This window comes from Sulfitobacter sp. G21635-S1, assembly GCF_027213915.1.
In the GTDB taxonomy this organism is placed as follows: Bacteria; Pseudomonadota; Alphaproteobacteria; order Rhodobacterales; family Rhodobacteraceae; genus Sulfitobacter.
This window is the reverse complement of the sequence record NZ_JAPWGV010000007.1, coordinates 113,708-196,837: the sequence shown is the minus strand read 5'-3', so window position 1 is coordinate 196,837 and position 83,130 is coordinate 113,708. Positions and strand designations below refer to the sequence as shown.

The following is an 83,130-nucleotide window of genomic DNA, read 5'->3' as shown; positions in this document are numbered from 1 at the left end:
CCTAAGTCCCTTCGAAACAGCTTTCGCCATTCTCTTTTACATTTTCATCTCATTAATATCTGATTCAGATCAGCCAGAGCAAAATCATTTCCAGCCTTACGTTCTGGACCGCATGCTACTCTTCGCGCAATCCGCGCTGACTGGCAACGCGGTTTTGTTCCTTTTTCAGCCGTGACATGCGCGAAAAAGCGCTGAAAATCGGCATTTCACGATCAGATTTACCAAATATCCCGCCTCTTTGCATCCAAAAGCCTTCCGGCTCGAAACTGACCCTGTGGTAGTGCGCTGTCAGGGAAAGGCAAATCAGGGTGATGATCTCGCCGTTTCGCACGCGCTGCGCGGCAATCTGCCGGTCCCGGCGCAGCCGGAAGGGGCGCGTCGCGACAACGGCACAGCGGCGGGGCACGGCGGGGAAGGGCGCAAAGGGGGTCTGCGGATGCGTGGCGATCCGGGCGGTTGTCAGTTCACGCACCTTGCCTTCGGCATAGCCCTGATCAAGCCGCTTCATCAGCTGTCGCAATTGCGCAGGTTCCAGCGGGCCGGAAACAAGATAGCGCAACAGCCGCTGCCGCTCTGACCGGCGCAGCCGCGCCCATTGTTCGGCATGTCCGGACGGGTCGATATGCTTGCGCTGGAATACCGCCCAGCTGGCCCCGATATCAAACAGATCCCGGGGCACCCTGTCCGGTCCGCGCAGCGCATTGGCGGCGAATCCGTGATGCACCTCTGCCAGCGGTACAATCGCCGTGGCATGTCCGGCCCGACCCAGACGCATGTTCAGGTCGGTCTCATCCAGAAAGTAATGAAATGCCGGGTCGAACCCCCCCAGCGCCACCAGCACATCACGCCGGAACGCCATGTTCGTGCCTTCGGTCTTGATCGCGCGACCCCTGGGCGGGTGCAGCACTGTCGGTTGGCGCGGATGCAGGTCCAGCTCCTGCGCCTCACCCAGCGAATCAAGGCTGCGGGCGCGCCATTGAAAGGATATGCCGTTGCGCCCCCTCACATAGCCGCCCATCGCGGCAACCTCGGGTCTGCCGGCGGGCTGAACCAGATGGCGCAGCCACTGCGGCTCCGGCACGGCATCGTCGTCAATGAAGGCAACGATCTCACCTGCGGCCTGACCGATGCCCAGATTGCGCGCGGCCGAGATATTGGCCTCATCAAAGGGCACAACCTTCAGATCATCGGCAAATCCGCTGGCCTGCACCGCATCGACCCCGGCAGGATCAGCGACAACCACGACCTCGAAAGCGGGATACTGAAGCTGTGAAACGCCGGTCAGGCAGCGTCGCAGGGCATCGGGACGGCCCCGGCTGACGATCACCACGCTGACCGTCGGATCGCTCATTCAAGGCCCATCTGCGCCATCATGCCCTCGATCTTCGGCACATCCTCGGGGTTGTTCAGTTCCCAGAAGGCACGCCCCCGCGCCTCTACCTCAACGCAAAGAACGGATTCACCATGCTCCATGAACCGCAGCTGCTCCAACCCCTCCAGCTGCTCCAGCGGGCCCGAGGGCCAGGTCGGATAGGCCGCCAGCGCCTCGGGCCGATAGGCATAGACACCGACATGGTGAAAAACCGGGGTCTGTTCAGTCTCTGCATAGGGCTTTGACGTGAAGGGCACGACCTCCTTGGAAAAGTAGAGCGCCCGGTGATCCGCTGCGAAAACGGCAGTTGTACCGCCGACGCGGCCTGCCTTGCGGTCGGCCAGCAGACTGTTCAGCGCGGCCCCGTCACAGCGCAGCACCGGCGTGGCGATGCCCGCTTCGGGCGCGTTGCGCAGCCCCGCGACCAGACCTTCGACAAACCAATGCGGTGTCAGCGGCGCATCGCCCTGCAGGTTGACGACAATATCAAAACCGCCGCCCAGCGCCTGATGCGCCTCGGCACATCGCTCGGTGCCATTGGCGCAATCGGCCGAGGTCATGACAACCTCCGCCCCGAATCCTTCGGCGGCCTGCCGGATCCGGTCATCATCCGTCGCCACCACCACACGGTCCACTCCCTGCACCGCGCTGGCAGCATGCCAGGACCGCTCGATCAGGCTCCGCGACACGCCACTTGCCCCCTTCAGCGCCGCAAGCGGCTTGCCCGGATACCGCGTAGAGGCATAGCGCGCCGGAATGACAACCAGAACAGACATCAGGCCGGCTTCAGATCGACGCCCGGCGCATGGGCGATGAAGAATGGATTGGCAAAGCCCTCCTTGCCATAGGTCAGGGGCGTCAGATCGTCGAAACGCACCACCGCACCGCCGGCACCCAGCAATACCGCATGGCCCGCAGCCGTATCCCATTCCATCGTGCGCCCGACCCGGGGGTAAAGGTCCGCCTCGCCGGTCGCCACCAGACAGAACTTCAGCGAGGACCCGGCGCTCTTCATGTCCTTGACCGCATATTTCGCGATGTAATCATCCGTCGCCTGATCACGGTGCGACTTGGACGCCACCACCATCAGGGCCGAATTGTCCGAGTCAGAGACGGATATGGGCGCGACCTGACCCACCGTGTCCTTGTTGAAATCACCCGTCTCCTCGACCGACTGCCCATCGGCCCGGGTAAAGAACATGCGCGATTTCGCCGGGGCATAGACCACACCGCGCGTGGGCACACCGCCCTCGACCAGCGCGATGTTCACTGTGAAATCGCCCCGCCGGTGGATGAATTCCTTGGTGCCGTCCAGCGGATCCACGATCAGAAAGGTATCGCCCTGTGCCGCATGTGTCGCCGCCTGTTCCTCGGTGACCAGCGCCACATCGGGAAATGCCGCCCGCAACCCCGCCGAGATGATGGCATCAGCAGCTTCATCGGCGGCTGTGACCGGGCTGTCATCGGATTTGGCCTTCACGTCGAAATCGTCCTGGCCGTAAATCTCCATGATCTTGTCCCCCGCCTCCAGCGAGAGTTTCCGCATCACAGTCACCAATTTATTATAGTCCATTACAAGCTGCCTCTATCGCTTTCGTTGATTAGTCGGTCAGCCCCCCTTATGCTGCGGCACTAACGGAACGGCAAGAAATCCGTGTCAGCTTCGCGCAGATCAAAAGGCAGACCAAATGTTCCAGTCCACCCGCAAACCCAAAGGCGGCTTCAGTTCCGCCATGGCGATGGCCGAACTGATCTATCATTCTGTCGTCCGATCCGTGCGCAAGCAACACAACAACGCCTTTGTCGCGATCTTCACCAATATGCTTCAGGCGATCATGTTCGTCGCCGCCTTTTACGTAATGTTCTCCATCCTCGGCATGCGCAGTGCCGCGCTGCGCGGTGACTTTCTGGTCTACATCATGTCGGGCATCTTTCTTTACCTGACCCATACCAAGGCGCTGGGTGCCGTCGCAGGTTCCGAAGGGCCCGCCAGCCCGATGATGCAGCACGCGCCGATGAACACCATCATCGCGATCGCCTCCGCTGCCGTGGGCGCGCTCTACATCCAGGTCCTGTCGCTGTTCGTGATCCTGTTTGCCTACCACGTGGCCTGGACCCCCCTTGAAATTGATCAGCCGATTGCCGCCTTCGGCATGCTGCTGATCGCCTGGTTCACCGGCTGCGCGCTGGGCCTTGTCCTGCTGGCGATGAAACCATGGTTCCCCACGGTGGTCAGCATGTTCAGCATGGTCTACCAGCGCGCCAACATGATCGCCTCGGGCAAGATGTTCGTGGCCAACACGCTGCCCGGCTTCATGCTGGCGATGTTCGACTGGAACCCTTTGTTCCACGTCATCGACCAGGCACGCGGCTATGCCTTCATCAACTACAATCCCCGCTACACGAACTGGGAATACGCCATGTGGGTCGGCCTGGCCTTTCTGGTCATCGGCCTGATGGGCGAATTCTACACCCGCAGACACGCATCGCTCAGCTGGAACGCGCGGCGGTAAGGCGGGCAGCCGGACAGCTGCCAGGACCGGCCTCCCGAACTTTCCGGCGCGCCGGACGCCTGAACGTGTCACCTGATCCACATGATCCGGAAAAATTGCGCAAAATCCGCCCAAAATCCTCCACACCGCCCCATTGAAACGGTTGCGAGGTCCTTGGCCGCTCCCTATATACCCTCCGAACCGCTGGATGCAGCCGCATTCAGTCTCAACCAGATCGGGGCAAGGGTGCCGTAACGGGCCTGCGCCTCGTGTCATCGCCTTGAATAGCATGAGGGATCGAAAACATGGCCAAAGTAATCGGCATTGACCTTGGAACTACCAACTCCTGTATCGCCATCATGGACGGCAGCCAGCCCCGCGTGATCGAAAACGCGGAAGGCGCGCGCACAACACCTTCCATCGTGGCCTTCACCGACGACGAACGTCTCGTCGGCCAGCCTGCAAAACGCCAGGCTGTCACCAACCCCGACAACACCATTTTTGGCGTCAAGCGCCTGATCGGCCGTCGCAACGACGACACGGATCTCGCCAAGGACAAAAAGAACCTGCCCTTCTCCGTCATCGACGGCGGCAATGGCGACGCATGGGTTCAGGCCAAGGGCGAGAAATACTCCCCCTCCCAGATCTCCGCTTTCATCCTCGGCAAGATGAAAGAAACCGCCGAGAGCTATCTTGGCGAAGAAGTGACCCAGGCCGTCATCACCGTTCCGGCCTATTTCAACGACGCCCAGCGCCAGGCCACCAAGGACGCGGGCAAGATCGCCGGTCTGGAAGTGCTGCGGATCATCAACGAACCGACAGCCGCCGCGCTGGCCTATGGCCTTGACAAGGAAAACACGCAAACCATCGCGGTCTATGACCTTGGCGGCGGTACATTCGACGTGACCATCCTGGAAATCGACGACGGCCTTTTCGAAGTCAAATCCACCAACGGGGACACCTTCCTGGGTGGTGAAGACTTTGACATGCGCATCGTCAACTACCTCGCCGGTGAGTTCAAGAAAGAACACAACGTCGACCTGACCCAGGACAAGATGGCGCTGCAGCGTCTGAAAGAGGCCGCTGAAAAAGCCAAGATCGAACTGTCCAGCTCCAGCCAGACAGAGATCAACCAGCCGTTCATCTCCATGGGTGCCAACGGTCAGCCGCTGCACATGGTCATGAAACTGACCCGCGCCAAGCTGGAAAGCCTGGTGGGCGACCTGATCAAGGCCTCGCTGAAGCCCTGCAAGGACGCGCTCAAGGACGCGGGCCTTTCGGCCTCCGACATCGACGAAGTCGTGCTTGTGGGTGGTATGACCCGCATGCCGAAAGTCGTGGAAGAAGTGACGAAGTTCTTCGGGAAAGAACCCCACAAGGGCGTGAACCCCGATGAGGTCGTGGCACTGGGCGCCGCCATTCAGGCCGGTGTTCTGCAAGGCGACGTCAAGGATGTGGTCCTGCTCGACGTGACTCCGCTGAGCTTGGGCATCGAAACGCTGGGTGGCGTGTTCACCCGCCTGATCGACCGCAACACCACGATCCCGACGAAAAAGTCGCAGGTCTTCTCGACCGCCGAAGACAACCAGAACGCGGTCACCATCCGGGTCTTCCAGGGTGAGCGTGAGATGGCCGCCGACAACAAGATCCTCGGTGCCTTCAACCTGGAAAACATCCCGCCTGCCCCGCGCGGCATGCCCCAGATCGAAGTGACCTTCGACATCGACGCCAACGGCATCGTGTCGGTTGGTGCGCTCGACAAGGGCACCGGCAAGGAGCAGAAGATCACGATCCAGGCCTCGGGTGGTCTCAGCGATGAAGACATCGAAAAGATGGTCAAGGACGCCGAAGAGAACGCGGAATCCGACAAGGAGCGCCGCGCGCTGATCGAGGCGAAGAACCAGGCGGAAAGCCTCATCCACTCGACCGAAAAGTCCGTGGAAGAGCATTCCGACAAGGTCGATCCGACCACCGTCGAAGCCATCGAACTGGCCATTGCCGCGCTCAAGGACGATTTGGAATCCGACAGTGCCGACAAGATCAAGTCCGGCATCCAGAACGTGACCGAAGCTGCCATGAAACTGGGCGAAGCGATCTATAAGGCCGCGCAGGAAGACGGCGACGACATGGCGGAAGCTGCCGATGAGCAGGCCTCTCGCAGCGGTGGCGACGACGACATCGTCGATGCCGAGTTCGAAGACCTCGACGACGACAAGCGCGCGTAATCCCGCGCGAGGGAACCACTGACAGGGCCGGTCCGATCCAGACGGGCCGGCCCTTCACGTTCCAGCAAAAGGACATGATCCATGGCAAAACGTGATTACTACGAGGTGCTTGGTGTCTCCAAAGGCGCATCCGCCGACGAGATCAAGAAGGGCTATCGTCAGAAGGCCAAGGAATTTCACCCGGACCGGAACAAGGACAGCGCCGATTCCGAAGCGAAGTTCAAGGAAGCCAACGAAGCCTACGAAGTACTGAAAGACGCGGACAAGAAAGCGGCCTATGACCGTTTCGGACATGCCGCCTTTGAAGGTGGCATGGGTGGTGGCGGTGGCGGCAGACGCCCCGGCGGCGGCTTTGGCGGCGGTCAGGGCGATTTCTCTTCCGCTTTCTCGGATGTTTTCGACGACCTCTTTGGCGATTTCATGGGCGGTCGCGGTGGCGCGGGCGGCGGTGGCCGTCGCGCGGCGCGCGGGGCCGACCTGCGCTACAACCTCGGCATCTCGCTGGAAGACGCCTATTCGGGCCTGCAAAAGTCGATCAATGTGCCAACCTCCGTGCAATGCGGATCCTGTAACGGCTCCGGCGCGGAAGGCGGCGCAGAGCCGACAACCTGTCCGACCTGTTCGGGCATGGGCAAGGTCCGCGCGCAGCAGGGCTTCTTCACCGTTGAACGCACCTGCCCCACCTGTTCCGGCATGGGCCAGATCGTCAAGAACCCTTGCAAGACCTGCCGCGGCGCCGGCCGGGTGGAGAAAGACCGCTCGCTCAGTGTCAACATCCCCGCCGGTGTTGAAACCGGCACCCGCATCCGCCTGGCAGGCGAGGGCGAGGCCGGGATGCGGGGCGGCCCCTCGGGCGACCTCTATATCTTCATCGAGGTAAAGGAGCACGAGCTCTTCGACCGCGACGGCCCGAACCTGTTCTGCCGGGTGCCCGTGTCGATGAGCACCGCGGCCCTCGGTGGCAACATCGAGGTGCCTACCATCGACGGCGGCCGTGGCCGGGTGCAGATCCCCAGCGGCAGCCAGTCGGGCCGCCAGATGCGCCTGCGCGGCAAGGGCATGCCCCCCCTGCGCGGCGGCGGCACCGGCGACATGATCATCGAACTGGCGGTCGAGACTCCGGTGAACCTGACATCGCGGCAAAAGGAACTGCTGCGGGAATTCGAGGACCTGTCGTCCGAGAACAACCCCGAAAGCAGCAGCTTCTTTTCCAGCGTGAAAAGTTTCTGGGATTCGATGAAGGGGTAACCAGCACGCCGGATATTCTCCGGCGTGCGCTCCGGTCCGACAGATGCATGGCACAGGCCTGCTTCGTGTGCCAACCTGAATTCCGGGCGCCATTAACCCGTTGGTAACCAGACTCGGGTGACCCTCGGGCATGGCTCAATTCAATGAACAGCCCCTCCCCTACCTGCTGGATGAAGCGGCAGAAACCGCGCCGGTAACGGGCAGGCAGCCCTCCTATATCAAGGATCACCGCCAGCGCCTGCGGGCGAGGTTCATGGCCGGCGGCCCCGCCGCCATGCCGGATTACGAACTGCTGGAACTGGTCCTGTTCCGCGCCATCCCCCGCCGCGATGTCAAACCCCTGGCACATGCCCTGATGGACCGTTTCGGCGACTTCAACCGCGTCGTCTCCGCCTCTGAATCGCGGCTGCGCGATCTGCCCGGTGTCGGGGATGCCGTCATCACGGAGCTCAAGATAATCGAGGCGGCAGCGCAACGCCTTGCCCGTGCCAAGGTGTTGAAACAACAGGTGGTTTCCAGTTGGGATGCGCTCTTGGACTATTGCCACACCACCATGGCCCACCGCGAAACGGAGCAGTTTCGCGTGCTCTACCTGGATCGCAAGAATGTCCTGATCGCGGATGAGGAACAGGCGAAAGGAACAGTGGATCACGTGCCCGTCTATCCCCGCGAGGTTGCGAAACGGGCGCTGGAACTCAACGCCTCCGCATTGATCCTTGTGCATAACCATCCCTCGGGCGATCCCACGCCATCCAGCCTGGACATTGATATGACCAACCAGATCGCGACGGCATGCGGGGCGCTTGGGCTCACCCTGCACGATCACCTGATCATCGGGAAATCCACCGAACTCAGCTTTCGGTCGGAAGGATACCTGTAAGGGAAAACAGCCACTTGGGTGCCGGGTAGGTCACCGCACCCAGACTTCCACCCGCCGGTTCGCCTGCCGCCCCCAGGCGGTATCGTCACAGGCCATCGGCATCGCCTCGCCAAAGGCATCGACGCCCAGATCAACACGCTCCAGGTTGGCCGTGACCGCAGCGGCAGAGACTGCACGCAAAACCGCCTCGGCCCGACGCAGGGCGATATCCCGGTTCGGCGCCGCGGCCCCCTGCCCGTCGCTGAAGCCGACAAACAACATGCGTCGCGCATCATATTGCCCCTGCTCCAGTGCCCGCGCCAGCTGCTGCACGTTTGACCGGCTCTGCGCATCCAGCCGGATCGACCCAGCCTCGAAGCGGAAAGACGTGGTCAGCCGGGCCATCGGCTGAAGCGTCGCGGTCATCCGCTGCAGTTCCTGAAGCGAAATTTCCTCGCCCGCCACGGTAATGGCATTGGTGAAACGGTTGCCCTGCTGCTCAACCGGGATCTCCTCAGGCGCCTGATCCACAAACCCCGCGCGCCGGATGACATTCTGCGCCGCCGGCCCCCGCGTAAAGGCCAGAAACTCCCGCGCGATCAGGGGCAGGCGACGCGCCGGAAAATACAGGAACATGGGGGCCGTCAGCGGATAATCTTCCGTCTTGATCGTCCGCCGCGCGGCATTCAGCGCAAAGCCGCAGGTGCCGCCCAGGGTCAGCACCATGGTGTCACGTTGCTCGGCATAGCTGGTGATGCCCAGCGACAGGCTGTCTTTGGCCACGGCCTTTGCCAGGTCTTCAGGCAGGGCATGGCGCACAATCGTATCGGCCAGGGTCAGCCCCGCCGGCTTCATGACCTGATCGACGATTGCCTGGCTCAAACCGCTGGACGGGCTGGGCAGATGCAGTTCGATCGGCGCATCGGGTCCGCCAAGCTCCTGCCAGTTGGTCACCTCCCCGGCAAAGGCGCGGGCCAGCATGAGCGGTGAAATCGCCCGCAAGGGATTGGTCGGGGCCACAACCGGCACCACCGCATCCAGGGCCAGAACCCGGCTGCGGTTTGCGCCCGTCAGATCCCCCATCCCGGCGTCGCGGGCATTGATGCGTTCCTCGCGCCCGATCTCGCGCAGCGCCATGACGATATCGGCCTCATCCGCCAGAAGGTCGGCAAACCCCTCATCCGTGTTGGTCGCGCGGAAATAAAACCGGGCCGCAGGTTTGCCCGTGTCCCGCCGCGACAACAGATAGGTGAAGCGGGTCGGGTCCTCGCCGTCTTCGCGGGTGACAAGGTAATCCGCGCGCTGGCCATAGGCGTCAATCAGCGCAGGCATCAGAACCGCACCCATTGTCGCGGAACCGGACAATTGCACCTCGGCCACGAAATCTTCGAGGTTGGGGCAGCCGGGCCCGGCACAGAGCACGCCCGACCCGTCTATCGTCAGCTCGCCATACTCCGTCTGGACGCGGTAGAATTCCCCGTCAAATCCCAGCAACATGCCGCTGATTTCGACCTTGCCATCGCGCGAGGTCAGGGAAACATCCTGCGCGGCGGCCGGATGGTGCCAGAAAAGAAAAAGTGCGGCGATGAACGCCGCACATCTGAGCAAGATCATGGGACCTCTGAGTGCGGTTTTAGTTTCCCGCGACTTTCAGGTCTTGGAGCAGATTATTCAACACCAGAAAGCTGCCAACCGCATCGCATTCCGGGACGGAGAGCATCAGGTCCTGTGTTCTGATCTGGCCGTCACCGGTCAGTTGAAGCGATTGCGCTTCGGCCTCGATGCCGCAATTGGCTTTGGTGACCTCGGTTTCGACGCTCAGTGCAATGGTGCCAGCCCGTTCCGATCCGGCCTTGGGAAAGGTATAGACCTCGGCCAGCAAGGGATCAGCCGCCGCGATATCCCCGTGCCGCGTCAGCACACCACCGCGTCCGATCACGGCATCGGCCACCTCGCCGGGGGCTTCTTTCCAGTGGTGACCGGCATCGCCGTAGTTTGCGCCGAATTCGCGGGCGTGAATTTCAAAACCGGCATTGCCTTTCCATTGCACCACCGCGCGATCATAGTCGATCAGTTCCTCAACCTCGGTCTGTGCAACCGCACCTTCGCCGTTGCCAAAGGCCAGGATGAACATGGCGTCACGCGCCAGTGCGGGAACAGTGGTGTTCAGCGCGCCCTTTGCATCGGTGGTTTCGGTAAAGATCATGCCGTTGTGGTGCACGGTGACCCGCTCATTCGGGAAACAGGGCGCATCCAGCCGCAGGTTGACCATGGCCGCCGCAATGGCCTGGGCTTCGGCGGTGATGTCACAGGCCGGGACCGGGTCCGCAGAGCCTGGCGCGGGCGGGCCTTCGAGAACGCTTTGCGGTGCGCGCACCTTGATCACATTCTCATCGGGCTCTGATGCGGCAAAGGCGGAAGTCGCAGGCAGATCATCGGCACCCTTGAACTCGCCCGAGGTCAGCCTGATCTGCTGTACATCCAGCAGGGCGCTGGTGGCGGTATCTTCCAGCTCTCTGGGCGCGGGCCTGTCCTGGTTGCCGTATCGCGCTTTGGCCGTATCGGAATTCTGCATGACAAAGCCGATACCGATGGCACAGGCCAGTGTGCCTGCAACCGTCAGAATTTCCTTCATACGCGCCATTACCTGTCCTCCAGAAAAGGAATCGTTCAGGGAATGAGTGCCTTGGAATCTGGGCTAGCGTATGACGGTGACGTGCTGGGAATTGGGCGAAATCGGGACAAGGCCCGATGTCACCTCAGGACAGGCGGCCGTGGCAATGCTTGAATTTCTTGCCCGATCCGCAAGGGCAGGCGTCATTGCGTGACGGGTTGCCCCATGTGGTCGGATCATCCTCGACAAAGCCCTCTGCAGCGGCAACCGGGGAGGGTGCCGGCACATTCGGTTCCTGCGCGCCCGCATCTGCGGCCTTTTGCATTGCCGCCTGCCGCTGCGCGATCTCCTGCATGAAGGCGTTGCGCTCTTCCGCGGACATCGGCTGCGCCTGACACAGTTTCTGAGTCACGTCCTGGCGCAGGCTGTCCAGCATGCTTTCGAACAGCTGAAAGCTTTCGTTCTTGTATTCGTTCAGCGGGTCACGCTGCGCATACCCCCGGAACCCGACAACGGACCGCAGATGCTCAAGGGTCATCAGATGGTCGCGCCATTTGCCGTCAATCGATTGCAACAAAAGCTGTTTTTCGATGGTGCGCATGTTTTCCGGACCAAAGGCTTCGGTTTTTTGTGCGATCATCTTGTCCGTCGCCTCGATCAGGCGCTCGCGGATCACCTCGTCGTCCGCGCCCTCTTCCTCGCACCATGCGATGATCGGCAGGTCGATGTTCAGATGTTCGATCACGGCCGCATAGAACCCTTGCGTGTCCCATTGATCCGCATAGGTGCGCGGCGGCATATAGGTGTCGATCAGATCGTCGATCACCTGATGGCGCATATCGGTGACGATCTCGTTCAGGTCCTCCGCTTCCATGATGTCGCGGCGCTGGCCAAAGATGACCTTGCGCTGTTCGTTCATCACATCGTCGAATTTGAGCAGCTGTTTGCGGATGTCAAAATTGCGCCCCTCGACCTTGGCCTGTGCGCGTTCCAGCGACTTGTTGACCCAGGGGTGAATGATCGCTTCGCCTTCTTTCAGGCCAAGTGTGGTCAGAACCTTTTCCAGACGTTCAGAGCCAAAGATGCGCATCAGGTCGTCTTCCAACGACAGGAAAAACGAGGTGCGTCCCGGATCACCCTGACGGCCCGAGCGGCCGCGCAACTGGTTGTCGATCCGGCGGCTTTCGTGCCGTTCGGAGGCCAGAACGTAAAGCCCCCCGGCCTCAAGCACCTTTTGCTTTTCGTCCGCATGCTGGGCTTCGATCTCTGCCCGGATCTTTTCGGGGTCCGCTTCGGGGTCATTGTCCAGTGCTTCGAGCACCTTCAGTTCCACATTGCCGCCCAACTGGATGTCGGTGCCGCGCCCGGCCATGTTGGTGGCGATGGTCACGGCCCCGAATTTGCCCGCATCGGCGATGATCTGCGCTTCCTGTTCGTGCTGGCGCGCGTTCAGGACGTTGTGTTCAATGCCCGCAGCCGTCAGCAGCTGGCTCAGCTGTTCGGATTTCTCGATGGAGGTGGTGCCAACAAGGCAAGGCTGCCCTTTGGCATTTGCCTCTTTCACCTTTTCGATGATCGCATCGTATTTTTCCTGAACGCTGCGATAAACGGCATCATCTTCGTCGACACGGGCGATGGGCAGGTTTGTCGGCACTTCGACCACACCCAGGCCATAAATTTCCTGGAATTCCTCGGCTTCGGTCAGCGCGGTGCCGGTCATCCCGGCCAGCTTGTCATAAAGCCGGAAATAGTTCTGGAAGGTCACAGAGGCCAGGGTCACGTTCTCTGGCTGGATCGTGGTGCCTTCCTTGGCCTCGATCGCCTGGTGCAGCCCGTCCGACAGACGGCGGCCCTGCATCATCCGGCCGGTGAATTCGTCGATCAGCATCACCTCGCCGTCGCGCACGATGTAATCACGGTCTTTCAGGAACAGCTTGTGTGCGCGCAGGCCCTGGTTGACGTGGTGCACGATGGTGGTGCTTTCAGGGTCATAAAGGGTCTGACCGTCCTCCAGCAGCGACCGGGCGCGCAGCTGTTCTTCCAGGAACTCGTTGCCCTCATCGGTGAAGGTGACATTGCGGGTCTTTTCGTCCAGCTCATAATGTTCGGGCTGCAGCAGCGGGATCACCTTGTCGATGGTGACATACATCTCGGAACGGTCCTGCGCAGGACCGGAGATGATCAGCGGCGTCCGCGCCTCGTCGATCAGGATGCTGTCGACCTCGTCCACGATGGCATAGTTGTGATTCTTTTGCAGAATTTCGTCGAGGTTCGACTTCATGTTGTCGCGCAGATAGTCGAATCCGAGCTCGTTGTTGGTGGCATAGGTAATGTCACATTCATATGCCGCGCGCTTGGCGTCTTCGGGCATCTGCGACACGGCAGCACCACAGGTCAGGCCCAGCGCATTGAACACCTTGCCCATCCAGTCGGCGTCACGTTTCACCAGATATTCGTTGACGGTCACCACATGCACGCCCTTGCCGGACAGTGCATTCAGATAGGCTGCCAGGGCCGCGGTCAGTGTCTTGCCTTCGCCCGTCTTCTGTTCCGAGATATTGCCCTGATGCAGGAAAATCGCCGCCATCAGCTGCGTGTCAAAGGCGCGCAGGCCCAGCGTGCGGCGGGCAGCCTCGCGGCAGTTGGCAAAGGCCTCGGGCAGGAGGTTGTCAAGGCTTTCACCTGACAGGGCGCGTTTGGCCAGCTCTTCTGTCTTGTCCTTGATGCCGGCGTCGGTCAGCTTTTCAAAGTCTGGTTCCAGTGCATTGATCTGATCCACCAGCGGGCGGGTCGCCTTGATTTTGCGATCGTTTGGCGTGCCAAAGACCTTTTTGGCGATTGTTCCGATACCCAGCATGTGCTCTCCAGCCGATTTTTATGTGTGGCAGCGATCTGCTTGCCCAGCGCTCAGTCAGACCATAGATGTATGGGGAAACGCCTGAGCCGCGCCTGATAGGCGATGTAAGGGCCGCACATAACACTGTCAATGTAGCAGCCCCTCCCGGGGCGTAACGATAGGACAATCCATGCATAAACGACTCACTTTCGTGGCCGCTCTGGCCGTTTCCGCCTGCCTCGGCCTGCCTGCGACCGCGCAGGACACGCCGCAGCTTGATACCGTGGTGGCAACAGTCAACGGCACCGATATTACGCTGGGCCACATGATCATCGCCCGCGCGCGCCTGCCCGAACAATATCAGCAACTTCCCGACGACGTGCTGTTCAAGGGCATCCTCGAACAGCTGGTTCAACAGACCGCCCTCAGCGACAATTTTGAGGGCGATTTGCCCGCCCGTGTCACCCTGTCACTGGAAAACGAGAGCCGCTCGCTCAAGGCCGGTGAGGTGATCGAAAAGATCATGGCGGAACCGCTGGACGAAGCGGAGGTTCAGGCCGCCTATGACGAACAATACGCCAGCGCCGAGCCGGAAAAGGAATTCAACGCCGCGCATATCCTGGTCGAGACGCAGGAAGAGGCACAGGCGATCAAGACGCAACTGGATGAAGGTGCCGATTTTGCCGAACTCGCACGTGAGAAGTCGACCGGCCCCTCCGGTCCCGGTGGTGGTGCACTGGGATGGTTTGGCAAGGGCATGATGGTGCCCGCCTTCGAGAACACCGTGATGGAGATGGAACCGGGCGCGGTTTCCGACCCGGTCGAGACACAGTTCGGCTGGCACGTGATCAAGCTGAACGAGGTGCGCGACACCGAAGCGCCTGCGCTGGACGCAGTCCGCGAAGAGATCGAACTGCAGCTGCGCCAGACCCGTGTTCAAACCGCCATCGAGGAAATCACCGAGAAGGCTGACGTGGACCAATCCGCCGCCGAAGGGATCGACCCTGCGGTTCTCAAAAACGTCGAATGGCTGGAGTAAGAATTGGGCAAGATCACACAAGTCTCCCCGCTGGCCCCTGCGGCCTTCCCGCAATTGCCGGTCATTGGCGGTGTGCGTTTCGCCACCGCCTCTGCCGGGGTCAAATACCAGGGCCGCACTGATGTGATGCTGGCGGAACTGGCGCCGGGAACGGCGGTGGCCGGGGTCTTTACCCGGTCGAGGACCCGCGCCGCGCCGGTGCTGGATTGCCAGGACAAGATCGGCGGTGCCTGCGATGCCGGGGCCGCGATACTGGTGAACTCGGGCAACGCCAATGCCTTTACCGGCAAGAACGGTGTCGCCTCGGTGCAGGCCATCACATCGGCTGTGGCAGCCGCCTGCGATGTTCCGCAATCGCGTGTCTTCACCTCCTCCACCGGCGTGATCGGCGAACCCTTGCCGCATGAGCGGGTCACCGCCAGCCTCGCCGAGCTGCAGTCCGGGCTGGATGCCGGCGGCATTGCCGCCGCGGCCAAGGCCATCATGACGACCGACACCTTTCCCAAGGGCGCGTCGGCGGAAATAGAGGTTGGTGGCACAACGGTTAAGATTGCCGGGATCGCCAAGGGTTCCGGCATGATCGCCCCCGACATGGCCACGATGCTGGTCTATATCTTTACCGATGCCGCGATTGATCAGGCGGCGCTGCAGGCGATGATCAGCACAGGCGCGGACAAGACATTCAACTGTATCACCGTGGACAGCGATACATCGACATCGGACAGCCTGATCGTCGCCGCCACCGGCGCGTCGGGCCAGGACGTGACGGGGAATGCGGAATTTGCCGCCGCCATGCATGGTGTGATGCTGGATCTCGCCCATCAGGTCGTGCGCGATGGCGAGGGTGCGACGAAATTCGTCGAGGTCGCCATCACCGGTGCCGCATCGGATGCAGACGCCAGGACACATGCCATGGCAATCGCCAATTCACCCCTGATCAAGACCGCCATCGCGGGCGAAGATCCGAACTGGGGCCGGGTTGTCATGGCCATCGGCAAATCCGGTGCAGATGCAGATCGCGACCGCCTGTCGATCCGTTTCGGAGAGGTGGAAGTCGCCAAGGATGGCTGGCGCAGCCCCAATTACTCCGAGGAAGCCGCAGCCGCGCATATGAAGGGCGAGAACATCGTGATCGCCGTGGATCTGGGCCTCGGGGCCGGCACCGCCACGGTCTGGACCTGTGATCTGACGCACGGCTATATCGCGATCAATGCCGACTACCGCTCATGACCGCGCAGAGACGCCTGAAGTGAAGGTTGTTCTTGTCTCTGCCGTTGCGCTGATCGACGTCGACGGGCGGGTCCTGTTGGCGCAACGGCCCGAGGGCAAGGAAATGGCGGGCCTGTGGGAGTTTCCGGGCGGCAAGGTCGAACCGGGCGAAACACCTGAAATGGCGCTGATCCGCGAGTTGCAGGAGGAATTGGGGATCAATACCTGGTCTTCCTGCCTGGCGCCGCTGACCTTTGCCAGCCACAGCTATGACAGGTTTCACCTGCTGATGCCCTTGTTTGCCTGCCGCAAATGGGAAGGCACCCCGCGGTCCAACGAAGGTCAGTCACTGAAATGGGTGCGCCCGAACGATTTGCGCAACTACCCGATGCCAGCGGCCGATATCCCGCTTATCCCCGTTCTCCGAGACTGGTTGTGAAACAAAATTGCGCAACCGCCCTAAATTTGCGCACCAAAGTTAAGCTTTTGTAAAACAATTTTGTGGTAATGCTCTTATTGTTTGGTAAACTGATTTCAACTTTCTGGGGAGGAAGCAGTATGTTGCGCACGATTACGATCGGTTCCTGTATTTCCGTGCAGGGTATCTTTGTCGGCAACACACCAAACGGGCAGATGACCGTGCAGGTGGACGACAAGATTTATAGCGGAAAGCCAGTGAATCGGAGCAACTGACGGAATATTTTGGCGTCTGACGAACTTCGCCCGACCTTGGGCGTTGGCCTCTGGGGCATCTGCCCTTTTGTGATAGGGGCAGAAGATGTCAGACCAACGAACAATCGTGATCCTTAATGCTGCCTCCGGCAGCCAGGATGGCGATGACAAGAGATCGGCAATTACCGCCGCGTTCACCAAGCGTGGACGCGGCGTTGATTTTATCAATGTCCAGGATCATGACAGTGTGGAGGCCGCGGCAAATGCGGCGCTGGCCGACCCGGACGCTGCCCTGGCGATAGCGGGCGGTGACGGCACGATCTGCGGCGCGGCCTCTGTGCTGGCGGGCAGTGGCCGTGCCATCGGCATCATCCCGGCGGGCACATTCAATTACTTTGCCCGCTCTCTGGGCCTGCCACAGGAAATGGATGCGGCGGTGGAAACCCTGATCACGGGACAGCCCCGCGCGGTCAATGTTGCAACCGTCAATGACCGGATGTTCCTCAACAACGCCAGCATCGGGGCCTATGCGGCAATCCTCCAGACCCGCGAGGGGACCTACCGCCGCTGGGGCCGCAGCAGGTTGGCAGCCTATTGGTCCGTGGTGAAAACTCTTGTGACCTTCCGTGCGCCACTGCGTCTGAACGTCAGGGTCGACGATCAGACCCTGACCCGCCGCACCCCGATCATCTTTGTCATCAACAACGCCTACCAGCTGCAGCAAATGGGGCTGGATGGCGCGGAGGCCGTGGCGGCAGGTGAACTGGTGGTGCTGATCGCCCCCAATACCGGGCGCCTGGGTCTGTTTCGCCATGCAGCGGCCCTTGCCCTTGGCATTGCAAAATCTGAAACTGATTACGAAATGATCAGCGGGAAAAACATCGAAATCGTGATGAAACGGAAACGCCGTCCGGTTGCGCGGGATGGGGAGATCACCCGCATGGGCGGGCCCTTTACCCTGCGCCACGCGGCAGATCCCTTGCGGATCATGGTCCCGCGCGATGCGCCGCCTTCCGTGCGATGACCCGGCTGATCCACCTGTCCGATCTGCATTTCGGCAAGGACCGTGCCAATCTGATCGAGCCACTGCTCAGGGCGCTGTCGGAACTCGGACCTGATCAGGTTGCGATCTCGGGTGATTTGACCCAGCGCGCGCGGCGGCGGGAATATGTGAGCGCCCGCGCGTTTATCGACCGGATCAACGCGCCGGTGCTGTGCATCCCCGGCAATCACGACATCCCCATCCACCGGCCCCTGACGCGCTTTTTCCGGCCTTTCGGGCATTATCGCAGCTATATATCCCGCGATCTGACCCCGCGTGTCGAAACCGAGCAGATGGTGATGGTCGGCCTGAACACCGTCGACCGCTTTCAATGGCAGGCAGGTCGCCTGTCCGCGTCCCGGTTGCTCAGGGCCTGCAATGCCATGCGGGGCGCGCCTGCCCATAAGCTGCGCGTGCTGGTCGCCCACCATCCGCTTGAGCACCCCAGAGGCGTCAGCAAGAAACCCATCCCCGGCGCTGCCGCTGCGCTGGAGCGCCTGATTGGCTGCGGTGCCGATCTGATCCTGTCGGGGCATCTGCACCTGTGGCACGCCGGAGAATTCGCCCACCGCGCCGGGGAAGAATTGCACCGCAATGCGATCCAGCTGCATGCGGGCACCAGCCTGTCGTCACGGATGCGCGGCGAACCCAATGATTTCAATCTGATCGACATCTCGCCAGATGCAATTCACGTCGCCCGGCAAAGCTTTGACGAGGAAACGGGCCGGTTCGAAACGAAAGAGACCCGGCAATTCAGCCGGGTCCCTGACAATTTTCAAAGCTGAACGCGATCAGCTCAACGTCCGGGTGACTTCTTCACGTTCGAAGATTTCGATCACGTCATCGGGACGGATATCATCGTAGTTCTCGAAGGCCATGCCGCATTCCTGACCGGACTGCACTTCGGGCACTTCATCCTTGAACCGCTTGAGCGTTTTCAGCGTCCCTTCGTGGATCACGACGTTGTCGCGCAGCAGACGCACACCGGCAGAGCGCCTTGCGACACCTTCGGTGACCAGACAGCCGGCAACCTTGCCCACCCCGGTGACCTTGAAGACTTCCTTGATGGTTGCATAACCAATGAAGTTCTCCTTGATCTCGTTGCTGAGCAGGCCTGAAGCCGCAGCCTTCACATCGTCCACAAGATCGTAGATCACCGAATAATACCGGATCTCCACACCCTTCTGGTTGGCTGTGTTGCGCGCGGATGCGTTGGCACGGACGTTGAAGCCCATGATCGGGGCACCGGATGCTTCGGCAAGGCCCACATCCGTCTCGGTGATCGCACCGACACCGGAGTGAAGAACCCGCACGCGCACCTCGTCGTTGCCGATCTTTTCCATCGCCTGAACGATGGCTTCGGCAGAACCCTGCACGTCGGCCTTGACCAGGATCGGCAGTTCGGAAACATCCTCGTCCGCCTTGGCATTGGCCATCAGCTGTTCGAGAGTGGTCGCCGCACCCGCCGCAGCGCGTTTGTCCTTGGCCGCTTTCTCGCGGTAGCTTGCGATCTCGCGCGCCTGAGCTTCGGTGCTGGTCACGTTCAGCACGTCGCCTGCTTCGGGTGTCCCGTTCAGGCCCAGAACCTCGACGGGAACAGATGGCCCGGCTTCCTTCACACGCTCGCCCTGATCGTTGATCAGCGCACGCACCTTGCCGTATTGTTCGCCCACGACAAAGATATCGCCCTGGCGCAGCGTGCCGTTCTGGATCAGAACCGTCGCCACGGGGCCGCGGCCCACGTCAAGCTGCGCTTCGATCACGGCACCAACAGCGGCACGGTCCGGGTTCGCCTTGAGCTCCAGGATCTCGGCCTGCAGCGCGATGGCCTCAAGCAGTTGATCCAGACCCTGTCCGGTGGTCGCGGAAACCTCCACGTCCTGAACGTCGCCCGACAGCTTCTCCACGATGACCTCGTGTTGCAGCAGATCGGTACGGACCTTGTCCGGGTTCGCGGCAGGCTTGTCGATCTTGTTGATCGCCACGATCATCGGCACCTTGGCCGCTTTCGCGTGGTTGATCGCTTCGATGGTCTGCGGCATCACCGCATCATCCGCAGCCACAACCAGCACCACGATGTCCGTCACCTGAGCACCGCGCGACCGCATCGACGTAAACGCCGCGTGGCCCGGTGTATCGAGGAAAGACAGCACAGCGCCGTTTTCGGTGGTAACCTGATAGGCCCCGATGTGCTGGGTAATCCCGCCAGCTTCGCCCGCGACGACCTTGGCGTTGCGGATCGCATCCAGCAGCGATGTCTTGCCGTGGTCGACGTGACCCATGATGGTGATGACCGGCGGACGGCCAACCAGATCCTTGGGATCGTCGATGACTTCCTTGATGACATCCTCGACGTCGGAATCGGAAACGCGGACAACCTTGTGGCCGAATTCCTCGATGATCAGTTCGGCGGTATCGGCATCAATGGTTTCATTCTGCGTCACCATCATGCCGTTGTTCATCAGCGCCTTGACGACTTCGCCCACACGTTCGGCCATACGGTTGGCCAGTTCGGAAACGACAATCGCCTCGGGCAGCTGCACATCGCGCACGACCTTTTCACGCTCGACAGAGCCACCCATGGCCTTCTGCCGTGCGCGTTCCTGCTTGCGCTTCATCGCAGCCATCGACCGCTGCCGTCCGCCTTCGCCGCCGGTCAGCGCCTGATTGACCGTCAGCTTGCCGGAGCGACGGTTGTCATTGCCGCGGTTCTTCTTGTTGGTTTCCTCGCGGTCACGCTCGGTCTTGCGGGGGGCTTGCGCCGGTGCCGCCTTGTTGTTCGGCGTGCGGGCAACGGCAGGTTCGGAAGGCGCTGCTGCCGCAGCTTCGGCAGCCGCAGCGGCCTCGCGGACCTTTGCGGCTTCTTCCTCGGCCTTCGCCTTGAGCGCCTCTTCGCGCTCTTTTTCCTCGCGTTCTTTCTCTTCCTGCTCAGCCCTGCGGCGCTCGCGGTCTTCCGCGCGGGCCTTTTCTTCGGCTTCGCGGGCTGCGGCCTCTTCGGACTCGCGGGCCTTGGCGGCCTGAACAGCCCTCAGGCGGCGATCCATTTCCGCATCGGTGATCCCCGCAGGACGCTTGGAAGGGTCCCCAACCGGAGATCCGCCAGCACCTGCCTTACCGGCACCCGGCTTGGGCACCACAACGCGCTTGCGCTTGGTTTCGACTACGACGTTCTTGGTCCGCCCATGGCTAAAGCTTTGCTTTACATTCCCCGGACGCGCGCCTCCGCGCAGACCCAATGTTTTCTTGCCGTCACTATCGCTCATCTAGCTCGTCTATCCTTTCGACTGGCCCTTGCCAGTCTCGTTTTTGCGCACGCCTTTAAGTCGTTGGGCTTCCTCTACAACACGTAGCGTGAGTCCACCAGAGGCGAGCGCCCCATGTATCACAGTTTGACGTCCGAAAGCCAAACCCAATTCATCTGCCGTCAGCCATCCGATATAATGGCCGTAGTGCGGCGTGCTTAACTTGCTCTTGCCGCGACCCGATCCGTCTGACGCCTGGATCAGCACTTCTGCCTCTTCGGACTGCAGCCAGCTCTTTACCTTTTCGTAGCCCGCAACGGCACGTCCGCCCTTGCGCTGCAACGAAATAAGGTCGACCACACGCCGGGCAAGCTGCTTTTCCACTTCGTCGGCCAACCCTTCAGGTACATTCACCTGCTGCTTGGCTGCACGGGTAAACAGCTTTTTCTTCACCGCCAGTTCAATCGCATCGCGATCCGCCGCGACATAGATGCCGCGCCCCGGCAGTTTGCCCAGAATATCGGGCACAACCTGCTGATCTGGGCCAACCACAAAACGCACAAGCCCGAACTTGGGTTGCACCTCTCCCGTCGAGATACATTTGCGTTCGGGACCGTCAGACCGATCCTTGGTTGCGCCACCGCGACCCATCAGGTGCTTCCGGGGCCTGCGATCAGGCCCCGGCCTCCTCGGCAGCTTCGCCGTCTTCATCGGTTTCTTCAGCCGCTTCAAGATCCGCAGGATCGACCCAGCCCAGCATGACGCGGGCGGTCATGATCATGTCCTGCGCTTCCTCCAGCGAGATGTCGAAGGGTTCAAGCGTGCCATCGTCCTTTACACGCTCGCCATTCACGGTTGTCCAACCGCCGGCCAGTTCCCAGTCGGCGCAGGTTGCAAAGTCTTCCAGTGTCTTCACGTCATCCTTTGCCAGCGCTTCAATCATCTGGGGTGTCAGACCCTCGAATTCAACCAGGCTGTCTTCGACACCCAATGCGCGGGCGGCTTCCAGGGCCGCCTTGTTCTGCGCTTCCAGCACGTCACGGGCACGGGCCTGAAGCTCGGCGGCGGTATCTTCGTCCACACCGTCGATCACCAGAAGCTCGTCAACCTCGACATAAGCCACTTCCTCAAGGTTGGTGAACCCTTCGGAGACCAGAAGCTGGGCAAAGAATTCGTCCAGGTCCAGATTGTCCATGAACAGCTTGGTGCGCAGCTCGAACTCGGCCTGACGGCGCTGGCTTTCCTGCTCTTCGGTCATGATGTCGATATCAAGACCGGTCAGCTGGCTGGCCAGACGCACGTTCTGACCGCGACGGCCGATGGCAAGCGACAGCTGCTCTTCGGGGACGACGACTTCGATCTTGCCGGCTTCTTCATCCAGAACAACCTTGGACACTTCCGCAGGCTGCAGCGCGTTCACCAGGAAGGTCGGCTGATCCTCGTTCCAGGGGATGATGTCGATCTTTTCGCCCTGAAGCTCGTTCACCACGGCCTGCACACGGCTGCCGCGCATGCCGACGCAGGCGCCAACCGGGTCGATCGAGCTGTCATAGGAGATGACGGCGATCTTGGCGCGCGAACCGGGGTCGCGGGCCACGGCCTTGATCTCGATGATGCCGTCATAGATTTCGGGCACTTCCATCTTGAACAATTCGGCCATGAACTCGGGCGCTGTGCGCGACAGGAAAATCTGCGGCCCGCGCTGCTCGCGGCGCACGTCCTTGATATAGACGCGGATACGGTCGTTGGGCCGGTAGCTTTCGCGGCCGATCTTTTCGTTCCGGCGCAGGATCGCTTCGCCAGCGCCCACATCGACGATGACGTTTCCGTATTCCTCGCGCTTGACCAGGCCGTTGATGATGGTGCCTGCGCGGTCCTTGAATTCTTCGTACTGGCGGTCACGCTCGGCTTCGCGGACCTTCTGCAGGATCACCTGCTTGGCCGATTGTGCGGCGATGCGGCCCATTTCAACGGGGGGCACTTCCTCAACCAGCGTATCGCCGACCTTGGGATCGTCCATGTACTGCCGGGCTTGCTCGACCGTGAACTCGGCCTGGTAGTTTTCCAGTTCCTCATCCTCGACCACCGTGCGGACGCGGGTAAAGGTGGCGCGGCCGGTCTTGCGGTCGATGGACACACGGATGTCCATTTCCGCGCCATAGCGGGACTTGGCCGCCCGGGCGAGCGATTCTTCCATCGCTTCGACCACCAGACCGGGGTCGATCATCTTTTCACGCGCCACCGCTTCGGCGGTTTGCAGCAGCTCAAGCTGGTTGGCAGATGTAATGGCCATTAGTCTTCTCCCTCAGCAGACCCGTCATCGGTCTGAACTTCATCGAAATCTTCTTCATTCAGCGCGCCGGCCGCCTTGCGTTGGCGCAACATTTCCTTGATCAGCTCGTCCGTCAGCACCAGCTTGGCGTCCGACAGCCAGTCAAAGTTGAGCCCGATGGTCCCCTCTTCGACGTTGATCAGCACTTCGTTCCCGTCAATCCCGGCCAGCTCGCCCTTGAAACGGCGGCGGCCGTCGATCAGCTCGTCCGTCTCGATCTTGGCCTCGTAGCCTTCGAACATGTCGAAATCCTTGAGCCGGGTCAGCGGACGGTCGATGCCGGGGCTTGAGACCTCCAGCGTGTATTCATCGAGGATCGGGTCTTCGACATCCAGCACGGTGCCGATGGCCTGATTGATCAGCGCAAGGTCATCAACCTCGATCCCGCCCTCGGGCCTGTCGGCCATGATCTGCAGGGTCGTGTTCTTGCCTGACATCAGTCGCACGCGCACCAGTTCAAACCCCATGTCCTCGATCACCGGGGTGATGATCTCGGCCAGGCGGCGGTCAATGGCGGCTTTTGCTATCAGATCGTTGGACATGGTTCTTTCAGACACAAAAAAACGGGCGCGCGGCCCGTGTTCAAGATCGGTGGAGCATTTGGTGTGGACCCGAACGCGCCGCTGTTGGCAACCATATACGCCGGGTTGCCGCCAATCGCAAGGCCCCCCGCGCAAGGCTCATCCGAACCACCAGCGTTCCGCCGCGCGCAGGTTGTCCAGCGGGCGCAGGGGGCTGACCTGCGCGGGCTGAGCGACGGCGGCGCTGACGGCCTGCACCGGGTGGCGCGCGTCGGGCATCAGGTGAATATCCGGCAAACCGGCAAGCGCGCCCGCGTCGCGGATATCCACCGCGTCGACCAGATATTCGCCCAGCGCCTGGCCTCGCACCGGTTCGGAAGGGATCGAGGTCAGCTCGACCTCGTCAAACCAGCCCGCCGTGCCGTCGCGGTAGTGGCTGGCTGTTCGCGTCGCCAGAACCTGCTGGCCGGGCCGGAACCGGCGCAGCTGGTAAAGCCCGGTGCCGATGCCTGCCTCCGGTGCGTGGGCGGGCCGGATCACGTACTCAGGCCCCGACAGCATCAGCGGCAGCCCGACGTTCGGTACTTCCAGGGTGATTCTCAGCTGGTCGGGGCGCATTGCACGCACCTCTCCCGCCACCAGCCCGCGCAGGCTGGCCACCGCATCCGCCGCCGTAAAAGCAGCACCGTCATGGAACCGTACCCCGCGACGCAGGTCGAAATCCCAGACCCGCGCATCGTCCGAGGCCTGCCAGCCCAGCGCGAGTTCGGCGCGCAGGGTGCCATCTGCGGCCACTTCGGTCAGGGTGTCATAGATCAGCCCCTGCCGCGCCACCTGCATGAACAACCCATCACCCTGCGACCACGAATCGCTGCGGGACCCGCCCGACAGCGCCATTCGCAAACGCCCGCCACGTGCGGGCACGCCCGCCGCGCCAACGCCCGTCGCGGCCAGCAAGGCCGCCGCCGCAGCGCTGGAAAAAACCGCGCGGCGGTCAAGAAGGGTGGTCCTGCGGCTCATAGCTTTGCGATCCTGTCCATGGCGCGCACCAGCTCCGCACTGATCCCCGGTTCCGACAGGGCATGGCCCGCATTGCGCACCATCAACAGCTCCACACCGGGCCAGCGTTCCGCGATCCTGTGGGCGCTGACCGGTGGACAGATCATGTCATACCGCCCCTGCACGATGGTGCCGGGGATATGCGCGATACGCGGCATGTGTTCCACGATCTGGCCGTCGAACTCCAGAAAGCCCGCGTTGGTGAAATAGTGATTCTCCAACCGGGAAAAGGCGCGGGCATAGTCGGACGGCCCCTCATGCGATGCCCCGGACGACTGGATCGACGCCAGCGCGTTTTCCCATGCGGCCCAGGCCCTGCCAAAGCGCTGCTCAATCGGCAGATCGCCCGAAAACAGACGCCTGTGGTAGGCCTTGATCAGGTCGTCCTGTTCTTCTTTGGGAATCAAGGACACGAAGCGGTCCCAGACCTCGGGCCAGAATTTCCCGGCGCCGCCGCCATAGAACCAATCCAGCTCCGACTGCGTCATCAGGAAAACGCCGCGCAAGACCAGGTGGCGCACGGCATCCGGGTGCGTCTGGGCATAGACCAGCGCCAACGTCGCCCCCCAGGACCCGCCAAAGACGATCCAGCGGTCGATCTTCAATTCTTTGCGAATCATCTCGATGTCCGCGACCAGGTGCCAGGTGGTGTTGTCCGTCACGCTTGCGTGGGGGCGCGACCGTCCACAGCCGCGCTGATCAAACAGAATCACCCGGTAGACGGAGGGATCGAAATATCGGCGCATCGACGGGCTGCAGCCGCCGCCGGGGCCACCATGCAGGACCACAACCGGAAGCCCATCCGGGTTGCCGCATTGCTCGTAATAAACCCTATGCCCCTGCCCGACCGACATCATCCCCTGATCGAAGGGGTCAATGGGCGGATAAAGATACTGCGCCGCGCGCATTTGGTCGGGATACTTGTCCATGGGGGACCTATATAGTGTCCAAGTCTACAAGAACATAGGAAGCGGAAAATGCAAATGTCTCGAACAACAGTTGATCCGTCAGAAATTTCCAAATTCGAAGCCATGGCCGCCGAATGGTGGGATCTGAACGGAAAGTTCAAGCCGCTGCACATGCTCAATCCCTGTCGGCTGGATTATATCACCAGCCAGATTGCCGGGGAATTCGACCGCGACCTGAAAGCTGCCGACCCATTCGAGGGCCTGCGAATCCTCGATATCGGCTGCGGCGGCGGGCTGCTGGCAGAACCGATGGCGCGGCTGGGCGCGGATGTGGTCGGCGCCGATGCGGCGGAAGGGAATATTCCTGTGGCACGGGTCCACGCGGAACAATCCGGCCTCGATATCGACTACCGCCACACCACTGCCGAAGCGATGGCAGAGGCGGGCGAACGGTTCGATGTTGTCCTCAACATGGAAGTGGTCGAACACGTCGCCTCCCCCATTGATTACCTGACCGCCTGCCATGACCTGCTGAAACCGGGCGGGCTGCACATCTGTTCGACAATCAACCGAAATCCGAAATCCTTTGCCATGGCGATCGTGGGAGCGGAACACATCATGCGATGGCTGCCGAAAGGGACACATGAATGGTCCAAGTTCATCACCCCCGACGAATTGTTCGACCTGCTGCGGCAGGCAGGGCTTGAGCCGGTGGACCGCAAGGGGTTCGTATTCAACCCCATCGCATGGACCTGGCGGCTGTCCGACAAGGACCTGAGCGTGAACTACGTGACGGCAAGCCTCAGGAAAGCTTGATCCGGATTTCGCGCAGGATCGGCAGGGCCGCGCGGGTCTGTTCCTCGCCCAGGCTTTCCACCACCTCGTTGATCATCGGCGCGATGGCAGCCACCGCATCGTCGCGTGCCTGCCGCCCCGCCGGACTGATCGCGACCATCTTGCGCCGCGCATCGTCCCAGTCCGGGCGGATGTGGACATAGCCGGACCATTCCAGCTTGGTCAGGGTGTTGGTCATCGCCCCGCGGGTGACACCGAACCGTTCGGCCAGCCGCGCCGGGCTGCTTTCATCGCCCTGCCAGGAAAGATGGTTCAGCACCGAGAAATGCGAAATCTCCATTCCCTTCGGCAACACCCGTGTCAGACGACTGCGCACAGCGTGATCGGCCGCCAGCAACTCGCTGAACAGCATGATCGCAACTGTCTGACTGTCATCACTCATCTACCGACCTGATCAAGAAGCCACTTCAGGCGCATCAAACATGCGCGCGTTTGCCATGCTGGGGACCTTGCCCCGCACTTTCGCGACATCATCCATATCCAGGACAAAGTTGTAAACGCCGGCTGTGTCGCCTGCATCCAGCAGCACCTCGCCCCAGGGCGACACCACCAGCGAATGACCATAGCAATCCCGCGTCTTGTGTTCGGCGCTGGCATGGGTGCCCGTCTGCGCCGGGGCTATCACGAAACAGCCTGTCTCAATCGCCCGCGCCCTGAGCAGCGCATGCCAGTGGGCCGCACCGGTCACCGGCGAAAACGCCGCCGGCACGGTGATGATCTGCGCCCCTGCGCGGGCCAATGCGTTGTAAAGCAGCGGAAACCGGACATCGTAACAGATGCTCAACCCGATCTTGCCAAAGGGCGTGTCGGCCACCACGGCCTGCGTGCCCGGACGGTAGCCCGCCGATTCGCGATAGGTCTCGCTCTCGTTTATCTGCACGTCGAACATGTGGATCTTGTCGTATCGCGCCACGATCCCCCCCTGCGGGCCGATCAGAAAGGACCGGTTGGCAAAACGCCCGTCCGCGTCCCCGGTCTTGAGCCCGAGCGACCCGATCAACAGCCAGATCCCCGCATCCGCCGCCGCCTTGCGCAGGGCGGCCAGGGTGATGTCCTCGTCTTCGTGCAACAGCACGTCCTGCTGGTGGCTGCGGCTGGTCGACACGCAATTGGTCACTTCCGGCGTCAGAACAAACTCTGCCCCGGCGCGCACCGCCTCATCCAGCATGGCCAGCGTCTTGCCAAGGTTGTCCCCGGGGTCATCCGTGACATTCAGTTGCAGGATCGCGCCTTGCATCATGCAGCCAGCAAGCCATCCAGCTTGCCCTCGCGTTCAAGCGCGAAAAGATCGTCACATCCGCCCACATGGGTCTCCCCGATAAAGATCTGCGGAACGGTGCGCCCTCCGTTTGCCCGCTGGATCATTTCGGGTTTGCGGTCGGGGTTGGCCAATACGTCCACCTCGGAAAAGCTGACACCCTTCTGGTTCAGCAACCGTTTGGCGGCATGACAGAAACCGCAAAGCGGCGATGTGTAGATTTCGACGGGTTTCATTCGATATCCCTTTCAACAAGAAACGCTTAAAGGGGATTTAGGTGTCTTTGGCCACGCGCGCCAGTGTTACCACACAAACAGGTCCCGAACCTGCCGAATGACAGGCCTCCGTCGCGGCGGCCAATGTCGCGCCGGAGGTCATCACGTCATCCACCAGCAACACCGGCCGGTCACGGACCACGTCGCGCCGGGCCGGGTTGAGGCGGATGGCATTTTCAAGGGTCTTGCGCCGTTCCTCCCGGCCCAGACCGTCCAGCGTGGGGGTCGCACGATACCGTTGCAGCAGATCGACACAGCACAGATGCCCCGATTCCCGTGCCATCGCGCGGGCCAGCAAAGCCGACTGGTTGTACCTGCGCCTGATCCTGCGCCGCCAATGAAGCGGAACCGGGGCGATCAGGGTGTCGGGCTGCAGTACAGGTCGCGCAGCTGTTGTCATCCAGCGGCCTGCGGGCCGCGCAATCTCCTGACGGTCCCCGTGTTTCAGCGCCAGCACCAGCTTGCGCCCGGTATTGGCGTACAACAGTGCCGCGCGCCCCTGCACCCAGGGGCGCGGGCTTTGCAGGCAGGAATCGCAGAATAACACGTCGCCCCCCGACAGGCCGGGCAATGGCGCGCCGCATTGGTCACAGATCGTGCCGCCGATGAAAGACGTGTCGCGCCAACATGGTCCGCAGAGGCCAAAGTCGCTTTCCACGATTTCACCGCAGGTCAGACATCGCGCAGGATAGATGGCGTTCAACGCGGTTTGCAGTCTATCCAACAACGGCATATTGACCTCCCATGACCACGCCATCGCCCCTGACCGACCTGACTGCACTGGCCCTTCGCCGCGCGCGCGCAACGCCCGAGGCGCTGTTCCTGCATCAACAGGCCATCGACGAGATTCAGGATCGGCTCGGGATGGTTAACAAGTCCTTTACCGCGCCGGCCGTGGTCACGGATTTTCCCGCCGTCTGGGGTGACCTGCTGCCAGAAGCGACGGCTGTTCCCGCCTCGGATGTCCTGTCGCTGGAGGTGGGGGCGCATGACCTTGTGATCCACGGCATGTCGCTGCATTGGGCCAATGACCCTGTCGGGCAGCTGATCCAGTGCCGCCGGGCGCTGCGCGCGGACGGTCTGTTTGTCTCTGCCGCTTTTGGTGGGCAGACCCTGCAGGAATTGCGCGCCTGTCTGGGCCAGGCCGAAGCCTCGGTCACCGGTGGCATGTCCCCTCGTGTCGCGCCCATGGCCGAACTCCGCGACATGGGCGGGCTGCTGCAGCGGGCCGGTTTTGCGCTGCCGGTGGCGGATGCCGTGCCTCTGACCGTTTCCTACCAGGACGCCTGGGCCCTGATGCGCGACCTGCGCGCGATGGGCGAATCCAACGCCCTGTCAGCACGGCTGCGACGGCCCACCGCCCGCGCCGTGATTGAAACCGCGGCAGAGCTTTATCAAAACCATTTCAATGATGGCGAAGGCCGTGTGATTGCCACCTTCGAACTGATTTTCCTGACCGGCTGGGCCCCGGACGAAAGCCAGCAGAAACCGCTGCGGCCCGGTTCCGCACAACAGCGTCTGGCGGATGCCCTGAACACGGATGAGACAAAGTTGCGCAATTGACCCTGCGTTGAAACCGGCTATTTCAGCACGACACTGGTGACCAAGGACAGAATTATGCAAGCCGCGCGCCCGCAACATGCCAACGCCGACCATCCCGCTGTCCCCAGGGAACGTGTCGGCGTTCTGCTGGCGAACCTCGGCACGCCTGACAATTATGACTACTGGTCGATGCGCCGTTACCTTGGAGAATTCCTGTCGGATCGCCGGGTCATCGACTATTCCCCATGGCTCTGGCAGCCGCTGCTGCAACTGGTCATCCTCAGCAAACGCCCCTTCACCAGCGGCGCCGCCTACAAGAGCATCTGGAACCATGCCACCGGCGAAAGCCCGTTGATGACCATTACCAAGGCGCAGACCGCCAAGATGGCGACAGCGCTGAAAGAACGTTACGGCGATGACGTGATGGTTGATTTCTGCATGCGTTACGGAAACCCGTCAACGCAGTCCAAGGTTGCCGCAATGACTGCGGCAGGCTGCACGAAGATCCTGTTCTTTCCGCTTTATCCGCAATACGCAGGGGCAACATCAGCCACGGCCTGCGACGCGTTCTTTGCCGCTTTGGGCAAGGAAAAATGGCAACCGATCGCGCGGGTTGTCGAACCCTACTTTGACCGCCCCGACTATATCGAGGCGCTCGCCCGATCTGTCGAACGCACCTATGCCGCAGCAGAGAAGCGGCCGGATATCCTGATCTGTTCTTATCATGGTGTCCCCATCCGCTACCTGATGGAGGGCGACCCCTACCATTGCCAATGCCAGAAAACGACGCGCCTGCTGAAAGAGCGGCTGGGCTGGGACGACACCCAGATCATGACGACTTTCCAATCGAAATTCGGCCCCGAGGAATGGCTGCAGCCCTACACCGTCGAAGAAGTTGCCCGGCAGGCCAAAGCAGGCAAGAAGACCATCGCGGTCTGCGCACCCGCCTTTTCAGCGGATTGCATCGAAACGTTGGAAGAGATCAACGAAGAGATCAGGGAAAGCTTTGAAGAGGCGGGAGGCGAAAGCTTTACCTATATCCCCTGCCTCAACGATGAAGACGCGCATATCGCGGCGCTGTCCAACGTGGTTCAGGAAAATCTGAAGGGCTGGCTGGACTGACTGGCTGAACCTGCGACGCAAGTTGCCCTTGCCGGGACACATGCCCCAGAACGCAAAAAAGGCGGTGCAGAACACCGCCTTTTTCGATTTAGATGTCGCTCTGAATTAGTCAGAAGCAACAGCAGCGGCAACAACGGCCAGCAGCAGCAGAGGAACCAGAACACCGGAAGAAGAAGAAGATGCTTCTTCAACGATGACGGGTGCTTCCACGATCGGCTCTGCCAGCGAACCAGCGTAAGCAGTCGATGCAGCGGCTGTCAGAGCAGCGGCGAGAACGAGTTTTTTCATAGTATAACCTCCAGAAAAGGCGTGTTGCACAATTGTGCACGCACGCACCCAAGACTTACCTCGTAAAACTTTCTAAACAGCATAACCGGGGGATTGCAAACCCGGATTCCGTTTTTGCGCCTTACAAGTCCTGAAATGTCGTCAAATAAGCAACACTTGCGTGCCGACCTTGGTCATGCTGAACAATTCAGCAATGTGTTCATTATAAAGACCAATACAGCCGTTCGACGACCGCCGTCCGATCTTGCGGGTGTCGTGGGTGCCGTGGATCCGGTAGTAGGTCCAGCTCAGGTACAGCGCGTGGGTGCCAAGGGGGTTATCCGGGCCCGGTCCGATGAATTCGGGCCACTCCGGATTGCGCTGCAGCATGGACGGCGTCGGCCGCCAGCTTGGCCCCACGACCTTTTGCACAACACTTGTCCGGCCGCGCCGCGTCAGGTCCTCCGTCAGAGGGACCGAGGAGGGGTAAAGCTTGTAGACGCTCTGATCTTCCGACCAGAAATGCACTGCGCGGCTGTCGATATCGACCAGAACCGCACCGTTGCGGGTGTTGTCGAAATAGGGGCGCCAATCCAGCGTCCGGAAGCTGGAGATGTTGCGGCGGACCGTCTCGGTAAGATCACGTTCGGTCTGGGTTGTCGCCTCGGAGTTCACGTTTGACGAGGTCTGTGCCAAAGCGGGCGAAGCGATCAGGGCGGCGGATCCTGCAAGGAAGGCCCGACGGCTGCTTAATTTTTGGTGCTTGTCGGACATTATCATGTCTCCATCAAAAAGGAATTTTGAGATTCTTCCCGATATATGACCCCAAAGCCTCAGTATCAAATCAAAGACCCGTCATCAGGCAAGGTAACGCCGATGTGCGTTTGAACTGCAACGCTGTCCGCTGTAGGAGGGGCAAAACAAACTCGTGGAGCTATGCCGTGATCCGTATCCTGTCCGTCCTGATGGCAATCTGCCTCGCCTTGTCTGCCTGTGCGCCAGTCACCCCCCAAATTGGCTCTGATGGCAAACCGCTGCCCAAGGCCTATCGCATCCGCGCCGGCGAAACTGGCAAGATTCAGTTCAGAATGCTTGATTCCGTCAATGCCCTGCGCAGCGCCGCCGGACAGGCGACCGTGGAACTGAACCCGCAGCTGAACGCTGCTGCCGCCACGCATTCCCGTGACATGTCGGTACAGAATCGGCCCTGGCACTTCGGCTCAGACGGGTCCTCCCCGATCGACCGGATCGCCCGCGTCGGCTATACCGGTCACCTGATCGGCGAAACGATTTCCGAGACCTACGAATCGGAGCTGGAGACCCTGGCCGCCTGGATGGAGCAACCGGATACGCGCCGCGTCATCATGTCGCCGGATGCGCGCAACATGGGCTTTTCCTGGTTTCAGGAACCGGGTGGCAAGATCTGGTGGACGCTGGTGATGGGGAACTGATCGGCAGTTCCCCTGCCCTTCACGGGTTCAGCAGGATCGGTGTACCGTCCCGCACCATCGCATAGATGTTTTCGATATCCTTGTTCCGGACAGCGATGCAGCCCCAGGTCCAGTCGCCCTTGTCCTTGCGCGACGGGTGTTTCTGGCCGTGGATGAAGATGTCGCCGCCGGGCTTCTGACCCAACTCTTCCGCGCGCCTGCGATCCTCTTCGTTGGGATATGAAATCCCAATCGACAGGTGGAAACGGCTGTTCGGATTGCGGCGATCGATGATGTAGGTGCCTTCCGGCGTCTTGCCGTCGCCTTCGACCGTCTTGTGCCCGACCGGAGCAAATCCAAGATGAATCGGATATTCCTCCAGCACCCTGTCATGATGCAGCAGCCACATCTTGCGATCCTGCTTGTTCACGACGACATAGGTGACTTCGGGGCCGTTATAGCGCTTGAACTTGCTGTTGCTGCACGCACCCAGTGCCACCAGCGCGGTGCCGCCCAGAATAAGTGTTCTGCGTTTCATTTGTTTTCGATCCTGCCTGACGGGTCAAATGTATCTTTGTTCCCCGCTATCACATACCCTAAAACGGGCTGTTCAAAAAGTGGTGAGACACAAGAATTTTCACACTGCGGCATCAGAACCGGGCGCAGAGGCTATCTGGAGAAACACGCGGCAAGTTCAACATGTGACGACCAGCGAAACTGGTCCACGACCTGCACCCAATCCAGCGTATATCCACCGCCCACCAACATTGCGGCATCGCGCGCAAAGGTCACCGGATTGCACGAAACATAGGCAATACGCGGTACTTTGGCCGGAATGATTTCCACCACCTGCCGCTCGGCTCCGGCGCGCGGCGGGTCCAGCACGATGGCATCCATCCTGGCCAGTTCATCCGGCAGCATCGGACGCCGGAACAGGTCGCGCGCCTGGGTTGTGACCGGTTTCAGCCCCTCGGCCATGCGCCATCCGTGATCGAGCGCTTCCAGCATTTCCGCTGCGCTTTCCACCGCCAGGACACTGGCGTTTTCCGCCAGGGGCAATGTGAATGTTCCGCATCCGGCGAACAGGTCGGCAATCCGGGCCGCCGGGCCAACCGCCTCCCTGACCGCAGCGCAAAGCGCCGCTTCACCCTCTTTGGTGGCCTGCAGGAATGCGCCCGGCGGTGGCGTCACCCTGGCCCTGCCGAAATGCTGCACCGGGGGCACGCGCATCGCGACGGTCTCATTATCCCAGCTCAACCGCGCAAGCCCAAGCTCTTCGGTCACCTGTGCCAGGGCCTGGCGCAGGGGCCCATCCAGCGGTTTGCCCTGCGCAGCGGCAACATCCAGCCCCGCATCGCTTTGCGTGACCGTCACGGCCAGCGCCGCCTTGCGGCTGGTGCCGATCATGGCCAACCGTTCCGCAATGGCCAGACCAGCCATGAGATCGGGATGCAGCAGCTTGCAATCGGGAATCTCGACGATCACATCGGATGCACGGCCGTGGAACCCGGCCATGGCGCCCTTCTTGGTTCGGCGCGCGGCAAAAGCGGCCCTGCGGCGCGACTGCGGCGGGGAGGTGACGATGGGACGAAATTCAGTCTCTAACCCGTGGGCATTCAACGAAATCCGAACGAATTCCTGTTTCCAGCCCGCAACGAAATCATCCGAGGCATGCTGCAACTGACACCCGCCGCAGGACTTGTAGTGGCGGCAGGGTGGCGACACCCGTTGATCCGATGGCGTCACGATCCGGACATTGGTAAGCGTCTCGCCCTCGACCTCGCCGGAAACGATCTCGCCCGGCAGGGTCATGGGCGCATAAATCGGTCCACTTGCGATACCGTCACCGTGGTGACCCAAACGAATGATCTGATGTTCTGTCATACCAGCGCCATATCCTGTGCACGGGCATAGAAAAAGAGCCTATTCCGCCGCCGCCAGATCAAGGAACCCGCCAGACTGCCGGTGCCAGTAGCGGGCATAAAGCCCATCCTCGGCCAACAGGCTCTCATGCGTCCCCTCTTCAACGATCCGGCCCGCGTCCATCACGATGATCCGGTCCATATCCGTGAGCGTGGACAGGCGGTGCGCCACGGCCAGCACCGTCTTGCCCTCCATCACACGGGTCAACGCAGCCTGGATCGACGCTTCGACCTCACTGTCGAGCGCGCTGGTCGCTTCGTCCAGCACAAGGATCGGGGCATCCTTGAGAATGGCGCGGGCCAAAGCGATCCGCTGGCGCTGACCGCCCGAAAGCTTCACACCCCGCTCACCCAGATGCGCATCGTATCCCTTGCGGCCCTTGTGGTCCTGCATGTTCTCGATGAACTCATGCGCCTCGGCCTTGCGCGCAGCCGCGATAACCTCGTCGCGGGTCGCGTCAGGCTTCCCGTATCTGATGTTGTCAAAGGCTGAGCGGTTGAACATCGCGGTTTCCTGCGTGACCATGCCGATCTGCCGCCGCAGGCTTTCCTGCGTCACATGGGCAATGTCCTGACCGTCAATCAGAATACGGCCCTTCTCCAGCGGATAGAGCCGCAAAAGAAGCGAAACCAGGCTGGACTTGCCCGCACCCGACGCCCCGACCACACCCAGTTTCTCCCCCGGTGCAATGGTCAGCGACAAATGCTCGACACCGCCGCCGCCGCGCCCATAGGTGTAACGCACATCGTCAAAGACGATATCGCCCTGCGCCGCCTCAAGGTCGGTCGCGTCCTTGGCATCAAGAAGGGTCTGCGCCGGGGTCAGGGTGCGCATCCCGTCCTCGACCTCGCCCAGGTTGGCATAAAGCGCCATCAACGTGAAACTGACCCAGCCGGTCATCTGCGCGAGGCGCAGTGACACGGCGCCGGTGGCAGCGATGTCGCCGGCAGTCACCAGCCCCAGAGACCAATACCAAAGCGCACCACCCACCAGCAGCACGGGCAGCAGGCCTGCAATTGTCATCAGCCAGAACCGGAACGAAACGCTGACCTTGCCAAAGGCCAGCGAAGTATCGCGAAACCTGCTCATCGCGCCCAGCGCGGCGCGGTCTTCATGCTCGGCATGGGCAAACAGCTTGACCGTTTTGATATTGGTGATCGTGTCGACCACCTGCCCCGTCACCATGGCGCGGGCAGAAGCACGCGCCTTTGACCGGCTCCGCACAAGCGGCATGTAGCGGCGGATCAAAAGGACGTAGCCCCCCATCCACACCACCAGCCCCAGCGCGATGCGCCAATCCACTGTGCCCAGCAACATTACCGCCCCGACAAAGGACGCCAGCGCAAAAAGAACCGTGTGGATCATCTCGATCACCACATCGGTCAGGGCGCGCCCGGTCTGCATTTCCTTTTGCGAGATTCGGCCGGCAAAGTCGTTGTCAAAGAAGGTGACCGCCTGCCCCAGCGTATAGCGATGCAACCGCGACAGGACGAGGTTGAACACATTCGGCCCGATGACGATGGACTGCATGAAGGAGCTGGCACCAAAGAGCGCCGGGCGCAGGATCACAAAGAAGGCCAGAGACAACAGCAAGATACCCGACTGATCCCGAAAGACCGACCCCGCGTCAGAAGACAGCGCCGCATCCACGACCATGCCAAGGATCAACGCTGCCATCACCTCGACCACGCCAGCCAGGATCGACAGCACCGATGCTGTGGCCAGCGCCGGCCCGGACCCCTTGAGGGTCCAGCGGAAGAATCCCATCAGGTGCCGCGGCGGCGGGCTGTCGCTTTTGGAAAACGGGTCGATCCAGTTGGCAAGTCTCACGCGGGTGTCTCTTCCATATCCATCGTCAGGAAGCCGCCGGACTGGCGGTTCCAGAAATCTGCATATAGTCCGCCCTGGGCCAAAAGCGCGTCATGAGTGCCGTCTTCGACAATAGCACCTTGATCCAGAACGATAATCCGATCCATTTCCGCAATTGTGGAAAGCCGGTGTGCAATCGCGATCACCGTCTTGCCCGCCATCATGCCATAAAGCGTCTCCTGAATGGCCGCCTCCACCTCGCTGTCGAGCGCGCTTGTCGCTTCGTCCAGCAACAGAATTGGCGCGTCTTTCAGGATCACCCGGGCCAGCGTGATCCGCTGGCGCTGCCCGCCGGACAGCTTTACGCCACGCTCGCCCACACGCGAATCGTAACCCTTCCGCCCTTCGGGATCGACGAGATCCTGGATGAAATCATGCGCCTGCGCCTGCTTCGACGCGGCAATCATCTGGGCCTCGGATGCTTCGGGATTGCCGTAGATGATATTGTCGCGCACCGACCGGTGCAGCAGGGAACTGTCCTGCTGGACCATGCCGATCTGCCGCCGCAGGCTGTCCTGGCGGACGGTCGTGATGTCCTGCCCGTCGATCAGGATCTGGCCTGCCTCCGGGTCATAGAACCGCAGCAACAGCTTTACCAATGTCGACTTTCCCGCACCGGAACGGCCAACAAGGCCAATCCGCTCCCCCGGTTTGATGGTCAGGGAAATGTCGTTCAGCCCGCCCGAATAGCGCCCGTAGTGATGCGACAGGCCCTTGATCTCGATACGGCCGTGTTCCAGCTTCAGGGGTGCCGCACCTTTCTGGTCGGTCAGCGTGACGGGTTGCGCAATCGTCTCCATCCCCTCCGCGACCACGCCAAGCTCACGGAAGAATGACGACAGCGCCCACATGATCCAGCCGGTCATGGCGTTAAGCCGCAATGTCAGCGCAGAGGCCGCTGCAACGACACCGACACTGGCCTCGCCCGCGATCCAGAGCGCCAGCGCCCAGCCGACAACGCCCACGATCAACACGCCATTCAGGGCCACCAGAACAACATCCATGACCGTAAAGATCCGCATCTCGTTCTGAATGGTGACGCGGGTCTTCTCGATGGCTTCCTTGGCAAAGCTGACTTCCATGTCGTGATGCGCGAACATCTTGACCGAATGGATGTTGGTATAGGCATCCACCACGCGCCCGGTCACCATGGACCGCGCATCAGATGCGGCCTTGGACGCGGGCCCGACACGGGTAACAGTCCATTTCACAAGCGCCGCGTAAAGGGCAAACCAGATCAAAAGCGGCACTAACAAGCGCCAATCAGAGGTGGACAGCAGAATCGCCGCGCCGATCATATAGGCCAGCGCATAAGACATCGCATCGAACACCTGGAACACCACTTCACCCGCCGCGGGCGGCGTCTGCATGATGCGGTTGGCGATCCGGCCGGCAAAATCATTCTCGAACCAGCCGACGGACTGGCGCAGCACATGCCGGTGGGCGCGCCAACGGATCAGCGTGCCAAAGTTCGGCAGAATGGCGTTGTTCAGCAAGGCCACGTCGAACCCCTGCAAAAGCGGGCGCAGGATCAGCACGAAGGCCGCAACGCAGATAAATTCGATGCCGTGATCGGCCCAGATCTGTGCGGGATCGCTATCCAGCAGATCAACAAGACGGCCCATGTAATAGATCAGCCCGATTTCGATCGCGGCAACAATGATGGACATCACCCCGGTGAGCAGGAAGACCTTTTTGAAAGGGACGGAATACTCACGCAGAAACGGCCAGAGCTTGCGTGGCGGCGTATCAGACTCTGAATAGGCAATATAAGGGTCGACGAGATTCTCGAAAAAACGAAACATGGCAGGGGCCTTAGGCAGAAACAGCAAAATGCACCGGCGCGCCGAGCGAGCCAGTCGGGACGTGGGTTATGTCAGACTTATCTGAACCAGATCCCGCGGTACATTTTGCAACCCTCCAAGTTTATGCATTTACATTTATTGGATGCGCTCTGTTCTGTCGAGACCTCAAAATGTACCAATCAATGCCTCGCGGCTCAGGGCAAAGCCCGAGGCGATCCATTTGCTTTCCAGTTCCGCCAGGCGCGCGCCCAGCGCGGGCCCCTGATATGCCGGCATGAGATCACGGGCGGAGACCGGAAACACCGCCCGGGCGGCGCTCTGAATCGTCTCTAAACAACCTTTTTCCGGCAATTCACCGTTCATGGCACAGCGCATCAGCAGCACCTGTTCGGCGATGCGGAGGCCATGACGATAGGCGACCTCCGCCAGGGGCGGTCCCATCCATCCGATCTGATGCAGCAAGGCGAGATCCCGCGCATCCGACTTGCTGAGGCGCAACCGTGCCGCGATGTCATCGCCGCCCAGAACGGCAAGTCGGCCAGACCAGTCGGGGGTAATGTTGCAGATCGATTCCAGATGTACAAAGGGTGCCAGGAACCTGTCATCACTCCCCGGCAGGATGGCGTGCAAAACACCGATGGCCCGCATGACGGCAACCGCCTGCGACGGGTCGGGCGCACCCAACAGCTTGATGATCTCCTGCCCGACCCGCTCCGCCGAAAGCGTCTCTAAACCGTGCAGATTCTCTGAAATGCTTGCCAGCGTGTCCGGCTCGAAACCACCGTCCAGGTCCGCGTAATAGGCGCAGAAACGAAAGTACCGCAGGATGCGCAGGTAATCTTCCCGGATGCGGGCGGCGGGGTCTTCGATGAAGCGGACCCGGCGCGCCCAAAGGTCCGGCAGACCGCCCAGCGGATCCACCACCACCCCCTGCGGCGTGGCATAAAGCGCGTTCATGGTGAAATCTCGCCGCCGCGCATCATCTGCAATATCCGTGGAAAAGGCGACAACCGCACGACGCCCGTCTGTTTCCACATCCCGCCTGAAGGTCGTCACCTCGAAAGCGGTTCCATCCTGCACGACGGTCACCGTGCCGTGGTCGATCCCCGTGGGAACTGCCCGCATCCCGGCCCTTTCGGCCAAGGCCATAACCTCTTCCGGGCGTGCATCCGTTGCCAGATCCACGTCGCTGGCGGGCGCATGCAGCAAGGCATTTCGCACGCAGCCACCCACAAAATAGATATCGAAACCCGCCTCCGTTACGGCGCTGCACACCGCCTGAGCGGCGGGATCGCGCAGCCAATCGGTATCGGCTGGAATCAGGTTTTCATCCGCTCTGTCCATTCCCGCAACATACGCGCGGTTGCACCCCAAATGTAATAGGGACCGTAAGGCACGGTGAAATAGTGCCGCAGACTGCCGCGCCACCGCCGGGACTGCACCAGGTAGTTGGCAGGGTCCAGTACATGCGACAGTGGAACAGAAAACACCTCTGCCACCTCGCCGGGCTCGGGCCTGATATCAAATCTGTCCCGGATCAGACCGATCACCGGCGTCACGGCAAAGCTGGTGACCGTATCATGCACCGGCAGCGTGCCCAGCACCTCGACATTTTCAGGCGGCAAGCCGATTTCCTCATGCGCCTCGCGCAGCGCCGCAGCGATGCTATCGGCGTCACCCGGGTCCTGCTTGCCTCCCGGAAAGGCGATCTGCCCCGGATGATGTTTCAACGCGGAAGATCTTTTTGTCAGCAACAGTTCCAGCCGGCCATCGACCAGCTGGATTGGTGCCAGAACCCCGGCGGGCCGAGACACACGCCCCTCGGGCAGGACCACGTCGGGGTTCAGGTCGAAATCTGATGTCGCCACGCCCGGATGCAGCAAGGCTGCGCGGATGCGGTCAATCTGATCATTTGCCATTCTGCCCTTCCGCCTCGAAACCGACTGTGGCCGGGTCGAGATCGTAATGGGCGCCGCAAAACTGGCAATCCGCCGTGACGCGCCCCTGATCCGTGGTCATCTTTTCGATGTCCCGGGCCGAATAGATCGAAAGGCTCTGGCGCACCTTTTCCTCAGAGCAGCTGCAGCCAAAACGAACGGCCTGCGCGTCAAACACCCTGGGCTGTTCCTCGTGAAACAGCCGCAGCAAAAGATCCGTGGGCGGGACGCTGGGCCCGATCAGCTCCAGGTCTTCAACCGTATCGAGCAGGACATTCACCCGGTTCCAATTTTCCTCGTCCTCACCATCGACAAGGTCATGGGCCTGCAGCACCTCGCCCGACCCTTCGCCCTTGGCGGCAAAAGGCGACGCCTTGGGCATATGTTGCAGCATCACACCGCCCGCGCGCCAGTGTTCTGCCACGTCAGGGCCGGAGGACCGGCCAAAGCTGAGTGAGAACCGTGTCGGCAGCTGCTCTGACTGGGCGAAATACGCCTCTGCACAGGCCGCAAGGGACCCGCCGTTCAAGGGTGTGATGCCCTGATAGGGGGTCATCCCCTTGCCCTGGTCAATCATGATTGCAAAATACCCTTCGCCCACCTGTTCGAAGGGCGCCGCATCTGTCAGCCGATCCGCATCATAGCTGGCATAGGCTCTGATACGGGCCGATTTACCGTCAGCCTCCGGCGCATAGTAGTCGGTGGCAATCATCCGCACCGCGCCTTTCGACTGCACCTGCAGGGACAATTTCCAGCGCAGTTTGATCGTCTGGCCGATCAGGGCGGTCAGCAATGCCATCTCGGCTACAAGCGCCTCGACCTGCGGCGGATAGTTGTGCTGGCGCAGCACCCCTTCCAACACGCCATCCAGACGGGCCACCCGACCACGAATGTTCGAATGGTCCAGTTGAAACGGCAATACGCTGTCATCCCAGGCGATCTTGTTTCCTGGCAGGGTTGGAGAAGTCATGGGGGTTTCCTTATCGCGGGTCGCTTGGCATACCGCGTCTATATAGGAGCAGCAACCCGGGGATAAAGGGGACGGTCATGATCAGGCGTATGGGCATGCCACCGCAAAAGAACCGTACCTACCGCCTGCGGCCGGGAGCATATGCCATTCTGCCCCTCAAGACCCGTTTCCTGATGACTGCGCAGGTGACCCCGGAAATCGACGTGCAATTGCCGGGCGGCGGCATAGATCCGGGCGAATCGCCAATGCAGGCGCTGCACCGCGAAGTAATGGAGGAAATCGGATGGCGCATCGCGGCCCCCCGCAGGCTGGGTGCCTTCCGGCGGTTCGTCTTCATGCCGGAATACGACCTCTGGGCCGAAAAGCTGTGTACCGTCTATGTTGCCCGTCCGGTGAGAGAGATCGCCGCGCCGACAGAACCGGATCATGTCACCCTGGTTCTCTCTGCCTCGGAATGTATCGAAAACCTGGGGAATGACGGTGACCGGCTGATGTTCCAGCGGTATCTGGCGCTGCAGACCTGAGCCTATGGCGGTGCATCGCCATTGAACTGGAACATGATGCCGGACAGGTCGTCAGAGAAATCAATCGCGCCTGCAAATTCGGACAATTTCCATAAAAGCCCCGACAAAAACGCCTCATCATGCATGTCGCCAAGGCTGGTTACGATCTCCTCCAACCCGGCTTCTCCCAGCATCTGGCCGGTCTGGTCCGGGCATTCCGTAAATCCGTCTGACAGGATCAGCAGCCGGTCCCCCGGGTGCATCTGAACCTCGAATTGCTGAAATGATACGCCGCTGATCAGCCCGACCGGGAAACCACCGGTGCCGAATTGTTCGATATCCCCGTTCCGGCGGCGAATGACGGGGTGCGGGTGCCCGGCCTGTGCAATCTGGACCAACCCGCTGTCCAGATCGACGATGGCCAGCATCAGCGTAAAGTAATGCTCCGTCTCCATCTCGTTCAGCACCAGTTCGTTGATTGCCTGAATCGCCTGTGCCGGTGGCCGGGCAACAAAGCTGTCCTCACCATCCGGGATCAAGGCCACGTTCTGACCCGGAGACGACGCAGAAAGGTAACCGGCCAGGCGTGCGGTCATCAGGGCAGAGCTGATGCCATGACCGGACACATCTATCCCGAACAGGCCCAGTTTTCGCGGCCCGGCTTCGAAAAAGCCGACCAGATCGCCGCCAACATGCCCGCTGGACCGCAGCAACAAGGACAGGGTTCCACCCCGAAAGACCCTGTGCCGTTCGGGCAAAAGCGATTGCTGCAGTTTCTTGGCTTCCAGCAGGTCCTTGTCGAGCGAATCATAGAGGCCCTGAAGCTCGGCCAGAGTGTCGCGGATCATCTGGTTGCTGCGACACAGCTGCCGCTGCGTGTTGATAATGCGTTCGCCCGCCGTGATGCGCGCCCGCAGCTCGGCATTGTCCACGGGTTTGGACAAGAAATCATCCGCGCCGGAGTGCAAGCCCACCGCCACTTCCTCCTTCTCCTTTTTGGAGGTCAGCAGAATGAAATAGGCAAACTGTTCGCCGGGCAGATCCCGCAGGGCGCGACAAAACTCCAACCCGGTCATGCCCGGCATCATCCAGTCGCTCAGGATCAGATCGGGAAGGTTGTCAGCGCAAAGCTGCAACGCTTCCTTGCCCGAGGCGGCCTCGATCACCTCGTACCCCCATTTCACCAATGAACCGGTCAGAAGACGCCGCTGAAGACGGCTGTCATCGACAACAAGGATCCGGGTCTTTGCAACAGGGTTGTCGGCCAGCGTTTCGGGATGTCTGGCCGCGCTGAAATTCCGCATGTTCTGATCGGTTCTCCGCTTCTGTTACGTTCACTGGTCCGGAATGCCCACCATTGGACCAAACAGGTTAAGAGCTCTTAAAAGGTAAAATCCGTGTCAAAGAGCCCCGGTCTGCAAATACATTGTTAATCTCTGAACCTCATGCTGCCCGGGCCGGAGGAACAGGTGCATGATTGACTGGGAAAATGATTGACTGGGATCAGGTCGCAAGGCTGCGCGACGAAGTCGGGGCAGAAGATTTTGACGACATCGTCGCTCTTTTCATCGAGGAGGTTGAAGAAGTGACGGCGCGGCTGGCCAACGGGCAGTCGCCCCTGTCCGTGGAGGAAGACCTTCATCTCCTCAAGGGCAGCGCGCTGAACCTGGGCTTCACCAGGTTCTCCGACCTCTGTCAGACTGGTGAGACTCTGGCCGCGCAGGGTGGCACCAGCCAGGTCGATCTTCATCCGATCCTGTCAGCCTACGCAATGTCCAAGGCGGCTTTCCTGCAGGCCTTGCCCACGGCCTTTGACAGTCAGACCAGTTTGTAAAATTCCTGGACCCTGATTTCACCAAAGGTGTCCAGCGCCTTTGCCCGCAGCGCCTGCATCCCGGCAATCCAGCGATCATGATCCTTTGCCCGATGCACCGCAAAGCCCTGTACGGCCGGATGCGACAGGATCAGAAACCGGTTCTCCTCCACGCCCGCAACCACTGCCTGCGCCACGTCATCGGCGGTCAGCAGCGATGCATCCGGATCCGCGTCAGCATCGCTCATCCCCAACAGGGGTGTCGCGACATATTGCGGGCAGACCACCGACGCCCCGATTCCATCCGCCCCATGGGTAATCGCAAGGGATTCCGCAAAGCTGACGGCCGCGTGTTTGGTCGCGGAATAAGCCGCATCGCCAATCTGGTTCAGCAGCCCCGCCGCCGAGGCCACGTTGACAAGGTGGCCGCTGCCCCGCGCAATCATCTCGGGCAGCAGCGCGCGGGCGGCATAGACATGCGCCATCACATGCACGTTCCAGTTCAACATCCAGTCCGCATTCGGCTGCGAGGCCGCATGAGAGGGGTCACCCCGCCCAAGCCCCGCGTTAGAGACATAGATGTCCACCGGGCCATGCGCCGCCCTGGCGGTTTCGATCAGGTTTTGTATCGCCGCCTCATCCGTGACATCGCAGGCAACCGCAATGCCGCCGATTTCCTCTGCGACCTGCCGCGCCTTGTCACCATCAATGTCGGAAACGCAGACCCGCGCGCCCCTGGCCGCTGCCACACGTGCAATCGCGGCACCAATGCCGCCGCCTGCACCGGTGATGACAACCGAACTTCCCTTGAACTGCATCTGCTCTCCCCTCAGATCACGAATTGCGCCAGTGTTTCATCATTGGTGATGTCGGTATAGGTGAAACCGGCCTCGTCGATCCGCCGGAACATGGCCGGGAAATTCTCTGGCGCATCCGTCTCTATCCCGATCAGAACAGAGCCGAAGTTGCGCGCCGATTTCTTCATGTACTCAAACCGGGTGATGTTGTCGGCAGGACCAAGCCGGTCCAGAAAATCGCGCAGCGCGCCGGGACGCTGCGGCAGGCGCAGGATAAAGTACTTCTTCAGCCCCGCATAACGCTGCGCGCGTTCCTTGACCTCCGGCAGACGTTCAAAATCGAAATTGCCACCGGATGCGATACAGACAACCGTCTTTCCCTTGATCGCCTCTGCCACATCGCCCAGCGCCTCGATCGCCATGGCGCCCGCAGGTTCCAGCACGATCCCCTCAACATTCAGCATTTCAATGATGGTCTGGCAGATGCGGTCCTCCGGCAGGTCGATCACGTCTTCCGGCGACACATCCGCCAGACGCGCAAAGGTGCGCGCGCCAATCCGCGCAACCGCAGCACCGTCCACGAAGGAATTGATCGGCGACACATCCACCGGCTTGCCCTCTGCCAGGGCGGCGGCAAGGCTTTTCGCGCCGGAAGGTTCGACAAAGGTATAGGCACAATCAGTCCCGAAATAGCTGCGCGTACCGGCAGACAACCCGCCGCCACCAACCGGCAGGATGATGTGATCCGGCACGCGGCCCAGTTCCTGTTCGATCTCGACCGCGACCGATGCCTGCCCCTCGATCACGTCCTCATCGTCAAAGGGAGACAGGAAATGTGCCCCCTCCCGCGCACAGAACTCCTGTGCGGCCGTCAGCGTCTTGTCGAAATAATCTCCGACGAGCTTTACCTCCACCGCGCTGCCGCCGAACATCCGCGTCTTCAGGATCTTTTGCTCGGGCGTGGTCACCGGCATGAAGATGACGCCGTGCACATTGAAATGACGGCACATGAATGCAACGCCCTGTGCATGATTGCCCGCCGAGGCGCAGACAAAAAGCTGCTGATCGGGAATGACCTTTCGCATGGCGTTGAAGGCCCCGCGCAGTTTGTAGGACCGGACCGGGCTCAGGTCTTCGCGTTTGAGCCAGATGTCCGCCCCGAACCGCTCCGACAACAGCTCATTGCGCAAAAGCGGCGTGGCGGGAAATACCTGCCGCATCCTGGCCGTCGCCAATGTGGCCATCGCCTGAAAATTCTCTGTCATGCCACCTGTCTCCGGCTTGCGTTCAAACTCGATAGGCGCGCGGGCGGCACAGGTCAACGTGGCAAGCTGATCTTGCCCGTGACCGCAAAACCGGATACCCCGCGATCCAAGTCAGAAAGGAACCATCCATGTCCGCGCCCAAGAAAGTCGTGCTCGCCTACTCCGGCGGCCTAGATACCTCGATCATCCTGAAGTGGCTGCAAACCGAATACGGCTGCGAGGTCGTGACCTTTACCGCTGACCTCGGTCAGGGAGAGGAACTGGAACCGGCCCGGAAGAAAGCCGAGATGATGGGCGCTTCCGAGATCTACGTCGAAGACGTGCGCGAGGAATTCGTGCGCGATTTCGTCTTCCCGATGTTCCGCGCCAATGCTGTATACGAGGGGCTCTACCTGCTCGGCACCTCCATCGCCCGCCCGCTGATCTCCAAGCGTCTGGTGGAAATTGCCGCCGAGACAGGGGCCGATGCCGTGGCACATGGTGCAACCGGCAAGGGCAATGACCAGGTACGGTTCGAGCTGGCCGCCTACGCGCTGAACCCGGACATCAAGGTGATCGCCCCCTGGCGCGAATGGGATCTTTCCAGCCGGACAAAACTGCTGGAGTTTGCCGAAAAGCACCAGATCCCCGTCGCCAAGGACAAACGCGGAGAGGCCCCCTTCAGCGTGGATGCCAACCTGCTGCACACCTCCTCCGAGGGCAAGGTGCTGGAAGACCCGGCCATTGACGCGCCCGACTATGTCTATCAGCGCACTGTCGATCCGGAAAAGGCACCGGATCAGCCCGAATATGTCGAAATCGGATTTGAACGCGGCGATGCGGTCAGCATCAATGGCGAGGCGATGTCGCCTGCCACCATCCTGACCAGGCTCAATGAACTGGGCGGCAAACACGGTTGCGGGCGGCTCGACCTGGTCGAGGGGCGTTTTGTCGGGATGAAATCCCGTGGGATCTATGAAACCCCCGGCGGCACCCTGCTGCTTGAGGCACATCGCGGCATCGAATCCATCACGCTCGACCGGGGTGCCATGCACCTCAAGGACGAGTTGATGCCGCGCTATGCCGAACTGATCTACAACGGTTTCTGGTTCAGCCCCGAACGCACCATGCTGCAGGCCGCCATTGACGCCAGCCAGACCCATGTCACTGGCACCGTGCGTCTGAAACTCTACAAGGGTCACGTCCGGACCGTGGGCCGCTGGTCCGATCACTCGCTCTATTCAGAGGCGCATGTGACTTTCGAGGATGATGCCGGCGCCTATGACCAGAAAGATGCGGCAGGTTTCATCCAGCTCAATGCGCTGCGCCTGAAACTGCTGGCCGCCCGCGACAAGCGCATGAAGGGCTAAGGCCCCGACGCCAACACAAAAAAGGGCCCGGATCGCAATATCCGGGCCCTTTTTGGTGAATTTAAGCTTCAAGTTACCAAAACCGGAAACTCGTTAGGCGGCTGGTATCACTTAGCCTTGACGACCGTCATCACGAGGTTGCCATCCGGCTTGATCGGGCCGTCTTCCTTGGCGCCGAGCGTATATTCGAATACGCCGGTTTTCATGCCACCCGCTTCGGAGTGAACCATCAGCATCAGCATGTCGCCCGATGCAACGTCTTCCTGAAGGATCGCGGCGACATCCATGTTCTCGCCACCGCGCAGGGGGGCGTAACCTACCACAGGGCCCGGCTTCATATCGGCATCGGTGCGGTGCACCACCAGCCAGCCGTTTTCGCCTGCGACGACCTTGTCCGCGCTGACAACGCCATTCGACACATCCTGATCAGATGCCTCGACCATCGGCGTGGCATGCGCTGCGGCAAAAGCCACACCTGCTGTCAGGGTCAGTGCGGCAATCGAACTCGTTACATATTTCATCTCTGTCTCCCTCTTGATGTATGCCGCAGCCACGGAACGGGAGACGCAGAAGTTTCACGAAAACCGGATTCTATTTTCCGAGCCGCTGATTCCACAGTTTTTCGTAATGTGGCATTGCCCTTTCAGCCAGGGCGGCCTGTTCGGCGTCGAGCCTGGGCAAAGGCCCTTCTGCCCCGGCAAACCCCGTGCTCTGATGCACCGCGCCGTACCAATGGCTGGCCCAGATTCCATCTTCCGCCCTTGGCCCTGCCGGCCATTTCAACATCGCGGGATCAAACGGCAGATCAATAGCGGTACAAAGACCGCGCAGCGCCTTCTCGGGATCGGCACGAACATCGGTACTGTCGATCACAAGCCCGCCGATCCTGTCATACAGACGCGCCTGCTGGACAAATCCGATGTCTTCCAGCGTCGGCGCCTCGCGTTTGGCCGCATAGCTGGCAATCACCCGCGCGGGATGGCGCAGCAGGTGGACATGCACACATCCCTCGGCCCAGTCCATCGGCATGCCCGGCAACATGTGATGCGGCATATGCTTCATGTAAAGATGCGGTGAACCGCCCCGGGAACAGGCCGCCGAAACCTTTTCAGGGTCGGTTTCGTGGTGGGTGATGATGTCGTCCCGCATCGGATGGTCCAATTCGGACTGCACCAGATAGGCCGCGTAAAAGGGCTCGTCCATGACGGTGAAATCGGCTCTTGCGCCAAAACTGTACATCATCGCCGTGCTCAGATTGCGCGGCCCGGACCACATCGCGATGCGCATGGCAAATCCCTGTCTCAGATCAACGCTGCAAGCCCTTCGAACAGGCGCTGGACATGCGTTTCATCAGTCACTGTACCGGGTGAAATACGCAAAATCCGCCCCCTTGCGTCAACATGGACAGACCTGGCGCGCAACCCGTCTACAATGGCGACAGGATCACTTTCACCGGGCAATTGCAACATCACCGATCCGCCCCGGCGGTCCTCGTTTTCCGGGCTGGCAAGGGGCAGTCCCGCTTCTTCGGCGCATGCGATAACCTGCCGCGTCAGGCTGCGGTTATGATCCAGCAAACCGGTTTGCCCCGCCTGCCATTTCAGCGCGGGCACCGAGCCGACACAGGCCATGACAGAGGGCGTGCCATGTTCGAACCGCCGCGCATCGGGTGCATATTCGAACCCGTCCAGATCCCAGGAGAACGGGTTGTCCTGCGAGAACCAGCCCCGCAATTCCGGCTGGCACCGCTCGATCAGATCGCTGCGCATCTGGATGATGCCGGCACCCGGGGTGCCGCAGAGCCATTTGAGGGAGGTCGAAACCACAAAATCCACAGGGGTTTCGGCCAGCGAAAAGGGCAAGATCCCAATGCCTTGCGTCAGATCGACCCCGACAATGGACCCCATGCGCGCGCCATGGGCGCTAAGCGCTTCAAGATCGCAACGATGCGATGCCGTAGAGGTGACGAACGTCAGCAGCGCCAGCCCGACGTCGGGCCCCCAGGATGCCATCAAGTCTTCGTCCCGGACCCAGAATTCACCTTGCCGCAGCGGTACGGTCTCAAGCGTGTATCCCAGCCGGTCCGCCATGCCGTTCAGCAGGAAATGCAGCGAAGGAAAGCAATCCGCCCCGACCAGCACCCGTCTGCCGCGCAAGACTTCATCGGGCAAACCACCAAGGACTGAGAACAGCCCGGTTGTCACATTCTCTGCCGAAGTCAGCGTTCCCTCCGGCGCATCAATCAGGTCGCGCCAGAGGTCCAGAAATTCGGCGCGTGCGGTCAGCACCCTGGGCCATTGCGCATCGTCATGACGGCCCCAATCTTCGGCGAAACCTGTCAATGCAGCGGCCATATCCTTGGCCTTGCCCGGATATTGTCCGATCGAATGATACAGGAAATAGGCGGGATCAGCGGTCATGTTCAGTCTCTAATAAGGATAATAGGCAGGTTCGGGGTGATTACAGCCACTTCTGGAAAGGATCCGGCAAGGGGATCGCCTGCAACAACTCCTGCGTATAACGCGCCTTGGGCGCATCGAAAAGCAGTGCCGTTTCCGCCTCTTCGACGATGACACCCTGATGCAGGACAACCACCCGGTTGCACAGACGCCGGATCACGGAGAGATCATGGCTGATGAAAGCCAGCGTCAGACCCAGATCACGCACCAACTCCCCAAGCAGATTCAGGACCTGCGCCTGAGACGATACATCAAGGCCGGAAACAATTTCATCGGCGAGGATGAAATCGGGTTGCAGTGCAATGGCCCGGGCGATGCCGACCCTCTGGCGCTGACCACCGGACAATTCATGCGGATATCGGCGGGAAAAATGGCGCGGCAGCCCCACCATATCCAATGCTTCGGCCACGCGGCCGGGAACCCCGTCGAACCCATGCAGGTGCAGCGGCCCCGCGATGATCCCGCCCACCCGGCGGCGCGGGTTCAGCGATGACATCGGGTCCTGGAATATCATCTGGAAACGCCGCCGCAGGGGCCGCAGGGCATTTTCGCTCAGATGCGTGATGGTCTGCCCGTCAAAAACAACTTCGCCCGCAGTCGGCTCCAGCAACCGCAGCATGGCACGGCCCAGGGTCGACTTGCCGGATCCCGACCCGCCAACAATGCCCAGGACGGCCCCCTTGGGCACATCGAACGTCAGCCCTTTCAGGATCTCGATGCGCGGCGCAGGCCCTAACAACGGCTTTCGGGTCATGTCCGGCAGGGACAGATGCAGATCCTTGATCTGGTACATCATCGCGCGCGCCTCGCGTCATGCTGGGCCACTTCGGCCTCCACCCCGTCAATAACCGCCTGCGACACGGGCGTCAGGCTGCCGGTCGGATCGGTATAGGTCGGCGTTGCCGCCAGCAGCGCCGCCGAATAGGGATGGATCGGACGCATGAAGAACCGATGCATCCGCGCTTCCTCCACCACTTTTCCGGCATAAAGAACGCTGAGCGTATCACAGACTTTCGACACCACGCCGAGGTCATGGGTCACAAAAAGCAGCGCAGTCCCGTGGCGCGTCTGCATGTCCGCGATCAGGCGCAGGATCTGTTTCTGCACCGTCACATCAAGTGCGGTTGTCGGTTCATCGGCAATGATCAGACGCGGTTCCGCGGCAAAGGCCGAAGCGATCAGAATGCGTTGCCGCATGCCGCCTGACAGCTCATGCGGGTAATTCCGCATCACGCGCGCGGGGTCGGGGATGTGGACCTCTCCCAACAGCTCCAGCGCGCGGTCCTGCGCATCCTGCTTCGACCAGCCCAGGATATCGACCAGACGGCGTGTGATCTGCGGCCCGATCCGTTTCGACGGGTTCAGTGCGGTCAGCGGATCCTGCGGGATCAGCGCCGCCGTGACCCCGATGCGCCTGCGCCGTTCTGCCGGAGGCAGGGACATCAGGTCGGTACCATCCAGCCATATCTCACCACCCGATACGCTCAGCGCGCGCGGCAGGGTGCCCAGCACGGCCTTGCCGATCATGGATTTGCCCGCACCGGATTCACCGACCAGCCCATGCACCTGCCCGGCAGCGACATCCAGCGAGACCGACCGCAGGATCGGGCTGCCGTTCTTCAGCCGGACCGACAGGTTGCGGATCGACAGGAAACTTTTCATCTCAGCACCGGATCAAAGCGGTCTTTCAACCCTTCGCCCAATTGCGAGAAGCTGAGCACCGTCAGGAACAGGGCGATCAGCGGGAAGACCAGCACCCACCACGCCTGATGGACCGATGTGCGCCCCTCTGCGATCATGCCGCCCCATGTCGGGCTGTCGGTCGAGATCGACAGGTTCACGAAGGACAGGATCGCCTCGACGATCACGGCGATCCCCATTTCCAGGGTCAGCAGCACGACGATGGTGGGCAGGACATTCGGCAGGATTTCCGTCAGCATGATGCCAAACCTCTTGCGCCCGGCCACCTGTGCGGAGGCGACATAGTCCATCGCGCCCTGGCTCATTGCTTCGGCGCGGATCACCCGGGCAAAGCGGGTCCAGTCGATCACGACGATGGCAATGATGATCGACCACAGCCCCGGCCCCAGGACCGCAATCAGCAGAATGGCAAAAAGCACCGGCGGAAAGGCCATCCAGATGTCCACGAAACGGCTGATGATCCGGTCTGGCCAGCCGCGGTAATATCCCGCGATCAGGCCAAGGGCCGCGCCGATGATGCAGGTCAGCGTGCCTGCGATCATTGCCACCTCCAGCGCCAGACGCGCACCGTAAAGCATGCGCGACAGCACGTCCCGGCCAAGTGAGTCCGTCCCCAGCCAGAAGCCCGGCTCTGTCCCGCTTTCCCAGAATGGCGGCAACCGGCCCAGGAACAGATCCTGCATCAGCGGATCCTTGGGCGCAATCCAGGGGGCGAATACCGCCCCCAGCACCAGCAGGGTCAGCCATCCGCCGGATAGCCAAAGCCGCAGACCCACAGGTCGGCGCAGATCTCCGCGGGCGTCACGCATGGCGCAACCTCGGGTTCAGCACGACATAAAGCATATCGACGGCAAGGTTCACGAGGGTGAACAGCATGGCAAACAGGATCACGATGCCCTGTATCAAAGGCAGATCGCGATTGATCACGGCATCAATCGCCATGTTGCCCAGCCCCTCATAGCTGAACAGGCGCTCGATGATCACGGTACCGCCGATCAGAAAGGTGAACTGCACCCCGACCAGCGTCAGCGTCGGCAGGATCGCATTCGGCAATGCTTCGCGGGTGATGACATGGTTTTCGCCATACCCTTTGGTTCTGGCCAGGGTCACGTAGTCCAGATGCATGGTTTCCTTCAGAGATTGCTTGAGCAATTGCGAGACGATTGCAGCCAACGGGATCGCCAGGGCCAGGGCCGGCATGAACATATGCGCGGCAAGGTCGGCCATCACGTCGAAGCGCAGCCGCGCAATGGCCTCGAACAGGTAGAAATTGGTGGTGAAATCGACATTGAGCGCGGGCGAAATGCGCCCCGATATGTGGAACACCGGCCAGAACACCCCGAACAGCAGGATCAACACGAGCCCCCAGAGGAAATCAGGGATCGAAAGCGCCATTCCGGCAGTCACGTCGACCACGCCTTCGGTCTTGCCGTCGCGGAACCGGGTGCCGATCAATGCCAGCGTCACGCCCATCAGCACCGCCATCAGCAGCGCCATGATGGACAGTTCAAGCGTGGCCGGAAGCCGGTTGAGGACAAGCTGTGAAACCGGCTGGCGCAGGGAGATGGAGGTGCCGAAATCACCCTGCAAAACACCGCTCAACCAGATCAGGAACTGGTCAAAGATGGATTTGTCGAACCCGTATTGCGCCTGCAACCGCGCAATGTCGGCTTCGGTGGCCCCGGGTGGCAGCATCATCGCGATGGGATTGCCCGGCACCACCCGGATCACGACAAAGACAATCACCGCCACGCCAAACAGCGTGATGGCGCTGGTCAGCAGCCGCAGAAAGATCGTGCGCAGAAGTGTCATGGAAACCCGGAAAAAGGGGTGGGGCCGCGCAGGCGACCCCACCAGTCAGGAAGAAGCCTCAGGCCCGGGTCATCAGATGCGGCAACAGCGCGCCCGACCGATGCGGCGTCACCTTGACGCCCGACACGAAAAGGATCGGCTGAACATATTGCAACAGCGGGATCACCTCGGCGTTTTCGGCAATCATGCGGTCGACCGCCTTCCAGCCTTCGATACGCTTCTCCTCGTCCGCTTCAGCCCAGAGCGGGAGGATCGCGTCGAAAGTTTCCTGGCCGTCCCAGACCGAATGCGGCGAGGGCCCGAACATGGCATGGCCGGTGGAGGTTGACGGATCGCCAATCGAATTGCCCCAGTTGTAGAAAGCCGCGGGCGCAAGCGTGTCGGCGGCACGCAACTCGTAATGTTTGGCGATCTCATAGACCTCGATCTCCGCCTCGATCCCGACACGACGCCACAGCCCGACAATCGCCTGGATCATCTCGTAATCCTTGGGCTTGAACCCCTTGGTTGTCTGGATCTTGAACTTTACCGGGTTGTCGGGGCCGTAACCGCTGTCAGCCAGCAGCTTCTTTGACAGTTCCGGGTCAAAGGAAACCTTGGTGGTTTCGTCATAGGCGGTGTAATCCGGCGTCTGCAGCGTGTCGATCGGAATGCCATAGCCCGACAGCAAACGGTCAATGATCAGCTTCTTGTCGATGGCATGTGCAGCCGCCTTGCGCACGTTCGGATCGGTCATCACCTCAATGTCATTCAGGAAGATCATGCCGATGTCCGAAATCGGCTCTGCCACGCCATTGATACCATCCTTGGCCTTAAGCCGGTCGAACTCTTCATAGGGCACTTCAAGCGTCACATGGGAATTGCCGGATTCAATCTCGGCGACGCGGCTGGCCGCATCGGTCACGAACTTGATCGTCACAGACTTGAACTCCGGCGCACCGCCCCAGTAGTTTTCATTGGCCTTCAGTCGGACAAAGGCGTTGCGTTCGAATTTTTCCACCATGTAGGGGCCGGTGCCGATGGGTGCTGCCTCGAACCCTTCTGCGCCCACTTCCTCGTAATATTTCTTGGGCAGGACATAGCCGGTGAGAAAGCTCATCCATTTGAAGAAAGTCGGTTCAAATTCCTTGACGTCCGCCGTCACGCGATTGCCTTCGGCGGTGATGTTATCAACCTTGCCCCAGATGAACTGGATGGGGTTGCCGGTTTCCGGATTTGCAGCCCGTTGCAGCGACCATGCGACATCTTCGGCTGTGAAAGGATCACCGTTGTGCCATGTCACACCCTCGCGCACATCCATCCACAGTTTTGTGTTGTCCTCGTTCCAGCCCCAGTCGGTGATCAGACCGGACCCGAAGGACAGGTCGGGGTTCTGATGGATGAAAAGATCGAAAACCGATTGATAGAAACCCTGGATGGTCGGGTTGACCGCAGATGGCCCGACGGTCGGGTCCCAGCTGGGCAGGTTTACGTTATAGGCGATCACCAACTCGTCGATCTCCTGCGCAAAGCTGGGCAGACCGACGGTTGCAAAAGCGGCTGCCGCCGCTGATGTCTTGAGCAGACTTCTTCTTGAAAGTGACATTGTTCTTCCCCTGTTTTTCAATTTTTTAGTTTCCGACAAGTTTTCTGGCCAGAAGGGTGCCGGGTCCCGCTCCTGTGCCGCCACCGGGCCAGACTGCGGCGCCGGTGTGATAAAGATTTCTGATCGGCGTTGTCCCGTCGGCATAACCGCGTGCGGGACGGTTCATGAAATGCTGGTGCAGATGATGGCTGCCACAGACCTGATCTCCCCCCACGAGGTTGGGATTGTCCGCCTCGAACATATCCGGGGTAACCACGTGTTTTCCGATGATGTTTTCACGGGTGCCGGGTGCGTAACGCTCCAGGATATCCAGTGCGCGTTCCGCAAAGGGTTCTGCGGCATCCTGCCAGTTTCTGGCATCAATGGTGCCCGCTGCATCCCCCTTTATCTGGCCGGGGGCCATCCGCACCTGAAGCCAGAGAACATGCTTGCCCGCCGGTGCGCGCGATGGGTCCACAACTGTCGGCTGCCCGCAGACGATCACCGGCTCCTCCGGCAATTGCCCGGCCATGGCCTGCGCATAGGTTCGCGCCATCTGGTCCAATGAGGGCGCCAGATGCACATAGGCAAATCGTTTCAACTCGGCGGCGGGCCAGTTCGGCAAACTGTCCATGGCCAGATGGATCATCATCGTGCCCGGCGCATGCTGGAACGTCTTCATGGCGCGTTCGTGGCGGGGGTCGCCCGTGCCACCGGTCAATTTCATCAGGCCGCGCGGCGACAGATTGGCGATCACCGCCTTTTCCGCCCGGACCACTGTGCCATCGGACAATGTAATCCCGATCGCCCGCCCGGCGACCTGTTCGATGCTGCTGACAGATGTGCCGCACTGCACCGACCCGCCGCGCGCCTCGATCATCGCGACCATGGCGCTGGTGATCGTATCGGCGCCACCCTGCCCCAGCACCATGCCAAAGGCCTGACCTGCCATCCCCTCCAGATAGGGAAAGACAGCACCGCCCGCGATGTCGGGTGCAAAGTCCAGATGCATGCCCCAGGCGGCCAAAGTCGCCTTGACGTGATCGCTCTCAAACGTCTGATCCAGCCAGGCCCGCGACGACATCGTGAGGAACCGCGCCAGATCAAGCGATCCTGCCGTGCCGCGACGCCACCATGTCTTGCCCACAAGGGTGCCCAGCGCCCGCAGGTTCATCGGGCTGCCCAACACGCCGAGGATCGCCTCTGCGTCGGCGGGAAAACTTTCGGTCAGCTGAGTCCATGCCGCCGCATCCGTATCGGAAAACCCGCGTATCCTTGCGGTCGTGAGTGCCGCGTCGCTCGATACGCCAAGCCACCTTCCATCGGGAAACAGACTGGCAAACGGATTGGCTGTGGGTGCAAAGGCCAGCCCGTGCTGCGCCAGTTCCGCGCCGTGTTGCTGGTGAAAGGCCGAGCCGGCGAATAGCGACAGGTTCATCGCCGCCCAATCGTGACGGAAGCCCGGCAAGGTATATTCGCCGGTTTTCACCGCACCCCCCGGTTTGGCGTTCTGTTCGTAGATGGCAACCTTCCAGCCGCGCGACACAAGATGACACGCACAGGCAAGACTATTGTGTCCTGCGCCGATGATAATAGCGTCGGGATTCTGCGTCATGCGCTCAAGGCTCCTTGCATAAGATAATTGCAAACGCATGTAATTTTGTCTAGCATTGATTCATCTACTATAGCGTGAAGCCAAGCACGCAGATCCAGGGAGACGATCAAATGAACGCGACGGATGTTGTAAGCAATCTGGGGGCAATGCTGGCCTCCGGCGGTGTTGAGGTGGTTGACTGCACGGGTGTTCTCGGGCCGAATACCCCGATCCTGCAATTGCCGCCGGATTTTGCCAAGAACACGCCGAAAGTCGAAATTCACAAGATTTCCGAATATGACAGCGACGGCCCGTTCTTTGCATGGAACTGGATGGTTCTGGGCGAGCATACGGGCACCCATTTCGACGCGCCGCACCACTGGATCACCGGCAAGGACCACGCCGACGGATATACCGACAAGCTGGATGTGCAGCGCCTGATCGCACCGGTCAACGTGATCGACTGTTCCAGGGAAGCGGCAGAGAACGAAGACTTCCTCCTGACCGCCGACCACATCAAGGCCTGGGAAAAGGAACACGGAGAGATCAAGGCAGGCGAATGGGTGGTGATGCGCACCGATTGGGATTCCCGCGCCGATGACGAAGCCCGCTTCTTGAACGCGGACGACACCGGGCCGCACAGCCCCGGACCAACACCCGAAGCCATCGAATACCTGCTTGGCAAGAAGATCGTCGGATGGGGCACGCAATGCATCGGCACCGACGCCGGTCAGGCCGGCGGGATGGAACCGCCCTTCCCTGCCCATAACCTGTTGCACCGTGACAATTGCTTTGGCCTCGCATCCCTGGCCAATCTGTCCAAGCTGCCAGCCAAGGGTGCCGTGCTGATCGCTGCCCCGCTCAAGATCGAGAACGGCACAGGCAGCCCCATTCGCGCGCTGGCACTTGTACCCAAGGGTTAAAGGGTGGCGGCGGTCGATCATCTGATCATCGGATCAGGCATCAATGCCCTGGTCGCGGCGGCCATGCTGTCGCGCAAGGGTGACTCCGTGCTGATGATCGAACGCGAGGACAGGATCGGGGGCTGCATGTTCACCTCCGATCAGGTCACGCTGCCGGGGTTCCACCATGATGTGATGGCCGCGACCTTCGTTCTGTTCCTGACTGGCCCCGCGCATGAGGCTTTGGGCAGCGACCTGGCAAGGCACGGGCTTGAGTTTTGTCATACCTCGCACCCCACGGCCGTGCTCAGGCCGGATGGCAGCGCGCTGACCCTGACAATGGACCGCGACAGCAACATCAGAACCTTCAACAGCCGTTGCGCCGGTGACGGTGATCAACATGGCGCGGATGTGCGCGGGGTCGAACAGGACGCAGCCTTCCTCTTTGCCCTTCTGGGTCAGCCGCTCTGGTCCGGGAAAACGGCACTGTTACTGGCAAAACAGGCATGGAAGCGCGGTGTCGGCCCGCTGAAGACATGGTTCGGGGAGGCTCTGGAACCGACGCGCGGCTGGCTTGAGACGCGCTATCAAAGCGCCGATGTGCAGGCGCTTTGGGCGCCCTGGGTGCTGCACGTCGGCCTGACGCCGGAAGCCAGCTACAGCGGTCAGATGACCCGCGTGATTGCATTCGCGCTGGAGGCTGCGGGCGCGCCCGTGGTCAAGGGCGGCGCGGGACAGGCCGCTGCCGCATTTGCGTCTCTGATAAGGGCAAATGGTGGGGAAATCCGCACCGGGGTGGAGGCCGCCAGCATCCTGACAGAGGGCGGCAAAGCCATTGGCGTGCGCACCAGTGAGGGTGAAGAACTGCGGGCCCGCAACGTGATCGCCAGCACCGCACCCGGCCAGCTTTACGACAATCTGCTCAAGGCAGAACCGCTGCCTGAACCGAAAAAGAAATTCCGCCACGGGCGGGGCAACTTCCAGCTCCACTATGCGCTCGACGGACCGGTTGAGTGGGAGGCCGAGGGGCTCGAAGATGTCGCGCTGATCCACCTCGCCGACGGAATAGATTCCGTATCCAAATCCAGCAACGAGGCAGAACGGGGCATGTTGCCCGAAACGCCCACGATCTGTGTCGGGCAACCGCACCGGATGGACCCGACCCGTTGCCCCGAGGGCAAGGCGATCCTCTGGCTGCAGATCCCCGATGCCCCCCGCGTGATCAAGGGCGATGCGGCGGCAGAGATCGACACCACCCCCGACTGGACCGAGACCATGCGCGAAGCCTATGCCGACCGGATCGAGAACATCCTGAAACGGCACATCCGGAATTGGGATGACATCCGCCTTGCACGCAGGGCCTATTCCCCGGCGGACCTGGAAGACATGAACATCAACCTCGTCGGCGGTGACCCCTATTGCGGTGCCTGTACGATTGACCAATTCTTTGTCTGGCGCCCCTACGCCACGCAGTCTAACAACGCCACGCCGATCAAGGGGCTTTACCACATCGGTGCATCGACCCATCCCGGGCCGGGCCTGGGTGGCGGTTCGGGCTTCAACATTGCGAAAGGTCTGGGCGCATGAAGCCACAGGATACGGAAAAGGAATCTCTTCGACTGGGCGAAATGGGCCTGGAAAATTTCGCCCCCTATCTGATGAACCGCATTATTGGCCGCTACAATGCCTCGCTGTCCTCGGAAATGGCAGAGCTGGGGCTGACGACGCCGCAGATGCGGTCACTGGCGGTGTTGTCCGTCATCGACGGGATCCTTATTCGCGAACTTGCGGTCTATGCCGTGGTCCAGCAATCGACACTCAGCCGCGCCCTGGACGCGCTGGCCGTGTCCGGACTGATCCGCCGCGAGACCGACGAAAAAGACAGCCGCGCAACACGGGTGTTCCTGACGGAAGCGGGGCGCGAGGCCTATGACCGGCTCTGGCCCCATATGTCTGCCTCCTACGAGGCGATGTTCAAGGGCATCAGCGCAACTGAACAACGCAACTTTGTCGCCACGCTGCAAACCATGCTGCGCAACATACGGAAACACGACTTTTAAGAGGATACTTCGATGGCTGAACGATCCTTCAAGGCGGAAGTGGAACACCTGCGCAAAGGCAACGGTGACGTGTTCACCGGCGAAGGAATTCTGGCAATCACCAAGGCACTGCTGGAGAACGGTGTTGGATACGTGGGCGGCTATCAGGGCGCACCGATCTCTCACCTGATGGACGTTCTCGCCGATGCCGAAGAGCTGATGGCGGAGCTGGGTGTGCGGTTCGAGGCCAACGCCTCCGAAGCGGCCGCCGCCGCGATGCTCGCCGCCTCCGTCCATTATCCGATCCGTGGCGCCGTGACCTTCAAGGGTCCGGTCGGCGTCAATGTCGCGTCAGATGCGCTGGCCAACCTGTGTTCATCCGGCGTGAACGGCGGCGCGCTGGTGATCGTTGGCGAAGACTATGGCGAAGGCTCCTCCATCATGCAGGAACGGTCGCATGCCTTTGCGATGAAATCGCAGTTCTGGATGCTGGACCCGCGCCCCAACCTGCCCAGCATCACCAAGGCGGTCAAAGACGGCTTCGAGCTGAGCGAGGCATCGAACACCCCCGTGATGCTGATGGTGCGGATCCGGTCCTGCCACGTCACCGGCAGCTTTGCGACAAAGGACAATGTCCCGCCCCCGCTGACGGTGAAACAGGCCATCGCGAACCCGCAATCGGATTTCAACCGCGTCGTCCTGCCGCCGATGAGCTACATGCACGAACAGGACAAGATCAAGAACCGCTGGCCGGCCGCGGAAAAGTTCATTGTGGAAAACCAGCTGAACGAACACTTCGGCCCCAAGGATGCCAAGATCGGCATCGTCGTGCAGGGCGGCATGTACAACGGCCTGATCCGGGCGTTGCAACGCCTTGGGCTGGCCGATCTCTTTGGCCGGACCGAGGTGCCGATCTACTGCCTGAATGTCACATACCCCCTTGTCAGAGACGAATTTGACGATTTTTGCGAAGGCAAGGATCATATTCTGGTTGTCGAGGAAGGGCAGCCCGAACATATCGAACAACACCTTGGTTCGTTTCTTTACAAGGCTGGCCGGCGGCTAAAGCTTTATGGCAAGGACGTATTGCCGATGGCAGGCGAATACACCGGGCAGGTGATGCTGGACGGCGTTACCGGCTTCCTGAAAGCCGCGGCGCCCGAGATGTTGCCGGGCAAGGTGCGCGCCCCGAATGCCGAAGAACCCAGGATCCCTGACCTGAGCAAGACCGTGCCGATCCGGCCACCCGGCTTTTGCACCGGCTGTCCCGAACGCCCGATCTTTGCGGGAATGAAGCTGGTCGAACAGGAATTGGGCAAGCACCAGATCACCGGCGATATCGGCTGCCACCTCTTCGGGTCGCTGCCGCCGTTCGAGATCGGCGGCGCGACGATGGGTTACGGGCTTGGTCCGGCCTCAAACGCGGCTTTTGACGGCGGTGGCGAACGCAGGGCAATCTCCATGCTGGGGGACGGGGGGTTCTGGCACAACGGGCTGTCATCCTCGATCGGAAACATGGTGTTCAACAAGTCCGACAATGTGGTCGTGATCGTCGACAATTACTATTCCGCCGCCACCGGCGGCCAGGATGTGCTGTCATCCCGCGCGCACAACGACACGAAAGCCACCAACAACCCGATCTCCGCCGCGCTCAAGGGCGTCGGTGTGGAATGGATCAGGCAGATTGACCATACATATGACGTGGGCAAGGTGCGTGATACCCTGCGCGAGGCGCTGACAACCGACTTCAAAGGTCCGAAGGTGATCGTCGCCTCCTCCGAATGCATGTTGAACAAACAACGCCGGGAAAAGCCGATCCGGAACAAGGCGATCAAGGATGGACGGCGCGTCGATGTGCCCCGTTTCGGGGTCGACAGTGATGTCTGCACCGGCGATCACGCCTGCATCCGCCTGTCGGGATGTCCTTCGCTGTCATTGAAACGGCTCGACGATCCGCTGCGTGACGATCCGATCGCCCATATCGACCAGACCTGTGTCGGCTGCGGCAATTGCGGAGAGGTGGCAGATGCCGCCGTGCTGTGCCCCTCCTTTTACCGCGCGGATGTGGTGCACAACCCCGGTGGATTCGAGACCTGGCGGGCCGGGTTGCGCAACCGGGTCATTTCCTGGCTTCAGGCCCGGCGTGATGCCAAACGGCTGCGCCTGACCGGAGCACCCACATGAACCTGGTCCTGCCACAGAAATCGCCCGATCCCCGCGTTGGCGACATCATCAAACTTGCCGTGATGGCGGTGGGCGGGCAGGGCGGCGGTGTTTTGACCGGCTGGATCGAGGCTCTGGCCAGGTCCCGGGGATATGCCTGTCAGGCCACCTCTGTCGCGGGTGTTGCACAACGCACGGGTGCCACGATCTACTACGTCGAAATGGCAAAAAAGTCCGAATTAGAGCCTGTTTTTGCACTTGCTCCGGCGGGCGGTGACGTTGATGTGCTGATCGCCGCCGAAATGATGGAAGTCGGTCGCGCAGTGATGCGCGGTTTTGTTACCCCGGACCGGACGACGCTGATCGGCTCCACCCACCGCGCCCTTGCAGTGTCGGAAAAGATGGCACCCGGCGACGGGATCGCGGACGCGGAGGAAGTGCGCGCTGCAGCCGAAATCGCGGCGCAAAAGCTGATCCTTGCCGATATGGATGGTCTGGCCGTTGCCGAGGGTTCCGTGATTTCCTCCAGCCTGTTCGGCGCGCTTGCGGGGTCCGGGGCGCTGCCCTTCCCGCGTGAAGCCTTTGAGGAGGCCATTCGCGCCAGCGGCAAGGGCGTGGATGCATCGCTCAGGGCCTTTGCCGCCGGTTATGACGCCGCGCAGAACAGCACCGAAGAACCGGTTGCACCTGCAAAGCCCCCCGCGCCCGAACTGACCGGGCCGGACAGCGAAATTGCCCGCTGGAAGGCGCTGTCTGATCGTGCGAATGCGCTGCCCGGGCCGGTGCGGCAGATGGCAGGAAACGGGTTGATGAAGGTCGTTGATTTTCAGGATTGCGCCTATGGCGAAACCTACCTGGATCATCTTGACCGTATCGTTGCCAGGGACAGCGCCGGTCACGATTGGCTGCTCAGCGTGACAGCGGCGAAATACATCGCCAACGCAATGGCATATGACGACATCATCCGGGTGGCCGACCTCAAGACCCGCGCGCCGCGCATGGCCCGTATACAGGCAGAGATGGGCGTGAAAGACGGGCAACTTGTCGAGGTGACGGAATTCTTCCATCCCCGCGCTGAAGAAATCGTCAGCCTGCTACCGGCCACCATGGGCGCACGTTGGGAGGCCAGCCCGAAGCGCATGGCCCTGATGGACCGGCTGTTCAACAAGGGCCGCCGCCTGCGCACCCATTCGTTACGGTCTTTCCTGATGCTGCATTTTCTGGGGGGCCTGAAAGGATATCGCCTGAAGACCCGCCGCCATCAGGTGGAGGTCGCGCATTTACAGCAATGGCTTGAGGCCAGCCTGGCACCACTTGATGACGATTATGCGTTGAGTGTCGAGCTGCTCAGGAACAGACGGCTTGTCAAAGGCTATTCCGATACCCATGCCCGCGGTCTGACAAAGTTTGCCACGGTGATGAACGCGGCGGATCTGTTGCGCGGGCGGAAGGATGCGGCGGAATGGATGGGACGGCTCCGCGAAGCGGCGCTTCAGGACCCGGACGGAAAGGCGCTTGAAGGGGCCATTCAGACCGTGCGCAGCTTTGTCTGACACCCTGCCGGAACAGCGCGTTCCTGCCGGTTTGACCGGGCAATAACCACCGGATCGCATAGGATTGGTGATGGCAGTCGACGCTCAGGCAGGCAGGTCGGGTGTCGGCTTTGCGGGTAAACTGCCGTCAGTCAGTGCCAGCCAGACCCGGAACAGACCGAAGCCGCCAGACCTTCGCTGCACTGCATGGTCACACAGGTGTCGACCGCCAGGATTGCTCCCTGGCCAAGGCCTGACCACTGGACCATCCGAACAAGGATTGGTAACGGTACGGCTACACTTTGTGAATAGCGAGTAACGCCAGCCATGACTTCTCCCCGCCCCGGAACAAAGGCGCATGCGCTTCGCCTCGCCGATGCGGAAACCTCGCTGATGACCCGGCACCGCGAACTGGCGCATATCACCGCCGCCCTGATTGACAAGGAGGCCGAGGTCGAAGCGCAGGCATTGCGTATTCAGAGCCTTGAAGCTGAACTTGCCGAGGCCCGGCAGGCGCTGGGCCGTGCCCAGGGGATCGTGGATTACAACCTCGCGGAACTTCAGTCGATCCGATCCAGTACATCCTGGCGCCTGATGGCTCCGGTCCGAAAGCTGGGGCAGTTGCTTGGCAGATGACCAGCTACAGGCGAGGTCGGGCGGCATGACCAGACTGCCCGCAACCCGTCCGCTGATGGGTGACGTGGCGCTGCTGCAAAGCTCGCCCTATTTCGATGAATTCTGGTATCTCGACCAGTTTCCCGACGCGGTAGACTGTGGCCTCGCCCCTGCAGAACATTACCTTTGGGTCGGTGCGGTCATGGGCCGGGACCCGTCGCCATACTTCAGCGGTCAGTTCTATCTTGAGCAGAACCCCGAGGTCGCCGCGGCAAAAATGAACCCCCTTGTGCATTATCTGCGCCATGGGCATGCGGAAGGTCGGCGCGCGCATCCGGATGATGTGGCGCTGCCGATCCCGCAGAACCGGCCCGGTCATGATGTCCTGGGGCCTGCGCCCTGGGGCGATGCGCTGCGGAATTCACCCTTGCAGACCACTTTGCAAGGCGATGGCCCGGCAGAGTTGCCATCACCCGAAGCACGCGCAATTGCCGGTGCCGTTCTGTCGGGCTGCGCCCAGATCCCGACGGTCTCCGTGGTCCTGCCGATCCACGGTCGCGGGTTCTTCCGCGCATTGGATTCAGCATTGGGGCAAAGCGTTGCGCCAGCGGAGATCATTCTGGTCTACAGCGCCGGACAGGACGAAACCCTGACCCAGGTCAGACGCACCTATACCGAGGCAATCAGTTCGGGGTTGCTGCGGATACTCCCGAGCATCGGCACCGGATATGCGCTGGCGTGCAACACGGCGCTGGAAGCCGCGCGTGGCGAGTTGATCGCCTACCTCGACGGTGATTGCCACTGGCGGCAGGATTATCTCAAGCTGATGACAGCCTGGTTTGCCCAGAATGACGATCTGGCGACCGGCTATGCCGGATGGCGCAGGGGAATGATCCGGCCGGGCAAGCCTCAGGCCTGGGGCACACCCTATGACCGGGCCGCGTTGCTTCAGGAACAGACGATCGACCTGAGCACCTATATGCATCGCCGGTCCGTGTCAGACCAATTGGGCGGATTTGACGAGGATCTGGGGTGCTGCGCCGCCTGGGACCTGATCCTGCGGCAGACCGCAGTTTATGCCCCTGGCTACCTTGGTTTTGTCGGCGCTGACGTGGTCCGGGACCTGACCGAAACCGGTTCAGAGCATGCGCGGCATGATACACAGGCCCGGCACCGTCAGGATCGCTGGCGCCATGGGCTGGAAGCGCCCCGGATTGCCTATGTGCTTTGGGACTGGCCCGCATTGAGCCAGAGCTTTGTCATGGCCGAGCTCGAATGGCTTGTTTCGCGTGGCTTTGACGTTGAGGTTTTCTTCAAGATCGCGCCGGATCGCGCGGCAGAGGTGCCCTTTGACATCAAGCAGCATCAGGTAGAGACGCCCGAAGAACTTGCCAAGCTGTTGATCCTGCGCGACCGGACGCTGGTGCATTGCCATTTCGCCTATCCCGCGATGACCCTGCTGACCTGGCCAGCCTGCCAGTTGGCGGGAATTCCCTTCACGTTTTTCGGTCATGCGGTAGATATTTTCCTGCACAACAACATCGCCGTGAACCGGATCGCGGAGATCATGAACGATCCGCTGTGCCTGAAACTGTTTGTGCATGGCGACTATCATCGAAAGCATCTTGAGACGCAGGACATCCCGGTCGAGAAGCTCGCCTATGCATTTCAAAGTGCCAATCTGGATCTGTTCCGCGGCATTCCGGACAAGCCGGCGCCGGTCAGGGGTGCAGTGGCGCGCGGCGTTTTCATCGGCCGCTTTACCGAGAAAAAGGGGATCGAAACCCTGATTGAAGCGGCGGCACTGCTGCGCGATGAAGCGGTCGCATTCGACGTTTATGGCTATGGGCCGCTTTGGGGCATCATCCATGAACAGGCGAAATCGCTGGGTGTCGACAACATCACCTTTCACGGCCCCCTGGACGGTCGCTATGCGGTACGTGACATCCTTCAGGACTGTGACTTCTGTATCGTGCCCTCCATCGTGGCGGACACCGGCGATACCGAAGGATTCCCCACTGTCGTCATGGAAGCGATGGCCGCGCGCAGGCCGGTTGTCACCACTGCGGTTTCTGCCATGCAGGATTATCTGACTGACGGGATTCACGCCCATATTGCCGCGCCCCGTGATCCGCAGGCGCTTGCCAATGCGGTGCGACGCATGTTGCACCAGCCCGCGGTGAAGCGCCGCGCGATGTTGCAGAATGGCGCTGATTTCCTGCGCGACCATGTCGGAACCGACAGGACCATGCAGACCTATTGCGATACCTGGTATCGCGCGACGCTGGATATCGTGCTGGTCACCTACAACACGCCTGAGCACGACGATTTCGAGCAGACCATCGAGATCATCCGACGCATCCGCTCAAATACCACCACGCCCTACCGTCTGGTGGTGATCGACAACGGATCAGACCGGGCCTTCCGCGCGGCTTTGACACAGCTGGCCCGACAGATGCCCAACATGCGGCTGCATTTCCTGGACCGGAACCGGTTAGTCGGACCTGCGACCAATATCGCCCTCGCCGGGTCCGATGCTGTCTATGCGATTTACCTTTGCTCGAAAGAAGGTTTTGTCGCCCGGCACGGGTGGGAACGGCCACTGATCGACCATATGCGCGAGCATCCTGATGTCAGCCTAGGTGGCAACCTGTGCCACCTGCCGCCGCATACGCTGGGCAGGGAGATTGTCCAGCATCCCGCTTTCCCCAACTTCAGAAACCCGGAATTTGCCAAAAGCCATCCCGACCGCCCGTTTCAGCACGTCCAGGGCGGCGCCTTTATCCTGCGCCGGGATGTTGTTGATCGTGAAACCGGCTTTTCGTCCAGCCTGCCCCAGGCCAGCACCGATGTTGAATTCAGCTATTTTCTTGAAAGCCGTGGTCACAAGCTGGCCAATATTCCCCAGGTGTCATCCCTGACAGTCAAGACACTGCCAAGGCTGGATGCGGTACTGGACGAGGCCACTGCCGTCGCCCATCCCGTTTTGCCGCATGACACATACCAGTTGGATCGGATGCAGATCCCGACTACGACAAGGTGCAACCTTTGCCAGGGATGGGATTGCATTCAGGACGACGGGCGTTGCAGCCATTGCCAGAGCTCGGGCATGGATCGGAAACTCTACCAGTTCCTGGCGCATGACTGGCGCGCACACCGGGGCAACAAGGCACTGCTTGTCGATTGCGTTGCCTCCCTGGTCGATGCGCTTGGCACCAGTATGTTCGATCCGACTGCAACCAGTTGGCAGGACCTGCCTCAATCCGAGAGTTTCACGCTGATCTGTCTGGGCAGCGAACCCGGCCACGACATGGCAAAACGACTGTTGGCGCGCCTTGAACCCGGCGGCCTGATGGTTTGGCCCGAGGGGTCGGGCGCCGCGCCTGCTGCATTGGTCAACACAACGCCCGGCCTCCGCGCAAGCATTGCACAGCGCGTCTCAAGAGTGTTGCGCAGCGACAGCAGAAGGTTGTTCTGGGTCGCCCGGAACGGCTGACCTGCAGCGCCTGACGAAATCCATGAAACATCACGTAACGCGTTGAAATCTCTGATTTCAGGCAGCGTTATGCGATGCAGGTTGGTCGCATGACGCTTTAGTTCCGGATCTTCCGCACAATCCACCGCATCGGAGCCGTGATCCGCCAGGACGTGCTGGCCTTCATCGACTCATACGCGGCTTCCGCATATGCGCCCCGGCTTTTCAGCTCGCTGATTTCTGACTTCGCCGCCTGTTCGCTTTCGATCAGGATTCTGGTCAGATCCGTGATTTCGCGCTGCTGCGTTTCGACAGAGGTCTCCAGAATGGCAATCCGGTTGCTCTTTTCGCTCATGCTGCGCTTCAGCTGGCCAATACGGTTGATTTCCTGTTCCAGCGCAGTTTCCTTGCGGGAAAGGCTGGTTTTCATATCCACAAAGCGTCTGTCCCTGTCGGATTGCTCAGCTTTCAGGGCCTGCAATTCACGGTGGGTCTGCTCCGCTTCGTGACTGCGCTGGGCAAGGGCGCTTTGGGCCTGGGAAAGCTCGGCCCGAAGGGTGTTCAATTCCGATTGATCCGCCTCGCGTTCAGATGCAAGGGTCTCCAGCCGGGTTTGCGCCTCAACAAGGGTTTGGGCCAGTTCCTCACGTGCCGCTTCGGCCTGTTTCCTGAGGTCCTTGAGTGAGTCGCGTTCCGATGCAAGCGCGTCCAGCCGGGTTCGCGTTTCAGCCAGGGTTTGCGCCTGCTTCTCCCGCGCCTCTTCGGCCTGTTTCCTGAGATCCTTGAGTGAATCGCGTTCGGATGTCCGTGCGATCAGGTCTTTTTCGGTTCGTTCCTGAAGGGACTGAAGTGCTGCCAGCTTCTTTTTCAGATCGTCAGAAGAATTTTTCAACGCATCACGTTCCGCAGAAAGCGCGTCTTGCGTCTGCGTCATCTGTTCATTTGCGCTGGCAAGGTTCGTCAGCTGCGTTGCCAACCGGTCCTGTTCCTGCACGGACCGGTCAAACGAAGACTGCAATCCAGCGACCTTTTGCTGGAGGTTCGCCTTTTCCTGTTGGATCAGTTGTTGTTCTGACCGGGTGGTTTCGAGCTCAGCCTGAAGGGCGAGCCGTTCCTCGGCCAGACTGTTCTTTTCGCGTTCGAGGTTCTCCTTGGCGCTCTCCGCATTTTTGAACTTCGTTTGGACCTCGGCGAGCTGCGCACGCAAAGCATCACGGTCTTCGGCCACGCCGTTACGGGATTCCCGCAGGGATGCATTTTCGGACAGCAGGGAATCGCGCTTCAAGACCAGCGCGTCGCGTTCCGCCGACAGTTCCAATTGCTGTTTCGACAGGTTTGTCTTGAGCGCGTCGCGCTCGGCCTGGATCGCAGTCAGCGATCCGTCCAGGTTTTCTTTTTCCAAACTGACCTTTGTCAGCTTCTGCCGGATGGTGTCACGCTCATTCTGCGCCTGCGACAGATCGGCTTTCAGCGTATCGCGTTCCGCTCTGATCGCATCGCGATTCTGGCTGAGGTTGTCCCGTGCCGTGATGGTATCGTTCAGGCGCTTGTCCAGGCTTTCCCGCTCTTCCTGCAGGTGTTCCAGCCTGGATTCGCGGTCAACAAGGGCGGCGGCGGTCTTGCGACTTTCCTGAATCACCGGGGCAAAGGTTGTACCGGCACCTGTCAGTGCGGCGCGGATCATGTCCAACGACTTATAGTCGGTCCGCGCCTCACCGGATGCCACCCATTTTTCGAGGATCGCATAGGTATCGCGCACCCATTCCGACAACATCGGGTTTTCCAGCGCTGCTGCAGGCGCCTCCTCGTGGTGACGCAGATTGCTGTCCAGGAAGGCGTCGACCTCGGATGAAACGCCGATCGAAAAACGCGGCAAGGTCAGATCCAGAGTGCTCTGCACCTTGGTTATCATTCCGGCCCAGTTTCCAAGCAGGCTGGCGTAATTGACAAAGCAGCGGGCCTTTCCCCGTGTTGCCGCTTCGGCGTCCAGAACGTGGCGCAACCAGGTCAACATGCCCGTCCCGGTATTCATCCCGTCACGCTTGGCGAGGGAAGCGGCAACCTCCAACGGGTTGCGGTGCGTCAGGACATATCGTGGTGCAGCGCCGCTTTCTTTCAGTACGTCTTCCCAGAAGGGTACCAGTCGGCAGATCCGGGGATCTTTCAGCACAAACAGACGGGAATCGCCGAACTCGCCTTTCACAAGCTCAAGCGCGCGGTCGTGAAATTCTTCCACCCGGTTGCTCTTGAACCATCCAGGGTTGATCGGCAGCCAGTCATCCCAGCTTGACCCGGCAGAGCTCAGCAGATCGTTGTGCAGCGTAAGTACACTGGTCGACTCGAAATACCCTTTTTCATTGTCGACGGTCGGCTTCATCTGGTTGGCAGGTGCATCGCATCCCAGCAGGTTCAACACCCCCGCCAATGCAGATGTGCCGGACCGATGCATACCAAGGACCACAACGGCATCGCGTTTGGCTGCGGGTTTCTTGCGGGCAGCAGCAGGGGATGCCGCTTTCCGCGCGGTCTTCTTGCGCGCCGTGGTCTTGCTGTTCTTGGTCGTTACTCTTGCCGCCATGTTCTGTCTACCAGTTCCCGAATTGCAAAGTCTGCCCTAAAGCCCGATGTTCAGTGCCTGAGTCCCAATGTCAATGATAGGCCTGTTAACAACGGCCAACCGCAGGACCCATGTGTTCTGTTGAAAATAACCGACGCATTGCACCCGATCCTCTGTGCGGTGCTGCATCCGGCGACTTAGGTTTTGGTGAAAAGCTGGATCGGCAACCAGTCCAGATGACTTACCTTGCTGGCATATCTGCGCACCCCGGTCTTCTGGAGTTTCAGTGCAGCAAACTTCTTTGTCAGCGCGTCACTTTCCGGACAGCCGGCAAGGAAAAACGAACCGCCGGTCTTGAGCAGGCGCGACGCTTCCTTGAGCAGCAGATCATCGGATTTCGGATCCTTGCCCAGCGCGTCGTTCATCATGACAAAGCTCAGCCTGCCATCCGGTGAATCCGTGCGGCCCTTTGATTTCAGCAGCTCCAGAAAAGCATCCGCCTCGATCCGTCGTCCCTGGAACTGAAAGGTCCAGAACTCCGATATCGCCTGTGGCACATTCACACCAAGCGCGGGCAACCGCTGATACAGCAAGGTGGATTCGGCCAATACCCTGTGCAAGGTGCGGCCCCGCCGTGATGCACCACAATTCGGGCAGCGGGCGGCCCCATCCAGATCATCGAATTTCGTGCTCTGTTTGCCGCAGGCGTTGCAATGATGCACTTCGCCCCTGGCGATCGCATCCAGTGCGCGCAGATCTTCCAGCATCGGGGGATGCAGGGCACCCATGTTTTCGTCAATGCGGTGAAAAAGTCCCGGACGTGTCTTGTTGTAAAGCGCCATCAGCCCCGGCACCTCACCCAGCTTCCAGCCGCAGCTTTCGACATAATAGGAAAACTCGACATCGGTGGAATTATGCGGCACGTCGTCTGAAAAGCCGCCAATCTCGTCGATCATCGACCGCCGCATCACAAAGAAACCGCCCTGAACATGGAAGAACATCCTGTCAGGGTTGTCGTGGGCAAACTGCTTGTTGCGGAACTTGTCGAACAGCGATTGGGCAACCGGATAGTCACGGCCGTAAAGATAGGTGGGCGCATGGCACAGCGTCCCGGCCAGGCCGACCTCGGGGTTTGCATTCATATAGGTGATGAACGGTTTTTCCCAGCCGTGCCGCGTTGTCATGCCTTCCTTGCCGCAGACATAGATCGCATAGTCGGATTGCCCGTTCTCCAGGCAAATATTGGTGCCGGGTCCGACCATCGCGTTATCACGGTTCAGGACCAGGGTGACATTGTCATGCTCGGCATGCAGGCGCATCAGATAGGTCAGCACATCGGGCTTGCTGCCGTTGTCACAGATAATCAGGTGGAACGGCATCGAGGTGTTCTGGAACAGCCGCCGCGTGACTTCGGTGATTTCGGCAAGGTTGTTCCAGCTCACGATCAGCAGGTCCACCCGCTCATTCGCCCAGAGCCGGACCAGGTTTTCCACCAGCGACGGTCCATTGTGGTTGCGACGCAGCCGCTCCTCGGCGGTTTCGATCATGCTTTGGACCATGCCGTCAGGCCACTTGTAGAATGACCGTATCCGCGCCGCGATCTCTGCCGGACGCGCATCACATACCAACCCGGTGATCTTGTCTGTCACAAGGTCGGGAATCCCTGCAATATCCGTGGTCAGCACGGGCAATCCGGCGGCAATCGATTCCATCAATGTGGTCGGAATACCGTCCATGTCGCCATCGGCAGCGCGCACGCTGGGACAGGCAAACAGATCATGCTCCCGGAACACCGCCATCAGCGCATCCCGTCCCTTTACCGGACCATGCAAATGGACGTTCTCGATTTTCTGTTCGGCGATCAGCTTGCGGTAACTGTCTTCCAGTTCACCATAGCCGTAGATGTTGATGGTGATGCCTTCGCCTTCCAGCAGCTTGCCGGCGCGGATCAGATGCTCCAGCCCCTTCTTTTCGGCAAAGCGGGTGACCGCGCAGATACTGCGTTTGGTTCGTTTGGCACGATCCTTCACCTTGCCGGCCGCAAACAGATCGGGGTCGACACAATTGGAGTTGATCAGGATCTTGTCTTCCGGCACCCCCTGATCCACGAGATAGCGCATGTGAAACTGCGACAGGGTTATGACCTTGCGACACATCGGAGAACGCGAGAATTCGTCGATCCGGTTCTCGGCCGCATTCCCGTATCTGAAAATATCCTGCGCATGGGCGATGCAGGTAAACGGAATTTTCGCCTCTTCGCAGGCGGGCCAGACCATATTGGTGACAGTGGGAAAGACGAAATGCGCATGGACGATCGTGCGATCTGTCTCTTTCAGGCGCGTGGCCAGATGGTGATGGTCGGTCACCCGTTCCCATTCGATATCAAAGTCCGGTTTGAAATCCGGATAGGGTGACTGCCTGCAGAACACGCGAACATCGACGCCCTGTTCACGCAGGATACGCAGCTCGTTCAGAACGAAGGTTTCCGACGGCACTGGGAAGTGCCAGCAGAAATAGGCGACCTTGAGTGCCGCTCGCGGTGTCGGGACAATATTTGCACGCGGCTTCAGCGTGACCTTCCGGGGTGTGCTCTGCGTGGTCGTCAGAGCGTCATAGGCTCCCTGCATCTGTTCGACATAGACCTTATGCGCGAACCGGCGTGTCACTTCGGCCTTTGCCTGTTCACCGATGCGCCGCATCATGGCCCGGTCATCGGCAAATCTGCGCAGGTGCTCGGCCACGGCTTTCGTATCGCCCAATGGAACGATGAATCCGGTCTTTCCCTCATCCACGAATTCGGGCGGCGCACCATAGCGATACACGATTGTCGGACGCCCGGCCGCCATGCCTTCCAGCACGGTCCGTCCAAAGCTTTCCTGAAAGTTGGACAGATTCAGGATCACATCCGCTTCGGCCACGGCCTTGGTCGGCGTGTCCCGGTAACCGGTCACGCTCAGCGTCTTTGGCAGCGTTCCGGCCGCGACCTGTTCCATCAGGGCATTGGTATGTTCGGTTTCCGGGCCAATCAGTTTGAACTCAACATCCGGGTGGGTTTTCGAAAGCAGGCGGGCGATTTCCGCAAGGTCCTGGATGCCCTTTTTCGGCAGGTTCGAGCTGATCAGGCCCACCCGCATCGGCCCGTCGACCCGGGGCGGATCAAGTTTTGTCAGATCGGAAAGATCCGCGGTATTGTAAACCAATGACGGCGTCTTCCCGTCCTTGGCAAATCCCTTCAACGTGGCCTTGGAGTTGGCGATCACATGGTCGCAATGATCCCATATCCAGTCGACGATATGTTCGGCACTTTCGCCGATCATGTTCAGCAACGCCTCGTCGTGATGGATCAGTTCCCGCACGTGGATCATGCTGCGCACGCCCATCCGCTGCGCCGCCAGCAGCGGTTCGCGCAGGACGATGGTGTTGGTGTGCACGACATCCACGCCTTCATCCTGAATGATGCAGGCAAAATCGGTTACGGCGTGGTCGCTGACAGCCTGTCCCTTGCGCCACCAGCCATACCGGAAAACATAAGTGGCAAAGGATTTTCTGCGCAGGGTCCGGAAATAGTCCGGGTTGCCATGCCCCGGCACGGTCACGATGACATTGTAGTCCAGTGCATTCAGCCCATCGATCATGTCAATGAAACTGCGCTCCCCGCCGAAAAGGTTTTTCCCCGCAACATGGCTGCACAGCATGATCGTGGGCCGGCCCGGACGTGCAGCGACGCCCCCGGCGACGCGTTTCACGCCATCACGCACAATTTCTTCGGCCTGGTTTATGCGTGGTGAAGCAACCTCGGCGGTGCGGCGCCCTTCGGCGCGCCCGTAGCGGATATAATGAAGCACGGGATTGTAGTTCTTGCGCGCAACATCGCTGTGAGTTTTTACATAATACTCAGAATTGAAACGTGGCCCCGGATTCCGCAGCAAACGGCCGCCTAGCCACAGAAAGTGGTCCAGCGGATCCATGCCCAACATTTCTACATCCGGGTACTGTTGCCGATACCATTCCGGATCAAATAGATCGGATTTTTCAAGAATCGCCTTGTCGGTGTATACAGAAGCCATTTCTGTTTCCTTACAAGTATTTAATATCGTAGGTAAAAAGTTATGTTTACAAGAAGAACTGGTTACGCTCACTCTTTAGTTCACTCGAAAAGAGAGGTCTATGCCGCGCGGTCAAAAAAGCCCCGGCGGCTGGCTAAAGCTCAAGTTTTTAGCAGTTCATCGCGCATTGTCCAATCAACTGAGCGCAAATTTTCCGGTTGTCCAAAAAATGTCTGAATAACGGACGTGGATCGCCGGGCCGCCCGGTGCCATAAATACACTTGGCACCGCGGCGATCTTCTCAATCATATCCGCCTGTATGCGCCCTGGCGGTCAGGCGGCGCTGCGCAGCCCCAGCAATTTTCGCGCTTCCTGCCAGGTGGCAACGGGGCGCTCATACTTTTCGCAGATTTCAGCCGTGCGTTTGACCAGTGCGGCATTCGATGGCGCGAGGGTATTGCGGTCAAGACGCACGTTGTCTTCCAGACCGGTACGCGCATGACCGCCGTTTGAGATCGCCCAATCGTTCAGAACGCTTTGGTTCGCCCCGATTCCGGCAGCACACCAGGCTACATCTTCGCCAAACAGCCGCTTCACGGTCTTGAGATAGAAATCGAATACCTCGCGGTCGGCGGGCATCGCGTTTTTGACCCCCATCACGAACTGGATATAGGGCGTATCCTTGATCTGGCCCTTCTTGTGCATCTCGGCGGCCTTCAGAATGTGGCTGAGGTCAAAGGCCTCGATCTCGGGCTTGACGTCATGCGTGATCATTTCCGCCGCAAGCCAATCCACCAGATCTGGCGGGTTCTCGTAGACGCGGCTGGGAAAGTTGTTTGACCCAACCGAGAGCGAAGCCATGTCCGGACGCAAGGGAAGCATACCGCCCCGCGCCTGCCCGGCACCGGAGCGACCTCCGGTCGAAAGCTGGACAATCATGCCGGGGCAATGCTTTTCCAGCCCTTCCTTCAACGCTGCAAATTTGTCGGGATCACTGGTGGGCGTTTCATCGTCATTGCGCACATGGCAATGGGCGATGGTCGCCCCCGCCTCGAATGCGGCCTGGGTGCTTTCCACCTGTTCGGAAATCGTCACCGGCACCGCCGGGTTGTCCGCCTTGGTCGGGACCGATCCGGTGATGGCCACGCAGATGATGCAGGGTTTGGTCATGTCATTGCCTCAAATATCAAGAAATATGGTCTCGTCCGGGCCTTGCAGGTGGATGTCAAAACGATACTGACCCTCACCTTCTTTCCTGGCGAGCAGGGTCGGCACGCGGTTCTGATGCTCGATCCCGCTCAGCAGCGGATCCTTGGCATTCGCCTCTGCCTCGTCTTCAAAGTAGATGCGAGTATGCAGGCCGATATTGATGCCGCGTGCCACAATCCAGGCCGTGATATGCGGCGCCTGCATCCGGCCATCCGGCATCGGCACCGCGCCCGGCTTGACCGTGTCAAATATGAACTCCCCCGTTTCCATGTCACCCGGCGACCGCCCCCAGCCGGTAAAGTTCGGATCCGGCGTGCCGCGCGTTTCAATGGCAGAAGCAAAAAGCCCCGCCGCATCGGGCTGCCAGATTTCGATCATCGCATCGCGCAGCGGTGTGCCGGTGCCATCGAAAACGGTCCCCTTGATCACGATCTCCTGACCCTGGACCGGGCCGGTCTTCATGGTGGTTCCCAGATCGCCACCGTAAATCCCGATCCCGGTAAAGTTCGGTGTGCAGCCGATATGCACATAGGGGCCCGCCGTCTGGCTGGGGCTTTCCCTGAGGTAGTCGAGTTTCTGTACCATGGTCAAAGTCCCTCCACCCGGTTTTCGAAATAGGTCTGCCGACGGCCCCGCAGAACGATGTCGAACTTGTAGGCCCGCGCATCCATGGGAACGGTACGGTGCATGTCCAGCGGCGCGGTCAGCTGATCAATCGCTTCCTGCGATTTCAACACACCGACAATCGGGCAAAGCGGGATCATGGGATCACCCTCAAAATACATCTGGGTGATCAGGCGCTGGGCAAACCCGTGGCCAAAGACCGAAAAGTGGATATGCGCCGGGCGCCAGTCGTTCATCCCGTTGGGCCAGGGGTATGGCCCCGGCATCACGGTGCGGAACTCATAAGATCCGTCCTCGTCCGTGATCGTGCGTCCGCAGCCGCCAAAGTTCGGATCAAGTGCTGCCTGGTATTTTTCCTTCTTGTGGCGATAGCGCCCCCCGGCATTGGCCTGCCAGAATTCCAGCAGCGCACCCGGCACGGGGCGGCCCATTTCATCCAGCACCCGACCATGGACAATGATCCGGGGGCCAATCGCGCTTTGCCCCGGTTGGGCAAAATTGAGGATCAGGTCGTTGTCGAGATCCCCGAGGATGCCATGCCCGAACACCGGCGAGGTTTCTTCACTGAGCGTGGTGGGAAAGGATAGCAATGCCGCTTGCGGGCTGCGTTTGACGCTGGTCTTGTAGGGCGGTGTCAGCGCGTCGGGCTGCCAGCCACGGTCGCGGGGAATAAAACCTCCGGTCTTGGGTCCAGTGCTCATATCTCAACTCCCAGTTCGGCATAGGTCTGTTTGGCAAGCTTAATCGCATGGTTCGCCTTTGGCACGCCCGCATAGACAGCCACATGCATAAAGGCCTGCAAAACATCGCGCGGCTCGGCCCCGGTGTTGCGGCTGGCGCGGATATGCATCGGGATTTCCTCGAAATTCCCTGTCGCCGCCAGCAGGGCGAGCGTCAGCATGGATCTTTCCCGCCGCGAGATCGTGTCATCGGCCCAGACCGTGCCCCAGGCCCCTTCGGTGATCAAATTCTGGAACGGCGCGTCGAAATCAACCTTGGCCGCCTCCGCCCGGTCCACATGGGCATCACCCAGCACCTCGCGGCGAACCCGCATCCCGGTTTCATAGCTTTCTGACATGGCACTCTCCCTGATCCGTTGGCGCAGCTTAACCAATCGAAAGGTGCATTCAAAATGAGAAAATATGCGCTATAAGTTCCAGTATGGAATTTAAGCGCACCAAGCAGATCAAAATGCGTCACCTTTCGGCCTTTGTCGAAACCCTGCGCGGCGGCAGCCTCAAGGCGGCGGCGGAACGGATGTTCCTGACCCAGCCCACGGTATCCAAGACCCTGAGCGATCTCGAAACCATCCTTGGTGTCACCTTGCTGACCCGTGGCCGGGGCGGGGTAAGCCTCACGCGCGAGGGCGCGGTGTTTCGGCAATTCGCGGAACAGGGGCTTGCCGCCGTCAGTCACGGGTTGGCCAGCCTGGATGCGCTGAGTGCCGGCCGTGCAGCGCCCCTGCGCATCGGGACCCTGCCGTCGGTCTCTGCCGACCTGCTGCCGGATGTGATCCTGCGATTTGCCGCCCTGTCACCCGCAACGCCGGTAACTGTCGTCGAAGGGCCAATCACGGATCTGATCAACGGGTTGCGCGCGGGCGATTTTGACCTGCTGATCGGACGCATGGGACCACCGGACCGCATGACCGGCCTGACCTTTACCCAGCTCTATTCAGAAAAGGTCATCTTTGCCGTGGCCAGGGGTCACCCAAGGTCGGAAACCACGGACGCCGCCGCATTGGCCGATCAGCGCATCCTCTATCCACCCCCCGGCGCGGCAATCCGGCCCCTGGTTGACCGGTTCATGATCGAACGCGGCATCGCAGGCTATTCACATCAGATAGAGACTGTTTCGGGCGCTTTCGGGCGCGCCATGACACTTGGCGCGGCTCAGGCAATCTGGATCATCAGCCAGGGAGTCGTGGCGGACGACATTGCAGCAGGCCGGATGCTGGCCCTGCCCATCGACACCGACAGCATGTCGGGGCCTGTCGGCATCATGGCCCGGGCGGAGGAGGAACCGACGCCGGCCATCCGGCTGTTCCGCCAGGCCCTGCAGGAAACATCAAAGCGCAGCGACAATATCTGAAGGTCGCAATCACGCCTTTTCACCACAGCGTGACATTGACCGTTCACCGCTTGCGCTAACCCCCATGCGCGTTCAGCCTTGTGCGGACAGAGCGGACTCATGGAGGTGAAAATGAAGAAGCTGACGCAGGTCAAGGCATTGGTCCTGGGCGCATTGATTGCCGTCGGGCTGGTGGTGCAATCGGGCAGCGCAAGGGCTGCGGGCACCGAAACGCTGACAGTTGCGGGTGGTTGTTTCTGGTGCGTCGAAGCCGATTTCGAATCTGTTCGCGGCGTCAAGGCAGCCGTGTCCGGTTTTGCGGGCGGCACCACGCCGAACCCGACATACAAACAGGTTACTGCAGGCGGCACCGGCCATTACGAGGCGGTTCAGATCACATTCGATCCGGATGTTGTCAGCCGCGACAGCCTGCTTGCCATGTTCTTCCGGTCGGTCGACCCGACAGATGCAGGCGGTCAGTTCTGCGACCGCGGCGACAGCTACCGCACTGCGATCTTCGCGCAGGGTCCAGCGCAAAAGGCAGCGGCGGAAATGGCCAGGGCGGATGCGCAAAAGCAACTGGGCCAGAAGGTCGTCACGCCCATTCTTGGGGCTGTGCCATTCTACCCGGCCGAGGCCTATCATCAGGATTATTACAAGAGCAGTGACAGGCTCGCCTTCAGCAGCGTCGGCATCGGGGTGAAAAAATCCGTGGCTTACAAGCGGTATCGCGCGGGTTGCGGTCGGGATGAACGAGTCAAACAGCTTTGGGGCAGCGCGGCACCCTTCGTTAGCTAAAGCGCCCCGCCTTTAACTTGAATCGCCGATACCCTGCTGCGCTTCGCGCTCTCGGGACATCGGCGATACGGAGTGTATCAGGTTAAAGGCGGGACGCTGTAGGGTCAGCTCCCGAAATCGTGGTCCTGGATATCCTTGAGGTCCGGGATCACATCGGCAGTGCCCTGCCGGGCCACCATCAAAGCGCCGGCCTTTTGCGCAAGTTCAATCGCGTCGGGCATATCCTTGCCCCGGTCCAGCGCCGCAACAAGATAACCGGTAAAGGTGTCCCCCGCGCCGGTGGTATCCACGACGTCGGTCTTGAAAGCCGGAAAATCGCGCTGTGTCCCGTCAGTGCCGGAAATCCAGCGGCAACCATCCGCACCCAGGGTGACGATGATGTCAGCGATCGGCAAATCGCCCAGCGCGGTGCCGGTTGCCTGCTCCAGCTGCGCCGCCTCGACCGCGTTCAGGACCAGCAGATCGACATGCTCGATGATCCGGGTCACGCTGTCGGCCTTGAAGGGCGCGGCGGCATAGGCGACCCGCATCCCCAGCAGCCTGGCGGTTTCTGCGGCAAAGATCTGGCCCAGTGTCTCGTTCTGCATCAGCAGGAAATCACCGGGCGATGCCTCGGCCAGCGCCGCGCCGATCATCTGGTCGGTGACCATGTGATTGGCACCGGGGAACAGCACGATATTGTTTTCGCCCGCCGCATCGACGTTGATGTTTGCATGGCCCGTCGCCGTGTCGATCACGGTGATATGCGCCGTTTCGACCCCGTATTCCAGCAGCCTTGCCAGCGCCCAGGTGCCATCCTGACCCACGGCGCCGATGTGCATGACCCGCGCCGCAGCACGCGCGGCGGCAACGGACATGTTCGCGCCCTTGCCACCCAGACCCTGGTGAAAGCCGGTTGCAGCTATCGTTTCTCCCGGCCCGGGCAGATGCGGCAGGTTGTAGAAATTATCCGCATTGATCGAGCCGAGATTCCAGATCATTCGCCGACCTTGCAGGCCGCAAGAATGGCCATGTTCAAAATGTCGTTGGCCGTCGAGGTGGTGGAGCAGATCTGAATGCTCTTGTCCAAACCTGTCAGGATGGGGCCGATCACCGTGGCACCCGCCATTTCCTGCATCAGCTTTACCGAAATGCTGGCGGAATGGCGCGCCGGCACGATCAGGATGTTCGCGGGGCCGGTCAGGCGCGAGAACGGATATTGCTTTTGCGCATTCGTGTTCAGCGCCACATCGACGGTCATTTCGCCTTCGTATTCGAAATCGACACCCCGAGCGTCCAGGATCTCGGGCGCAAGATGCATCTTTTCCGCCCGTTCAGAGACCGGATAGCCGAAGGTCGAGAAGCTGACAAAGGCCACCCGTGGTTCCAGCCCCATGTGCCGCGCCACGGCGGCGCCGCTTTCGGCAATGTTGGCCAGGTCATTCTCGTCCGGCCATTCGTGAACCAGCGTATCGGCAATGAACACGATCCGCCCCTTGTGCAGCAAGGCGGTAAAACCGGCGGCCCCGTGTTCCGCATTGGCCTCGAACACGTGGTTCAGCCGTTCCAGCACATGCGCGGACTTCCGGGTGACACCGGTGACCAGACCGTCGCCATGCCCATGCGCCAGCATCAACGCGCCGAACACATGCCGGTCGCGGGCCGCGAGACGATGAATGTCCTTGCTGTCAAAGCCACGCCGCTGAAGGCGCCGGTACAGAAAGTCCTTGTAGGTGCCCAGATGCTGCGTGTTCGCCGCATTGATGACCTCAAGCTCGCGCACCGCGTCTTCCATGCCGGCCGCTTCCAGTTTCTCCTTCACGTCCTGATCGCGCCCGACGACCAGGGCCTTGCCCAGACCGGCACGCTGGTACATCACCGCCGCCCGCAACACCCGCGGATCGTCCCCTTCGGCAAAGATCATCCGGGCCTGGTTGTTCCGCGCCCGCGCGTTGATGCCCCGCAGGATGTTTGCCGTCGGATCCATCCGGGACTTCAGGTTCAGCTCATAGGCATCCATGTCGATGATCGGACGGCGGGCTGCCCCGGTGTTCATGCCGGCCCGCGCGACGGCGGGTGGAATACGGTGGATCAATCGGGGGTCGAACGGGGTCGGGATGATATAATCGCGTCCGAAGGTCAGCGTCTTGCCATAGGCCACCGCCACCTCGTCCGGCACATCCTCTCGGGCGAGGTTGGCCAGCGCATGGGCACAGGCAATCTTCATCTCGTCGTTGATCGCGCGGGCATGAATGTCGAGCGCCCCGCGAAAGAGATAGGGAAATCCAAGGACGTTGTTCACCTGGTTCGGATAATCGCTGCGCCCCGTGGCCACGATGGCATCCATGCGAACGGCATGGGCCTCTTCCGGTGTGATTTCAGGATCGGGGTTCGCCATTGCGAAAATCACCGGGTTGTCCGCCATGCTTTCGACCATCGCGGGTGTCACCGCGCCCTTGACGCTGACGCCCAGGAACACATCGGCCCCCTTCATCGCCTCGTCGAGCGTGCGCAGCTTGGTATTCGCGGCATGGGCCGACTTCCACTGGTTCATACCCTCGGTGCGGCCCTGATAGATGACGCCTTTGGTGTCGCACATGATGCAATTGTCATGTTTGGCACCCATCGACTTGAGCAGTTCAAGACAGGCGATACCGGCCGCCCCTGCACCGTTCAGCACGATGCGCACATCCTCGATCTTTTTCCCCGACAGATGCAGCGCGTTGATCAGACCTGCAGCACAGATCACGGCGGTGCCATGCTGGTCATCATGGAACACGGGGATGTCCATCTCTTCCTTGAGACGCTGTTCGATGATGAAACACTCAGGCGCCTTGATGTCCTCAAGGTTGATCCCGCCAAAAGTCGGCCCCATCAGGCGCACCGCGTTGATGAATGCTTCGGTGTCTTCCGTATCAAGTTCGATGTCGATGGAGTTCACATCCGCGAACCGTTTGAACAGGACGGATTTGCCCTCCATCACCGGTTTGGACGCCAGCGCGCCCAGATTGCCCAGCCCCAGCACGGCGGTGCCGTTTGAAATCACCGCCACAAGGTTGCCCTTGTTGGTGTAATCATAGGCCGTTTCCGGGTTCTGCGCGATCGCCTCGCAGGGCACTGCAACACCGGGCGAATAGGCAAGGCTCAGATCGCGCTGTGTCGTCATCGGGACGGTCGCGGTGATCTCGAACTTGCCCGGACTCGGCTCAAGGTGGAACGCTAGTGCTTCTTCGGAGGTGATACGATTGTTTGACACAGACAGGGCCCTTTGGATTTTCTGGGACTAATAACCGTGAATTGACCCATGCACAATCTCGGCCCGAACGCTCGCTCAGGCGATGTAACGCACCCATTCATGGTTTTTGACAAAGGCGCTGTGCCGTTCCGGGAAATCGGACTTCAGCCGGGACAGCGCCCAGCGGATCACCTGCGGGCGTTCACAGCGGTTTGCGCACCAGATGATCCTGATCAGGGTTTGCCAGCGGGTCGGGTCGGCCTTGAAGGATTTGTCCAGCGCGACAAGCTCTGATTTCGGCTCGTCCAGCTCCTTGTGGCAATCCGCCTTCAAGATGCAAAGCTCGACATCTTCGGTGACCATGTTTGCATGTTGCTCCAGCACCGCGACAGCGCGGGCGGCAGACCCGGCCTGAAACAGCCGCCGCGCCAGACGCCCCACGGCATCGACGGACTTCAGGTCAGGTACATGGCCAAGGATGCTCACGACAAACGCCATGATCTGCGCAACCGCCGCCTCGGAAACGGCAACAGGGACAATGGAATCCTTGCTGAAATGTGGCTCTACCAAGGGGTCTTCGGCGTTGAAATCCGCAAAGAAGCTGATGTACCTGCATTGCGATGCATTGGCGAGCGGCCAGAAATCGCCCCATCTGAATTGCGCCGTCTGCAGGGTTCCGATCTCGATGACATGGGCATCGGGATTGGCAAAAAGCATGTTCGCAAACCCCGCACCATGATAGGAAATCATCACCTCGGCCCGCGCCATCAGCGCAACCTGTTCAAGGGGGTGCAGGTTTTCGAAAACGACGTACTCAAAGTCGAAAAGCCCAAGATGCTCCAACAGCAGGTCCTCGCCTGCCATATGTCTGTCACGGCTTTGCCGCGAGTCCCGTCCGACGAAGAACCGCCTGGGCAGATGCGGAAACTCCTCACCCTCTATCGCCGCCAAAGCACGGTCGCGCAGGGCAAGCAACATGCTGCTGACCGAATTCATCGCCAGGTTCGCATTGGACCTGGTGTTCAGCAGATCTTCGTCCTGATCAACGGCGGCAGGCGCAAGCGCCGCGATCCCCGCCAGCATCTCTTTTGGCATCTGCGCATGGCCACCAAGGAAATCATATGCGGTCAGGACCCTGTCATACTCCTTTGGCGCACGTTCGAAAAAGACCCGCCCGGTATATTCGGGGAACAGCGCCTCGACGAAGGCTTCGGTAAAGGGGCGGTGTTTTTCCTCGGCGTTGGGGAAGTGGAAGTAAATGTTTCCCTGAAAATCCAGACCATCCAGCAGGGTCAGCTGTGGCAGTGCTTCCGTCAGGAAATGATAGAAATTGAACGTGTTCCGGCATTCGATCGCAAAGGGAACATCAGGCTCTAACACGGCTGAATACAGCGGTATCTCCCGCGACGCATTGGCGCTGCGGCATTCTGCCAGATAGGCGTCCAGCATCATGTCCACGTCAGATTCCGCGTCTTCGTTTTCCCAACGATAGCGGTTGATCAGCCGCGTCCCGGAGGCCCCGCTCAGCAACAGGCGATCATGCGCCATGATATAGGATTTGCGAAAACTGGCCTGTTCCAGCACGACCGGCACCGCGTTGAACTCAATCGCCTTGCGAAAGACCTTCTGCTTTTTCGTCACGGCAAGGAATGAAGAAATCTTTTTGTTGATCTCTTCATGCGCGCTGGCTGCGAAACCCTCGATGACCGCACGGGGCATCGGCCGCCAGATAAATTCCGGCTCACGCAGCAGGCTGATCCCCTCGTCCACCCATGGATTCAGGAACAGGGTCTCGGGCGGAAATTTCAATTCGATCTTGTTGCGCAAGGATCGGCGTCTTTCTGCGGCGTGGATGTTGCCAATGTTTCTAGCACGCCTGTTCAACCCGTCCACCGCGAAGGATCACGCCGCCCCTTTCGTTGTGCGACCTGTTTTTGTACAGACACACAATAAAGGGAGAAAACCTGGTGAGCAGCGAAAAAGTAACGCCGATGATGGCGCAGTACCTGGAGCTGAAGGCGGGCTACGCCGATGCGCTGCTGTTCTATCGCATGGGCGATTTCTACGAAATGTTCTTTGACGATGCCGTCGCGGCGGCGGAGGCGC

73 protein-coding genes (1 of these 73 running past the window's edge) are annotated in these 83,130 nt (G+C 60.6%); 27 read left to right on the top strand and 46 right to left on the bottom strand.

All coding sequences use genetic code 11. The features are described 5' to 3' along the window. Nucleotides 1-115: 115 nt before the first annotated feature. From O4H53_RS09745 to cysQ, 3 genes are read right to left on the bottom strand one after another with little or no spacing between them, the layout of a single operon-like run. Complete coding sequence (locus O4H53_RS09745; RefSeq protein ID WP_269363345.1) at nt 116-1,351, bottom strand: glycosyltransferase family 2 protein; 1,236 nt, start codon at nt 1,349-1,351, stop codon at nt 116-118. After that, nucleotides 1,348-2,148, bottom strand: a complete 801-nt coding sequence (locus O4H53_RS09740) for a 3-deoxy-manno-octulosonate cytidylyltransferase (RefSeq protein ID WP_269363343.1) — start codon at nt 2,146-2,148, stop codon at nt 1,348-1,350. Before O4H53_RS09740 ends, O4H53_RS09745 begins: the two co-directional genes overlap by 4 nt. Continuing rightward, nucleotides 2,148-2,945, bottom strand: coding sequence for a 3'(2'),5'-bisphosphate nucleotidase CysQ (gene cysQ, locus O4H53_RS09735; protein WP_269363341.1), 798 nt, complete (start codon nt 2,943-2,945; stop codon nt 2,148-2,150). The genes O4H53_RS09740 and cysQ overlap by 1 nt, the downstream gene beginning before the upstream one ends. Nucleotides 2,946-3,060: 115 nt before the next feature. On the opposite strand from cysQ, the gene O4H53_RS09730 reads away from it, so the two are divergent. From O4H53_RS09730 to radC, 4 genes are all read left to right on the top strand, one after another. Beyond that, nucleotides 3,061-3,885 carry an ABC transporter permease gene (locus O4H53_RS09730; protein ID WP_269363339.1) on the top strand — a complete coding sequence of 275 codons (825 nt, stop codon included), beginning with the start codon at nt 3,061-3,063 and terminating at the stop codon, nt 3,883-3,885. A gap of 284 nt (nt 3,886-4,169) precedes the next feature. Further along, nucleotides 4,170-6,089, top strand: a complete 1,920-nt coding sequence (gene dnaK, locus O4H53_RS09725) for a molecular chaperone DnaK (protein ID WP_269363337.1) — start codon at nt 4,170-4,172, stop codon at nt 6,087-6,089. 81 nt (nt 6,090-6,170) lie between these two features. Then, complete coding sequence (dnaJ, locus tag O4H53_RS09720; RefSeq protein ID WP_269363335.1) at nt 6,171-7,337, top strand: molecular chaperone DnaJ; 1,167 nt, start codon at nt 6,171-6,173, stop codon at nt 7,335-7,337. 130 nt (nt 7,338-7,467) lie between these two features. Beyond that, nucleotides 7,468-8,217, top strand: coding sequence for a RadC family protein (radC, locus tag O4H53_RS09715; RefSeq protein ID WP_269363333.1), 750 nt, complete (start codon nt 7,468-7,470; stop codon nt 8,215-8,217). A gap of 30 nt (nt 8,218-8,247) precedes the next feature. Here radC and O4H53_RS09710 read toward each other — a convergent pair whose 3' ends face one another. The 3 genes from O4H53_RS09710 to secA form a co-directional block, all read right to left on the bottom strand. Beyond that, nucleotides 8,248-9,810: a phosphate ABC transporter substrate-binding/OmpA family protein gene (locus O4H53_RS09710; RefSeq protein ID WP_269363330.1), complete on the bottom strand. Its 1,563-nt coding sequence runs from the start codon at nt 9,808-9,810 to the stop codon at nt 8,248-8,250. A 19-nt stretch (nt 9,811-9,829) separates the two neighbouring features. Continuing rightward, the gene (locus O4H53_RS09705; protein ID WP_269363328.1) at nt 9,830-10,840 is read right to left on the bottom strand and encodes a hypothetical protein; all 1,011 of its coding nucleotides are present in this window, start codon (nt 10,838-10,840) and stop codon (nt 9,830-9,832) included. A gap of 115 nt (nt 10,841-10,955) precedes the next feature. After that, entirely contained in the window at nt 10,956-13,667 is a 2,712-nt protein-coding gene (gene secA / locus O4H53_RS09700; RefSeq protein ID WP_269363325.1) for a preprotein translocase subunit SecA, read from the bottom strand. Between the two features lie 169 nt (nt 13,668-13,836). On the opposite strand from secA, the gene O4H53_RS09695 reads away from it, so the two are divergent. From O4H53_RS09695 to O4H53_RS09670, 6 genes are all read left to right on the top strand, one after another. Next, complete coding sequence (locus O4H53_RS09695) at nt 13,837-14,685, top strand: peptidylprolyl isomerase (protein ID WP_269363322.1); 849 nt, start codon at nt 13,837-13,839, stop codon at nt 14,683-14,685. A 3-nt stretch (nt 14,686-14,688) separates the two neighbouring features. Further along, nucleotides 14,689-15,915 carry a bifunctional glutamate N-acetyltransferase/amino-acid acetyltransferase ArgJ gene (gene argJ / locus O4H53_RS09690; protein ID WP_269363318.1) on the top strand — a complete coding sequence of 409 codons (1,227 nt, stop codon included), beginning with the start codon at nt 14,689-14,691 and terminating at the stop codon, nt 15,913-15,915. A gap of 19 nt (nt 15,916-15,934) precedes the next feature. After that, entirely contained in the window at nt 15,935-16,333 is a 399-nt protein-coding gene (locus O4H53_RS09685) for a (deoxy)nucleoside triphosphate pyrophosphohydrolase (protein ID WP_114273978.1), read from the top strand. A 119-nt stretch (nt 16,334-16,452) separates the two neighbouring features. Continuing rightward, nucleotides 16,453-16,587 (top strand): hypothetical protein, encoded by a 135-nt coding sequence (locus O4H53_RS09680; protein WP_269363316.1) that lies wholly within the window; start codon nt 16,453-16,455, stop codon nt 16,585-16,587. An 85-nt stretch (nt 16,588-16,672) separates the two neighbouring features. After that, the gene (locus O4H53_RS09675; protein ID WP_269363314.1) at nt 16,673-17,590 is read left to right on the top strand and encodes a diacylglycerol/lipid kinase family protein; all 918 of its coding nucleotides are present in this window, start codon (nt 16,673-16,675) and stop codon (nt 17,588-17,590) included. After that, a complete protein-coding gene (locus O4H53_RS09670; protein ID WP_269363312.1) occupies nt 17,587-18,393 on the top strand; it encodes a metallophosphoesterase family protein in 807 nt (268 codons plus the stop codon). Before O4H53_RS09675 ends, O4H53_RS09670 begins: the two co-directional genes overlap by 4 nt. A 6-nt stretch (nt 18,394-18,399) precedes the next feature. On the opposite strand, the gene infB is transcribed toward O4H53_RS09670, so the two are convergent. The 6 genes from infB to pip all read right to left on the bottom strand — a co-directional run bounded on the left by infB (nt 18,400) and on the right by pip (nt 25,691). Continuing rightward, on the bottom strand, nt 18,400-20,871 hold the full coding sequence (gene infB, locus O4H53_RS09665) for a translation initiation factor IF-2 (RefSeq protein WP_269363311.1): 2,472 nt from the start codon (nt 20,869-20,871) through the stop codon (nt 18,400-18,402). 9 nt (nt 20,872-20,880) lie between these two features. Then, entirely contained in the window at nt 20,881-21,501 is a 621-nt protein-coding gene (locus tag O4H53_RS09660) for an RNA-binding protein (protein ID WP_114273982.1), read from the bottom strand. A 22-nt stretch (nt 21,502-21,523) separates the two neighbouring features. Then, nucleotides 21,524-23,143: a transcription termination factor NusA gene (nusA, locus tag O4H53_RS09655; RefSeq protein WP_269363309.1), complete on the bottom strand. Its 1,620-nt coding sequence runs from the start codon at nt 23,141-23,143 to the stop codon at nt 21,524-21,526. Further along, on the bottom strand, nt 23,143-23,724 hold the full coding sequence (gene rimP, locus O4H53_RS09650) for a ribosome maturation factor RimP (protein ID WP_269363307.1): 582 nt from the start codon (nt 23,722-23,724) through the stop codon (nt 23,143-23,145). The genes nusA and rimP overlap by 1 nt, the downstream gene beginning before the upstream one ends. A 138-nt stretch (nt 23,725-23,862) precedes the next feature. Further along, nucleotides 23,863-24,723, bottom strand: coding sequence for an ABC transporter substrate-binding protein (locus O4H53_RS09645; protein ID WP_269363305.1), 861 nt, complete (start codon nt 24,721-24,723; stop codon nt 23,863-23,865). Then, the gene (gene pip / locus O4H53_RS09640) at nt 24,720-25,691 is read right to left on the bottom strand and encodes a prolyl aminopeptidase (protein WP_269363303.1); all 972 of its coding nucleotides are present in this window, start codon (nt 25,689-25,691) and stop codon (nt 24,720-24,722) included. Before pip ends, O4H53_RS09645 begins: the two co-directional genes overlap by 4 nt. 48 nt (nt 25,692-25,739) lie before the next feature. Between pip and ubiG the strand changes: the two genes are divergently transcribed. Then, nucleotides 25,740-26,486 (top strand): bifunctional 2-polyprenyl-6-hydroxyphenol methylase/3-demethylubiquinol 3-O-methyltransferase UbiG, encoded by a 747-nt coding sequence (gene ubiG, locus O4H53_RS09635; RefSeq protein ID WP_269363301.1) that lies wholly within the window; start codon nt 25,740-25,742, stop codon nt 26,484-26,486. On the opposite strand, the gene O4H53_RS09630 is transcribed toward ubiG, so the two are convergent. The 4 genes from O4H53_RS09630 to O4H53_RS09615 are packed head-to-tail and all read right to left on the bottom strand — an operon-like array spanning nt 26,473 to nt 28,791. Beyond that, nucleotides 26,473-26,907, bottom strand: coding sequence for a MarR family winged helix-turn-helix transcriptional regulator (locus O4H53_RS09630; RefSeq protein ID WP_067297619.1), 435 nt, complete (start codon nt 26,905-26,907; stop codon nt 26,473-26,475). The genes ubiG and O4H53_RS09630 overlap by 14 nt on opposite strands. 12 nt (nt 26,908-26,919) lie before the next feature. Continuing rightward, a complete protein-coding gene (locus tag O4H53_RS09625; protein WP_269363355.1) occupies nt 26,920-27,762 on the bottom strand; it encodes a carbon-nitrogen hydrolase family protein in 843 nt (280 codons plus the stop codon). Next, nucleotides 27,762-28,019 carry a glutaredoxin 3 gene (gene grxC / locus O4H53_RS09620; protein WP_269363297.1) on the bottom strand — a complete coding sequence of 86 codons (258 nt, stop codon included), beginning with the start codon at nt 28,017-28,019 and terminating at the stop codon, nt 27,762-27,764. Before grxC ends, O4H53_RS09625 begins: the two co-directional genes overlap by 1 nt. A 37-nt stretch (nt 28,020-28,056) precedes the next feature. Beyond that, nucleotides 28,057-28,791, bottom strand: coding sequence for a ComF family protein (locus O4H53_RS09615; RefSeq protein ID WP_269363295.1), 735 nt, complete (start codon nt 28,789-28,791; stop codon nt 28,057-28,059). Between the two features lie 11 nt (nt 28,792-28,802). Here O4H53_RS09615 and O4H53_RS09610 point away from each other — a divergent pair, with 11 nt between their 5' ends. After that, nucleotides 28,803-29,621: an SAM-dependent methyltransferase gene (locus tag O4H53_RS09610; RefSeq protein ID WP_269363293.1), complete on the top strand. Its 819-nt coding sequence runs from the start codon at nt 28,803-28,805 to the stop codon at nt 29,619-29,621. A 54-nt stretch (nt 29,622-29,675) separates the two neighbouring features. Continuing rightward, nucleotides 29,676-30,722 (top strand): ferrochelatase, encoded by a 1,047-nt coding sequence (gene hemH / locus O4H53_RS09605; protein ID WP_269363291.1) that lies wholly within the window; start codon nt 29,676-29,678, stop codon nt 30,720-30,722. Between the two features lie 105 nt (nt 30,723-30,827). On the opposite strand, the gene O4H53_RS09600 is transcribed toward hemH, so the two are convergent. Both O4H53_RS09600 and O4H53_RS09595 read right to left on the bottom strand, forming a co-directional pair. Beyond that, the gene (locus tag O4H53_RS09600) at nt 30,828-31,010 is read right to left on the bottom strand and encodes a hypothetical protein (RefSeq protein WP_269363289.1); all 183 of its coding nucleotides are present in this window, start codon (nt 31,008-31,010) and stop codon (nt 30,828-30,830) included. A gap of 141 nt (nt 31,011-31,151) precedes the next feature. Next, a complete protein-coding gene (locus O4H53_RS09595) occupies nt 31,152-31,763 on the bottom strand; it encodes a L,D-transpeptidase (RefSeq protein ID WP_114273992.1) in 612 nt (203 codons plus the stop codon). Nucleotides 31,764-31,930: 167 nt separating this feature from the next. Here O4H53_RS09595 and O4H53_RS09590 point away from each other — a divergent pair, with 167 nt between their 5' ends. Continuing rightward, nucleotides 31,931-32,440, top strand: coding sequence for a CAP domain-containing protein (locus O4H53_RS09590; RefSeq protein WP_269363287.1), 510 nt, complete (start codon nt 31,931-31,933; stop codon nt 32,438-32,440). A 19-nt stretch (nt 32,441-32,459) separates the two neighbouring features. On the opposite strand, the gene O4H53_RS09585 is transcribed toward O4H53_RS09590, so the two are convergent. From O4H53_RS09585 to hslO, 7 genes are all read right to left on the bottom strand, one after another. Next, a complete protein-coding gene (locus tag O4H53_RS09585; protein ID WP_269363285.1) occupies nt 32,460-32,957 on the bottom strand; it encodes a L,D-transpeptidase family protein in 498 nt (165 codons plus the stop codon). Between the two features lie 131 nt (nt 32,958-33,088). Next, nucleotides 33,089-34,303: a class I SAM-dependent RNA methyltransferase gene (locus O4H53_RS09580; RefSeq protein ID WP_269363283.1), complete on the bottom strand. Its 1,215-nt coding sequence runs from the start codon at nt 34,301-34,303 to the stop codon at nt 33,089-33,091. A gap of 39 nt (nt 34,304-34,342) precedes the next feature. Further along, nucleotides 34,343-36,172 carry an ABC transporter ATP-binding protein gene (locus O4H53_RS09575; protein ID WP_269363281.1) on the bottom strand — a complete coding sequence of 610 codons (1,830 nt, stop codon included), beginning with the start codon at nt 36,170-36,172 and terminating at the stop codon, nt 34,343-34,345. Next, nucleotides 36,169-38,016 (bottom strand): ABC transporter ATP-binding protein, encoded by a 1,848-nt coding sequence (locus O4H53_RS09570; RefSeq protein WP_269363279.1) that lies wholly within the window; start codon nt 38,014-38,016, stop codon nt 36,169-36,171. The genes O4H53_RS09575 and O4H53_RS09570 overlap by 4 nt, the downstream gene beginning before the upstream one ends. 165 nt (nt 38,017-38,181) lie before the next feature. Then, the gene (locus tag O4H53_RS09565; RefSeq protein ID WP_269363277.1) at nt 38,182-39,360 is read right to left on the bottom strand and encodes a CCA tRNA nucleotidyltransferase; all 1,179 of its coding nucleotides are present in this window, start codon (nt 39,358-39,360) and stop codon (nt 38,182-38,184) included. Next, nucleotides 39,336-39,935, bottom strand: coding sequence for a CoA pyrophosphatase (locus O4H53_RS09560; RefSeq protein WP_269363275.1), 600 nt, complete (start codon nt 39,933-39,935; stop codon nt 39,336-39,338). The genes O4H53_RS09565 and O4H53_RS09560 overlap by 25 nt, the downstream gene beginning before the upstream one ends. Beyond that, nucleotides 39,925-40,923 carry an Hsp33 family molecular chaperone HslO gene (gene hslO, locus O4H53_RS09555; RefSeq protein WP_269363273.1) on the bottom strand — a complete coding sequence of 333 codons (999 nt, stop codon included), beginning with the start codon at nt 40,921-40,923 and terminating at the stop codon, nt 39,925-39,927. The genes O4H53_RS09560 and hslO overlap by 11 nt, the downstream gene beginning before the upstream one ends. Before the next feature lie 77 nt (nt 40,924-41,000). On the opposite strand from hslO, the gene O4H53_RS09550 reads away from it, so the two are divergent. Further along, nucleotides 41,001-41,447 (top strand): NUDIX hydrolase, encoded by a 447-nt coding sequence (locus tag O4H53_RS09550; protein ID WP_269363270.1) that lies wholly within the window; start codon nt 41,001-41,003, stop codon nt 41,445-41,447. Between the two features lie 2 nt (nt 41,448-41,449). Here O4H53_RS09550 and O4H53_RS09545 read toward each other — a convergent pair whose 3' ends face one another. Beyond that, complete coding sequence (locus tag O4H53_RS09545; protein ID WP_269363268.1) at nt 41,450-42,730, bottom strand: PP2C family protein-serine/threonine phosphatase; 1,281 nt, start codon at nt 42,728-42,730, stop codon at nt 41,450-41,452. 185 nt (nt 42,731-42,915) lie between these two features. Between O4H53_RS09545 and O4H53_RS09540 the strand changes: the two genes are divergently transcribed. After that, nucleotides 42,916-43,260: an Hpt domain-containing protein gene (locus O4H53_RS09540; RefSeq protein WP_269363266.1), complete on the top strand. Its 345-nt coding sequence runs from the start codon at nt 42,916-42,918 to the stop codon at nt 43,258-43,260. On the opposite strand, the gene O4H53_RS09535 is transcribed toward O4H53_RS09540, so the two are convergent. Both O4H53_RS09535 and ilvA read right to left on the bottom strand, forming a co-directional pair. Then, the gene (locus O4H53_RS09535; protein ID WP_269363264.1) at nt 43,245-44,057 is read right to left on the bottom strand and encodes an SDR family oxidoreductase; all 813 of its coding nucleotides are present in this window, start codon (nt 44,055-44,057) and stop codon (nt 43,245-43,247) included. The two genes, O4H53_RS09540 and O4H53_RS09535, sit on opposite strands and share 16 nt — an antisense overlap. Before the next feature lie 11 nt (nt 44,058-44,068). Continuing rightward, complete coding sequence (ilvA, locus tag O4H53_RS09530; protein ID WP_269363263.1) at nt 44,069-45,301, bottom strand: threonine ammonia-lyase IlvA; 1,233 nt, start codon at nt 45,299-45,301, stop codon at nt 44,069-44,071. 128 nt (nt 45,302-45,429) lie between these two features. Between ilvA and O4H53_RS09525 the strand changes: the two genes are divergently transcribed. Beyond that, nucleotides 45,430-46,650, top strand: coding sequence for an argininosuccinate synthase (locus tag O4H53_RS09525; RefSeq protein ID WP_114274004.1), 1,221 nt, complete (start codon nt 45,430-45,432; stop codon nt 46,648-46,650). A 107-nt stretch (nt 46,651-46,757) separates the two neighbouring features. Here the strand turns inward: O4H53_RS09525 and O4H53_RS09520 are convergent, their stop codons facing one another. The 9 genes from O4H53_RS09520 to O4H53_RS09480 form a co-directional block, all read right to left on the bottom strand. After that, nucleotides 46,758-47,171, bottom strand: coding sequence for a DUF7282 domain-containing protein (locus tag O4H53_RS09520; RefSeq protein ID WP_114274005.1), 414 nt, complete (start codon nt 47,169-47,171; stop codon nt 46,758-46,760). Between the two features lie 70 nt (nt 47,172-47,241). Then, nucleotides 47,242-47,937 (bottom strand): HAD family hydrolase, encoded by a 696-nt coding sequence (locus O4H53_RS09515; protein WP_269363260.1) that lies wholly within the window; start codon nt 47,935-47,937, stop codon nt 47,242-47,244. A gap of 14 nt (nt 47,938-47,951) precedes the next feature. Continuing rightward, on the bottom strand, nt 47,952-49,070 hold the full coding sequence (locus O4H53_RS09510) for an aminotransferase class V-fold PLP-dependent enzyme (RefSeq protein WP_269363258.1): 1,119 nt from the start codon (nt 49,068-49,070) through the stop codon (nt 47,952-47,954). Nucleotides 49,071-49,110: 40 nt separating this feature from the next. After that, nucleotides 49,111-49,905 carry an ATP-binding cassette domain-containing protein gene (locus tag O4H53_RS09505; RefSeq protein ID WP_269363256.1) on the bottom strand — a complete coding sequence of 265 codons (795 nt, stop codon included), beginning with the start codon at nt 49,903-49,905 and terminating at the stop codon, nt 49,111-49,113. Further along, nucleotides 49,902-50,771, bottom strand: coding sequence for an ABC transporter ATP-binding protein (locus O4H53_RS09500; RefSeq protein WP_269363254.1), 870 nt, complete (start codon nt 50,769-50,771; stop codon nt 49,902-49,904). Before O4H53_RS09500 ends, O4H53_RS09505 begins: the two co-directional genes overlap by 4 nt. After that, nucleotides 50,768-51,619 (bottom strand): ABC transporter permease, encoded by an 852-nt coding sequence (locus tag O4H53_RS09495; RefSeq protein WP_269363252.1) that lies wholly within the window; start codon nt 51,617-51,619, stop codon nt 50,768-50,770. Before O4H53_RS09495 ends, O4H53_RS09500 begins: the two co-directional genes overlap by 4 nt. Continuing rightward, complete coding sequence (locus tag O4H53_RS09490; RefSeq protein WP_269363250.1) at nt 51,612-52,622, bottom strand: ABC transporter permease; 1,011 nt, start codon at nt 52,620-52,622, stop codon at nt 51,612-51,614. Before O4H53_RS09490 ends, O4H53_RS09495 begins: the two co-directional genes overlap by 8 nt. Nucleotides 52,623-52,680: 58 nt before the next feature. After that, nucleotides 52,681-54,207: an ABC transporter substrate-binding protein gene (locus tag O4H53_RS09485; protein ID WP_269363248.1), complete on the bottom strand. Its 1,527-nt coding sequence runs from the start codon at nt 54,205-54,207 to the stop codon at nt 52,681-52,683. A gap of 25 nt (nt 54,208-54,232) precedes the next feature. Beyond that, nucleotides 54,233-55,801, bottom strand: coding sequence for a phytoene desaturase family protein (locus O4H53_RS09480; protein WP_269363246.1), 1,569 nt, complete (start codon nt 55,799-55,801; stop codon nt 54,233-54,235). Between the two features lie 110 nt (nt 55,802-55,911). Here O4H53_RS09480 and O4H53_RS09475 point away from each other — a divergent pair, with 110 nt between their 5' ends. The 7 genes from O4H53_RS09475 to O4H53_RS09445 all read left to right on the top strand — a co-directional run bounded on the left by O4H53_RS09475 (nt 55,912) and on the right by O4H53_RS09445 (nt 66,527). Further along, on the top strand, nt 55,912-56,703 hold the full coding sequence (locus O4H53_RS09475; protein ID WP_269363244.1) for a cyclase family protein: 792 nt from the start codon (nt 55,912-55,914) through the stop codon (nt 56,701-56,703). A gap of 3 nt (nt 56,704-56,706) precedes the next feature. Beyond that, on the top strand, nt 56,707-58,269 hold the full coding sequence (locus O4H53_RS09470; RefSeq protein ID WP_269363242.1) for a phytoene desaturase family protein: 1,563 nt from the start codon (nt 56,707-56,709) through the stop codon (nt 58,267-58,269). After that, nucleotides 58,266-58,742, top strand: coding sequence for a MarR family winged helix-turn-helix transcriptional regulator (locus O4H53_RS09465; protein ID WP_269363240.1), 477 nt, complete (start codon nt 58,266-58,268; stop codon nt 58,740-58,742). Before O4H53_RS09470 ends, O4H53_RS09465 begins: the two co-directional genes overlap by 4 nt. Nucleotides 58,743-58,754: 12 nt before the next feature. Beyond that, complete coding sequence (locus tag O4H53_RS09460) at nt 58,755-60,905, top strand: indolepyruvate ferredoxin oxidoreductase subunit alpha (RefSeq protein ID WP_269363238.1); 2,151 nt, start codon at nt 58,755-58,757, stop codon at nt 60,903-60,905. Continuing rightward, entirely contained in the window at nt 60,902-62,437 is a 1,536-nt protein-coding gene (locus tag O4H53_RS09455; protein ID WP_269363236.1) for an indolepyruvate oxidoreductase subunit beta family protein, read from the top strand. The genes O4H53_RS09460 and O4H53_RS09455 overlap by 4 nt, the downstream gene beginning before the upstream one ends. A gap of 306 nt (nt 62,438-62,743) precedes the next feature. Continuing rightward, nucleotides 62,744-63,052, top strand: coding sequence for a hypothetical protein (locus tag O4H53_RS09450; protein WP_269363234.1), 309 nt, complete (start codon nt 62,744-62,746; stop codon nt 63,050-63,052). A 25-nt stretch (nt 63,053-63,077) separates the two neighbouring features. Next, nucleotides 63,078-66,527, top strand: a complete 3,450-nt coding sequence (locus O4H53_RS09445; protein ID WP_269363232.1) for a glycosyltransferase — start codon at nt 63,078-63,080, stop codon at nt 66,525-66,527. A 97-nt stretch (nt 66,528-66,624) separates the two neighbouring features. On the opposite strand, the gene O4H53_RS09440 is transcribed toward O4H53_RS09445, so the two are convergent. From O4H53_RS09440 to pcaC, 6 genes are all read right to left on the bottom strand, one after another. Further along, the gene (locus O4H53_RS09440; protein ID WP_269363230.1) at nt 66,625-69,084 is read right to left on the bottom strand and encodes a hypothetical protein; all 2,460 of its coding nucleotides are present in this window, start codon (nt 69,082-69,084) and stop codon (nt 66,625-66,627) included. A gap of 176 nt (nt 69,085-69,260) precedes the next feature. Further along, a complete protein-coding gene (locus O4H53_RS09435; RefSeq protein WP_269363228.1) occupies nt 69,261-73,130 on the bottom strand; it encodes a glycosyltransferase in 3,870 nt (1,289 codons plus the stop codon). A 312-nt stretch (nt 73,131-73,442) separates the two neighbouring features. Then, nucleotides 73,443-74,279: a 3-keto-5-aminohexanoate cleavage protein gene (locus O4H53_RS09430; RefSeq protein WP_269363226.1), complete on the bottom strand. Its 837-nt coding sequence runs from the start codon at nt 74,277-74,279 to the stop codon at nt 73,443-73,445. 9 nt (nt 74,280-74,288) lie between these two features. Beyond that, entirely contained in the window at nt 74,289-74,903 is a 615-nt protein-coding gene (gene pcaG, locus O4H53_RS09425; protein WP_269363224.1) for a protocatechuate 3,4-dioxygenase subunit alpha, read from the bottom strand. A gap of 2 nt (nt 74,904-74,905) precedes the next feature. Then, a complete protein-coding gene (pcaH, locus tag O4H53_RS09420) occupies nt 74,906-75,643 on the bottom strand; it encodes a protocatechuate 3,4-dioxygenase subunit beta (protein WP_269363222.1) in 738 nt (245 codons plus the stop codon). Next, nucleotides 75,640-76,020: a 4-carboxymuconolactone decarboxylase gene (gene pcaC / locus O4H53_RS09415; protein WP_269363220.1), complete on the bottom strand. Its 381-nt coding sequence runs from the start codon at nt 76,018-76,020 to the stop codon at nt 75,640-75,642. Before pcaC ends, pcaH begins: the two co-directional genes overlap by 4 nt. 83 nt (nt 76,021-76,103) lie before the next feature. Between pcaC and pcaQ the strand changes: the two genes are divergently transcribed. Then, nucleotides 76,104-77,033 (top strand): pca operon transcription factor PcaQ, encoded by a 930-nt coding sequence (gene pcaQ / locus O4H53_RS09410; RefSeq protein ID WP_269363218.1) that lies wholly within the window; start codon nt 76,104-76,106, stop codon nt 77,031-77,033. 111 nt (nt 77,034-77,144) lie between these two features. Continuing rightward, nucleotides 77,145-77,810, top strand: a complete 666-nt coding sequence (msrA, locus tag O4H53_RS09405) for a peptide-methionine (S)-S-oxide reductase MsrA (protein WP_269363216.1) — start codon at nt 77,145-77,147, stop codon at nt 77,808-77,810. A 104-nt stretch (nt 77,811-77,914) separates the two neighbouring features. On the opposite strand, the gene O4H53_RS09400 is transcribed toward msrA, so the two are convergent. The 3 genes from O4H53_RS09400 to O4H53_RS09390 all read right to left on the bottom strand — a co-directional run bounded on the left by O4H53_RS09400 (nt 77,915) and on the right by O4H53_RS09390 (nt 82,851). Continuing rightward, nucleotides 77,915-78,790, bottom strand: coding sequence for a ribokinase (locus O4H53_RS09400; protein ID WP_269363215.1), 876 nt, complete (start codon nt 78,788-78,790; stop codon nt 77,915-77,917). Beyond that, nucleotides 78,787-81,045 carry an NADP-dependent malic enzyme gene (locus O4H53_RS09395; protein ID WP_114274029.1) on the bottom strand — a complete coding sequence of 753 codons (2,259 nt, stop codon included), beginning with the start codon at nt 81,043-81,045 and terminating at the stop codon, nt 78,787-78,789. The genes O4H53_RS09400 and O4H53_RS09395 overlap by 4 nt, the downstream gene beginning before the upstream one ends. Before the next feature lie 75 nt (nt 81,046-81,120). Further along, on the bottom strand, nt 81,121-82,851 hold the full coding sequence (locus tag O4H53_RS09390; protein WP_269363213.1) for a glycosyltransferase 61 family protein: 1,731 nt from the start codon (nt 82,849-82,851) through the stop codon (nt 81,121-81,123). Between the two features lie 164 nt (nt 82,852-83,015). On the opposite strand from O4H53_RS09390, the gene mutS reads away from it, so the two are divergent. After that, nucleotides 83,016-83,130, top strand: partial view of a DNA mismatch repair protein MutS gene (gene mutS / locus O4H53_RS09385; RefSeq protein ID WP_269363353.1) — the 5' end (the start) only. 2,507 nt of this gene lie beyond the right edge of the window; 115 of the gene's 2,622 nt are visible here — the first part of the coding sequence; its start codon is at nt 83,016-83,018; its stop codon lies beyond the right edge, outside the window.

Excerpts from the sequence above, each read along its gene's own strand:
- O4H53_RS09600 (WP_269363289.1), bottom strand. The coding sequence starts at position 31,010 with ATGAAAAAACTCGTTCTCGCCGCTGCTCTGACAGCCGCTGCATCGACT.
- O4H53_RS09480 (WP_269363246.1), bottom strand. The coding sequence starts at position 55,801 with ATGACGCAGAATCCCGACGCTATTATCATCGGCGCAGGACACAATAGT.
- O4H53_RS09745 (WP_269363345.1), bottom strand. The coding sequence starts at position 1,351 with ATGAGCGATCCGACGGTCAGCGTGGTGATCGTCAGCCGGGGCCGTCCC.
- O4H53_RS09730 (WP_269363339.1), top strand. The coding sequence starts at position 3,061 with ATGTTCCAGTCCACCCGCAAACCCAAAGGCGGCTTCAGTTCCGCCATG.
- O4H53_RS09450 (WP_269363234.1), top strand. The coding sequence starts at position 62,744 with ATGACTTCTCCCCGCCCCGGAACAAAGGCGCATGCGCTTCGCCTCGCC.
- O4H53_RS09570 (WP_269363279.1), bottom strand. The coding sequence starts at position 38,016 with ATGTTTCGTTTTTTCGAGAATCTCGTCGACCCTTATATTGCCTATTCA.
- O4H53_RS09740 (WP_269363343.1), bottom strand. The coding sequence starts at position 2,148 with ATGTCTGTTCTGGTTGTCATTCCGGCGCGCTATGCCTCTACGCGGTAT.
- O4H53_RS09615 (WP_269363295.1), bottom strand. The coding sequence starts at position 28,791 with ATGCCGTTGTTGGATAGACTGCAAACCGCGTTGAACGCCATCTATCCT.
- O4H53_RS09515 (WP_269363260.1), bottom strand. The coding sequence starts at position 47,937 with ATGCGCATCGCGATGTGGTCCGGGCCGCGCAATCTGAGCACGGCGATG.
- hslO (WP_269363273.1), bottom strand. The coding sequence starts at position 40,923 with ATGACTTCTCCAACCCTGCCAGGAAACAAGATCGCCTGGGATGACAGC.
- O4H53_RS09430 (WP_269363226.1), bottom strand. The coding sequence starts at position 74,279 with ATGACCAAACCCTGCATCATCTGCGTGGCCATCACCGGATCGGTCCCG.
- O4H53_RS09680 (WP_269363316.1), top strand. The coding sequence starts at position 16,453 with ATGTTGCGCACGATTACGATCGGTTCCTGTATTTCCGTGCAGGGTATC.
- O4H53_RS09585 (WP_269363285.1), bottom strand. The coding sequence starts at position 32,957 with ATGAAACGCAGAACACTTATTCTGGGCGGCACCGCGCTGGTGGCACTG.
- O4H53_RS09435 (WP_269363228.1), bottom strand. The coding sequence starts at position 73,130 with ATGGCTTCTGTATACACCGACAAGGCGATTCTTGAAAAATCCGATCTA.
- O4H53_RS09495 (WP_269363252.1), bottom strand. The coding sequence starts at position 51,619 with ATGCGTGACGCCCGCGGAGATCTGCGCCGACCTGTGGGTCTGCGGCTT.
- O4H53_RS09625 (WP_269363355.1), bottom strand. The coding sequence starts at position 27,762 with ATGCAAGGCGCGATCCTGCAACTGAATGTCACGGATGACCCCGGGGAC.
- grxC (WP_269363297.1), bottom strand. The coding sequence starts at position 28,019 with ATGAAACCCGTCGAAATCTACACATCGCCGCTTTGCGGTTTCTGTCAT.
- O4H53_RS09610 (WP_269363293.1), top strand. The coding sequence starts at position 28,803 with ATGACCACGCCATCGCCCCTGACCGACCTGACTGCACTGGCCCTTCGC.
- ilvA (WP_269363263.1), bottom strand. The coding sequence starts at position 45,301 with ATGACAGAGAATTTTCAGGCGATGGCCACATTGGCGACGGCCAGGATG.
- O4H53_RS09675 (WP_269363314.1), top strand. The coding sequence starts at position 16,673 with ATGTCAGACCAACGAACAATCGTGATCCTTAATGCTGCCTCCGGCAGC.
- O4H53_RS09545 (WP_269363268.1), bottom strand. The coding sequence starts at position 42,730 with ATGCGGAATTTCAGCGCGGCCAGACATCCCGAAACGCTGGCCGACAAC.
- O4H53_RS09710 (WP_269363330.1), bottom strand. The coding sequence starts at position 9,810 with ATGATCTTGCTCAGATGTGCGGCGTTCATCGCCGCACTTTTTCTTTTC.
- dnaJ (WP_269363335.1), top strand. The coding sequence starts at position 6,171 with ATGGCAAAACGTGATTACTACGAGGTGCTTGGTGTCTCCAAAGGCGCA.
- pcaH (WP_269363222.1), bottom strand. The coding sequence starts at position 75,643 with ATGAGCACTGGACCCAAGACCGGAGGTTTTATTCCCCGCGACCGTGGC.
- O4H53_RS09455 (WP_269363236.1), top strand. The coding sequence starts at position 60,902 with ATGAACCTGGTCCTGCCACAGAAATCGCCCGATCCCCGCGTTGGCGAC.
- msrA (WP_269363216.1), top strand. The coding sequence starts at position 77,145 with ATGAAGAAGCTGACGCAGGTCAAGGCATTGGTCCTGGGCGCATTGATT.
- secA (WP_269363325.1), bottom strand. The coding sequence starts at position 13,667 with ATGCTGGGTATCGGAACAATCGCCAAAAAGGTCTTTGGCACGCCAAAC.
- infB (WP_269363311.1), bottom strand. The coding sequence starts at position 20,871 with ATGAGCGATAGTGACGGCAAGAAAACATTGGGTCTGCGCGGAGGCGCG.
- O4H53_RS09595 (WP_114273992.1), bottom strand. The coding sequence starts at position 31,763 with ATGTCCGACAAGCACCAAAAATTAAGCAGCCGTCGGGCCTTCCTTGCA.
- O4H53_RS09460 (WP_269363238.1), top strand. The coding sequence starts at position 58,755 with ATGGCTGAACGATCCTTCAAGGCGGAAGTGGAACACCTGCGCAAAGGC.
- O4H53_RS09510 (WP_269363258.1), bottom strand. The coding sequence starts at position 49,070 with ATGACCGCTGATCCCGCCTATTTCCTGTATCATTCGATCGGACAATAT.
- O4H53_RS09490 (WP_269363250.1), bottom strand. The coding sequence starts at position 52,622 with ATGACACTTCTGCGCACGATCTTTCTGCGGCTGCTGACCAGCGCCATC.
- pcaQ (WP_269363218.1), top strand. The coding sequence starts at position 76,104 with ATGGAATTTAAGCGCACCAAGCAGATCAAAATGCGTCACCTTTCGGCC.
- O4H53_RS09440 (WP_269363230.1), bottom strand. The coding sequence starts at position 69,084 with ATGGCGGCAAGAGTAACGACCAAGAACAGCAAGACCACGGCGCGCAAG.
- O4H53_RS09645 (WP_269363305.1), bottom strand. The coding sequence starts at position 24,723 with ATGAGCCGCAGGACCACCCTTCTTGACCGCCGCGCGGTTTTTTCCAGC.
- pip (WP_269363303.1), bottom strand. The coding sequence starts at position 25,691 with ATGGACAAGTATCCCGACCAAATGCGCGCGGCGCAGTATCTTTATCCG.
- ubiG (WP_269363301.1), top strand. The coding sequence starts at position 25,740 with ATGCAAATGTCTCGAACAACAGTTGATCCGTCAGAAATTTCCAAATTC.
- pcaC (WP_269363220.1), bottom strand. The coding sequence starts at position 76,020 with ATGTCAGAAAGCTATGAAACCGGGATGCGGGTTCGCCGCGAGGTGCTG.
- radC (WP_269363333.1), top strand. The coding sequence starts at position 7,468 with ATGGCTCAATTCAATGAACAGCCCCTCCCCTACCTGCTGGATGAAGCG.
- cysQ (WP_269363341.1), bottom strand. The coding sequence starts at position 2,945 with ATGGACTATAATAAATTGGTGACTGTGATGCGGAAACTCTCGCTGGAG.
- O4H53_RS09695 (WP_269363322.1), top strand. The coding sequence starts at position 13,837 with ATGCATAAACGACTCACTTTCGTGGCCGCTCTGGCCGTTTCCGCCTGC.
- O4H53_RS09525 (WP_114274004.1), top strand. The coding sequence starts at position 45,430 with ATGTCCGCGCCCAAGAAAGTCGTGCTCGCCTACTCCGGCGGCCTAGAT.
- O4H53_RS09540 (WP_269363266.1), top strand. The coding sequence starts at position 42,916 with ATGATTGACTGGGATCAGGTCGCAAGGCTGCGCGACGAAGTCGGGGCA.
- dnaK (WP_269363337.1), top strand. The coding sequence starts at position 4,170 with ATGGCCAAAGTAATCGGCATTGACCTTGGAACTACCAACTCCTGTATC.
- O4H53_RS09705 (WP_269363328.1), bottom strand. The coding sequence starts at position 10,840 with ATGGCGCGTATGAAGGAAATTCTGACGGTTGCAGGCACACTGGCCTGT.
- O4H53_RS09475 (WP_269363244.1), top strand. The coding sequence starts at position 55,912 with ATGAACGCGACGGATGTTGTAAGCAATCTGGGGGCAATGCTGGCCTCC.
- O4H53_RS09465 (WP_269363240.1), top strand. The coding sequence starts at position 58,266 with ATGAAGCCACAGGATACGGAAAAGGAATCTCTTCGACTGGGCGAAATG.
- O4H53_RS09580 (WP_269363283.1), bottom strand. The coding sequence starts at position 34,303 with ATGACAGAACATCAGATCATTCGTTTGGGTCACCACGGTGACGGTATC.
- O4H53_RS09445 (WP_269363232.1), top strand. The coding sequence starts at position 63,078 with ATGACCAGACTGCCCGCAACCCGTCCGCTGATGGGTGACGTGGCGCTG.
- pcaG (WP_269363224.1), bottom strand. The coding sequence starts at position 74,903 with ATGGTACAGAAACTCGACTACCTCAGGGAAAGCCCCAGCCAGACGGCG.
- O4H53_RS09550 (WP_269363270.1), top strand. The coding sequence starts at position 41,001 with ATGATCAGGCGTATGGGCATGCCACCGCAAAAGAACCGTACCTACCGC.
- O4H53_RS09500 (WP_269363254.1), bottom strand. The coding sequence starts at position 50,771 with ATGAAAAGTTTCCTGTCGATCCGCAACCTGTCGGTCCGGCTGAAGAAC.
- O4H53_RS09565 (WP_269363277.1), bottom strand. The coding sequence starts at position 39,360 with ATGGACAGAGCGGATGAAAACCTGATTCCAGCCGATACCGATTGGCTG.
- hemH (WP_269363291.1), top strand. The coding sequence starts at position 29,676 with ATGCAAGCCGCGCGCCCGCAACATGCCAACGCCGACCATCCCGCTGTC.
- O4H53_RS09630 (WP_067297619.1), bottom strand. The coding sequence starts at position 26,907 with ATGAGTGATGACAGTCAGACAGTTGCGATCATGCTGTTCAGCGAGTTG.
- O4H53_RS09560 (WP_269363275.1), bottom strand. The coding sequence starts at position 39,935 with ATGGCAAATGATCAGATTGACCGCATCCGCGCAGCCTTGCTGCATCCG.
- O4H53_RS09660 (WP_114273982.1), bottom strand. The coding sequence starts at position 21,501 with ATGGGTCGCGGTGGCGCAACCAAGGATCGGTCTGACGGTCCCGAACGC.
- rimP (WP_269363307.1), bottom strand. The coding sequence starts at position 23,724 with ATGTCCAACGATCTGATAGCAAAAGCCGCCATTGACCGCCGCCTGGCC.
- O4H53_RS09485 (WP_269363248.1), bottom strand. The coding sequence starts at position 54,207 with ATGTCACTTTCAAGAAGAAGTCTGCTCAAGACATCAGCGGCGGCAGCC.
- O4H53_RS09520 (WP_114274005.1), bottom strand. The coding sequence starts at position 47,171 with ATGAAATATGTAACGAGTTCGATTGCCGCACTGACCCTGACAGCAGGT.
- nusA (WP_269363309.1), bottom strand. The coding sequence starts at position 23,143 with ATGGCCATTACATCTGCCAACCAGCTTGAGCTGCTGCAAACCGCCGAA.
- O4H53_RS09400 (WP_269363215.1), bottom strand. The coding sequence starts at position 78,790 with ATGATCTGGAATCTCGGCTCGATCAATGCGGATAATTTCTACAACCTG.
- O4H53_RS09535 (WP_269363264.1), bottom strand. The coding sequence starts at position 44,057 with ATGCAGTTCAAGGGAAGTTCGGTTGTCATCACCGGTGCAGGCGGCGGC.
- O4H53_RS09670 (WP_269363312.1), top strand. The coding sequence starts at position 17,587 with ATGACCCGGCTGATCCACCTGTCCGATCTGCATTTCGGCAAGGACCGT.
- O4H53_RS09505 (WP_269363256.1), bottom strand. The coding sequence starts at position 49,905 with ATGATGTACCAGATCAAGGATCTGCATCTGTCCCTGCCGGACATGACC.